The organism is Azospirillum sp. B21 (assembly GCF_008364825.1).
GTDB lineage: Bacteria > Pseudomonadota > Alphaproteobacteria > Azospirillales > Azospirillaceae > Azospirillum.
Window position 1 is genome coordinate 1 of record NZ_VTTO01000022.1, and the last position, 103,898, is coordinate 103,898.

The 103,898-nt window shown below is 67.0% G+C and carries 89 protein-coding genes and 2 tRNA genes; 53 read left to right on the forward strand and 38 right to left on the reverse strand.

Features of this window, described 5'->3' with window-relative positions; translation table 11 throughout:
- The 4 genes from odhB to frc form a co-directional block, all read left to right on the forward strand.
- The coding region (gene odhB, locus FZ983_RS29635; RefSeq protein WP_149228157.1) for a 2-oxoglutarate dehydrogenase complex dihydrolipoyllysine-residue succinyltransferase at positions 1-1,000 on the forward strand (1,000 nt) is incomplete at its 5' end.
- Between the two features lie 219 nt (positions 1,001-1,219).
- Complete coding sequence (locus FZ983_RS29640; RefSeq protein WP_149228158.1) at positions 1,220-1,945, forward strand: hypothetical protein; 726 nt, start codon at positions 1,220-1,222, stop codon at positions 1,943-1,945.
- 424 nt (positions 1,946-2,369) lie between these two features.
- On the forward strand, positions 2,370-2,918 hold the full coding sequence (locus FZ983_RS29645; RefSeq protein ID WP_247884036.1) for a PAS domain S-box protein: 549 nt from the start codon (positions 2,370-2,372) through the stop codon (positions 2,916-2,918).
- 209 nt (positions 2,919-3,127) lie between these two features.
- Positions 3,128-4,378 (forward strand): formyl-CoA transferase, encoded by a 1,251-nt coding sequence (gene frc / locus FZ983_RS29650; protein WP_149228159.1) that lies wholly within the window; start codon positions 3,128-3,130, stop codon positions 4,376-4,378.
- A gap of 166 nt (positions 4,379-4,544) precedes the next feature.
- On the opposite strand, the gene FZ983_RS29655 is transcribed toward frc, so the two are convergent.
- A complete protein-coding gene (locus FZ983_RS29655; RefSeq protein ID WP_247884037.1) occupies positions 4,545-4,835 on the reverse strand; it encodes a hypothetical protein in 291 nt (96 codons plus the stop codon).
- A gap of 141 nt (positions 4,836-4,976) precedes the next feature.
- Positions 4,977-5,396, reverse strand: a complete 420-nt coding sequence (locus tag FZ983_RS29660) for an HRDC domain-containing protein (protein WP_149228160.1) — start codon at positions 5,394-5,396, stop codon at positions 4,977-4,979.
- Positions 5,397-5,652: 256 nt separating this feature from the next.
- Between FZ983_RS29660 and FZ983_RS29665 the strand changes: the two genes are divergently transcribed.
- Both FZ983_RS29665 and FZ983_RS29670 read left to right on the forward strand, forming a co-directional pair.
- Positions 5,653-6,642 (forward strand): hypothetical protein, encoded by a 990-nt coding sequence (locus FZ983_RS29665; RefSeq protein WP_149228161.1) that lies wholly within the window; start codon positions 5,653-5,655, stop codon positions 6,640-6,642.
- Between the two features lie 113 nt (positions 6,643-6,755).
- Entirely contained in the window at positions 6,756-6,968 is a 213-nt protein-coding gene (locus tag FZ983_RS29670) for a hypothetical protein (protein ID WP_149228162.1), read from the forward strand.
- A 39-nt stretch (positions 6,969-7,007) separates the two neighbouring features.
- On the opposite strand, the gene FZ983_RS29675 is transcribed toward FZ983_RS29670, so the two are convergent.
- On the reverse strand, positions 7,008-7,481 hold the full coding sequence (locus tag FZ983_RS29675; protein ID WP_149228163.1) for a ferritin family protein: 474 nt from the start codon (positions 7,479-7,481) through the stop codon (positions 7,008-7,010).
- A 177-nt stretch (positions 7,482-7,658) separates the two neighbouring features.
- Between FZ983_RS29675 and hrpB the strand changes: the two genes are divergently transcribed.
- The 3 genes from hrpB to FZ983_RS29690 all read left to right on the forward strand — a co-directional run bounded on the left by hrpB (position 7,659) and on the right by FZ983_RS29690 (position 12,795).
- A complete protein-coding gene (gene hrpB, locus FZ983_RS29680; RefSeq protein WP_149228164.1) occupies positions 7,659-10,223 on the forward strand; it encodes an ATP-dependent helicase HrpB in 2,565 nt (854 codons plus the stop codon).
- Positions 10,224-10,518: 295 nt separating this feature from the next.
- Complete coding sequence (locus FZ983_RS29685; RefSeq protein ID WP_149228165.1) at positions 10,519-11,889, forward strand: AAA family ATPase; 1,371 nt, start codon at positions 10,519-10,521, stop codon at positions 11,887-11,889.
- A gap of 12 nt (positions 11,890-11,901) precedes the next feature.
- Positions 11,902-12,795, forward strand: a complete 894-nt coding sequence (locus FZ983_RS29690; protein WP_149228166.1) for a DUF4435 domain-containing protein — start codon at positions 11,902-11,904, stop codon at positions 12,793-12,795.
- A 72-nt stretch (positions 12,796-12,867) separates the two neighbouring features.
- Here the strand turns inward: FZ983_RS29690 and FZ983_RS29695 are convergent.
- The 4 genes from FZ983_RS29695 to FZ983_RS29710 form a co-directional block, all read right to left on the reverse strand.
- Positions 12,868-13,675, reverse strand: a protein-coding gene (locus tag FZ983_RS29695) for an IS5 family transposase (RefSeq protein ID WP_149228167.1) whose coding sequence is annotated in 2 segments (ribosomal slippage) — positions 12,868-13,338 and positions 13,340-13,675 — 807 coding nt in all. Because the reading frame shifts where the segments join, the coding sequence is not laid out codon by codon here.
- 378 nt (positions 13,676-14,053) lie between these two features.
- Complete coding sequence (gene ppdK, locus FZ983_RS29700; RefSeq protein WP_149228168.1) at positions 14,054-16,747, reverse strand: pyruvate, phosphate dikinase; 2,694 nt, start codon at positions 16,745-16,747, stop codon at positions 14,054-14,056.
- 355 nt (positions 16,748-17,102) lie between these two features.
- Positions 17,103-19,352 carry an EAL domain-containing protein gene (locus FZ983_RS29705; RefSeq protein WP_149228169.1) on the reverse strand — a complete coding sequence of 750 codons (2,250 nt, stop codon included), beginning with the start codon at positions 19,350-19,352 and terminating at the stop codon, positions 17,103-17,105.
- Between the two features lie 259 nt (positions 19,353-19,611).
- On the reverse strand, positions 19,612-23,352 hold the full coding sequence (locus FZ983_RS29710; RefSeq protein WP_149228170.1) for a vitamin B12-dependent ribonucleotide reductase: 3,741 nt from the start codon (positions 23,350-23,352) through the stop codon (positions 19,612-19,614).
- A gap of 756 nt (positions 23,353-24,108) precedes the next feature.
- On the opposite strand from FZ983_RS29710, the gene FZ983_RS29715 reads away from it, so the two are divergent.
- Entirely contained in the window at positions 24,109-24,576 is a 468-nt protein-coding gene (locus FZ983_RS29715; protein ID WP_149228171.1) for a PRC-barrel domain-containing protein, read from the forward strand.
- A gap of 397 nt (positions 24,577-24,973) precedes the next feature.
- Here FZ983_RS29715 and rpsA read toward each other — a convergent pair whose 3' ends face one another.
- From rpsA to aroA, 3 genes are all read right to left on the reverse strand, one after another.
- Positions 24,974-26,680: a 30S ribosomal protein S1 gene (gene rpsA, locus FZ983_RS29720; protein WP_149228172.1), complete on the reverse strand. Its 1,707-nt coding sequence runs from the start codon at positions 26,678-26,680 to the stop codon at positions 24,974-24,976.
- 175 nt (positions 26,681-26,855) lie between these two features.
- A complete protein-coding gene (cmk, locus tag FZ983_RS29725; RefSeq protein ID WP_149228173.1) occupies positions 26,856-27,554 on the reverse strand; it encodes a (d)CMP kinase in 699 nt (232 codons plus the stop codon).
- Positions 27,555-27,558: 4 nt separating this feature from the next.
- Positions 27,559-28,935, reverse strand: coding sequence for a 3-phosphoshikimate 1-carboxyvinyltransferase (gene aroA, locus FZ983_RS29730; protein ID WP_149228174.1), 1,377 nt, complete (start codon positions 28,933-28,935; stop codon positions 27,559-27,561).
- A 394-nt stretch (positions 28,936-29,329) separates the two neighbouring features.
- Between aroA and FZ983_RS29735 the strand changes: the two genes are divergently transcribed.
- A complete protein-coding gene (locus FZ983_RS29735) occupies positions 29,330-29,719 on the forward strand; it encodes a TIGR02300 family protein (protein ID WP_149228175.1) in 390 nt (129 codons plus the stop codon).
- 160 nt (positions 29,720-29,879) lie between these two features.
- Positions 29,880-29,955 (forward strand) — tRNA-Ala (locus FZ983_RS29740).
- A 116-nt stretch (positions 29,956-30,071) separates the two neighbouring features.
- Here the strand turns inward: FZ983_RS29740 and FZ983_RS29745 are convergent.
- Positions 30,072-30,848 carry a GntR family transcriptional regulator gene (locus tag FZ983_RS29745; protein WP_149228176.1) on the reverse strand — a complete coding sequence of 259 codons (777 nt, stop codon included), beginning with the start codon at positions 30,846-30,848 and terminating at the stop codon, positions 30,072-30,074.
- Between the two features lie 67 nt (positions 30,849-30,915).
- On the opposite strand from FZ983_RS29745, the gene FZ983_RS29750 reads away from it, so the two are divergent.
- The 4 genes from FZ983_RS29750 (at position 30,916) to FZ983_RS29765 (ending at position 33,879) form a co-directional block, all read left to right on the forward strand.
- On the forward strand, positions 30,916-31,902 hold the full coding sequence (locus tag FZ983_RS29750; RefSeq protein ID WP_211103012.1) for a ribokinase: 987 nt from the start codon (positions 30,916-30,918) through the stop codon (positions 31,900-31,902).
- Positions 31,903-32,035: 133 nt separating this feature from the next.
- The gene (locus FZ983_RS29755; RefSeq protein ID WP_149228177.1) at positions 32,036-32,740 is read left to right on the forward strand and encodes a helix-turn-helix transcriptional regulator; all 705 of its coding nucleotides are present in this window, start codon (positions 32,036-32,038) and stop codon (positions 32,738-32,740) included.
- A 148-nt stretch (positions 32,741-32,888) separates the two neighbouring features.
- Positions 32,889-33,227, forward strand: coding sequence for a hypothetical protein (locus tag FZ983_RS29760; protein ID WP_149228178.1), 339 nt, complete (start codon positions 32,889-32,891; stop codon positions 33,225-33,227).
- A gap of 34 nt (positions 33,228-33,261) precedes the next feature.
- Positions 33,262-33,879, forward strand: coding sequence for a LysE family transporter (locus tag FZ983_RS29765; RefSeq protein WP_149228179.1), 618 nt, complete (start codon positions 33,262-33,264; stop codon positions 33,877-33,879).
- 62 nt (positions 33,880-33,941) lie between these two features.
- On the opposite strand, the gene FZ983_RS29770 is transcribed toward FZ983_RS29765, so the two are convergent.
- Positions 33,942-34,016, reverse strand: a tRNA-Val gene (locus tag FZ983_RS29770).
- A 181-nt stretch (positions 34,017-34,197) separates the two neighbouring features.
- On the opposite strand from FZ983_RS29770, the gene FZ983_RS29775 reads away from it, so the two are divergent.
- From FZ983_RS29775 to FZ983_RS29805, 7 genes are all read left to right on the forward strand, one after another.
- Entirely contained in the window at positions 34,198-35,139 is a 942-nt protein-coding gene (locus tag FZ983_RS29775; RefSeq protein WP_149228180.1) for an N-formylglutamate amidohydrolase, read from the forward strand.
- Positions 35,140-35,704: 565 nt separating this feature from the next.
- On the forward strand, positions 35,705-37,114 hold the full coding sequence (gene otsA / locus FZ983_RS29780) for an alpha,alpha-trehalose-phosphate synthase (UDP-forming) (RefSeq protein ID WP_149228181.1): 1,410 nt from the start codon (positions 35,705-35,707) through the stop codon (positions 37,112-37,114).
- A 38-nt stretch (positions 37,115-37,152) separates the two neighbouring features.
- The gene (locus tag FZ983_RS29785) at positions 37,153-38,124 is read left to right on the forward strand and encodes a glucokinase (protein WP_149228182.1); all 972 of its coding nucleotides are present in this window, start codon (positions 37,153-37,155) and stop codon (positions 38,122-38,124) included.
- A gap of 171 nt (positions 38,125-38,295) precedes the next feature.
- Positions 38,296-38,688, forward strand: coding sequence for a LysR family transcriptional regulator (locus tag FZ983_RS29790; RefSeq protein WP_149228183.1), 393 nt, complete (start codon positions 38,296-38,298; stop codon positions 38,686-38,688).
- A 311-nt stretch (positions 38,689-38,999) separates the two neighbouring features.
- Entirely contained in the window at positions 39,000-39,575 is a 576-nt protein-coding gene (locus FZ983_RS29795; RefSeq protein WP_149228184.1) for a YgjV family protein, read from the forward strand.
- Between the two features lie 195 nt (positions 39,576-39,770).
- Positions 39,771-40,349: a YqaA family protein gene (locus FZ983_RS29800; protein WP_149228185.1), complete on the forward strand. Its 579-nt coding sequence runs from the start codon at positions 39,771-39,773 to the stop codon at positions 40,347-40,349.
- 33 nt (positions 40,350-40,382) lie between these two features.
- On the forward strand, positions 40,383-41,231 hold the full coding sequence (locus tag FZ983_RS29805) for an RNA methyltransferase (protein ID WP_149228186.1): 849 nt from the start codon (positions 40,383-40,385) through the stop codon (positions 41,229-41,231).
- Between the two features lie 13 nt (positions 41,232-41,244).
- On the opposite strand, the gene FZ983_RS29810 is transcribed toward FZ983_RS29805, so the two are convergent.
- Entirely contained in the window at positions 41,245-41,706 is a 462-nt protein-coding gene (locus FZ983_RS29810) for a hypothetical protein (protein ID WP_149228187.1), read from the reverse strand.
- 166 nt (positions 41,707-41,872) lie between these two features.
- Here FZ983_RS29810 and msrA point away from each other — a divergent pair, with 166 nt between their 5' ends.
- The 5 genes from msrA (at position 41,873) to FZ983_RS29835 (ending at position 46,291) form a co-directional block, all read left to right on the forward strand.
- The gene (msrA, locus tag FZ983_RS29815; protein ID WP_149228238.1) at positions 41,873-42,514 is read left to right on the forward strand and encodes a peptide-methionine (S)-S-oxide reductase MsrA; all 642 of its coding nucleotides are present in this window, start codon (positions 41,873-41,875) and stop codon (positions 42,512-42,514) included.
- 169 nt (positions 42,515-42,683) lie between these two features.
- Entirely contained in the window at positions 42,684-43,217 is a 534-nt protein-coding gene (locus tag FZ983_RS29820) for a hypothetical protein (protein WP_149228188.1), read from the forward strand.
- Positions 43,214-45,151 (forward strand): DNA translocase FtsK, encoded by a 1,938-nt coding sequence (locus tag FZ983_RS29825; protein ID WP_149228189.1) that lies wholly within the window; start codon positions 43,214-43,216, stop codon positions 45,149-45,151. Before FZ983_RS29820 ends, FZ983_RS29825 begins: the two co-directional genes overlap by 4 nt.
- A gap of 28 nt (positions 45,152-45,179) precedes the next feature.
- Positions 45,180-45,680: a DinB family protein gene (locus FZ983_RS29830; protein ID WP_149228190.1), complete on the forward strand. Its 501-nt coding sequence runs from the start codon at positions 45,180-45,182 to the stop codon at positions 45,678-45,680.
- The gene (locus FZ983_RS29835; RefSeq protein ID WP_149228191.1) at positions 45,677-46,291 is read left to right on the forward strand and encodes a pyridoxamine 5'-phosphate oxidase family protein; all 615 of its coding nucleotides are present in this window, start codon (positions 45,677-45,679) and stop codon (positions 46,289-46,291) included. The genes FZ983_RS29830 and FZ983_RS29835 overlap by 4 nt, the downstream gene beginning before the upstream one ends.
- Here the strand turns inward: FZ983_RS29835 and FZ983_RS29840 are convergent.
- Positions 46,285-48,411, reverse strand: a complete 2,127-nt coding sequence (locus FZ983_RS29840) for a sensor histidine kinase (protein ID WP_149228192.1) — start codon at positions 48,409-48,411, stop codon at positions 46,285-46,287. The two genes, FZ983_RS29835 and FZ983_RS29840, sit on opposite strands and share 7 nt — an antisense overlap.
- An 80-nt stretch (positions 48,412-48,491) precedes the next feature.
- Positions 48,492-49,235, reverse strand: a complete 744-nt coding sequence (locus FZ983_RS29845; protein WP_149228193.1) for an MgtC/SapB family protein — start codon at positions 49,233-49,235, stop codon at positions 48,492-48,494.
- A gap of 259 nt (positions 49,236-49,494) precedes the next feature.
- On the opposite strand from FZ983_RS29845, the gene FZ983_RS29850 reads away from it, so the two are divergent.
- From FZ983_RS29850 to FZ983_RS29870, 5 genes are all read left to right on the forward strand, one after another.
- Positions 49,495-49,689: a periplasmic nitrate reductase, NapE protein gene (locus tag FZ983_RS29850; protein ID WP_014246631.1), complete on the forward strand. Its 195-nt coding sequence runs from the start codon at positions 49,495-49,497 to the stop codon at positions 49,687-49,689.
- 10 nt (positions 49,690-49,699) lie between these two features.
- Complete coding sequence (locus FZ983_RS29855; RefSeq protein ID WP_149228194.1) at positions 49,700-49,966, forward strand: chaperone NapD; 267 nt, start codon at positions 49,700-49,702, stop codon at positions 49,964-49,966.
- Between the two features lie 72 nt (positions 49,967-50,038).
- Positions 50,039-52,540 (forward strand): nitrate reductase catalytic subunit NapA, encoded by a 2,502-nt coding sequence (gene napA / locus FZ983_RS29860; RefSeq protein ID WP_149228195.1) that lies wholly within the window; start codon positions 50,039-50,041, stop codon positions 52,538-52,540.
- A 14-nt stretch (positions 52,541-52,554) separates the two neighbouring features.
- Positions 52,555-53,091 carry a nitrate reductase cytochrome c-type subunit gene (locus tag FZ983_RS29865; RefSeq protein ID WP_188092574.1) on the forward strand — a complete coding sequence of 179 codons (537 nt, stop codon included), beginning with the start codon at positions 52,555-52,557 and terminating at the stop codon, positions 53,089-53,091.
- On the forward strand, positions 53,088-53,705 hold the full coding sequence (locus FZ983_RS29870; protein WP_149228197.1) for a NapC/NirT family cytochrome c: 618 nt from the start codon (positions 53,088-53,090) through the stop codon (positions 53,703-53,705). Before FZ983_RS29865 ends, FZ983_RS29870 begins: the two co-directional genes overlap by 4 nt.
- 125 nt (positions 53,706-53,830) lie before the next feature.
- On the opposite strand, the gene FZ983_RS29875 is transcribed toward FZ983_RS29870, so the two are convergent.
- The 5 genes from FZ983_RS29875 to FZ983_RS29895 form a co-directional block, all read right to left on the reverse strand.
- A complete protein-coding gene (locus FZ983_RS29875) occupies positions 53,831-54,256 on the reverse strand; it encodes a DUF5412 family protein (protein WP_149228198.1) in 426 nt (141 codons plus the stop codon).
- Positions 54,257-54,391: 135 nt separating this feature from the next.
- On the reverse strand, positions 54,392-54,832 hold the full coding sequence (locus FZ983_RS29880) for a DUF5412 family protein (protein ID WP_149228199.1): 441 nt from the start codon (positions 54,830-54,832) through the stop codon (positions 54,392-54,394).
- A complete protein-coding gene (locus FZ983_RS29885; protein ID WP_149228200.1) occupies positions 54,820-55,596 on the reverse strand; it encodes a polymorphic toxin type 44 domain-containing protein in 777 nt (258 codons plus the stop codon). The genes FZ983_RS29880 and FZ983_RS29885 overlap by 13 nt, the downstream gene beginning before the upstream one ends.
- A gap of 84 nt (positions 55,597-55,680) precedes the next feature.
- Positions 55,681-56,052: a hypothetical protein gene (locus FZ983_RS29890; protein ID WP_149228201.1), complete on the reverse strand. Its 372-nt coding sequence runs from the start codon at positions 56,050-56,052 to the stop codon at positions 55,681-55,683.
- Positions 56,053-56,063: 11 nt separating this feature from the next.
- Positions 56,064-56,891, reverse strand: coding sequence for a hypothetical protein (locus FZ983_RS29895; protein ID WP_149228202.1), 828 nt, complete (start codon positions 56,889-56,891; stop codon positions 56,064-56,066).
- 262 nt (positions 56,892-57,153) lie between these two features.
- Here FZ983_RS29895 and carB point away from each other — a divergent pair, with 262 nt between their 5' ends.
- Positions 57,154-60,402 (forward strand): carbamoyl-phosphate synthase large subunit, encoded by a 3,249-nt coding sequence (gene carB, locus FZ983_RS29900; protein WP_149228203.1) that lies wholly within the window; start codon positions 57,154-57,156, stop codon positions 60,400-60,402.
- Between the two features lie 96 nt (positions 60,403-60,498).
- A complete protein-coding gene (greA, locus tag FZ983_RS29905; RefSeq protein WP_063633617.1) occupies positions 60,499-60,972 on the forward strand; it encodes a transcription elongation factor GreA in 474 nt (157 codons plus the stop codon).
- Positions 60,973-61,152: 180 nt separating this feature from the next.
- Here the strand turns inward: greA and FZ983_RS29910 are convergent, their stop codons facing one another.
- Positions 61,153-62,082: a dienelactone hydrolase family protein gene (locus tag FZ983_RS29910; RefSeq protein ID WP_149228204.1), complete on the reverse strand. Its 930-nt coding sequence runs from the start codon at positions 62,080-62,082 to the stop codon at positions 61,153-61,155.
- Between the two features lie 170 nt (positions 62,083-62,252).
- Here FZ983_RS29910 and chrA point away from each other — a divergent pair, with 170 nt between their 5' ends.
- Positions 62,253-63,587 (forward strand): chromate efflux transporter, encoded by a 1,335-nt coding sequence (chrA, locus tag FZ983_RS29915; protein ID WP_149228205.1) that lies wholly within the window; start codon positions 62,253-62,255, stop codon positions 63,585-63,587.
- Positions 63,588-63,609: 22 nt separating this feature from the next.
- On the opposite strand, the gene FZ983_RS29920 is transcribed toward chrA, so the two are convergent.
- A complete protein-coding gene (locus FZ983_RS29920; RefSeq protein WP_149228206.1) occupies positions 63,610-64,179 on the reverse strand; it encodes an Lrp/AsnC family transcriptional regulator in 570 nt (189 codons plus the stop codon).
- Between the two features lie 153 nt (positions 64,180-64,332).
- Between FZ983_RS29920 and FZ983_RS29925 the strand changes: the two genes are divergently transcribed.
- From FZ983_RS29925 to FZ983_RS29935, 3 genes are all read left to right on the forward strand, one after another.
- Positions 64,333-65,310 (forward strand): mitochondrial fission ELM1 family protein, encoded by a 978-nt coding sequence (locus FZ983_RS29925; RefSeq protein WP_149228207.1) that lies wholly within the window; start codon positions 64,333-64,335, stop codon positions 65,308-65,310.
- 174 nt (positions 65,311-65,484) lie between these two features.
- The gene (locus tag FZ983_RS29930; protein ID WP_247884038.1) at positions 65,485-66,180 is read left to right on the forward strand and encodes a 2OG-Fe(II) oxygenase; all 696 of its coding nucleotides are present in this window, start codon (positions 65,485-65,487) and stop codon (positions 66,178-66,180) included.
- A gap of 78 nt (positions 66,181-66,258) precedes the next feature.
- The gene (locus FZ983_RS29935; RefSeq protein WP_149228208.1) at positions 66,259-66,891 is read left to right on the forward strand and encodes a 2OG-Fe(II) oxygenase; all 633 of its coding nucleotides are present in this window, start codon (positions 66,259-66,261) and stop codon (positions 66,889-66,891) included.
- Positions 66,892-67,095: 204 nt separating this feature from the next.
- On the opposite strand, the gene FZ983_RS29945 is transcribed toward FZ983_RS29935, so the two are convergent.
- Complete coding sequence (locus tag FZ983_RS29945) at positions 67,096-68,682, reverse strand: cisplatin damage response ATP-dependent DNA ligase (RefSeq protein WP_149228209.1); 1,587 nt, start codon at positions 68,680-68,682, stop codon at positions 67,096-67,098.
- The gene (locus tag FZ983_RS29950) at positions 68,679-69,755 is read right to left on the reverse strand and encodes a ligase-associated DNA damage response exonuclease (RefSeq protein WP_149228210.1); all 1,077 of its coding nucleotides are present in this window, start codon (positions 69,753-69,755) and stop codon (positions 68,679-68,681) included. The genes FZ983_RS29945 and FZ983_RS29950 overlap by 4 nt, the downstream gene beginning before the upstream one ends.
- A 52-nt stretch (positions 69,756-69,807) precedes the next feature.
- On the opposite strand from FZ983_RS29950, the gene FZ983_RS29955 reads away from it, so the two are divergent.
- Positions 69,808-70,722, forward strand: coding sequence for a pseudouridine-5'-phosphate glycosidase (locus FZ983_RS29955; RefSeq protein WP_149228211.1), 915 nt, complete (start codon positions 69,808-69,810; stop codon positions 70,720-70,722).
- Positions 70,723-70,838: 116 nt separating this feature from the next.
- Positions 70,839-71,255, forward strand: coding sequence for a hypothetical protein (locus tag FZ983_RS29960; RefSeq protein ID WP_149228212.1), 417 nt, complete (start codon positions 70,839-70,841; stop codon positions 71,253-71,255).
- A gap of 104 nt (positions 71,256-71,359) precedes the next feature.
- Here the strand turns inward: FZ983_RS29960 and FZ983_RS29965 are convergent, their stop codons facing one another.
- Positions 71,360-74,380 (reverse strand): bifunctional diguanylate cyclase/phosphodiesterase, encoded by a 3,021-nt coding sequence (locus FZ983_RS29965; protein ID WP_149228213.1) that lies wholly within the window; start codon positions 74,378-74,380, stop codon positions 71,360-71,362.
- Between the two features lie 370 nt (positions 74,381-74,750).
- Here FZ983_RS29965 and FZ983_RS29970 point away from each other — a divergent pair, with 370 nt between their 5' ends.
- Positions 74,751-75,875, forward strand: coding sequence for a catalase family protein (locus FZ983_RS29970; protein WP_247884039.1), 1,125 nt, complete (start codon positions 74,751-74,753; stop codon positions 75,873-75,875).
- 21 nt (positions 75,876-75,896) lie between these two features.
- Here FZ983_RS29970 and FZ983_RS29975 read toward each other — a convergent pair whose 3' ends face one another.
- The 3 genes from FZ983_RS29975 to FZ983_RS29985 all read right to left on the reverse strand — a co-directional run bounded on the left by FZ983_RS29975 (position 75,897) and on the right by FZ983_RS29985 (position 79,052).
- Positions 75,897-76,442: a hypothetical protein gene (locus FZ983_RS29975; protein WP_149228214.1), complete on the reverse strand. Its 546-nt coding sequence runs from the start codon at positions 76,440-76,442 to the stop codon at positions 75,897-75,899.
- Positions 76,443-76,582: 140 nt separating this feature from the next.
- Positions 76,583-77,440 carry a pirin family protein gene (locus FZ983_RS29980; protein ID WP_149228215.1) on the reverse strand — a complete coding sequence of 286 codons (858 nt, stop codon included), beginning with the start codon at positions 77,438-77,440 and terminating at the stop codon, positions 76,583-76,585.
- A gap of 202 nt (positions 77,441-77,642) precedes the next feature.
- Positions 77,643-79,052, reverse strand: coding sequence for an ammonium transporter (locus FZ983_RS29985; RefSeq protein WP_149228216.1), 1,410 nt, complete (start codon positions 79,050-79,052; stop codon positions 77,643-77,645).
- A gap of 647 nt (positions 79,053-79,699) precedes the next feature.
- Here FZ983_RS29985 and glgC point away from each other — a divergent pair.
- A complete protein-coding gene (gene glgC / locus FZ983_RS29990; RefSeq protein WP_149228217.1) occupies positions 79,700-80,971 on the forward strand; it encodes a glucose-1-phosphate adenylyltransferase in 1,272 nt (423 codons plus the stop codon).
- A gap of 139 nt (positions 80,972-81,110) precedes the next feature.
- Entirely contained in the window at positions 81,111-82,580 is a 1,470-nt protein-coding gene (glgA, locus tag FZ983_RS29995) for a glycogen synthase GlgA (RefSeq protein WP_149228218.1), read from the forward strand.
- 109 nt (positions 82,581-82,689) lie between these two features.
- On the opposite strand, the gene FZ983_RS30000 is transcribed toward glgA, so the two are convergent.
- Positions 82,690-83,430: a beta-ketoacyl-ACP reductase gene (locus FZ983_RS30000; RefSeq protein ID WP_149228219.1), complete on the reverse strand. Its 741-nt coding sequence runs from the start codon at positions 83,428-83,430 to the stop codon at positions 82,690-82,692.
- A gap of 410 nt (positions 83,431-83,840) precedes the next feature.
- Between FZ983_RS30000 and FZ983_RS30005 the strand changes: the two genes are divergently transcribed.
- The 3 genes from FZ983_RS30005 (at position 83,841) to FZ983_RS30015 (ending at position 87,137) form a co-directional block, all read left to right on the forward strand.
- Positions 83,841-84,401 (forward strand): helix-turn-helix transcriptional regulator, encoded by a 561-nt coding sequence (locus FZ983_RS30005; RefSeq protein ID WP_149228220.1) that lies wholly within the window; start codon positions 83,841-83,843, stop codon positions 84,399-84,401.
- Positions 84,402-84,546: 145 nt separating this feature from the next.
- Positions 84,547-86,349, forward strand: a complete 1,803-nt coding sequence (gene lepA / locus FZ983_RS30010) for a translation elongation factor 4 (RefSeq protein ID WP_136705012.1) — start codon at positions 84,547-84,549, stop codon at positions 86,347-86,349.
- A gap of 158 nt (positions 86,350-86,507) precedes the next feature.
- Entirely contained in the window at positions 86,508-87,137 is a 630-nt protein-coding gene (locus FZ983_RS30015; protein ID WP_149228221.1) for a hypothetical protein, read from the forward strand.
- Positions 87,138-87,204: 67 nt separating this feature from the next.
- Here FZ983_RS30015 and FZ983_RS30020 read toward each other — a convergent pair whose 3' ends face one another.
- Positions 87,205-88,290 carry an asparaginase gene (locus tag FZ983_RS30020; protein WP_149228222.1) on the reverse strand — a complete coding sequence of 362 codons (1,086 nt, stop codon included), beginning with the start codon at positions 88,288-88,290 and terminating at the stop codon, positions 87,205-87,207.
- 50 nt (positions 88,291-88,340) lie between these two features.
- Complete coding sequence (locus tag FZ983_RS30025; RefSeq protein WP_149228223.1) at positions 88,341-88,565, reverse strand: hypothetical protein; 225 nt, start codon at positions 88,563-88,565, stop codon at positions 88,341-88,343.
- A 158-nt stretch (positions 88,566-88,723) separates the two neighbouring features.
- Between FZ983_RS30025 and FZ983_RS30030 the strand changes: the two genes are divergently transcribed.
- The 3 genes from FZ983_RS30030 (at position 88,724) to FZ983_RS30040 (ending at position 92,444) form a co-directional block, all read left to right on the forward strand.
- Complete coding sequence (locus tag FZ983_RS30030; RefSeq protein ID WP_149228224.1) at positions 88,724-89,677, forward strand: LysR substrate-binding domain-containing protein; 954 nt, start codon at positions 88,724-88,726, stop codon at positions 89,675-89,677.
- A complete protein-coding gene (locus tag FZ983_RS30035; protein ID WP_247884040.1) occupies positions 89,674-90,606 on the forward strand; it encodes an SH3 domain-containing protein in 933 nt (310 codons plus the stop codon). Before FZ983_RS30030 ends, FZ983_RS30035 begins: the two co-directional genes overlap by 4 nt.
- Before the next feature lie 62 nt (positions 90,607-90,668).
- The gene (locus FZ983_RS30040; protein WP_149228225.1) at positions 90,669-92,444 is read left to right on the forward strand and encodes a DUF3369 domain-containing protein; all 1,776 of its coding nucleotides are present in this window, start codon (positions 90,669-90,671) and stop codon (positions 92,442-92,444) included.
- Positions 92,445-92,478: 34 nt separating this feature from the next.
- Here the strand turns inward: FZ983_RS30040 and FZ983_RS30045 are convergent, their stop codons facing one another.
- The 5 genes from FZ983_RS30045 to rpmI all read right to left on the reverse strand — a co-directional run bounded on the left by FZ983_RS30045 (position 92,479) and on the right by rpmI (position 97,497).
- Positions 92,479-92,832 carry a response regulator gene (locus tag FZ983_RS30045; RefSeq protein WP_149228226.1) on the reverse strand — a complete coding sequence of 118 codons (354 nt, stop codon included), beginning with the start codon at positions 92,830-92,832 and terminating at the stop codon, positions 92,479-92,481.
- 434 nt (positions 92,833-93,266) lie between these two features.
- Positions 93,267-95,678, reverse strand: coding sequence for a phenylalanine--tRNA ligase subunit beta (pheT, locus tag FZ983_RS30050; RefSeq protein WP_149228227.1), 2,412 nt, complete (start codon positions 95,676-95,678; stop codon positions 93,267-93,269).
- Between the two features lie 12 nt (positions 95,679-95,690).
- Positions 95,691-96,758 carry a phenylalanine--tRNA ligase subunit alpha gene (gene pheS / locus FZ983_RS30055; RefSeq protein WP_149228228.1) on the reverse strand — a complete coding sequence of 356 codons (1,068 nt, stop codon included), beginning with the start codon at positions 96,756-96,758 and terminating at the stop codon, positions 95,691-95,693.
- A gap of 131 nt (positions 96,759-96,889) precedes the next feature.
- Positions 96,890-97,261, reverse strand: coding sequence for a 50S ribosomal protein L20 (rplT, locus tag FZ983_RS30060; protein ID WP_149228229.1), 372 nt, complete (start codon positions 97,259-97,261; stop codon positions 96,890-96,892).
- 35 nt (positions 97,262-97,296) lie between these two features.
- Positions 97,297-97,497, reverse strand: a complete 201-nt coding sequence (gene rpmI, locus FZ983_RS30065) for a 50S ribosomal protein L35 (protein WP_012975158.1) — start codon at positions 97,495-97,497, stop codon at positions 97,297-97,299.
- A gap of 516 nt (positions 97,498-98,013) precedes the next feature.
- On the opposite strand from rpmI, the gene FZ983_RS30070 reads away from it, so the two are divergent.
- Both FZ983_RS30070 and ubiB read left to right on the forward strand, forming a co-directional pair.
- Positions 98,014-98,790, forward strand: a complete 777-nt coding sequence (locus FZ983_RS30070; protein WP_188092575.1) for a class I SAM-dependent methyltransferase — start codon at positions 98,014-98,016, stop codon at positions 98,788-98,790.
- Between the two features lie 6 nt (positions 98,791-98,796).
- Positions 98,797-100,335, forward strand: coding sequence for a 2-polyprenylphenol 6-hydroxylase (ubiB, locus tag FZ983_RS30075; RefSeq protein ID WP_149228231.1), 1,539 nt, complete (start codon positions 98,797-98,799; stop codon positions 100,333-100,335).
- Positions 100,336-100,338: 3 nt separating this feature from the next.
- Here the strand turns inward: ubiB and FZ983_RS30080 are convergent, their stop codons facing one another.
- On the reverse strand, positions 100,339-101,265 hold the full coding sequence (locus FZ983_RS30080; protein ID WP_149228232.1) for a glyoxylate/hydroxypyruvate reductase A: 927 nt from the start codon (positions 101,263-101,265) through the stop codon (positions 100,339-100,341).
- 79 nt (positions 101,266-101,344) lie between these two features.
- Between FZ983_RS30080 and FZ983_RS30085 the strand changes: the two genes are divergently transcribed.
- Positions 101,345-102,004 (forward strand): pseudouridine synthase, encoded by a 660-nt coding sequence (locus FZ983_RS30085; protein WP_149228233.1) that lies wholly within the window; start codon positions 101,345-101,347, stop codon positions 102,002-102,004.
- Here the strand turns inward: FZ983_RS30085 and FZ983_RS30090 are convergent.
- The gene (locus FZ983_RS30090; RefSeq protein WP_149228234.1) at positions 101,946-103,766 is read right to left on the reverse strand and encodes an acyl-CoA dehydrogenase C-terminal domain-containing protein; all 1,821 of its coding nucleotides are present in this window, start codon (positions 103,764-103,766) and stop codon (positions 101,946-101,948) included. The two genes, FZ983_RS30085 and FZ983_RS30090, sit on opposite strands and share 59 nt — an antisense overlap.
- Positions 103,767-103,898: the final 132 nt, after the last annotated feature.

Genomic DNA, 103,898 nt, shown 5'->3' on the forward strand with positions numbered 1-103,898 from the left:
TGCCGCTCCCGCCGCCGCCCCGGCCGCTGCTCCGGCCGCCGCCCCGACCCCGGCCCCGGCCCCGGCCGCCGCCACTGCTCCGGGGGGCAACCTGGCCGCTTCCGGCCCGGCCGCCCGCAAGCTGGCCGACGAGAAGGGCATCGACGGCTCGTCCATCGCCGGTTCGGGCAAGGATGGCCGCGTGACCAAGGGTGACGTGCTGGCCGCCCCCGCCCCGGCCGCCAAGCCGGCCGCTCCGGCCGCGGCCCCGGCGCCGAAGATGGTGTGGGCCGCCGGCACCCAGGGCGACCGTCCGCGGGCCGCGCAGGAAGAGCGCGTCCGCATGACCCGCCTGCGCCAGCGCATCGCCGAGCGTCTGAAGGAGGCCCAGAACTCCGCCGCCATGCTGACCACCTTCAACGAGGTGGACATGTCGGCGGCGATCGCTCTGCGCGCCGAGTACAAGGATTATTTCGAGAAGCGCCACAAGGTGCGGCTCGGCTTCATGTCCTTCTTCGTCAAGGCCGCCGTCCAGGCTCTGAAGGAGATCCCGGCCGTCAACGCCGAGATCGACGGCACCGACATCGTCTACAAGAACTACTATGACATCGGCGTCGCCGTCGGCACGCCGCAGGGTCTGGTGGTTCCGGTCGTCCGCGACGCCGACAAGCTGGACTTCGCCGGCGTCGAGGGCACCATCGCCGCTCTCGGCAAGAAGGGCCGCGACGGCAAGCTGTCGATGGACGAGCTCACGGGGGGCACCTTCACCATCTCCAACGGTGGTGTCTACGGCTCGCTGATGTCGACCCCGATCATCAACCCGCCGCAGTCCGCCATCCTCGGCATGCACAAGACGATGGACCGCGCGGTCGTCGTCGGTGGCAAGATCGAGGTCCGCCCGATGATGTATCTGGCGCTGTCCTACGACCACCGCATCATCGACGGCAAGGAAGCGGTCACCTTCCTCGTCCGCATCAAGGAGCTGATCGAGGATCCGCGCCGCCTGCTGCTGGACGTCTGATCTGAAAGAGGCAAGGGAGGGTTTCGGTCCTCCCTTGACCCACCCGCCAAGGGCGACGGCCCTTGGAACCCTGAAGGGGCGCCGCGAGGCGCCCTTTTCTTTTTCGGCGATACAACCGGACTGAAAAATCTTTCACCGATAACAATCGTTCCGGTCTGTTGACAGTCCTTGCGTGCCAGTATTGTCTCGAAAACCCAATTACCACTTAAGAGCGCCGCCATGCCGGTCAATATCCTCGATCTGGCCGTTGCCTCGAACACCGTCTATAACTTCCAGAAGGGCCGGGGCAACGACGCGGCTGCCTTCAACAAGGCGGAAGGGGCGCGGCGCTCCCCACCCGGATTCCAGGTGATCTTCACCCATGAGGACACCGACGTCGGATTCTTCGGCGCCGTCTATCAGGAAAAGCACTCCGACCAGTACATCATCGCCTATCGCGGCACGGCGGTCGGCAGCAGCACCTCCGGCCAGATGGCCGGCGGCAAGAACCTGAAGACCGACATCGCCCTCTACACCATCGAAAGCCTGCCGGCCGGCATCCGCGCCGCCAAGCTTCTGCTGGAACAGGCGAAGGTCCTCATCAAGAAGGCGAGCCCCATCCTTTGCGGCCATTCGCTGGGCGGCGCCATCGCCACCATCGTCGCGGTGGAGGAAGGGCTGCCCTGCTGCGCCTTCAACGCGCCGACCGTGTCGAAGATGGTGCGCGGCGGCATCATTCACGGCCCCTATGTCCGCGTGCATCAGGAAAACCTGCCGGCCGTAGAGAAGCAGATCGTCAACTTCAACCTGCAATGGGACCCGATCAGCAAGTCGTCCAAGGCGGTCGGCAAGGTGATCAAGCTGCCGGCGACTCTGGCCGGCGGCGGCCATTCGCAGGACAAGGTGGTCGCCAACATCAAGACCAGCAAATACGCCTCGATGCCCTTCTTCGATCTGGTCGGCTGATCCGCCGTCTCTCCTGTGGTTGCGCGTCCGTGACCGTGGCTCCACGCAGAGCATTCCGGCCCCGTCGGGCACGGGAGATGCTCTGCGCCACGAAGTCCCGGCCCCGCCGGTCGATAGTCTTTCCCTCCCGCTTCCCGGTATAGCGGCACCGGTCGGACCGCCCGGCCTTTCCCATCCCATTTCCATCAGCGGAACGGCGCCCCTCCCGGTGGGCGCCGTCGCCGCGATTCCATGCCTTTGACCCTGCGTGAAAGAGCGGCTGCGCCGCGGCCATGCGCAGTCGATTCCCTCCCCAAACCTCCCCTCCCGGAACGGTTATCTGTTCGCCACAAGGACAGTTCGCACCGCGCTCAAATCCTCTTGCATGGTCGGTGGCATCTGGTATACCGTATCGATAATGTCAGTGCGGCACGGCTTTCCGGCCATGACGCACCGGCTCCCCCGGCGCCCAATCCAAGAGGGGGCGAGCGCCAAGGAGATCGACATGGAACAGACGGCAGCAGCGGGTACGCCCGCGGTTGTTGCAGCAGCGGGTTCTCCCGCGGTTGTTGATTGCGAGCAACTGGTGTCGGTGATCGGGGATGCGGTCATCGTGTCCGATCCGGCCGGCGCCATCACCCTGTGGAATGCGGCGGCGGAGCGGATGTTCGGCTTCACGCCTGACGAAGCGATGGGCAAGTCGCTCGACATCATCATTCCGGAACGCCAGCGGCAGCGCCATTGGGACGGCTACGGGAAGACCATGGCCACGGGCGAAACCCGTTACGGGCACGATCTTCTGCGGGTCCCGGCGGTCCACAAGGACGGGCACAGCCTGTCGATCGCCTTCACCGTCGCGCTGTTGCGCGGAACCGACGGTGCGGTGACCGGCATCGTCGCCGTGGTGCGGGACGAAACCGACCGCTGGACCGAAGAGCGGAAGCTGCGCCGCCGCCTTGCCGAACTCGAGGCGGTCGCGACCGCGGCCGGCTGATCCGGTCCATCGATCCAGCCCCCCAACCAGACACGCCGGATTTCGGCCATTGGATTTCGGCCATTGGATTTCGGCGGACATCGAACACCGGCCGGCCACCAGCCTTGGCGCCTCCATTCTTCGGGCGTCGGCCGGCCGGACAGCAGAGCAAGCAGAAACACGTCCACGGGACAAACGTAAACAACGCGAATAAAGGGAGTGTTGCAGTCATGACCAAGCCGCTCGAAGGCATCAAGATCATCGACTTCACCCATGTGCAGGCCGGCCCCGCCTGCACGCAGCTTCTGGCCTGGTACGGCGCGGACGTGATCAAGGTCGAACGTCCGGGCGCCGGCGACGTCACCCGCAGCCAGCTGCGCGACATCCCCGATGCCGATGCGCTCTATTTCACCATGCTGAACAGCAACAAGCGCTCCCTCACCCTGGACACCAAGACCGCCGAGGGCAAGGAAGTCCTGGAGCGTCTGATCAAGGAATCCGATGTTCTGGTGGAGAATTTCGGCCCCGGCGCGCTCGACCGCATGGGCTTCAGCTGGGACCGCATCAAGGAACTGAATCCCGGCATGATCGTCGCCTCGGTCAAGGGCTTCAGCGATGGCCACCATTACCAGGACCTGAAGGTCTATGAGAACGTCGCCCAGTGCGCCGGCGGTGCGGCCTCCACCACCGGTTTCTGGGACGGCCCGCCGACCGTGTCCGCCGCCGCGCTCGGCGACAGCAACACCGGCATGCATCTGGCCATCGGCATCCTGACCGCGCTCATGGCCCGCACCAAGACCGGCAAGGGCCAGAAGGTCGCCGTGTCGATGCAGGACAGCGTGCTGAACCTCTGCCGCGTCAAGCTGCGCGACCAGCAGCGCCTGGACCGCGTCGGCTATCTGGAGGAGTATCCGCAGTACCCGCACGGCAAGTTCACCGACGTCGTTCCGCGCGGCGGCAATGCCGGCGGCGGCGGCCAGCCGGGCTGGGTGCTGAAGTGCAAGGGCTGGGAGACCGATCCCAACGCCTACATCTACTTCACCATCCAGGGCCATGCCTGGGCTCCGATCTGCAAGGCGCTGGGTCGTGAGGAGTGGATCGACGATCCGGCCTACAACACGGCGCTGGCCCGTCAGGACAAGATCTTCGACATCTTCGCGATCATCGAGGATTGGCTGAAGGACAAGACCAAGTTCGAGGCGGTCGACATCCTGCGCAAGTACGACATCCCGTGCGCGCCGGTGCTGTCGATGAAGGAGATCGCCAACGACCCGTCGCTGCGCGCCAGCGGCACGGTGGTGGAGGTCGACCACAAGCAGCGCGGCAAGTACCTGACGGTCGGCAGCCCGATCAAGTTCTCCGACATGACGGTGGAGGTCACCGGCTCCCCGCTGCTCGGCGAGCACACCGACGAGGTGCTGGCCCAGCTCGGCTACAGCAAGGACCAGATTGCCGCCATGCACCAGGCCAAGGTGGTCTGAGGCACTTTGCCCCCACCCTAACCTTCCCCCGCTTCGCAGAGGACCTCTGGTCCGCTGAGAGCGGGGAAGGGTCGGGATGGGAGCAAGCGACACGACCACTCCCCACAAATAAAAACGGCGCCCCATCCGGGCGCCGTTTTCTTTTTCACAACTCCTGCCCCTGACCTCAAGCCTTCCCGGCGCGGTCCAGATCATCCAGAATCTCGCCGGCGCGGTTGGTCAGGGTACGGGCCAGCCGGGCATAATGGCCGTTGCCGGTCGCACGGGCACGGTTGGCAGCTTCCGCGCCCAGCTGCGCCAGTTCATGCGCGATCTTCCTGTAATCGGGCTTCCTGTAGTCAGGCTTCCGGAATTCGGACTTGCGATGGCCGGGCACCTCGCCCCACGCCAAATCCGCTACGGCACGAGCCTTCGGAGGATCCTTCGAAGCCACAACCGCCTCACCCGCTGATTGCATCGCGAAGGTGCGATCCTGACACGGGAAGAGGCGGGGTCCAACTGACGCTTACGGCAGGGCAGGCACAGCCTTTGGGTGTGTCATGCCCGGCCGAAGCGGATAGGCCGCCGCCGGTGGCTTGCCCCGCCGATCAGTCGCCGGTCAGTCGTCGATCAGCAAGTCCAGCGTGGAGCGCACCACCTGCACGATCTCGCCGCCATGGGGCGCAGCACCCAGGCCGCGGGCGTTCATGATGATCGACAGCTCATGTTCGGTCGTCGGGGCGAAGCGGGCGATCTCCGACACCAGATCGTCCGGCAGCACGACATCGCGCGTCACCCCGGCCTGGACCGCGGCCTTGTCGCGCCAGCCGTTCAGCGCGGCGGCGATGGCCGCCTCGATCTGCTGCGATTCCTCCTTGCGGCGAAGGTCGGTGAACAGCACCAGCACGCGCCACGCGCCGTCGGCGTAGGCGGTCTCGATGCGCTGGACCTCGACCGTCCGCAGGAAGGCGGAGAGCTGCGTCTGCGCCTCCTCGGCGGTGGCGTCGGGAATGGTGAAGGTGCGGATTTCGGTGCTCATCGCCAATCCTGCTGTGAGGCCGTCCTATCGGGCTCGGATCCTACACAGGATTGGCGCGTTCGGCAAACTGCGACCCTGCCGCAGGGGTGTTCCGGCCCCTTGGGGATACCCCCAATTTCCGCATGCCGATTCTCCTCCCCCGCGCGTTGTGGGAGAAGCCAGGCACTCACCCGACGCGCCAGGCATCCGATGCAAGCGCCCGCCGCATGATCGTTGTGCCCCGAACACCGTGTCATGACCGCCGTGGAGTCCACCGATGACCGATCCGGAACCGCAAGCCACCCAATCCATTGCCGAACAGCCCGCCGCCACGAAATCCCGCCCCAGCCGCTGGCGGACGCTGGGTGCCGGGCTGCTGCTGGCACCGCTGGCCTTGGGGGGATTGGCGGTGCTGGCGGTTCTGTGGACCGGCACCCTGCTCTACGACCAGCCCTTCGCCTGGTACAACCTGAACCGCATCGATGCGCAGGCCGACCGGGCGGCGCGGAACCCCGACTCGATATCGGTCATCGCACTGGGCGACACCGCGCTGCGCGACGCCACCCTGGACGAGAGCGGCATGGCGGAGCTTGCCGCCAAGCGCGGCGTGCCGAACCTGGAATTCCTGCGCATCGTCCACCGGCAGGCCCAGTTCGCCGATTTCGAACCGCTGCTCGACCGGCTGATCGCCGTGAAGCCGACGCTGATCCTGATCGACCGCAGCCTGCTGACCGCCAGCCGCGGTCCGATCGACGAGTTGGAGCGCTATGGCCACGGGCTGATGCGCCTTTACCGCGGTCAGACCCATGTACAGGATCAGGTGGCGCTGCAGTACCGGCGCGGCTGCGGCCCCACCCCGTCGGCATGGCTGACCGGCGGCACGCCCGACTCCGTCACCGGCAGCTCCGCCACGGCGCGGCAGGTGCGCGCCTTCATCGACCGAGCCTGGGCCGCCGGCATCCGCGTCGCCCTGATCGAGGTGCACAGCCGCCCCGCCCCGCGCTCCACCGGCCTGATCGCCACGGCCTCCGCCGCCGAGCCCGCCGCCACCCTGCCGCTGTGGAACTATGCCGCCGGGCAGGACGATGACGGGATGGACGCCGCCCCCGCCTGCGCCGACCGCGGGACCGGCGCCGATGGCCGCAGTGCCTTCTCGGCCTGGCTGACTGGCGGCATCGCCGGGGCGGTAGCCGGCGCCCAGCCCGACCGCATGCCCGGCCGCGCCCCCGGCCATGCCAAGGTGACGGAGGCCGCGGCACTCCCCTGACGCCCCGATACTCTATGCCGCACTGCAACCGCCCCCGTTCTTTCCGCCTTCCGATTAAACCACTTTTTGTTTATGGTTTTCCGGTCGGGCGAGTCGCAACAGGAGACGGATGCATGGCTTCCATCATGATCAAGAAGGCCGGCGAAGGGCTGGTCTCGCAGGCCCACCGCAACGCCGACGTCGGCCCGACCAGCGGCAGCTCGGTCGTCTATGAAATCCAGAACGTGCCGGGCGAGGTCAGCGTCGACGACGTGATCGCCGCCTTCAAGACCTACAAGCCGGTCGACAAGGTGTACGAGATCGACTGGTCCGCCCTGTCAAAGTGATCAGGGAAGGGGGCAGCCAGCGCCCCCTTCCTCACCCCCCTATCCCTGCAGTGCCGGATAGCGCTTGGCCCACACCTCCAGCTGGGCGACATGCTCGGCCTCTTCGGCGGCGAACTCCTCGGCCATCATGCGGACTTCCGAATCGGTGGTGGTCTTCGCCACCTCGGCGTAGAAGGCCTGTCCGCGGCGCTCGCTCTCCAGCGCCAGTTCCAGCGCATATTCCACCGTCATCAGATAGTGCGAGCCTTCCATGGAGGCCGCTTCCGGGCTGTCGCCGTCCGGCCATTGGAAGTCTTCCGGCTTCAGATCCGGGATTTGGCGGAAGCCTGACCGTTCCCGCGCCTCGGCCAGATGCATGCGCGAGAATTTCGCCATCTGGCCGAAGAAGGCCGCGACCTCCTGGTTGCCATAGGTCTTCATCGTCTCCGACAGGTCGGCGAAGCGGTTGGCGGCGTCCTCCTCCAGCGCGCAGGCGTGGGCGAGGAACAGGGCGGCATCGTGGATATCGGTCATGGATCCCTTTGATGAGCGAATAAACCCGACGACCCCAAAACCATACAGTTTTTGCGGTCATCGGTCGTGCGTCCCCGCTCCCCGCTCCGCCCCTGCGACCTTTTGGCGCGCGCCGCCCCGTCCTCCTCGCGAAATCCATTGCCTTTCGCCCCGGTTCGCGGCAGCAGACTCCCCCTCATGAGCAAGCCCGCCTTCCCCGCCCTGCCAATCGATCCCGTCCTGCCCGCCCTCTTGGAGGCGCTGGACCGCCGCGGCACCGCCGTGCTGCAGGCCCCGCCCGGCGCCGGCAAGACCACCCGGGTGCCGTTGGCCCTGCTGGAGGCCGGTTGGCTGAAGGGCCGCAAGATCCTGGTGCTGGAGCCCCGCCGCCTCGCCGCCCGCGCCGCCGCCCGCCGGATGGCGTCGATGCTGGGGGAGGCGGTGGGCGAGACCGTCGGCTACCGCGTTCGCCTGGACACGAAGGTCGGCCCGAAGACGCGGATCGAAGTGGTGACCGACGGCCTGTTCCTGCGCCAACTGCAAGAGGATCCGGAGCTTCCCGCCGTCGGCGCCGTCCTGTTCGACGAGTTCCACGAACGCGGCATCGACAGCGACCTTGCCCTTGCCCTGGTGCAGGAGGCGCGCGGTGCGCTGCGCGACGACCTGCGCCTTGTCGTCATGTCGGCGACGCTCGACGCCGCCCCGGTCGCCACCCTGCTGACCGACTCCCACGGCCCCGCCGCCATGGTGACCAGCGAGGGCCGCGCCTATCCCGTCGAGACCCGCCACCTCGATGCCCCATCGCAAGGCACCCGCATCGAGGACGCCGTTGCCGCCGCCGTCCGCCGCGCCCTGCGCGAGGAGCCCGGCAACGCCCTGGTCTTCCTGCCCGGCGTCGGCGAGATCCGCCGCGTCCAGTCCCTGCTCGACCAGTCCGACCTCGGCCCCAACACCATCATCGCCCCGCTCTATGGCGACCTGTCGGCCGAGGCGCAGGACCGCGCCATCGCCCCCACCCCGCCCGGCCAGCGCAAGATCGTGCTGGCGACCTCCATCGCCGAGACCAGCCTGACCATCGAGGGCATCCGCATCGTGGTGGACAGCGGCCTGATGCGGGTTCCGCGTTTCGACCCGCGCGGCGGCATGACCCGTCTGGCGACGGTGAAGGTCAGCCAGGCCTCGGCCGAGCAGCGCCGCGGCCGCGCCGGCCGTCTGGAGCCCGGCGTCTGCTACCGCCTGTGGCCGGAGGCGACGCACAAGGCGCTGGCCCCCTTCACCACGCCGGAGATCGAGGACGCCGACCTTGCCCCGCTGGCGCTGGAGCTTGCAGTCTGGGGCGTCTCCGACCCCGCCAGCCTGTCCTGGCTCGACCAGCCGCCGGCCGCGGCGATGGCCCAGGCGCGCGAGCTGCTGACCGGCCTCGGCGCGCTCGACAAGTCCGGAGCCATCACCCCGCACGGCCGCCGCATGGCCGGCTTCGGCGTGCATCCGCGTCTGGCCCACATGATGCTGGCCGGCAAGGCGATGGGCCAGGGCGCACTCGCCTGTCTGGTCGCGGCCCTGCTGGGCGAGCGCGACATCGTGCGTTCCCAACCTGGGTTCCGCGACGCCGACCTGCGCCTGCGCGTCGATTTGCTGCGCGGCGAGGAGCGCGGCGGCCAGGGCGCGGCGCGCGGCCTCAGCGTCGACCGCGGCGGCGCCCAGCAGGCGGTGAAGCAGGCGCGGCAGTGGCGCCGCCAGCTCGGCGTGCGCGACGACGACGCGATGGATTCGAACGCCGTCGGCATTCTGGTGGCGCTGGCCTATCCCGACCGCATCGGCCAACGCCGTCCCGGAGGCCAGCCCGGCGGGGTGGCGGCGCAGTATCGCCTGTCGGGCGGTCGCGGCGCCTATTTCCAGGATGCCGAGCCGCTGTCGGCCGAGGAGTGGCTCGCCATCGCCGACCTCGACGGCGCCGCCCGCGAATCGCGCATCTTCCTGGCCGCCCCGGTCACGCTGGCCGATCTGGAGGAGAGCTTCGCCGACGACATCCGCAGCGAGACCATCGTCGCCTGGGACGCGCGCGAGCAGATGGTTCTGGCGCGCCGCCGCCGCATGCTGTTCGCCCTGATCCTGAAGGACGAGAAGCTGGCCAAGCCGCCGGCCGACGCGATGTCCGCCGCGATGATCGAGGGCATCCGCGCGCTCGGCCCCGCCTGCCTGCCCTGGACCGACGAGCTGCGCAAATGGCGCACCCGCGTGATGTTCCTGCGCGCGCGGGAGGGCGACGCCCACGACTGGCCCGACCTGTCCGACCCGGCCCTGATGGACGGCCTGGAGGAGTGGCTGGCCCCCTTCCTCGACGGCGTGTCGCGCCGCGCCCATCTGGAGCGCATCGACCTGTCGAGCGCCTTGCGCGCCCTGCTGCCCTGGGAGTTGCGGACCCGCCTGGACGCCGAGGCCCCGACCCATGTCGAGGTGCCGAGCGGCTCCCGCATCCCCATCGACTATGACGGCGAGGAGCCGGTGCTGGCGGTGCGCCTGCAGGAGATGTTCGGCCTTGCCGAGACCCCGCGCATTGCCGGCGGCCGGGTTCCGCTTCTGCTGCACCTGCTGTCCCCCGCCCGCCGCCCGGTGCAGGTCACCCGCGACCTCGCGAGCTTCTGGGCCAACGCCTACAAGGCGGTGAAGGCGGATTTGAAGGGCCAGTACCCGAAACACTACTGGCCCGACAACCCGCTGGAAGCCGAGCCGACCGCCAGGGCGAAGCCGAGGGGGCGGTGAGCAGTTATGCAGATGTACTAAGAGCGCCCATCAAAACCTCCCTTCGGCATGCTGAAGCCGTTGGTTTGCCTCAGGCCGGTTTGGGTTTTGATGGGCGCTCTAAGAGTGCCTATCAAAACCCGGTTCTGATGCGCTGAAGCCGTTGATTCCCCTCAACCCCAGACCGATTCTGATCCGCACTCTTAAGCGGTTTTTATGCTGGTCGCTTCACTTTCCATTCCGTTGACGAGATTAGATTTTAGATATATCAACCTTGTCTAACTCGGCGCCGCTTTTCTTAACTAGGAGGTTGAATATGAAGTTAGTCTCATTCTCTGCAAAGAAGGTTCATGGGTATCTAAATTTTGATGTCAACTTTCTCGATGATGTAACGTTTTTAATAGGTATCAATGGATCGGGGAAAACCACACTTGTTCGAACGATTTATTCTTTGCTTTCACCCGTTTTCCTTAATCTTTCTTTCACTCCTCATGAAAGTGCCCTGCTCGTCGTAAAGCACAATGATGAGATAATCGAAATTAGTAGTGAGAGCATTGAAGGTAAGGTTAAAATCAGAACAAGTTCAACTAAATCCGATCTAATTATACCGCCGTTTGTAATGCCTTCGACAGAGACATCCGCTAGATTTACTGACGTTGCTAATGGTTATTATAGAGATTTTAGAATGAAGCATGGCAATCATGAGGTTCTAAAGCTTCTAAATTCTCTTCCAACACCTATGTTTTTAGGACTTGAACGCAAATCATCTGTAAATCGTCAGGGATACTCTACCATTGCGCGCAAGATGATTAACCCAGCAAAGTACAAAAAGAATGTATTTGCTGGAACTCTATCTGACAGCCTGGATGATGCCGCAGAACTTGCTTGGCAGAAATATAGAGAGATACAGGCTGAGCAAGACAAATTACGTGATAAACTTAGAAACTCATTAATCATGAGAGCATTTGATTTTATTGATACGAAACCGTACGAGATTAGCACGTCGTATCCATCGAATAAAGAAAGAGATCGAATTGAAAAGCAAAGAAATTCCGTAAGAAGTACGTTGCTTTCTCTAGGGCTCTCTGAAGAAGAGGTCGGAAAGGGAATAGATCCATTTTTTAGAAGAGTGAACAGTATAATCCAAAGCCTACCGGCAAAGCCAATAGATGTTAATGAGATAATTATCAAAAAGGACTCTGCAGTGTCGAGGAAGGAAAGAGAGGCGACGTTAAATTGGATTGTGAACAAATGGCAATTTGATAGAATTGGAGCTTTGGCTGATGTAATTGACGAATTCGTTTCGGCATCCAGAGATCTCTATAGCCCAATCGAAGATTTTCTTGAAACTATTAATCCATTTTTCGAAGAGAGCGGGAAAAATATTATAATTGATAGATTTGGCATGCGTGTAGCGATTGGAGAGATGGAACCGAGAGATCTGGAAACTCTTTCCTCTGGTGAGCAACAACTCGTGGTTTTGCTCACGCATCTTGCATTTAATCCAGCAGCTCGGCGTGCTAATGTTCTTATTATAGATGAGCCAGAAATCTCTCTCCATATTGCTTGGCAGGAAATGTTCGTTGACGCTCTATTAAAATCTAGCCCTGAGACTCAATTTATTCTCGCCACTCACTCTCCATCTATCATTTTGGAGAGAGACGATAATTGCCGTGACCTTATTTGATCGGGTGGAAATATGCTAAAGTATTCACCGCGCGCGGTGCCCGGACTTGTCAGAATATTAAAAAGGTACAACGAGATCACTATATTTGTTGAAGATGCGACATATAAGAACATGTATCAAATATACTTTGAGCGAATGTTGAAAGGTAGAATAAATGTAAGAAGTATATTTCCGCTAAACGGCAGGGAAAAAGTGATAGAAGCCGCAAAGAGCGGTAGATACAAAAGGTATGATCCGTGCTTTTTTCTAATTGATGGAGATCTCGATATTTTGCGGGGGATTGACTGCCCTCCACACGAAGGTTTAATCAGGCTATCTGTATATTGTTCAGAGAATTTGTTGTTTTGTGAGCAGGCGGCTATTGAATTAGCGTTTGAAAGTTCGCCAGATATGTCAAAGAGCGAAATATCGAAAAAAATTAACTTCAAAACTTGGAGAAAGGAGATTATCAGAAAACTGAAGCCTCTTTTCATATCTTATGCTGCGGCTCAGCATTTTAAGGTGACCGTCCAAACTGTTAGCTTGAACGCGCATGTTTTTCTAGAAGGGTCAGGTAGTGAGAGAGTTCTTTCTGAGAGAAAAATTAGCGAGAAAATAAGACAGGTTGAAGCTGAAATTCTCAAAAAAACAACATTGCCTGAGCTCAATAGATTTAAGAAATCTATTGATGGAAAGATATCTACTAACAATCTAGGTTCAACAAATTATTTTTCAGGGAAAACATATTTGATGCCATTACTATACAATCACTTGAGAGGAAAAACCGATTTTTCGGATAAGGAAGCCGCAATGAAGCTTCGACTCGCAAGATATGCCAGTTTCGAAATAGATGGAAATCTAACAAGAAGAGTTGAAGAAGTAGTGTCGAATATTGAGAAGAAGAGATCGGCGGCAAGATGTGAATAATTACCTGATGAGGCGCTAAATTCAACGCGGTTAATACTCTTGCGCATACATTGAAGTGCAACCTAAGAGTTCCTAACAGAACCATCTCTGAACGAAGCGCCAGCAGATGAGGCTGGCGGCGATGTGGTGGAACGCGGTGAAGATGTCAGCACGGCGTTCATAACGGACGGCGATGCGGCGGAAGCGTGCAAACCAGGCCAGGGTTCGCTCGACCACCCATCGGTGCCTGCCGAGGCGCTCGCTGCTCTCGATGCTACGTCGGGCGATGCGCGGGATGATCGCTCGCTGGCGCAGCGCTTGGCGGCAGTGGGCGAAGTCGTATCCCTTGTCGGCGTGCAGCTTGGCCGGTCGCCGTCGTGGCCGGCCCGCACATTGGCGGATTGCCGGCACGGCATCGACCACCGGTTCCAGCAACTTGCTGTCGTGCCGGTTGGCGGGAGAGATTTTCAGGGCGAGCGGGAAGCCATTGGCATCGAAGAGGATATGCCGCTTGGAGCCCGGCTTGCCGCGGTCCGTCGGGTTCGGGCCGGTCTCCTCACCCCCCCCTTTTTGCTGGGACGGCGGCGCTGTCCACCGCAGCCCGTTCCCAGTTGATGGCGTTGGCATAGCCGAGCCGGTCGAGCAGCACACGGTGCAACCGCTTCCAGACGCCAGCTTGGTGCCATTCGTGCAGTCGGCGCCAACAGGTCATGCCCGAACCGCAGCCCATCTCCACCGGCAGCAGCTCCCAGGGAATACCAGAGCGCAACACGAACAGGATGCCAGTCAGCGCCGCGCGGTTGTCCAGCCAAGGCCGCCCGCCCTTCGGCTTGGGCGGCTCAGGCGGGAGCAAAGGCTCAATCAGTGCCCAAAGGGCGTCGGAGACGAGAGGTGCAGCCATGCCCCTCTCAACAGCCCAAACGCCGTTTTGTTAGGCGCTCTTACCACCAGCCACCATCCATGATAGGACTATAAGCCTCAATCTCCCGAAAAGTGTCCTGCATGCATCGCCACTGGTGCCACGCCCCCTTGCGCCCGTCCTCCCGCGCACCCGCCCCGCCGGATGGAACAGTGAACAGCCCCCGGAAAACCGTTCCAACCTGTTCCAAACGTTCCATCCGACCGCCGCAGGCCGGGTCGAACGCCCCGGATGGAACAGTGAACACTCCGCCGAAATCCGTTCCACGATGCTCCACCCACCCGACCCCGCCCCCAAAACGAAACGGCCCCCTTCCCTTGCGGGAAGAGGGCCGAAATCGTTTCAGCTACCCGAACCGGCTCAGTCGCGCTTGACCGTGTCGCTGTTCAGCGCGGCCTGGGCGGCGGCGAGGCGGGCGATCGGCACGCGGTAGGGCGAGCAGGAGACATAGGTCAGCCCGACCTTCTCGCAGAAGGAGATCGAGGCCGGGTCGCCGCCATGCTCGCCGCAGATGCCCAGCTTGATGTCCGGACGGACCTTGCGGCCACGCTCGGTGGCGATCTCCACCAGTTCGCCGACGCCGGTGACGTCCAGCGACTGGAACGGGTCCTGCTCCAGGATGCCCTGGCGCTGGTACTCCGGCAGGAAGCTGCCGGCGTCGTCGCGCGACAGGCCCAGCGTGGTCTGGGTCAGGTCGTTGGTGCCGTAGCTGAAGAACTCGGCCGACTCGGCGATCTCGCCGGCCTTCAGGGCCGCGCGCGGGATCTCGATCATCGTGCCGGTCAGATACTCCACCGTCACGCCGGTCTCGGCCTTCACCTGCTCGGCGGCGCGGTCGATCACCGCCTTGAGGATGTCGAACTCCTTCTTCGTGATGATCAGCGGGATCATCACTTCGGGAATGACGGCCTCGCCGGTGGTCATGGCGACCTCGGCGGCGGCGGCGAAGATGGCGCGGGCCTGCATCTCGTAGATCTCGGGGTACGAGATGCCCAGACGGCAGCCGCGATGGCCCAGCATCGGGTTCGCTTCATGCAGCTGGATGGTGCGGTGGCGCACCCGCAGCGGATCGGTGCCGGTGGCCTGGGCGACCTCCGCCATGTCCTCTTCGGTGTTCGGCAGGAACTCGTGCAGCGGCGGGTCGAGCAGGCGGATCGTCACCGGCAGGCCGGCCATGATCGTGAACAGATCGACGAAGTCCTTCTTCTGGAAGGGCTCCAGCTTGGCGAGCGCCTTGCGGCGGCCGGCCTCGTCCTCCGCCAGGATCATCTCGCGGACGGCCAGGATGCGCTCCGGGTCGAAGAACATGTGCTCGGTGCGCGACAGGCCGATGCCCTCGGCGCCGAACTTCCGCGCGGTGCGGGCGTCCAGCGGGGTTTCGGCGTTGGCGCGGATCTTCATCCGGCGGATGCTGTCGGCCCAGCCCATCAGGGTGGCGAAGTCGCCCGACAGTTCCGGCTGGATCGTCGGCACCTCGCCCAGCATCACCTCGCCGGTGGAGCCGTCGATGGTGACGATGTCGCCTTCCTTCACGGTGACGCCGCGCACGCCCATCTGCTTGGTCTTGTAGTCGATGCGCAGGTCGCCGGCGCCCGACACGCAGGCACGGCCCATGCCGCGGGCAACCACCGCCGCGTGGCTGGTCATGCCGCCGCGGCTGGTCAGGATGCCGCGGGCGGCGTGCATGCCGTGGATGTCCTCGGGCGAGGTCTCGATGCGGCAGAGGATCACCGACTCGCCCTTGCCGGCCATCTGCTCGGCCTCGTCGGCGGTGAACACCACCTTGCCGGACGCGGCGCCGGGGGAGGCCGGCAGGCCCTTGGCGATGACCTTGCGGTCGGCCTTGGGGTCCAGCGTCGGGTGCAGCAGCTGGTCGAGCGAGGCCGGATCGATGCGTCGGACCGCCTCGTTCTGGTCGATGACGCCTTCGTTCGCCAGATCGACGGCGATCTTCAGCGCGGCCGGGGCGGTGCGCTTGCCGTTGCGGGTCTGCAGCATGAACAGCTTGTTCTGCTGGACCGTGAACTCGATGTCCTGCATGTCGCGGTAGTGCTGTTCCAGCTTGAGGCGGACCTCGTTCAGCTGGTTGAACACCTCCGGCATCACCTCCTCCATGGCGGGGAGGTCGGACTTGTTGGCGATCTTGCCGGCGATGGTCAGGTGCTGCGGCGTGCGGATGCCGGCGACGACGTCCTCGCCCTGGGCGTTGACCAGATACTCGCCGTAGAAGGCGTTCTCGCCGGTCGACGGGTTGCGGGTGAAGGCCACGCCGGTGGCGCAGTCATTGCCCATGTTGCCGAAGACCATGCACTGCACGTTGACCGCGGTGCCCCAATTGGCCGGGATGTCGTGCAGCTTGCGGTAGGTGATGGCGCGGGCGTTCATCCAGGACCCGAAGACGGCGCCGATGGCGCCCCACAGCTGCTCCTGCACATCCTGCGGGAAGGGCTTGCCCAGCTCGCGCTCGACCGCCTTCTTGTAGTCCTCGATCACCGCCTGCCAATCCTCGGCCGACAGGTCGGTGTCGAGGTTGTAGGACTTGTCGCGCTTGTGGCCGTCGAGGATGTCCTCGAAATGGTGATGCTCAACGTCGAGAACGACGTTGGAATACATCTGGATGAAGCGGCGATAGCTGTCGTAGGCGAAGCGGGAGTCGCCCGACCGCTTGGCGAGGCCGGCGGCGGTCGCGTCGTTCAGGCCCAGGTTCAGGACGGTGTCCATCATGCCGGGCATCGACGCACGGGCGCCGGAGCGGACCGACACCAGCAGCGGGTTGGCCGGGTCGCCGAACTTGGCGTCCATCGCCGTTTCCAGCCGCTCGACCGCGGCCTTGACCTGCGTCGTCAGCTCCGGCGGATAGGAGCGGCCGTTGGCGTAGAAATAGGTGCACAGCTCGGTGGTGATCGTGAAGCCCGGCGGAACGGGCAGGCCAAGATTGGCCATCTCGGCCAGATTGGCGCCCTTGCCGCCCAGCAGGTTCTTCATATCGGCCCGTCCTTCGGTGGCACCGGCCCCGAAGCTGTAGACCCACTTGGATTCACCCTGGCTCGCCATCGCGGAATTCCTCTCGCCCCATGGTCGTCCGGCGTGCGGGTGCTCCCCTTGTGCTCCACGGGCGGTCCGCCGGGCGGGTCTGATCCGCTCAGCGGGACACCGTGGTCAGTTTGCTTGACCGCACATGCCGCTGAGTGGACCTTCTATCGCCCCAAACGTTGGGACACAAGACAGTCGCGTGGTCTAGAACGGGATGACCTGCGCTTCACCGGCAAAGGAGCGTTGCGACTATATCGTATTGGCCGGATCCCCATTACTCCGGCGGATCCGCATAAGCACCGATTCGAATGGTGAAATGCGGCCGAAGTACCCCGTAAATCCAAAGAAAAACGGGATCATTTCCTCCGCAAATGTTTCAGATGCTGAAGCAGGCGTCGGCCGGACACTCCACCCAGTGCTTGCCCTCCCCCGCCAGCCAGCGCACCAGCGCGTCAGCCGGCATCGGCCGGGCAAAGCGGTATCCCTGGCCGATGGCGCAGCCTTCCGCCTCCAGCATGCGGTGCTGGGCCTCGCGCTCCACCCCTTCGGCCACGACGGTCAGGCCCAGCGCCTCGCCGATCTGGATGATGGCACGCACCAGCGGCCGGTTGGCGGCGTCGATGTCCAGTTCCTTGACGAAGCTGCGGTCGATCTTGAGTTCGCCGACGGGGAAGCGCTTCAGGTAGCTCAGGGACGAATAGCCGGTGCCGAAATCATCGATCGACAGGGTGACGCCCAGCGCATGCAGGGCATCCAGCGCGTCATGGGCCCCGACCTCCTCCGTCATCATCAGCCGTTCGGTGATCTCGAGCGTCAGGTCGGTCGCCGGGATGCCGTTGGCGGCGAGCACCGAGCGGACCTGGTCCGGCAGATCGCCGCGGGCGAAGCGGACGGCCGAGACGTTGACCGCCAGCCCCGGCACCGGCACCCCGGCGGCGCGCCAGCGGCCGAGCTGCGCGACCGAAGTCTCCAGCACCCAGCTGTCCAGCCGGTCGATCAACCCGCATTCCTCGGCAAGCGGCACGAACTCCATCGGCGATACCGCTCCCCAGCGCGGGTGGGTCCAGCGGATCAGCGCCTCCACCCGGTGCAGGCAGTAGGGCTTCAGCCGGACCTGCGGCTGGTAATGCAGCTCGAACGGCGCCTCTCCTGCCGCGCCATTCTCCTGCCGGTCCAGCGCCTCGCGCAGCGCCGCCTCCATCTCCAGCCGGCGCACCGCCTGTTCGTTCATGTCGCGGCGGAAGAAATGGCAGCGGTTGCGGCCGGCCTGCTTGGCCCGGTACATCGCCGCGTCGGCCTGACGCAGCAGCGTGTCGAAATCCATGCCGTCGTCGGGATGGACGGCGATGCCGATGCTGGCGGTGGGGGTCAGCGTCAGGTCGGCCACCGTCAGCGGGACCGACAGGCAGGCGAGCACCCGCTCCGCCAGCAGGGAGGCATGGGCGGCGTCGCAGCCCGGCAGCAATGCCACGAACTCGTCCCCGCCCAGCCGGGCCAGCGTGTCGCCTTCGATGAACAGGCGCCGCAGCCGGTTCGCCACCTCCACCAGCAGCTGGTCGCCGACCGCATGGCCCAGCGAATCGTTGATGGTCTTGAAGCGGTCGACGTCCAGGAACATCAGCGTCACCGGCTGGCGCGTGCGTCCGGCCAGCGCCAGCGCCGCGGTGGCACGGTCGGCCAGAAGCTGGCGGTTGGGCAGCCCGGTCAGCGTGTCGAAATAGGCCAGCCGGTTGATCTCCGCCCGCGCCCGGTCATGCTCGATTGCCAGCGCGCACAGATGCACGCAGGCCTCCACCAGCCGCCGGTGGAAGGGGGCGGCGGGACGCGGCTCGCGGTAATAGAGCGCGAAGCTGCCCAGCATCCGGGCATTGCGCCCCTTGATCGGATTGGACCAGCAGGCGGCCAGCCCATGGGCCAGCGGGACTTGGCGGTAGGGCGCCCAGCGCGGGTCCTCGGCGATGTCGGTGGACATCACCGCCTCGCCCCGGCTCATCGCGCTGCCGCAGCTGCCGACGTCCGGCCCGATGGCCAGCCCGTCGATGGCGGCGGCATAGACGCCGGGCAGCGACGGAGCGGCGGCGACCCGCATGCGGTTCTCGTCGTCGCGCAGCATCACCGAACAGGTGACCTCCGGCGCGCAGGCCTCCACCTGCCGGCACAGGAAATCCAGAACCTGCTTCAGCGACCGGCCGGCGGCCACCAGTTCCAGCACGTCCTGCTGCAGGCGGGCCACCGCTTCCGCCCGCTCGCGTTCGTCGAAACAGCGCATCTCGCACAAAAGCAGGGCGTCCGCACCGTCGGCCAGATGCTGCCAGTGCAGATCGACCGGAACCGGATCGCGGCGTGGTAGGCAGAGCGTGCCGCTGCCGGGCGGCGGATGCTCGCCCTGCGCCCTATCCCACACCGTCTGCCAATCGCGTCCGCCGATGTCGAGCAGGGCGGGCAGCGACCGACCGATCATGCCGTCGAGCGGACAGCCGGCAAGGCCGGCGAAAGCCGGATTGGCGCCGACGATGGTTCCGTCGGGCGCGGTCCAAACCAGCGCCGCGCTCCATTGCGCAGCGGTCACCCGCAAAAGGCGATCGGACGGCAGACGGTCGTCCAGCGCGGCCCCGGCCGAATCCATGACCCCTGATCCCCCCGGACATCCTTCGGGGAACGCCGCGCCGGCGCTCCCGGGAGAATCAGCTAACATGAACACACGCTGCGCGGTCAAGCGCTCGTCGCATTCGGACCCTGCTGGTACAAGCGCACGAGACCGGTTCCAATCGGCACGCACGGAAACCTGTCGTGCACAAGCAAAAGGGAGGAAGCGGTCTCCCGCTCCCTCCCCTTCGTCTTTCCTCACCCTATGGCACCCCGATGGAGCGCCGTCCGGGGAAGGCTCAGCTGCAGCCGGTGGTCGACCCGCAGCTGTCGCACTTCAGGCAGGTGCCGTTGCGGACCAGGGTCATGTTGCCGCACTCGCCGCAGGGATCACCCTCGTAACCGCGGGCGCGGGCCTCACGGATGCGATCGAAGCGCTGCTCGCTGGTGCTGCCGCCATAGGCCGTGCCGGTGGCCGCGGTCGAGGCGACATGGCCCTGGGCGGTGGCGGCGGCAACCGCGGGGCTGGCCGACATCGCGGCCTGGGCCGACGCCTGGGTGCCGGCCGACGCGGTGGCGCTGACGGCAGCGGTGTCGGTGCCGGTGGCGGCGAAGGCCGCCGCGGCGCTGGCCCGCTGGGTCTGCCCGCCATGCAGGACGCGCAGGTTGTTGCGGACATAGCCGGTCGACGCGATGCGGCGGACGATGTCGGACGGCTGCACCTGGGTGTCCGGCAGGTCGCCCTGCTTGTCGCCGCTGCCCACCGTGAAGGGCACCAGATCCTCCGGCGTGGCGTGCGCCAGATCGGTGCGGTTCAGGTAGGAGATGGCGATCTCGCGGAAGATGTAGTCGATGACCGAGGTCGCCATCTTGATGGTGTCGTTGCCGGTCACCATGCCCGACGGCTCGAAGCGCGTGAAGGTGAAGGCCTCCACGAATTCCTCCAGCGGCACGCCGTATTGCAGGCCGATCGACACCGCGATGGCGAAATTGTTCATCAGCGACCGGAAGGCGGCGCCTTCCTTGTGCATGTCGATGAAGATCTCGCCCAGGCGGCCGTCCTCATACTCGCCGGTGCGCAGGTACACCTTGTGGCCGCCGACATTGGCCTTCTGGGTGTAGCCCTTGCGGCGGTGCGGCAGACGCTCGCGCGAGCTGCTCTTCCGCTCCACCACCCGCTCGATCACCTTCTCGACGATGCGCTCGGTGACCATCTGGGCGCGGACCGCGGCCGGCGCCTCGATCATCGCCTCGACCGCCTCGCCATCCTCCTCATCGTCGAGCAGGGCGGCCTGCAGCGGCTGGCTCAGCTTGGAGCCATCGCGGTACAGCGCGTTCGCCTTCAGGCCCAGGCGCCAGGACATCAGGTAGGCGTCCTTGCACTCGTCGACCGTCGCCGTGTTCGGCATGTTGATGGTCTTGGAGATGGCGCCGGAGATGAAGGGCTGCGCCGCCGCCATCATCGTGATGTGCGATTCCCAGGACAGGAAGCGCTTGCCGATGCGGCCGCAGGGGTTGGCGCAGTCGAACACCGAGAGATGTTCGTCCTTCAGGAAGGGCGCGCCTTCCAGCGTCATGGCACCGCAGCAGAAGGTGTTGGCCGCCTCGATCTGCGCCTTGGTGAATCCGATGTGGCTCAGCAGGTCGAAGCCCGGGGCGTCCAGCGTCTCGGCCGGGATGCCCAGAGTCTGGGTGCAGAAGTCGGCGCCGATGGTCCAGCGGTTGAAGACGAACTTGATGTCGAAGGCGGTGGCGAGGTTGCCCTCCAGCCGCTCCAGCAGCTCGTCGGTGAACCCCTTGGCCTTCAGCGACTCGTGGTTCACGCCCGGGGCGGTCTTCAGCGTGCCGTGGCCGACCGCGTAGAGCGCGATCTCCTCGATCTGGTCCGGGGTGTAGCCGAGCGTCTTCAGCGCTTCCGGCACCAGCCGGTTGACGATCTTGAAATAGCCGCCGCCGGCCAGCTTCTTGAACTTCACCAGGGCGAAGTCGGGCTCGATGCCGGTGGTGTCGCAGTCCATCACCAGGCCGATGGTGCCGGTCGGGGCGACCACGGTGGCCTGGGCGTTGCGGTAGCCGTGGGCCTCGCCCAGTTCCAGCGCCTCGTCCCACACGCGGACGGCGGCCAGAGCCAGCTCCTGGTCCGGGCAGAGGTCGGCGACGAAGGGCACCGGCTCGACCGCCAGACCTTCATAGCCGTTCATCTCGCCGTTGGCGGCGCGGCGATGGTTGCGGATGACCCGCAGCATGTGGTCGCGGTTGGCCTCGAAGCCCGGGAAGGTGCCCAGTTCCTGCGCCATCTCGGCCGAGGTGGCATAGGCCACGCCGGTCATGACGGCGGAGATGCCGGCGCAATAGGCGCGGCCTTCGTCACTGTCGTAGGACAGGCCCGACGCCATCAGCAGGCCGCCGAGGTTGGCGAAGCCCAGGCCCAGCGTGCGGAACTCGTAGGAGAGCTGGGCGATTTCCTTCGACGGGAACTGCGCCATCAGCACGGAGATTTCCAGCACGATGGTCCACAGCCGGCAGGCATGCTCGAACGCCTCGACGTCGAAGGAACCGTCCTTCAGACGGAACGACATCAGGTTCAGCGACGCCAGATTGCAGGCGGTGTCGTCGAGGAACATGTACTCCGAGCACGGGTTCGAGGCGTTGATGCGCCCCGAGGCCGGACAGGTGTGCCACTCGTTGATGGTGCTGTCGAACTGAACGCCCGGATCGGCGCAGGCCCAGGCGGCGTAGCCGACCTTGTCCCACAGGTCGCGGGCACGGACGGTCTTCACCACCTTGCCGTTGGTGCGGCCGATCAGGTTCCAGTCGGCGTCGTCCAGCACCGCCTGCACGAACTCGTTGGAGATGCGCACGGAGTTGTTGGAGTTCTGGCCGGAGACCGTCAGGTAGGCTTCCGAATCCCAGTCGGTATTGTAGGTCTTGAACTCGATGGAGGTGAAGCCCTGGCCGGCGAACTGGATCACGCGCTGGATGTAGTTCTCCGACACCTGATCCTTGCGGGCGGCGAGGATCGCCTTCTTGAGCTCCTTGTTCTCCTTCGGGTCCAGGCCCGACTGGGCGGCGGCCATCACTGCCGTCAGGTGCTTCTGGCAGATCTTGGAGCCGGTCACCAGCGCCGCGACCTTCTGCTCCTCGTTCACCTTCCAGTCGATGTAGCCTTCGATGTCCGGGTGGTCCATGTCCACCGTGACCATCTTGGCCGCACGCCGCGTGGTGCCGCCCGACTTGATGGCGCCGGCCGCGCGGTCGCCGATCTTCAGGAAGCTCATCAGGCCCGACGACTTGCCGCCGCCGGCCAGCTTCTCGCCCTCGCCGCGCAGCTTGGAGAAGTTGGAGCCGGTGCCCGAACCGTACTTGAACAGGCGGGCCTCACGCACCCACAGGTCCATGATGCCGCCCTCGTTCACCAGGTCGTCGGCGACGGACTGGATGAAGCAGGCGTGCGGCTGCGGATGCTCGTAGGCCGAGGCGGAGGAGGTCAGCAGGCCGGTCTTGAAATCGACGTAGAAGTGGCCCTGGCTCGGACCGTCGATGCCGTAGGCCCAGTGCAGGCCGGTGTTGAACCACTGCGGGCTGTTCGGTGCCGCCATCTGGGCGGCCAGCATGAAGCGCATCTCGTCGAAGAAGGTGCGGGCGTCGGCTTCGGTGTCGAAATAGCCGCCCTTCCAGCCCCAATAGGTCCAGGTGCCGGCCAGACGGTCGAAGACCTGCTTGGCCGAATGCTCGCCGACGAAACGCTTCTCCTTCGGCAGGGCGGCCAGCTTTTCCTGATCCGCTTCCTTGCGCCACAGCCAGGACGGGACGGTGTTCTCTTCCACGGCGCGGAGCGCGGCCGGGACGCCGGCCTTGCGGAAATACTTCTGGGCCAGGATGTCGCTGGCGACCTGCGAGAAGTTGTCCGGCACCTCGATGCCGGTCTGCTGGAAGACGATCGTGCCATCCGGGTTGCGGATCTCGCTGGTCGCCTGGCGGAAGCCGAGGCTGGCGTAGGCGTCCTGACCTTCGTGCGTGAAACGACGCTCGATCCGCATGATGAGACTGTCCCCTGCTTGGAGCCCGCCGCGGCGGACTCGAATGGAAATATGGTGCGACCCGTCCTGATCGGAGCGGCCGGCGGTCCTGTCCGCCGTCCGGCCCGGCAATGCAGATGGCGCCGTACAAACAGGGGCCCGATGCCCGACTGTCCGTCGTCGCCGCTGTGTTGCCGGGACCGGGGCCGCCGCTCGGGGCCGGCCGGGTCACGTGGGCGGCATCCTAGCCAGCGCGACCGGGGCAAGCAAGCCCCACTCTTCTAGATATTGTGGTTGACATCACCGAACCCCTCAAAACCTTGATCTCGTGGTGTTCAACCCGTGACCGGGGATCCTGTTCCCGCCTGCCAAGAATTTTTTAAGGCGGTGGTGGTGGGCCGCATCGCGACCGCGAGGCACAAACTGTAGGCACTCGAATCGCCGTCTCCATTGGACCGGACGGCGCCACCCCATGATTAGAGCGCAAAACACCGCCGTCCGCCAGTGCTTCGTTGCGGTGGAAATCAACATATTGTTGCCTGTGGCCTGTTCGACCCACCACCGATTCGCTGTGTCGCGACTCGAGGCAAAGCGGCGGAATCCTTGGAGCGACTCGAAAAGCCGGCCGCGTTAGGCCCCGAGTCGCCGCTGTCGGCCCAGGGTCGAGACACGGAAGAGGGGCAGAAGCGGCCACCCCGCAACTATTTCCTGCACGCCCGGTTGAAGGCCCTGGAGCCAAGGTGACTCCATCGTGGGTCTGGGGGAGGAGAGGCACCCATGCGGAAGATCAGGCACAAGATGTGGTTGGGGCGGACCGCGCTGACGCTATCCGGGCTGACATTGCTGGCCGGGATGGCGACTCCGCCGCAGGCTGCCGCGCAGACCATGATCATCAACGGCTCTACTCCGGTCGTCGGCGCCGCGGTGGAGCGCAAGACCGGTCCCAGCGTCGACCAACTGATGAACCGCAACGTCGTCGGCGCCGACGGGTCGAAGATCGGCACCGTCACCGACGTGATCCTCGACGACAAGGGCGAGGCCCAATACATCGTCATCCACTCCGGCGGCATCCTGGGCTTCGGCGGCAAGGACATTGCCGCCGACCTGACCCTGGCCGACATCCGTAGCGGGACCGAGGCGATCCAGCTGCGCGACGTCACCGCCGCCAGCGTCCGCGACATGCCCGAATTCCGCTACGACGACAGCATCACCTCCCTGACCCGCAGCCCGGAGCCGCGGCGGTAGGCGGCTGGAGGAGTAGATCATGAGCACACAAGATTTGACACGGATTTTGCGGATTTAGGCACGGATTACACGGATTTTTCTTGGGCTTGGGAAACGCGTGTCCGCCGACCGGCGACCGCGATGCAAGCCCGATCCTGATGCATGGATGATACCGCTGCTTGGTCGGCGACGACCCGGCAACGCCACATCCGTGAAATCCGTGCTGAAATCCGTGTAATCCGTGTCGATCTTGCCCGACACCGCAGCACCTGACCGTCCATCGGCCGCCCACAACGAAAAAGGCCGCGCCCCAATCGGGACGCGGCCTTTCTCCTACCCTTCCGGGAGATCGCGAGCCCCCTCCCCCCCTCGGCGGACCAAAGGTCCGTCCGATTGGAGGGAGAACGGCGTCAGGCGATCACTCGTCGTTCTGCTGCTTGCGCTTCAGAGCGGCGCCCAGGATGTCGCCCAGCGAGGCGCCCGAGTCGGACGAACCGAACTCGGCCATCGCCTGCTTCTCTTCCTCCATCTCGCGGGCCTTGATGGACAGCGAGATGCGGCGGGAAGCGCGGTCGATCTGGGTGACCTTGGCGTCGACCTTTTCGCCGACGGCGAAACGGTCCGGGCGCTGTTCGGAACGCTCGCGGGACAGGTCCGACTTGCGGATGAAGCCGGTGTAGCCCTCGCCGACAGCCACTTCGATGCCGCCGTCCGTCACCTGCGTCACGGTGCAGGTCACGACCTCGTTCTTCTTCAGACCGGCGGTGGCAGCCTCGAACGGGTCGTTCGCCAGCTGCTTGATGCCCAGGCTGATGCGCTCCTTCTCGACGTCGACGTCGAGAACCTTGACCTTGACGCGGTCGCCCTTCTTGTACTCGGCGATCGCCTCTTCACCCGACTTGTTCCAGTCGAGATCGGACATGTGGACCATGCCGTCGATGTCGCCCGGCAGGCCGACGAACAGACCGAATTCGGTGATGTTCTTGACTTCGCCTTCCAGCTCGGTGCCAGGACCGAACTTGTCGGTGAAGGTCTCCCACGGGTTGTCCAGGCACTGCTTCAGGCCGAGGCTGATGCGGCGCTTCTGCGGATCGACGTCCAGGACCATGACCTCGACTTCCTGCGAAGTCGACACGATCTTGCCCGGATGGACGTTCTTCTTGGTCCAGGACATTTCCGAAACGTGGACCAGGCCCTCGATCCCCGGCTCCAGCTCCACGAAGGCGCCGTAGTCGGTGATGTTGGTGACGCGGCCCTTGAACTTCGCGCCGACCGGATACTTCGCCTCGACGCCTTCCCACGGGTCGGCCTCGAGCTGCTTCATGCCCAGGCTGATGCGCTGGGTTTCCGGGTTGAAGCGGATGACCTGGACCGTGACGGTCTGGCCGATCTGCAGGGCTTCCGACGGATGGTTGATGCGGCGCCACGCGATGTCGGTGACGTGCAGCAGGCCATCGACGCCGCCCAGGTCGACGAACGCACCGTAGTCGGTGATGTTCTTGACGACGCCCTGGAGGATCTGGCCTTCCTTGAGGTTGGCCACCAACTCCGAACGGGCCTCGGCGCGGCTTTCTTCGAGCACGGCGCGGCGAGACACGACGATGTTGCCGCGCGAGCGGTCCATCTTCAGGATCTGGAACGGCTGCGGGGTGCCCAGCAGCGGGGAGATGTCGCGGACCGGACGGATGTCGACCTGCGAACCGGGCAGGAAGGCCACGGCGCCCGACAGGTCGACCGTGAAGCCGCCCTTGACGCGGCCGAAGATGACGCCGGTGACGCGGGTCTGGTCGTTGAACGACTTCTCCAGCAGGGCCCAGGCCTCTTCGCGCTTCGCCTTCTCACGGCTCAGCATCGCTTCGCCGTTCTTGTCTTCCATCCGCTCGAGGTAGACCTCGACGGTGTCGCCCGCCTTCAGCTCGGGCGGCTGGCCGGCAACGGCGAATTCCTTCAGCGCGACGCGGCCTTCCGACTTCAGACCGACGTCGATGGTGACCATGTCGTTCTCGACGGCGACGACGCGTCCCTTGACGACCGTGCCTTCGAGCGACTCGGCCGCGCCCAGCGACTCTTCGAGAAGAGACGCGAAGCTTTCCTTTTCGACCGTGCGGGCCAGTGACTGTGCCATTGAAACTCCTAAAGGTGGCGCGAAAGCAGCCCCGTTCCGGTCCCTCCCGCGGCAAAACGGGTGGGGCCTCGACCGAACCGCCGCGCCGGGCACCACGCCCGGCGACTTGGTTGATGGTTTTCCGTGGAGGGTGTCGGACCCGCCCGCGCCGCTTCCGACCGCCCTAACCGCGGCGTCACGCCGCTGGCTTCAGACCGGTCTTCGAGCCGATGTGAGCGACCGCCATCGAGAACACCTGATCGGCATCGAGAGCGGAGGTATCAAGCACAAAAGCGTCGACAGCCGGACGGAGCGGGGCTACCGCTCTCTGGCTGTCACGCGCATCACGAGCCTTCATGTCCTCCAGGACATCGGAGGATATAGCCGGAATCCCCCGTCTCTGCAACTCCTTGAGTCGCCGTTCGGCCCGGACCTCCACCGAAGCGGTAACGAACAGTTTGGCCTGGGCATCGGGGCAGACCACCGTTCCGATGTCGCGCCCGTCCAGAACCGCCCCCGGCGCGCCGCCCGGCGGATGGGCCGCGAAGCGCCGCTGGAAATCGAGCAGCGCCGCCCGCACCTCCGGCACCGCCGCCACTTTGCTGGCCGCCTGCGCCGCCTCGTCGGTGCGCAGCGCCACCTCCTGCAGGATGGGGTGTTCGGGGTGCAGCTCATAGGCCGCCCGCGCCGCCGCGGCGTTGTCGGCCGGATCGCCGCCGGCCCGCAGGACCGACACGCCGACCGCGCGGTACAGCACGCCGGTGTCGAGATGAGCGAAGCCGAAGGCGTCGGCGATGCGCTGCGACAGGGTGCCCTTGCCGCTGGCGGCCGGGCCGTCGATGGCGACGACGACGGCCTTGGCCGTCGCCGACTGGTTGGAAAGCGGCGGCGTCATCGCCTCACGCCTCGCCGATCTTCGTGCCGAGCCCGTTCATCAACCCGACGAAGCCGGGGAAGCTGGTGTCGATGAAGGCGCCGTCGTCGACCGAAATCGGCTGCTCCGACGCCATGCCCAGCACCAGGAAGCTCATGGCGATGCGGTGGTCCATGGCGGTGAGGACGGTGGCGCCGCCCTTCGGCCCTTTGCCCGTGCCCCCGGTGCCGTGCACCGTCAGGCTGTCGTCGGCGCCGACCTCCACCGACACGCCGCAGCGGGTCAGCCCTTCCGCCACCATGGCGAGGCGGTCGCTCTCCTTCACCCGCAGTTCCTTCAGGCCCAGCATGACCGTGGTGCCCTCGGCACAGGCGGCGGCGGCGGCCAGGACCGGATATTCGTCGATCATGCTCGGCGCGCGGTCGGCCGGCACCACCACGCCCTTAAGGGCGCTGTGCTTCACCCGCAGGTCGGCCACCGGCTCGCCCGCCTGGTCGCGGCGGTTCTCGAAGGCGATATCGGCGCCCATCTCCACCAACGTGTCATAGAGGCCGGTGCGGCGCGGGTTCATGCCGACGTCGTTCAGCAGCAGTTCCGAGCCCGGACGCAGCAGGGCGGCGACCGCCGGGAAGGCGGCGCTGCTGGGATCGGCCGGCACATGGATGGTGCGGCCGGTCAGCTCCGGCTGGCCGACGACGGTGACGGCCAGTGCGCCGTCCTCCAGCCGCTCGGTCGTCACGGTGGCGCCGAAATGGCGCAGCATCAGTTCGGTGTGGTCGCGCGTCGGCTCCGCCTCGATCACCGTGGTGGCGCCGGCGGTGTTGAGCCCGGCCAGCAGGATCGCCGACTTCACCTGGGCCGACGCCACCGGTAGCCGGTAGGTGATCGGGACCAGATCGCCGCTGCCGACCACGGTCAGCGGCAGCCGGCCGCCGGACCGCCCGACGAAGCGGGCGCCCATCTCCTCCAGCGGCTTGGTGACGCGGGCCATCGGCCGCTTGTTCAGCGAGGCGTCGCCGGTGAAGACGCAGGTGATCGGGTGGGCGGCGACCAGCCCCATCAGCAGGCGGGCGGCGGTGCCGCTGTTGCCCATGTCGAGAACCTGCGCCGGCTCCTGCAGCGCGCCCAGCCCGACGCCGCGCACGCGCCAGACGCCCGCGGCATCGCGCTCCGCCTGGGCGCCCAGCAGGCGCATGGCCGCCGCGGTGTGCAGGACGTCCTCTCCCTCCAGCAGGCCGTGGATCACCGTCTCGCCCACGGCGATGGCGCCCAGCATCAGCGACCGGTGCGAGATCGACTTGTCGCCGGGCACGCGGATGCTGCCCTGGATCGCGCCGGTGGCGGCGGAGCGTAGCGGCTTCACCTGCGTGACGGGGGGCTGGGTGACGGGGGCCTGCGTCATGGGACGGGTCCTTCGGATCGGAGCGGGAAGCGGTTGTGGCCGCGTTCCTATCACAGCCCCCGTCGTGATGCGAGAGGGCCGGACTCCCCCCTCCTCCCCTCCCGATGCCGGCCGGGCACAAATGAAAAGAGGCCGCCCGAAGGCGGCCCCGAGTTCAAGGAGGAAACCAAATGGAGGAGTTGCACGATGTGCAGGTCCGTTCTAGCCAGTTATGGTTAACGCCCTGTAAAGGCAACCCCTGTCCGACCGGGATACCTCTTTCCCGCGTTCCCTGCGCACCGGCGGCATCCGGCCGCGCCGCCGTTCCGGCATCTTTTTTTTGACAAGCGCCTCTGGCCGTGGCAAAGGGCGCCTCTTGAGAACACCCCTGATTTTTGTGACGGAGGACACTGGCGTGGCCAAACCCGAATGGGGCGTCAAGCGCATCTGCCCGAGCTGTGGCGCTCGCTATTACGACATGCGCAAGGACCCGCCGGTCTGCCCGAGCTGCGGTGCGCAATTCGATCCCGAAGCCCTGCTGAAGTCCCGCAAGGCCCGCCCGGCCCCGGCCGACGACACCAAGAAGGTGGCGGTGGTGGCCGAAGACGAGGAGGAGGCCGAGACCGAGGCCGAGACTCCGGAACTCGAGGATGTCGAGGACGACATGTCCGTCGAGGACATCGAGGAGACCGACGACACTGCCGACGATGAGGACGATGTCCTGATCGAGGACACGTCGGAGCTGGGCGAGGACGACATGGACGAGGTCGTCGACGTCGAGGGCGAGGACGAGGAGGAGCGCTGACCGGCGCCCTTCCCGGTGGGACGGGAGCGTTGTCGGGAGCGGCGGGGGTGCCGGTGAAAAAAAGCGCGAAACGGTCGATTTTCCGCTTGCATCACTCCGCCGCCTGACTATTATCCCGCTCCACCAAGGCCGGACGGAAACGACCGGCCCCCAGAGTTAAGGGGCCATAGCTCAGCTGGGAGAGCGCTACAATGGCATTGTAGAGGTCAGGAGTTCGATCCTCCTTGGCTCCACCAATACACCGAAGGCTCGGCAGGCGACTGCCGGGCCTTTGTTGTTTTGGGCGTTCGCTTAACCGCTTTGCCTGGATGCCGGCCCGCCGCGCTTTGCAAATCGCCGAACGTCTCCGGCGTCACACCGTCAGCTTGAGCCGGTAGGTATAGACGTCGCCGCGGAACAGCCCTTCCACATATTCGATCATGCGCTCGGCGGCGGTGTAGCTGCGCCGCTTGATCAGCAGGCAGGCGACCGGCTCGGTAAAACCGAAGACCGCGCATTCCTGCGGCTGCGGCAGCGTCGCCTCGATCGTCTGGTCGCAGTGGGTCAGGGGGACGCCGCAATGCTCGCTGAGACAGGCATAGACCGACCGCGACAGGTCGCAGTCGGCCAGGGCCGGGGCGGCATCCAGATCGTACCAGGCGGTTTCGCGCGACATCGGAATACCGTCGCCACGGCGGACCCGCACCAGCTTCAGAAACCGGGCGGTGGAGGGCAGCCCGAAGATCGAGGCGATGGACCGGTCGGTGACGGCCCGACAGTCCAGGATGTCCGACGACGGGGTCCGTCCCAGTTCGCGCATCTCCTCGGTGAAGCCTTTCAACCGGTCCATGCCGGAGTGGAGCCGCGGACCGTCACCCTGCACGATGAAGCCCAGCCGGCCATGGGCGCTGATCAGCTTGCGGTGGCGCAGCATCTGATAGGCACGTTGCACCGTCGCCCGGCTGACGCCGAGACTTTCGGCCAATTGACGCTCCGCAGGCAGAGTCGTACCTGCAGGCACGCTCCCGTTCCCGATCAGCGCAAGCAGCTGCTCCTCGAGCTGCTGGTACAGCGGTCGCGCGGTGTCGTCGCGCAGCCTGAGCAGCGAATGCAGGGACGGCCTTGCTTCTGCGATTCCTTCCACGGTCACGTCGTTGGCCTCTTGTGGAGAGATGACCCGGTTCGGCACAGCGAAACCCCATCTGACGGAGGCCAACATGGCGGCAGCCCGACTGGATGAGAACATGTTTCTCTTCGTTCTGGGGAGCTTCGTGATTGCCTGTTCCGCAAAGGTTGACCGCTTCCCGCAGCCCGGCGAGTCGCTGCGCGCGAACGCCTTCACGGCTGAGGCCGGCGGCAAGGGGCTGAACCTCGCCCTCGGCGCCCATCGGCTGGGTGTTGCGGTGGATGGCCTGTTCGCCGTCGGCGAGGATCCGTTCGGCCAGCTTGCCGCCCAGGCCTTGGCCGACGCCGGGCTGTCGCCGGCCATGATCCGCCGCTGTCCGGGGGCGACCGGCGCCGGGATCGGCTTCACCGACGGCGCGGGCGAGAACTGCCTTGCCGTCTTTCCCGGCGCCAACCGGCTGTTGACGGCGGAGCATGTCCGCAATGCCGCCGCATTGCCGCACGCGTCCCTGGTTCTGGCCCAGTTCGAAATCGATGACCCGCCCATCGCCGAAGCCTTCGCGCTCGCCCGTGCGGCCGGAGTCCGGACCTTGCTCAATCCCTCGCCATTCCGCGCCCTGCCCGCAAACCTGCTGTCGCACACCGACATCCTGGTGGTGAATGCGGTGGAGGCCGTTCAGCTGGCGCAGTCCCTTGGCCTGCGGCCCGGCTCCGACACCGATCCGGTGCCGGACGCGGCTGCGCTGGCCAACCCGCTGCTGGAGCACGGTCCCGGATTGGTCGTGGTCACGCTGGGCGGACGCGGCGCGGTCGCCTGCCGGCCGGAGCATCCACCGCTGCACCAGCCGGCTTTCGCGGTCGATGCCGTCGACACGCTGGGTGCCGGCGACGCGTTCACCGCCGGGCTGGCCGCCGGGCTGGTGCAGGGCCGGCCGTTGGAGAAATGTCTTGAGCGCGCCGCCGCCTGCGGGGCGATCGTCGCCGGGCGGATCGGCGTCTTCGATGCGCTGCCCACCGCCGGCGAGCTCGACAGATTCCTGGCCGGCGCAAGTCGGAAAACGCCGGGCACGCAAGGGTGACGCCATCACCGAATCCGGTCGGCTCATACCACCCACGACCATTTGTTTTTGGACTGTTTTTGGACCTACCATAAACAATCCAAATACGCGCCGGCCCATGTCCTTTCTTCGCGGGCCGGAGGGAGGTCCGCCAATGATCGGTCTCGCCGCTCACTCCGCGTCCAATTCACCGGCGGCCATGTCTGCGGTTCCGGCTTCCCGCTCCTTTCACGGCATCGCTGGCTCGCCGATGTTCGCCTGGCTGGTCGACCGGTTCGACCTTGCCGTCCTGCTGGTCGATGCCGAAACCCGACTGCTTTTCGCCAACCGCGCGGCAGAGGAACTGCTTCAGGCCGGACAGGTTCTGCGGCTGCGCAACGGCATCGTGGAAGTCGCCTGCCGGTCCGAGAACCGGGCCTTTCGCGATGCCATCGCAACCTGCCTCCGGCGGGTGGGGGACGGCATCGAGCAAGGCGATACTGCCTTGCCGATCATACTCGGTCGCGGACCGGCGCCGCTGTCCGGCTGCGTGGCGGCCCTGCCGGCCGACCTGTGCGGGATCGGACAGGGAAAGGCCGTGGCCTCGCTGTTTCTAGTCGATCCGCAGGGTTGGCACCGCCCGTCCATGACGCAGCTTCAGGCTTGCTTCGGACTGACGCCAGCCGAAGCGGCCCTGGCCCTGGAGATCCTCGTCGGCGACGGGCTGCAGGCCTGCGCCGGACGGCTTGGGATTTCCCAGACGACCGCCCGCACCCATCTGGGCCACGTATTCGAGAAGACCGGCACCAGACGCCAGGCCGAACTGGTGCGCCTGCTGTTGGGCACCCGCCTGCCGCTCCGGCTCGCTCCGCTCCGATAGGCACCGGCCGACGGCACCGATATCCGATCGGATGCCCGATCCTCCAGAAGGTCATGCCTCCTGCGTTCGTACGATGCACCGCCGCCATTGCCTTGCAACGCTTGGTCCCGGCGATCCCGAAAGGACCGCAGAATGTTGGGAGGCAGACATGGACGCGAACTGGTCGGCTATCGCCCGCTCGGCACTGGTCGGACTTCTGCTGCCGGTTGCCATCGGGCTGGCGGGAGGGGCCGCCGCGGACGAGACGGCGGCAGGCGCGCAGATGGCGGCCACGCCGCCGGCAGAAAGGCCCCTCGCCCTCGACCCGGAAAAGGACACCATCGCATTGGAGCCCCGCCAGGGCGTTACCCCCACCGCCAATGGACTGGCGGTCCGGCGGGATGACGCTTCCTTGGCCGGCTCGGTGCGCGTCGGCCAGGGGCTGCGCCCCGACGGTACCGAACTGGTACCGAGCGAGGTGTCCCGTCCCTGGCTGATCCGGCAGTAGTGCAAAGGCGGAGGACCGGGCGCGGACCCAGGCCATGGACGGGCTGCTCACCGGGATGATCCTGGGATTGACCATCGCGGCACCGATCGGCCCGATGGGACTGCTGTGCATCGAGCGGACGCTGACGGAAGGTGCGCGCAACGGCTTTGCCGCCGGGCTGGGTGCGGCGACCGTCCACATGGTCTATGCCGGTCTGACCACCGTGGGAATTGTCCGGCTGCTGCCGCCGAACAGCGTCTGGCCCCTGTATGGACGGGTTGCCGCCGCCGGTTTCCTGTTGTGGCTCGGCTGGCGCCTGCTGTCGCGCGGAATGGGGCGGACGGTGGATGTTGCCGCCGGCCCGCGCGGTGCCTTCGGCAGCTATGCCGCGGCCGTCGCCTTGACCATGAGCAACCCGGTCACCCTGTCCTTCTTCCTGGTGCTGACCCCCTCCGTGACCGGGGAGGCACGGCTGCAACCCGGCTGGACGGAGTCCCTGCCCTTGCCGCTCGGCGTGTTCATCGGATCGTCGCTGTGGTGGCTGCTGCTGAGCGGTGCGGTCGGGCTGGTGCGTGCCCGCGTCACTGCACGGACCGTCAGCCGGTTCAACCAGACCTGCGGCCTCGCCATCGTGGTCATGGCGCTGGTCATTGCCGTCATGCCGGCCACCTGACCCCAAAACGGCACCCAAAACGGCGAAGGCCGCGAACCCGTTCCGGTTCGCGGCCTTCAGAATGGTGGGCGGTACTGGGATTGAACCAGTGACCCCTACGATGTCAACGTAGTGCTCTCCCGCTGAGCTAACCGCCCACTGTATCGACCGGCGGAGAAGCGCGTGGCGTCGTTCCGTCCGGCGTGGGCGGGTGTATACCGACCTCGACGCGGACGCGCAAGCCCTTTCATGAGCCCTCGCGCTTTTTTTGTCGGACGGCGGCAGGGCGGCGGGGGTTCCCGTGACAAAAGGCCCCGGTGTCCATTACATCATTGAACCATGGACGCCTCCTTCGACGCGCAACGCGACGCCGGTGCCGGTGCCGGTGCCGGTCCGGCCATTCCGGCGGCGGACGCCCCGGCCTTCGAGATTCTGGCCCCGCAGAGCCAGAGGCTGCCGCTCGTCCTGGCGTCGCCGCACAGCGGAAACGCCTATTCCGCAGCCTTCCTCGCCTCGTCCCGGCTGGATGCCCGCGCGCTGCGCAAGTCCGAGGACTGTTTCGTCGACGAGATCTTCGCCTTCGCCCCTGGCTTCGGCGTGCCGCTGATCCGCGCCCTGTTCCCGCGCGCCTATCTGGACGTCAACCGCGAAGCCTACGAACTGGACCCGGAGATGTTCGCCGATCCGCTGCCGGCCTACGTCAACACCCGCTCGCCCAGGGTGGCGGCAGGGCTGGGCACCATCGCCCGCGTGGTCGCCAACGGCGAGGACATCTACCGGGGCAAGCTACGCTTCGCCGAGGCGCTGGACCGCGTCAGCCGCTGCTACACCCCCTACCACAATGCCCTGCGCCGGCTGGTGGACGACACCCGCGACGCCTTCGGCCACGCCCTGCTGATCGATTGCCATTCGATGCCGTCGGCCGGCACCGCCACCACCGGGAAAGGCAGCGGTCGGGGCGGCAACCATCCCGAGATCGTGCTGGGCGACTGTTACGGCAACGCCTGCGCGCCTGCGGTGATCGACGCGGCGGAGGAGTTCCTGCGCGGGCTCGGCTATGCCGTCAGCCGCAACAACCCCTATGCCGGCGGCTACACCACCCGCCATTACGGCCGGCCGCGCCAGGGCATCCACGCCCTGCAGATCGAGATCGCCCGCGACCTCTACATGGACGAGGCGGCCCTGACCCGCCTGCCCTACCTGAACGTGCTGGCCCGCCACATGACCGAACTGGTCGACACGCTGGGCCTGCTGCCGCCCAACGGCCTGGGACCGCGCTGACACCGCCGGTCCCGCATCCACAATTTTGGAGCCGCTTTAGGGCCATTGCCCCGCCCCTGCCACAGTTTCCCGCTATCACGTCAATGGCCAAGCTTCCGCTTGCGAACGGTCCGCAGCCCTGGCTTCGCGCAAAAAAAGGGCCGCGGGCGAACCCGCGGCCTTCAGTCTAGGGAGGAAACGCCCAAGAAGTGCGTTACGCCAACGTCCACGCCGAGGCGCGACCGTTGCCGCACTGCACAATATGAACGCGCCCCCGGCCGGCTTCAAGAGCAAAAAGAATTTCTCATGCATTACATCATGTTAACCTGCGAGAGAGGTATCGCGAAGCGGATAGCGCACAGGACCGTTCGCTGCATTGCAGCATGACCCTTCGTGCAAGGGCATGACCGAAGGGGCAGGAGGCAGCGGGACCTTTGGACCGGTGTCTTGAGCTTGACGGCCGGCGCCCGGAACCAAGCCCGCCGACGGTCGTTTCAGAGTGGTCCAATGCCGGGTATCTGCCAAAGACGGTCCGGTTTGCGGGCTGCGGAACGCCCTGCCGGCGGCCAATAAGGAGAAGAAGATCGTGAGCAGGCTCGTCGTCGTATCCAACCGGGTGGCCCTGATGGAAGAGGGCAAACAGGCGGCCGGCGGTCTCGCCGTCGCCATCCTGGCGGCCCTGAAGAAGACCGGAGGCATCTGGTTCGGCTGGAGCGGAAATGTCGTCGACGGCGAGTCCCAGGCCGAACCGACCCGGACCGATGCCGGGAAGCTGACCTACGCCACGCTCGATCTCGGCCGCCGCGACCATGAGGAATATTACAACGGCTTCGCCAACCAGACCTTATGGCCGCTGTTCCATTACCGGCTGGGCCTGATCTCGGTGAACCGGCGGACGCGCGAGGGGTATGAGCGGGTCAACGCCTATTTCGCCGACAAGCTGGAGCCGCTGCTGCGCCCGGACGACATGATCTGGGTCCATGACTATCACCTGATCCCCTTCGGCGACGAGTTGCGCCGCCGCGGCTGTTCGCAGCGCATGGGCTTCTTCCTGCACACGCCCTTCCCGCCGCCGGAACTGCTGACCGCCCTGCCCAACCACCGCGACCTGATCCGCGAGTTGTGCGCCTATGATCTGGTCGGCTTCCACACCGCCACCGACCTGCGCGGCTTCTGCGACTACATCCGCACCGAGACCGACGGCACGGTGGAGCAGCGCGGCGCCTATGGCAGCGCCATGATCCGCGCCTTCGGCCGCACCCTGATGGCGAAGGTTTTCCCCATCAGCATCGACACCGAGGCGCTGGAAAGCCTCGCCCGCACCGCCGGACGTTCGCGCCAGGCCGAACGGCTGCGCGAAAGCCTGGTCGGCCGCCGGCTGATCATCGGCGTCGACCGTCTCGACTACTCCAAAGGCCTGCCTCAGCGCTTCGCCGCCTTCGAACAGCTTCTGGAAAGCTATCCGGAGCATTGCAACCGCGTGTCCTTCCTGCAGGTCGCCCCGCCAAGCCGAGAGGACGTGCCGGAATACATCGCCATCCGCCGCGAGCTGTCGGAGATGGCCGGCCGCATCAACGGCCGCTTTGCCGAGTTCGACTGGCAGCCGATCCGCTACCTGAACCGCAGCTTCGGCCAGCGCGTGCTGGCGGGCTTCTACCGGCTGGCGAATGTGGGGCTGGTGACGCCGCTGCGCGACGGCATGAATCTGGTCGCCAAGGAGTATGTCGCCTGCCAGGACGGCGACAATCCGGGCGTTCTGGTGCTGTCGCAGTTCGCCGGCGCCGCCCACGAGATGGGCGAGGCGCTGATCGTCAACCCTTTCGACATCGAGGGCGTCGGCGACGCGCTGCAGCGGGCGCTGACCATGCCGCTGGGCGAGCGCAAGGAGCGCCACGCCGCCCTGATGCGGACTCTGCGACGCCACGACATCAGCTGGTGGCGTGAAAGCTATGTGGACGCGCTGACCCGCGCACCGTATGACTTTCCGGTCACCTGAGCATCCGCTCGGCCCACCAGCAGCGCAGGTCCGGACCCATGGCCGCCTCTCCCATCCTCGTCGCCGACATCGGTGCCACCAACGCGCGCTTCGGCCTGATCGACGGCCGGATGGTGCGCGAGGCGCGGGTGCTGCGCTGTGCCGATTATGGTTCGATCGAGGACGCGGCCACCGCCTACCTTGCGGCGGTCGGGCTGGCGGCCCCGGGCACGCCGGGCCGGCCGCGGCGCGGCGCCTTCGCGGTGGCCGGGCCGGTCACCGGCGACCACATCGCCATGACCAATCTGGTCTGGCAGTTCTCCGTTGGCCGGGTGCGCGACGCTTTGGGGCTGGAGGGGCTGGCCGTCATCAACGACTTCACCGCCGTCGCCCTGTCGGTGCCGCGTCTGGCCGAGGAGGACCGCCGGCAGGTCGGCGACGGCGCGCCGCAGCCGGGGGCCGTCGTCGCCGTGCTGGGGCCGGGCAGCGGGCTGGGCGTGTCGGGGCTGGTGCCGGGGGCGAACGGCCGCTGGACGGCACTGTCGGGCGAGGGCGGCCACGTCACCATGGCGCCGATCAGCGACCGTGAGAGCGCCGTGCTGGCCCAGCTGCGCAAGGGCTTCGACCATGTCTCGGCCGAGCGGGTGCTGTCGGGGCCAGGCCTCGTCAACCTCTACAACGCCCTGTCGATCCTGGACGGGCGCGAACCGGCCGCCCTCACCCCCGCCCAGATCACCGACAACGCGCTGGCCGGGACCGAGCCCCATTGCGTGGAGGCGGTGGAGATGTTCTGCGCCATGCTGGGCACCGTCGCCGGCAACCTCGCTTTGACGCTTGGCGCGCGGGGCGGCGTCTACATCGCCGGCGGCATCGTGCCCAGGCTGGGAACGCTGTTCGCCCATTCCCGCTTCCGCAAACGCTTCGCCGAGAAGGGCCGCATGCGCGACTTCCTGGCCCCGATCCCCACCTATGTCGTCACCCACGAGCTGCCCGCCTTCCTGGGCCTCGCCGAGGCCGCCGGGGCGGAATAGGCACCGGACAAGGATACGCCGGGGGGTGCGACCAATCGCGCGCCCATCGGCGGTTGCCCCTGTTGCGCCACTTGTCGCTTGAACCGGTGGGATCGTCCCCACATGGTTGTTCCGATCCTTGTTCGGATCCCATCGGAACGCCATCCCACCGGAAAGCCCCCGACAAACGCCATGTCCACCGACCTTCGCGTCCGCTTCATGCACCCGTCGGGCGCCATCGGCCCCGGCAAGATCGCGTTGCTGGAGGCCATCGACCGCACCGGCTCCATCTCCGCCGCGGCGCGGTCCCTGGACATGACCTTCCGGCGGGCCTGGTTCCTGGTGGAGACGATGAACACGGCCTTCCGCGAGCCGGTGATCCGCACCAGCGTCGGTGGCCGCGAGGGTGGCGGCGCCGGCCTGACTCCGCTGGGGCAGGAGGTGGTCGCCCGCTACCGCCGCATGCAGGAGGAGGCCCGCAAGGCCGCCGAACCGCACCTGCGCTGGCTGGACGAGATGCTGAAGGAAGAACAACCCGAGGACGGGCAACCCACGGACGAGGGCGGGACGCCGCCGGCCGGCTGACCGCTTGATTTGCCAGTCAAGTCATCGGCTTGGCCGCTTCAAGTTATCGTCGAAGCTCCGCCAAGTGCTGATGTCCGCTTTTTCTTCCATGCACGCGGCGCAGCCCTGGGCAACGGGAAGCCCGGTGGTGCGGCGGGGCGACGCACCGTACATATGGTTCCGTTGCAGCTTGGACCCAGCGTGGCCGATCGGCAACAAACGCATTTCCTGACACGCCACCCACCCCACCATCCGAACGGGCCGTCTCCGCGGCGCCGCACGGCACCGGTGCGCCCTTCAGCCCCCGCCCTCCCCTCAAGGCCCCAGCCGCCATGCTGTCCCTCCCCCTGCCCGTCACCGCCGCCGATGCCTTTGGTGCTGCGGCCTTCGCCGGTTCGTGCCTGTGGCCGCTGATGAAGAAGCGCCGCGCCCTGCTGGCCGGGCAGGCGGCGACCAACCTGATGTTCATCATCCACTATGTGCTGCTGGGCGCCCACACCGCGGCGGCGCTGTGCCTGCTGGTGGTGACGCAGGCCCTGGTGGCAATGCCGGAGGGGCGCAACCGCTGGCAGACCGCGGCCTTCGCCGCCACGGTGCCGGCCATCGCGACGATCGCCGTCTTCACCTGGTCGGGCCTGCCATCGGCGCTGTCCAGCCTGGGCATCACCTTCTCCACCCTGGCGCGCTGGCAGTCGGACGCGGTGCGCATGCGCCTGTTGCTGCTGGTGGCCGGCGCCTTCTGGATCAGCCACAACGCGCTGGTGATGTCGCCCTTCGCCATGGCCTCGGACGCCTTCAGCGCCGCCGCCAACCTGCTGCGCCTGCGCGGCGAGCGCCGCAAGGCCGCTCCGGCAGCGGTCGCTACGGCGAACGCCAATGCGACGCCGAAGGGTCTTGCCGCCGCCTGACGATACCGGCCTGAAGCCGCCTCGCATGACCGGGCTAACGCCTCCGGATGGGTCCTGCCTGTCCGGGGGCGATCGAATTGGGCACTGGCGCACCGGCACGCTCCCGCCTAATAAGGAGCCTCATGCGCCGCGAGGTGCATTGCAACAGGCGCCTTACGGCGCACCGCAACGGCAGCGACGAAGGGCAGCCCATTCATGCTGAAGCGTCTTTACGACTGGACCATGGCCAAGGCCGCGTCGAAGGATTCGACCAAATGGCTGGCCGGGGTGTCCTTCGCCGAAAGCTCCTTCTTCCCGCTGCCGCCGGACCTGCTGCTGGTGCCGATGGTCATCGCCAACCGCAAGTCGGCCTTCAAACTGGCGACGATCTGCACGCTGGCCTCGGTGGTCGGCGGCATCGCCGGCTACATGATCGGCTATTTCCTATACGAGACCATCGGCCGCTGGGTGATCGAGTTCTACCACCTGACCGACAAGTTCGAGCAGCTGCGCCACACCTTCGTCGAGTACGGGGCGGAGATCCTGATCATCAAGGGCATGACGCCCATCCCCTACAAGCTGCTGACCATCACCGCCGGCGTGGCCCATCTGCCGCTGTGGGTGTTCATCGGCGCCTCGATCATATCGCGGTCGATGCGCTTCTATCTGGTCGCGGCCCTGCTGTACTTCTTTGGCCCGCCGATCCGCGCCTTCATCGAGAAGCGGCTGACGCTCGTCACCAGCGTGTTCGCGGTGGCGCTGATCGGCGGCTTCCTGGTGGTGAAGCTGCTGTAACCCGCCACCCTATTTCAGACAGACAGGACCTCCATGCCTCCGCGCGGGCGCCCGCCCCATCCCAGCCGCTCCCGCTCCCACCCCCACGCCAGGCCCGCCGCCCCGTCCGCTCCGCCCACCCCGGAGCCCACCGAGTCGCGCAAGCTGTTCCGCGTCGCCGGGCTGGCCGCCGTCTCCGCGCTCTTCGCCCATGAGCCGGAGCGGGTCGAGCGCCTGTTCTTCGACGAGCGGCTGAAACCGGCGGTGGGGGCCTTCTGCAAGGCGATGGCGGCCGCCCGCAAGCCCTACCGCATGGTGGAGGGCGAGGAGTTGGCGAAGGTCGCCGGCACCGTCCTGCATGGCGGGGTGGTGGCGCTGATGGCGCCGCGCAGCGTGCCGCTGTTCGATCCGGAGGTCGCACGCCGCACGGGCGAGCCGCTGCTGATCCTCGACGGTGTCGGCAATCCGCACAATCTGGGCGCCATCCTGCGCACTGCTGCCTTCTTCGGCCTGCCGCGCGTGCTGGTCTCCGACCATCCCGGCCAGGCCCTGCCGTCGGAAGCCGCCTATCGCGTGGCGGAGGGCGGGTTCGAGTGGGTGACGCTGGAACGCGCCCCAGCATTGCCCGCCCTGCTGAAGCGGCTGCGCTCCAGCCACCGGGTCTTCGGCACGGCGCTGGACCAGACCCGTCCGACCGTCGATGCCGGCGCGCTGACCGGCTGGCGCGGCAAGCAGACCGCCAAACCGCCCGCCGTGATCCTGGGCAACGAGGAGGATGGCATCCCGCCGGCCACGCTGGCGGCCTGCGAGGCGGTGCTGACCATCCCCGGCAGCGGGCGCGTCCAGTCGCTGAACGTCGCCGCCACCGCCGCCATCCTCATCCACGCCCTGGCGACGGGCTGAAGGCGCTCCAGCGTTACCCGAGCATCAGGATCAGCACCAGCGCGACCACGGCGACCGACGCCAGCGGCAGCAGTTCCACCCCGTTGCGCGTCCAGGTCGGCGCGGCGCCATGGTGATGGCCCGCATGGCCGGTCCCGATGTCGTCGGCCCAGCCATGGCGCGACGGCACGGCACCCGGTGCCGAGACCGCCGGCGCGGCCGGGCTCGCCATGTCCACCACGCCGTCGCCGCGGCGGTACTCGCCGGTCTGCCGGGCCAGCGCCGGATTGGGACGGCCCTGCATCAGGCGCGAATCGTCCAATTCGACCTCGACACCGGCCGCCTCGACCCGCTCGATCACCGCGGCGGTTTCCTCCGGCGTCATCGTGTCCACGGGCAGGACGCTGCCCAGCGCCTCGGCGCTCAGGCGGTTGCCGTTGCGGCGGCCGTGGTCGATCAGCGATTCGACGAGGCGATCGTCGGTGGTGCTCGCCATAGTGACTCTCCTTTCTCAAGTTCCTCCTGGCTCACAGGGTCAAACACAGGGAAACGCCCGAAGGTCCCGGCATGGGCAGCCAGTCCTGCGCCATCTTGCCGCGGCCGGGCCGCGACCCGACATAAGGGGTCCCTCCAACGGATCGCTACTGATGGGAGACCCGACCATGCTGGGGCATTTCATGCGCAAGCCGCCGACGCTGCCGACGCCGGAGGAGGCGCTGCCCGGCCGCAGCCAACCCGTTCCGGTGCCCGACCAGCATCACGTCAACGGCCACCGCCTCGCCCCGCCCTACCCGCCCGGACTGGAGGTCATCGACCTCGGGCTCGGCTGCTTCTGGGGGGCGGAGCGCAAGTTCTGGCAGGTTCCCGGCGTCTGGGTGACCGCCGTCGGCTACCAGGGCGGCCACACCCCGAACCCGACCTATGAAGAGGTCTGCTCCGGCCGCACCGGCCACACCGAGGCGGTGCGCGTCGTCTACGATCCGGCCATGGTGACGGCCGAGGATCTGCTGCGCGTCTTCTGGGAATCGCACGACCCGACCCAGGGCATGCGCCAGGGCAACGATGTCGGCACCCAGTACCGCTCCGCCGTCTACACCCACAGCCCCGCCCAGAAAGCGGCGGCGGAGGCGACGCTGGCGGCCTATCAGGACCGGCTGGCCCAGGCGGGTTACGGCCCGATCACCACCGAGATCCGCGAAGCCCCGCCCTTCTACTTCGCGGAAGGCTACCACCAGCAGTATCTTGCCAAGAACCCCAACGGCTATTGCGGGCTTGGCGGCACCGGCGTCACCTGCGCGGCCTGATGAAGCGCAGGTAAGAGCCGGCCGGTAAAAGCCGGGATTGCGGCACACCCGCCGGGCTTGGCCCTCGCGGTTGCGCCGCACCGGCCCTTGCGGGTATGGTTCCGGCGGCTCTTGAAAGCTCCGGCGGCGTTACCCCCGCGGGAGCGCCGCCCGTCCAGCTGCGATTGTCATGACCAAGGAAAGAACCGAGCTGGCGACGCCGTCCCTCAGCGGCCTGCTCGAATTCTGGCTCACCAAATCCGTCGCCGGCCGGCCGCCGGTCCCCAGCAGCATCTCCCCGGCCGATCTGCGGCCGTGGAAGGACAACATCGTCGTGTTCGAGGTGATCGGGGAGGAATCCGGCACCTTCGTCTATTCCTATTACGGCAAGGCGCTGGTCGCGGCCTTCGGCCAGTCGCGCCTGGGCGCCACGCTGGACGATCTGCCGCCGGAACAGCGCGCCGTGCTGCAGCCGGAATACGAGACGGTGCGCCGCGAACGGCTGCCCGTCGCCCGTGTCCACACCGCGGTCTTCGGCGGCCGCAGCCGCAGCTTCGAGCGGCTGGTCCTGCCGATGTCCAGCGACGGGGTCGGCATCGACAAGCTGCTGGTCGCCGCCTACGAGATGACGCCGCGCGAACTGGCGGCGCGCCAACCTCTGCCGGGCGGCTCCTCCTCCGGTCCAGTCCCCCTCACCGTTCAGAAGCCGGGAGCCTCGGCATGACCCCGCGTATGCCGCATCTCGCCGCCCCGCCCACCCAGGCGGGCGTGGTGACCGCCGACGAGTTCAATCTGTGGTGCGCGCTGAACGGCCGCCCCTTCAACCTCGTCCCCAACCCGCGCCCCGACGGCCGCGTGATGTGGGATGTCGAGGTTCTGCCCGGCACCCCGCGCGCCGGCACCGTCTATTCCACCAACCTGTCGGACGAGGCGCTGGCGGTGGTCGCCGGCTTCGCCTTCCTGTCGGGCGTCGAGTGGGCCTATGAGGCGCGTGACCCGGCCGAGGCCGAGGCGCCCGCCGCGCCCCCCTGCGAGGCCGCGCCGGCGCCGGAAGCGGCAAGCCCCTGCGCGCCCGCCCCGGACGCGCCGCCGCCCGCCACGGCCACCCCGACCGCTCCGGCGGAGCCGGCGGACTATCCCGCCGTCTATTCGCTGCCCGCCGTCGCGCTGCTGCAGAACCCGCCGCCGCGCCCGGTCCAGCAGCATGACGAATCGGTGCTGGCCCGCAATGCGCGGATGCTGGAAACCGTCCTGAAGAACTTCCGCGTCCGCGGCGAGATCATGGACGTGCGTCCCGGCCCGGTGGTGACGCTCTACGAGTTCGAGCCGGCCCCCGGTACCAAGTCCGCCACCGTCATCAACCTGACCGACGACATCGCCCGCTCCATGAGCGTGGTGACCGCCCGCATCGCCATCGTCCCCGGCCGCAGCGTCATCGGCGTCGAGCTGCCGAACCCGGTGCGCGAGATGGTCTACCTGCGCGAAAGCTTCGACCACGACGCCTTCCGCAACACCACGGCGCAACTGGCCATCGCTCTCGGCAAGGACATCAGCGGCGAGCCGGTGGTGGCCGACCTCGCCCGCATGCCGCACCTGCTGGTTGCCGGCACCACCGGCTCGGGCAAGTCGGTGGCGATCAACACGATGATCCTGTCGCTGCTCTACCGGCTGCCGCCGGAGCGCTGCCGCTTCATTATGGTCGATCCCAAGATGCTGGAGCTGTCGGTCTATGACGGCATCCCGCATCTGCTGACCCCCGTCGTCACCGACCCCAAGAAGGCGGTGGTGGCGCTCCGCTGGGCCGTGCGCGAGATGGAAAGCCGCTACGAGGCGATGTCCAAGCTCGGCGTGCGCAACATCGAAGGCTACAACGCCCGCATGGCGGAGATGATCGCCGCCGGCGAGAAGATGCCGCGCCGCGCCCCGGCGCCGGGCGAGCCGGAAAACGTCTTCGACCTGACACCGTCGGAGCCGACTCCGCTGCCCTACATCGTCGTCATCGTCGACGAGATGGCCGACCTGATGCTGGTCGCCGGCAAGGAGATCGAAGCGGCGATCCAGCGCCTCGCCCAGATGGCGCGCGCCGCCGGCATCCACCTGATCATGGCGACGCAGCGTCCCTCGGTCGACGTCATCACCGGCACCATCAAGGCCAATTTCCCGACCCGCATCAGCTTCCAGGTCACCAGCAAGATCGACAGCCGCACCATCCTGGGCGAGGCCGGGGCGGAACAGCTGCTGGGCCAGGGCGACATGCTCTACATGCAGGGCGGTGGCCGCATCACCCGCGTCCATGGTCCCTTCGTCTCCGATTCGGAGGTCGAGGAGATCGTCCAGTACGTCAAGGCGCAGGGTGCTCCCAACTACGTCACCGCCATCACCGAGGAGGAGGAGGAAGCCGCCGCGGTGGAGGACGAGGAGGGCGGTTCGGCTGCGACCGGCGACGACCTCTACATGCAGGCCGTCAACCTCGTGGTGCGCGAGGGCAAGGTGTCGGTCAGCTTCATCCAGCGCCAGCTGCAGATCGGCTACAACCGCGCCGCCCGCCTGGTCGAGCGGATGGAGACCGAACGGGTGGTCGGCCCCGCCAATCACCAGGGCAAGCGCGAGGTCCTGCTGTCCCACGCCGGCCTGTCGGCCAAGCGCGCGGGGGTGTGATCCCCTCTCTCCCGCAGTGAGACTCCCCATGGACCCCAAGCCGTATTTCGAGACCCTCGCCCGCTACAACCGCTGGGCCAACCGCCGCCTGTACGACGCCGCGGCCCGGCTGTCCGACGCGCAGTTCCGCGAGGACCGCGGCGCCTTCTTCCGGTCGATGCGCGGCACGCTGAACCACATCCTGGTAGCCGACCGGGTTTGGCTGGAGCGGATCGAGGGCGCCGGGCCGAAGCCCTCGGCGCTCGACGAGATCCTGTGCGACGATTTCGCCACCCTCCGCGCCGCCCGCGAGGCGGAGGACGAACGTATCCTGCGCGTGCTGGCGGCCACCCCGGATGAGCGGTTCGAGTCGGTCCTCTCCTACCGCAGCATGGCGGGTACAGCCCATGAGCTTCCTTTCGCCCAGGTGCTGACCCACGTCTTCAACCACCAGACCCACCATCGCGGACAGGCCCACGGCCTGCTGAGCCAGTTCGGCTTGGAAGCCCCGTCCATCGACTTCGTTTATTTCCTGCTGGAGGCGAAATGAGCCGCCCCATCACCGACCTCGCCGCGCTGGAAGCCCTCTATGGCGAACCGGTCGCCGCCTCCATCGCCAAGGAGGTGCCGGCGCTGACCTCCGGCTACCGCGCGCTGATAGAAGCGTCGCCCTTCTTCGTTCTCGCCACCAGCGGGCCGGGCGGGCTGGACGCCTCGCCGCGCGGCGACGAGCCGGGCTTCGTCCGGGTGGCGGACGACCGCACCCTGCTGATCCCCGACCGCCGCGGCAACAACCGCATCGACAGCCTGCGCAACATCCTGGCCGATCCGCGAGTCGGGCTGCTGTTCCTGGTGCCGGGGCTGAACGAGACCCTGCGCGTCAACGGCCGCGCGGTGATCGACACCGACCAAGTGCTGTGCGAAAGCTTCGCCGTCGACGGCAAGGCGCCGAAATCGGTGCTGGTGGTGACCATCGAGACGGTGTTCTTCCAGTGCTCCCGCGCCCTGCTCCGTTCCCACCTGTGGGACCCGGCGGCGCAGGTGCCGCGCGCCAGCCTGCCATCGGTGGGGTCGCTGCTGGCGGAGGCCAGCGCCGGGCGCGAGGGCGGCGACGCCTATGACCGTTCTCTGGCGGAGCGGATCCCCAAGACGCTTTACTGAGCCGCGAGACGGGCGGCGGCGGACGCCTGCCCGCCGTCATCCGGCAACCGGATGGTGAAGACGGAGCCTTCCTCGCGCGTGCTCTCCACTGTCAGGGTGCCGCCATGGGCGGCAACGATCTTCTTTGTCATATAGAGCCCCAGCCCGGTGCCCTTCGTGCCCTTCGAGGAGGAAGCACGGAAATAGATGGAGCCGATCCGCTCCACCTCTTCGGGACTCATGCCGCGCCCGCTGTCAGCGACACGGATGACGATCTCCCCTCGATCCCCGGCCGCCTCATGGCCGGCCGTCACCCGCACCGGCGCTTCCGGCGGGGAATAGCGTAGCGCGTTCTGCACGAGGTTGCCGATCGCCACCCCCAGGAAGGGCGCATCGACCAGCAGCGGGTGGTCCGGCGTCTCCACCGTCATCTCCAGCCGGTCCTCCGCCTCGGTTCCCGCCAGGCCGCCCAGCGCCTCCTCCATCAACTGGCCCAGCGCCACCGGTTCCGGCTTCAGCGCCAGCGCCCCCTGGTCCAGCGCGTCGGAGGACAGGAACAGCTCCACCAGCTCGACCATCTTGCGGGTGGTGTTGCGGATGCGCTCCAGCCGGGTCAGCGCCGCCGGCGCCGTGACCGCCCCGGACAGCTCGATCATCTGCGCCGCACTGTCGATGGAGGCGAGCGGGGTGCGGAACTCGTGCGACAGCATGGCGACGAAGGTGCGCTGCTCCTCCGCCCGCTTGGTGGCGAAGGCCGATTCCTCGCGGGCGCGCAGCCGTTCGGACTGCAGGCGGCCGATGCGCAGGGCCAGACCGACGCCCAGCACCAGAACCGCCAGCATGGACGAGATCTGGTAAGGATCGGCGACGGCGAAATCGGCCGGCAGCACGCCGCGCAGCGACATCTGCGTCAGCAGCAGGCCGGCGAGCGAGACCAGCGTGCTCGCCAGATAGAAGCGCGGGCTGGGATCGTCGGGGTTCAGCCACGCCATGCGCGCGGTCAGCACCAGCGCGATCACCACCACGACCAGCGCCGACAGCGTCACCACCGGGTTGGTCAGGGCGTAGAGCGGCGACACGGTCGTCGGCAGCATCAGCAGGGACAGCAGCGCCAGCCCCTGGTAACAGCGGCGCAGCCACGGCGCACGGCTCCGCAGGTCGAGGATATAGACCCACATGATCAGCGCCGCGGCGAAGCCCAGGAAGCCGCTGCTGCCCACCATCATGTTGATGGCCCAGCCCGGCATGTCCGGCAGCAGGGCGACGGCGATGCCGTTGGCGAACAGGTAATAGCAGAAGACGGTGGCGACATAGCCGGTGTAGGCCAGCAGCGCCCCGTCGCGCAGAAGCAGCCCCAACGCGACGTATCCCAGCGTCAGGATGCCCAGCACGCCGAGGAACAGGCCCTGGAACAGCAGGTCGGGCGTCTGGTGGTCGGCATAGGCCGCCGGTGTCCACATCCGGGCCGACAGACGGATGGCGCTGATCGAATCGACGCGCAGATAGAGCGAGACAGGCCGCCCTTCCGGCAGGGTCAGCGGAACGGCGTGCAGCCGCGTCTTCATCGGCCGCTGGCTGAAGGGCACGAAATCCCCCAGCCGGACCAGCCGGTAGGCGTCCGGATTTTGCGGCCGTCCGTCCGCCGCCATCGATGCCGCCGCCATCGATTTCGGAACGAACAGGTCGAGATGGTCGATGTAGGCCTCGCCCATCTCCAGGATCCAGTCCGCGGGAGCGCCCGGCGCGCGCAGCAAATCAAACCGGTACCAATGGATGTCGCGGGTCTGGCCGGCGCCGCGGAAATCGCTGCGCGGCTCCATGCCTCCGGCAGCGTCGGCCTTCAGGATGTCAGCGAAGTCCAGCTTGCGCTCAGGATCGACCAGCCGGGCGAAATGGCCGGCCAGCGAGGCGCCGGCGGTGGACGATTCCAGCCGCAGCGGCTCCACTGGCGCCGCCGCGGATGCTGCGCCCGATGCGCAGAGCCAAAGCAGGGCCGCGCCAAGAAGCAGACGCAAAAAACCGGGTAGAAGACAGGACGGCCCGCGTCCCGCCAGGGTGCGACTGCGGATGGTCGGCAGGCTGCCGCACCGGCTTTCCATCCACCGGCCGCTCACGCCGCCGTTCATCGCATCCTTGGTCATCGTACAGCTTCGATAAAGCTAAAGTTTTAGGAAAAGATTAAGCACATATGCATTCCATCCCCACCTTTCCCCGACCCTTGTCAGATGCGCGAGGGCGAAAGCTTGAACTCCACCAGGGCGTCTGTGGCGGCGAGCGCCGCGACCAGTATCATCGGGTCGAGGTCGCCCTTGCCCTGCAGAACCAGCTGGCATTCGAACTGGCCGCTGCCATTGGCGAGGTGGAAGGCCCAGTCGACCACTTCGAACCCATGGCGGGCCACCTGTGCCCGCAACTCGTCCGGCGGCGGCGCCTTGTCGCGGGGAAAGACCAGCGTCAGATGGACCACCGAGCGGTGCGGCAGCAGCCGCTCGATCGGCCGCAGCAGGCTCATCACCAGGATGGTCAGCAGCGCGGCGGCGATGGCGACGGCGTAGAAGCCAAGCCCGATGATGATGCCGATGGCTGAGGTCGCCCAGATCGACGCTGCGGTGGACAGGCCGCGAATCGACAGCCCCTCGCGCATGATCACGCCTGCGCCGAGGAATCCGATGCCGGTGACGATGCCCTGGATCACCCGCGTCGGGTCGCCGGCCCCGGCAACGCTCTGCGGCCCGCCCTGAAACCCCATGCCCCCGTACCACATGGCGGGATAGGCGTTGACCACCGTCAGCGCGGCCGACGCCAGGCAGACCAGCCCATAGGTCCGCATCCCCGCCGCCCGCCCGTGATAGCTGCGCTCGTACCCCAGCAGCAGCCCGACCGCCAGCGCTCCCAACAGATGCAGAAGAATCAGTCCGTTGGTCACCAGCTCCGCCGGCGACCAGTAGGAGCGCAGCAAATCCATGGCCATCCCATCTCAAAGCAAAGCCTTGGGCCCTTCCTGCAAGGCCCGGCTCCACTCTACCGCGCTCCGCATCGGAACGCCTGCGCGGCGCAAGCCGCCGCCGGCGCGCGCCATTCCGTCACAGGCGTGAATAGCCCCGCTTGACCTGTGTCAATTCCAGACCGCCCGAAAGTATCGATACTAAGGGCCGAAAACCGGTACCTAAGGACCATCCCTTGGTATCGGTCGATCCGTTCCCGCACCGACCGAGAGTGCAGCCATGAGGCCCACCAGTTCCCCCGTCCTGTCCCATCCGTCCGATCGGATCGCGACCGAATCCGATCCGGCTCCGACCCGCCGGGCCGAGGGACTGATGTTCCTGTGGCTCGCCTTCCTGGTCTGGCCGCTGATCGCCATCGGCTCCGTGTCGGCCTACGGCTTCTCGATCTGGATGTACCAGCTCCTCACCCACTGAGTCTTCCGACATGCCCCGCGCCCCCGAAGTCCACATCTCCAGCCTCGTCATCCAGCACAGCCCCGACCGCACCGAGGCGGTGCGCGAGGCGGCGAACGCCGTCGCCGGGCTGGAGTGGTGCGCATCGGAGAACGGCAAGGCCGTCGTGACGCTGGTCACCTCCAGCGCCGCCGAGGTGGTGGACCGCATCGCCCAGTTGAACGCCGTGCCCGGCGTGCACACCACGACCATGGTCTACCACCACTACGAACCCGCGGACGCGATCGACGCAGCCTGACGGCCACAGCCGTCCAGGCGCGCCGCATCCGCCCATTCCGAACGAAATTCCTCCAAGACTGGAGTCCATCGCATGTTCCTGTCCCGCCGCGATTACCTGAAGGCGCAAGCCGCCGCTGCCGCCGCCGCGGCGGCCGGAATCTCAATGCCTGCATCGGCCGCAAACATCCTCACCGGCGAGGGCGCCAAGCTGAACTGGTCCAAGGCCCCCTGCCGGTTCTGCGGCACCGGCTGCGGCGTGATGGTCGGCGTCAAGGACGGCCGCGTGGTCGCCACCCACGGCGACGTGAAGGCCGAGGTGAACCGCGGCCTGAACTGCGTGAAGGGCTATTTCCTGTCCAAGATCATGTATGGCGAGGATCGGCTGAACCAGCCCCTGCTGCGCATGAAGGACGGCAACTACGACAAGGACGGCGAGTTCCAGCCGATCACCTGGGACGCCGCCTTCGACATCATGGCGCAGAAGTGGAAGGAGACCCTGAAGAAGAAGGGTCCGACCGCCGTCGGCATGTTCGGCTCCGGCCAGTGGACCATCTACGAGGGCTATGCCGCCTCCAAGCTGATGAAGGCAGGCCTGCGCTCCAACAACCTGGACCCGAACGCCCGCCACTGCATGGCGTCGGCGGTGGCCGGCTTCATGCGCACCTTCGGCATGGACGAGCCGATGGGCTGCTACGACGACATGGAGCAGGCCGACGCCTTCGTGCTGTGGGGCTCCAACATGGCGGAGATGCACCCCATCCTGTGGACGCGCGTCACCGACCGCCGTCTCAGCCATCCCGACTGCAAGGTTGCCGTCCTCTCCACCTTCGAGCACCGCAGCTTCGACCTCGCCGACATCGGCCTGGTCTTCACCCCCGGTTCCGATCTGGCGATCCTCAACTACATCGCCAACCACATCATCAAGACCGGCCGGGTGAACAAGGAGTTCATCGAGAAGCACTGCAACTTCAAGCGCGGCCGCGACGACATCGGCTATGGCCTGCGTCCGGAACATGCGCTGGAGCAGAAGGCGAAGAACGCCGCCAAGGCCAACGACTCCGACCCGATCAGCTTCGACGAGTTCGCCAAGTTCGTCGAGCCCTACACGCTGGACAAGGCGCACGAGCTGTCGGGCGTGCCGAAGAACCGGCTGGAGGCGCTGGCCGAGCTGTATGCCGACCCGAAGGTGAAGGTCGTGTCCTTCTGGACCATGGGCTTCAACCAGCATGTCCGCGGCGTCTGGGCCAACAACCTCGTCTACAACATCCACCTGCTGACCGGCAAAATCTCCCAGCCCGGCAACGGTCCCTTCTCGCTGACCGGCCAGCCGTCCGCCTGCGGCACCGCGCGCGAGGTCGGCACCTTCGCCCACCGGCTGCCCGCCGACATGGTGGTGACCAACCCCGAGCACCGCAAACACGCCGAGGAGATCTGGAAGCTGCCGGAGGGGACCATCCCCGACAAGATCGGCTACCACGCCGTTCTGCAGGACCGCATGCTCAAGGACGGCAAGCTCAACGCCTACTGGGTCATGTGCAACAACAACATGCAGACGGCCCCGAACACGGCGAAGGAGACCTTCCCCGGCTACCGCAACCCGGAGAACTTCGTCGTCGTTTCCGATCCCTACCCCACCGTGACGGCGTTGGCCGCCGACCTGATCCTGCCCACCGCCATGTGGGTGGAGAAGGAGGGCGGCTACGGCAACGCCGAACGCCGCACGCAGCTGTGGCGCCAGCTGGTCGACGCGCCGGACGGTGCCAAGTCCGACCTGTGGCAGATCATGGAGTTCTCCAAGCGCTTCCGCATCGAGGAGGTGTGGCCGGAAGAACTCCTGAACAAGAAGCCGGAATACCGCGGCAAGAGCCTCTACGACGTGCTGTTCCGCAACGGCCAGGTCGACCGCTTCCCGCTGTCCGACCTCGACCCGAACTACGGGAACCACGAGGCCAAGGATGCCGGCTTCTACGTCCAGAAGGGCCTGTTCGAGGAATATGCCGCCTTCGGCCGCGGCCACGGCCATGATCTGGCGCCCTTCGACCTGTACCACCAGGAGCGCGGCCTGCGCTGGCCGGTGGTGGACGGCAAGGAGACCAAGTGGCGCTACCGCGAGGGCTCCGACCCCTACGTGAAGGCCGGTGAAGGCATGCGCTTCTACGGCAACAAGGACGGCAAGGCGAATGTCTTCGCCCTGCCCTACGAGCCGCCCGCCGAGGCGCCCGACGCCGACTACCCGTTCTGGCTGTCGACCGGCCGCGTGATCGAGCACTGGCACAGCGGATCGATGACGCTGCGCGTGCCGGAGCTGCGCAAGGCCTTCCCCAACGCCGTGGTGTTCATGCACCCCGACGACGCCAAGGACCTGAACGTCCGGCGCGGGCAGGAGGTGCGCATCACCTCGCGGCGCGGCGAGGTGCGGGTGCGGGTCGAGACGCGCGGACGCAACAAGCCGCCGCGCGGCCTGGTCTTCGTCCCCTTCTTCGACCACACGGTCCTCATCAACAAGGTGACGCTCGACGCCACCGATCCCATCAGCAAACAGACCGACTTCAAGAAATGCGCGGTCAAGATCACGCCCGTCGTGAACGCCTGAGGAGTGCCGGCATCATGAAGACCCGTTTCCTGATCGCCGCGCTGGCCCTGCTGGCCGGCGTCCCGGCCCTGACCATCGGCGTCACCTCCGGTGTGGTCGCCGCCGACAAGCCCGTCGTGATGGCCCAGGCCGCAGCCAACGCTACCGGCACCGTGGGGGGGATCAAGGTCCCCTCCGCCAACCATCCGATCACCACGGATGTCCCGGCCGAGGCGACCCACCGCGAGATCACCGACGACCAGAAGCGCGTGCGCAACTACGCCGACCAGCCGCCGCTGATCCCGCATGCCATCCGCGACTACCAGATCGACCTGAACATCAACAAGTGCCTGACCTGCCACGACCGCCGCAACACGGCCGGCTCGCAGGCGCCGATGCTGTCGGTCACCCATTTCCAGGACCGTGACGGCCAGACGCTGGGCACGGTGGCGGCGCGCCGCTACTTCTGCACCCAGTGCCACGTCCAGCAGACCGACGCGCAGCCCATCGTTCCCAACAGCTTCCGCGACTTCGACTCGGTCCTGGGCCATGCCCAAGGCGGCCAGAAATGACGATCCGATCCGCCTTTACGTGCCTGTGGCGGCTGTTCGCCCGCCCCAGCGTCCACTTCAGCCTGGGCTTCCTGACGCTGGGCGGCTTCATCGCCGGCGTCCTCTTCTGGGGCGGCTTCAACACCGCGCTGGAGGCGACCAACAAGGAGGCCTTCTGCATCAGCTGCCACGAGATGCGCGACAATCCCTATGAGGAGCTGAAGCAGACCATCCACTTCACCAACCGGTCGGGCGTGCGCGCCAGCTGCCCCGACTGCCACGTCCCCCACGAATGGACCGACAAGATCGCCCGCAAGATGCAGGCATCGAAGGAGGTCTGGGGCAAGATCTTCGGCACCATCGACACCCGCGAGAAGTTCCTGGACAAGCGCCGCGAGCTGGCCGAGCACGAATGGGCGCGGCTGAAGTCCAACAACTCGCTGGAATGCCGCAACTGCCACAGTGCGGACTCGATGGACATCACCAAGCAGAACCCGCGCGCCGCGACCATGCACGAGACCTACCTGTTCACCGGCCAGAACACCTGCATCGACTGCCACAAGGGCATCGCCCACCGCCTGCCCGACATGCACGGCGTGGAACCCGGCTGGACCATGAAGACCAGCCAGAAGTGAGCGCCTGGTTGCTGGAACAGCCCCGTCTCCGCAAGGAGCGGGGCTGTTTGCGTTTAACGGGAAACCTTTCAGGCTATCGAACCGCCGCCCACCGCACCGTCGGCCTCCTGTCGACACCAACGGCGTCATCGATAGGAAATGACGACTCCATTCATGGAGTTTTCTCTCTGAACGATGTTTCCCTCGCCGAAAGCAGCGGCGGCATCGGCGGCAGTGATTTCAACGGTTGCCGCATCGATCCATCTGACATGGAAGTCATGCTGTCCCCGCACATACAGGAACTGCTTGCTGCCATCCGGATCGAACTTCCGATTTGCCGGGGCAAAGGTTGCCCGCGTGTTGAAGCCTGTTGTTGCACCACAATCGACTGAATAGATGACCACTGACACCCTTCCATCTGGCGAAGGCGTCTCGCCAAGATTATCAACTCGGCACATATCAAAGAAAAAAGCGATATAGATGAAAAATATTGTGTATATCAATATCGGCACACCTAGCAACGCACCAACCACAACCAACATTGATCTCTTTATTTGCAATTTTTTAATCATGATTTTCTATTTCCACTCGGTATTATGTTTTATCCAAATATTTAGCTCAGAATCAGAAAAATTTTGCCAGCATCTTTGCAAGTATTTATCCCCTTTACTTTCCGGCATGGCATGCACCTATCGACACAGAAAGTGTCACCGATAGGAAATGGCGACTCCATCCATGGCGCTTTCTCTCTGAACGATGTTTCCCTCGCCGAAGGCAGCGGCGGCATCGGAGGCGGTGATTTCAACGGTTGCCGCATCGATCCATCTGACATGGAAGTCGTGCTCACCCCGTACATGAAGGAATTGCTTGCCGATCTTTGGATCAAAGTCCCTGTTCGCTGGAGCCAAGCTTGCCCGTCTGTTAAACTTAGTTGCCGCACCACAGTCGATTGAATAGATGACTACAGACATTTTCCCGTTTGGCGATGGTATTTTGCTAAATTCCTCAACCTCGCATAAATTAAAAAAATATTCTACATACACATACCCCACCACAAAAACAATAATCGGAGCCGAAATCAGCAATATCAATAGAGCAGATATCCAACGCCATATTTTTCCAATTCTAATGAACATCACTTTCCCCATCGATGCTTTATTATGTAATATTCATATCCTCTCGCCACATCATTATAATCGACAGGATCATCTCCAAATGGCGCACGTCCTCCGATCCCAAGATAGGCTTCAAATATACTGGGCGCCCTCCCCCATGACGGGTCACTTTTCCCATGTGTCACTTGATACCAGCCAGCCATCCTTTGAAGGGTATCCAATGAATATCCCGTCGCAGCGCCAACGGCACCATAATGGAAGTTCCCAAACTCCTCGTACTCTCTCGATATCCTTTTATAATCCCATGGACCATAACTTTTGACCTGATCATAAAACCATAAATCACCCACGACAGTATGCGCCCAATGATTCTCCGCCTCTTTTATGTTCTTATCGATATCCACACCCGGCGGAGCTTTCGGCACGCCATTCCCGGGAGTGTAACCCTGGGATTGAGCGTGACCGCTGCCGGACGGCCAACCGCGCTCATGTTCTGAAACGAGCACATCCTCACCGCTTACAGTTCGGATGTATTCGTTGACATGAACCGTAACGCCATGCTCCGCCTTATCGTTCAGACGTCCGGCAAAGTCACGGCGGGAATTATCAGGATATAGCGCGTCAAACCCGCGCGTCACCTTCGCAATCCATCGCTCACGCTCCGGATCCGCAGCATTCCAATAACGCGGATCCCGCATCATCGCGTGCAGAGCATCCAATGCCGATGCCTTTGTCCGTTGACTGGACATAACGCCCGCCCCCATCACAACACACCTGGAATAGGAATATTTGCTCAACACCTCTTCGTCCAGACATAAATTCAAATCTCAACATCTGAAGAACTGCCTGTTCGCCTGATCGAAGTTAGGAATTTCCGCCCATCACCCCAGCAGCGCCACCGCCCACAGCGCCAGCAGCGTCACCAGCACCGCCTCGCCCAGTCCGATCAGCCCGCGCAGCCCCAGCGCCACCCACCAACTCGCCCAATCGCGGCGGTGGCGAACCTCCTTAAGCAACCGTTCCTGGATGCCGGCGACGGTGCGGCGGGCCGACAGGCTGGCGATGCCGCCGACCAGCGCCACCACGCCGGTGCCCAGCACGAAGTACAGCGCCCCCTTCCAGCCGGCGAAATGGTCGGGATCGTTCAGGTAATGCCCGGCGCCGACGACGATCCACACCGCAGCCGGCCAGACGCCGACGATTTCCGGCCCCGGCCCATTCTGCGGTGCTCCGTCCTTCTGCCCGTCGCTCATCGCAGCCTCCCTCATCCGCCCGGCACATGGCGGTAGGCCAGCACCCGCGTCGCCGGCCCGCCCTCGACGTCGGCGAGCGGCAGCAGCAACTCGACGAACTTCGCCCCCGGCAGCATCGGGTCGTCACGCACCAGCAGGCAACGCGGCTCGCCGCTCTCCAGGCAAAGGCGCAGGTCGGACAGCCAGCGCTGCGCCGCCTGTTCGGGATGGCACTCCGTCACCCGCCGCGTGGTCGGCCGCCCGTCCAGCCGGCGCTGCAGCGCCCGGCCGCAGGATTTGTAGACGAAATCGCTGCCGTCGGCGGTCGGCTCCATCAGGGCGATGCGCGGCACGCTCTCGCGCACCTGGGCGGTGTCGATCTCGACCGCCAGCGGCATGCGGCGCTTGCGCTTCAGCCGGAGCCAGTGCGTGTAGAGCACACGGACCTGCGGCGACTGCTCCACGTCGATCGGGTCGGCGCGGCAGGGCGGCGGCGGAACGTCGAGCACCGGTGTGGCGACCGGCGCGTCGGCGAAGGCGGCGGCGGCCGGCACCGGCTGGGAGACCGGCGGCATCGGCCGCGACGCCGCGGCGGTGACCAGTGCATGCGCCTGGCCCGCCGCCGTGTGCCCGATCCGCCCGCCATGCTTCTTCAGCATCGGCAGCGGCGCCCAGGCCGTGCAGGTGTGATAGCCCTTGGTGACGCGGCGGTAGTCCTGGCTGCTGGCGGTGCGGCATTCGCCCTCAACGCCGTGGCGGGCGACGTAGACCAGCGTGTTGTCCTCCGACAGCGCGCGTTCCCCGCCCCACGAGACGCAGGCGGCGCAGGCGCGGCTGTCCTTGGCGAATGCGTGGCTCATTAGGGCGTATCTCCAAAGGGTATGCGAAACGGGAGAAGGGGAATTGATGCGTCCCTTTCCCGCCCGGTTCAAGACCCGCATGGGGCGGCAGTGCCGTGCCCGAGATTCAGTCATGCGAGGGTGACATCCATGCCACCCCTTCCCCCCCGGCCCGGAACCCCCTATAAGGGGGCCTTGCACGACATGCCCATCCCCGCTCTCCGTCTCCGGTCCTCCGGCGCCGGGGGGTTTTCGGCTGACCACACTTCAGAGAAGCGGACCCATGCCCAAACGCACCGACATCAAATCCATCTGCATCATCGGCGCGGGTCCGATCGTTATCGGACAGGCATGCGAGTTCGATTATTCCGGCGTCCAGGCGTGCAAGGCGCTGCGCGAGGAAGGCTACCGGGTCATCCTCGTCAATTCCAACCCGGCCACCATCATGACCGATCCCGGTCTGGCCGACGCCACCTACATCGAGCCGATCACCCCGGCCGTCGTCGCCAAGATCCTGGAGAAGGAGCGTCCCGACGCCCTCTTGCCGACCATGGGCGGCCAGACCGCGCTGAACACGGCGATGGCGCTGTCCGACGACGGCACGCTGGAGCGTCTCGGCGTGGAGATGATCGGCGCCAAGCGCGACGTCATCGCCAAGGCCGAGGACCGCATCCTGTTCCGTGACGCCATGGACAAGCTGGGCCTCGAATCGCCCAAGTCGCGCATGGTCCGCACCCTGGCCGAGGCGATGGACGCGCTGGAGTTCGTCGGCCTGCCCGCCATCATCCGTCCCAGCTTCACCCTGGCCGGCACCGGCGGCGGCATCGCCTACAACCGGGCGGAGTTCGAGGACATCGTCCGCGGCGGCCTGCGCGCCAGCCCGGTCGGCGAGGTGCTGATCGAGGAGTCGGTGCTGGGCTGGAAGGAGTACGAGATGGAGGTCGTGCGCGACGGCGCCGACAACTGCATCATCGTCTGCTCCATCGAGAACATCGATCCGATGGGCGTCCACACCGGCGACTCGATCACCGTCGCCCCGGCGCTGACGCTGACGGACAAGGAATACCAGATCATGCGCAACGCCTCGATCGCGGTGCTGCGCGAGATCGGGGTGGACACCGGCGGCTCGAACGTGCAGTTCGCGGTCAACCCGGCCAACGGCCGCCTGATCGTGATCGAGATGAACCCGCGCGTGTCGCGCTCCTCGGCGCTGGCGTCGAAGGCCACCGGATTCCCCATCGCCAAGATCGCCGCCAAGCTGGCCGTCGGCTACCGCCTGGACGAACTGACCAACGACATCACCGGCACCACGCCCGCGAGCTTCGAGCCGACGATCGATTACGTCGTCACCAAGATGCCGCGCTTCACCTTCGAGAAGTTCAAGGGGTCGGAGCCGCTGCTGACCACCTCGATGAAGTCGGTGGGTGAGGCGATGTCGATCGGCCGCACCTTCCAGGAGTCGGTGCAGAAGGCCCTGCGCTCGATGGAGACCGGCCTGACCGGCTTCAACGAGCAGAAGATCGGCGGGGAGGACAACCCGGACCGCACCGCCATCCGCGGCGCGCTCGCCACCCCCACCCCCGACCGTCTGCTGGTGATCGCCCAGGCCTTCCGCCATGGCTTCACCGTGGACGAGGTGCAGGCCGTCTCCAAGTACGACCCGTGGTTCCTTGAGCAGATCAAGGAGATCACCGACCGCGAGGCGGCGATCCGCGACGGCGGCCTGCCGACCGACAAGGCCGGCTGGCTGAAGCTGAAGCAGATGGGCTTCTCCGACGCCCGTCTGGCCGAGTTGGCGAAGACCAGCGAGGCGGCGGTCGCCGCGGCGCGCCGCATGGCCGGCGTCACCCCGGTCTACAAGCGCATCGACACCTGCGCCGCCGAATTCGCCTCGGCCACCCCTTACATGTACTCGACCTACGAGACCGACGGGACCGGCGAGGCGGAGTGCGAGTCCGAGCCGACCGACAAGCGCAAGGTCGTCATCCTCGGCGGCGGTCCGAACCGCATCGGCCAGGGCATCGAATTCGACTATTGCTGCGTCCATGCCGTCTACGCCCTGCAGGAGGCCGGCATCGAGACCATCATGGTCAACTGCAACCCGGAGACCGTCTCCACCGACTACGACACCGCCGACCGCCTGTATTTCGAGCCGCTGACGGCCGAGGACGTGGTGGAGCTGGTGCGGGTGGAGCAGCGCAACGGCACTGTCCTGGGCTGCATCGTGCAGTTCGGCGGCCAGACCCCGCTGAAGCTCGCCGCCGCGCTGGAAGCCGCCGGCATCCCGATCCTCGGCACCTCGCCCGACGCCATCGATCTGGCCGAGGACCGCGAGCGCTTCCAGAAGCTTCTGCATGAGCTGAACCTGAAGCAGCCGGCCAACGGCCTCGCCCGCTCGCTGGAAGAGGCTGAGGCGGTCGCCACCCGCATCGGCTTCCCGGTCGTCATCCGTCCGTCCTACGTGCTGGGCGGCCGGGCGATGGAGATCGTCCACGACATGGCCGGGCTCCAGCGCTACATGGGCACCGCGGTGCAGGTGTCGGGCAAGAACCCGGTGCTGATCGACAGCTACCTGCAGGACGCCATCGAGGTCGACGTGGACGTCGTCTGCGACGGCACCGACGTGTATGTCGCCGGCGTGATGGAGCATATCGAGGAGGCCGGCATCCATTCCGGCGACAGCGCCTGCGCCCTGCCGCCCTACACGCTGCCAGCCGACATCATCGCCGAGATCAACCGCCAGTCCGACGCGCTCGCCCATGCGCTGAAGGTGGTCGGCCTGATGAACGTGCAGTTCGCGGTCAAGGACGGCACCGTCTACATCCTGGAGGTCAACCCGCGCGCCAGCCGCACGGTGCCCTTCGTCGCCAAGGCCACCGGCACCGCCATCGCCAAGATCGCCGCCCGCGTCATGGCCGGCGAGAAGCTGTCCGCCTTCACCCTGAACGGCCCGACGCCGCCGCACACCGCGGTCAAGGAAGCGGTCTTCCCCTTCGCCCGCTTCCCCGGCGTCGACATCGTGCTGGGTCCGGAGATGAAGTCGACGGGCGAGGTCATGGGCCTCGACCACAACTTCGCGCTCGCCTTCGCCAAGGCGCAGCTCGGCGCCGGCGTCACCCTGCCGGTCAAGGGCAGCGTCTTCGTCTCGGTCAAGGACCGCGACAAGCCGGCGCTGGCGGTGATCTCCAAGAAGCTGCACGACATGGGCTTCCGCATCCTCGCCACGTCCGGCACCGCCAAGGTGCTGAGCGATGCCGGCGTGCCGGCGGAGACCATCAACAAGGTGGTCGAAGGCCAGCCGCACATCGTCGACGCCATGATCAACGGCGACGTGCATCTGGTCATCAACACCACGGAAGGCGCCCAGGCGCTGTCCGACAGCTTCAGCCTGCGCCGCACTGCGCTGACCTACAACATTCCGTATTACACCACCGTGGCGGGCGCACGCGCGGCAGTGGAAGCGATTGCCGCACTTCGGAACGGCAGCCTTGAAGTCGCTCCGTTGCAGTCGTACCTTAGCGGATCGTATTAAGGACGGACGACGGCGCGGCGGACCTCCTCCGCGCCGTCTTCGTCCTTGATGTCGCTTTGGACAGGTCGAACGACTGCAAGCGGTGATGGACCGAACATGGAAAAAGTTCCGATGACAGCGGCGGGCTTCAACCGCCTCCAGGAGGAATTGAAGCACCTTAAGATCACCGAACGCCCGGCGGTCATCAAAGCCATCGCGGAAGCCCGCGAACATGGCGACCTTTCGGAAAACGCCGAGTATCACGCGGCGCGCGAACGTCAGAGCTTCATCGAAGGCCGCGTGCTGGAGCTTGAGGACAAGATCAGCCGCGCCGAGGTCATCGACCCGGCCAAGCTGACGGGCAACACCGTGAAGTTCGGTGCGACCGTGACCCTGGCCGACCAGGACACGGACGAGGAGACGACCTACCAGATCGTCGGCCAGGACGAGAGCGACATCAAGAACCGCCTGCTGTCGATCCAGGCGCCGCTGGCCCGCGCCCTGATCAACAAGTCCGTCGGCGACAGCGTGGAAGTCTCCACCCCCGGCGGCTCCAAGCTGTACGAGATTGTTTCGGTCGAGTTCCGCTGAGACTTCGGCCCTTCCCCCGGAAGCCCCCCTCTCCCCCCCGGGGAGAGGGTCGGGGTGAGGGGGATGCACCGCGTGACGCCACTTGGCGCGCTACGCCTTTGCGACTCATATAATCCTCGCCACGCGTCCCCCTCACCCTAACCCTCTCCCCGGGGGGGAGAGGGGACGTTCAGCGCCCCCTCACCCCCGCAGCTTGTCCCTGAAGAACTCCGTCACCCGCCGGATCGCGTCCGAGCGGGCGTCTTCGTTCGTGCCGACATGGGCCGTTCCATCAGGTGCGGTGGCGAGATCCCCGCGCTTGCGCACCGGGGCGTCGGGGGCGTCGAAACCGTGGTAGGTGTCGGGATAGACCACCAGTTCCATCCTGTCCTTCACGCCCTCGCGCCCCGCCAGTTCAGCGCAGGCCTCCGGCGGCGTCCAGTCGTCCTTGTCGCCGACCAGCAGCAGCAGCGGGCCGTCGGGCCGCCAGTCCTCGTTGCTCAGCGACGCACGGCAGCCGGGGTAGAAGGCCACGGCGGCGCGGAAACCGCCCTCCTCCGATCCCGCCGGCCCGTCTTCCCCGGCGCCATAGGCGGCCAGCACGGTACCCGCCCCCTGCGACCAGCCGATCAGGCCGATGCGGGCATGATCCACCTCCGGCCGCTTGCGCAGAAAGGCCAGCGCCGCCCAGGCGTCGCGCTTGCGCTCCACCGTGGCGCGGACGGTGCGGTCCTTCAGCGCGGTGGTGCAGACCTCCTCCACCTCGCGCGGACCGAAGCTGTCGACCATCAGCACCTCATAGCCCTGGCGCTGCAGGTGGGTTGCCCACCAGACATGGCGCGGCGACACCCGGCCGTTGCGGGCATAGAGGCCGCCGCAGCCATGCAGCATGACCACCGCCGGGTGCGGACCGGCGCCCGAGGGACGCAGCAGCCGTCCGCTCAGCATCGTCGGCGCCCCGCCGGTCAGGTCGCCATCGGTGGACGGAAAGCGGACGATCTCCTCGGCATGGACGCCGACCGCGGCCTGGGCCGTTCCCACATAGGTCGACGTCCCGGCGGCGAACACCGCGATACCGGCACACAGCGCCGCACCCAACACAGCCGCGCGACCGCGGGCGGAAGCCTTCATTCTCCAGCGTCCCCGATACCCGGCGCCGGCCACGACGGCGGCGCTCGCGGTTGCAACATTAAACCCCGGCGCTGCGGAAGGCCATGGCCGCCCCTCAATTGTCCCCGGCGGCTGCCCTGCCCGATGGTGGACGCTGCCTTGCAGCCCTGTTTGCGCTAGGCTGTGCTCCCATGACCGACGCCCCCCTCCCGCCCCCGCCCGCTCCGCCGCCCTCCGCTACGATCCCTGCATTCGGCGTCTTCTGCCTCTACTGGCTGCGGCTGGGGCTGACCAGCTTCGGCGGGCCGGCCGGGCAGATCGCCATGATGCAGAGCGAACTGGTCGACCGGCGCCGCTGGATCGACCAGACGCGGTTCCTGCACGCGCTGAACTTCTGCATGCTGCTGCCGGGGCCGGAGGCGCAGCAGCTCGCCACCTATATCGGTTGGCGGCTGCACGGTGTGCGCGGCGGGCTGGTGGCCGGCGGGCTGTTCGTGCTGCCGGGCGCCCTGGTCCTGCTCGCCCTGTCCTGGATCGCCGCCGCCCATGGCGACACCGGGCTGGTCGGTGCGCTGTTCGACGGCATCAAACCGGCGGTGGTGGCGATCATCGTCGCCGCGGTTTGGCGGATGGGCCGCCGCACGCTGAAGGGACCGGCGGCGGTGGCGATGGCCGGTGCCGCCTTCCTGGCGCTGTTCGCGCTGCATCTGCCCTTCCCGCTGGTCATCGGCGCCGCGGCGGTGGTCGGCGGCGTCGCGGCGCGGATGGGCCGCCACTGGTTCGCCCACCCGCATCCGGTGGCCGACGGCGACTCCGCAGCCGACGCCCCGGCGGAGCCGGCGCCCAGGCCCGGCCGACTGCTGGTCCTGGCGGCACTGTTCGTTCTGCTGTGGGCGGTGCCGGTGGGAGCGGTGCTGCTGGCCTTCGGGACAGACCCCTGGCGCGGCATCGCGGCGCTGTTCACCAAGGCGGCCTTCGTCACCTTCGGCGGCGCCTATGCCGTTCTGCCCTATATCGCCGGGCAGGCGGTGGACGCCTATGGCTGGCTCGGCCCGCGCGAGATGGTCGACGGGCTGGCATTGGCCGAGACGACGCCGGGGCCGCTGATCCTGGTCACGCAGTATGTCGGCTTCTTCGCCGGCTGGAACCGGCCGGGTGTGCTGTCGCCGGGGGTGGCGGGAACGCTGGGGGCGGTGCTGACGACCTACGTCACCTTCCTGCCCTGCTTCCTGTTCATCTTCGCCGGAGCCCCCTATGTGGAGCGGCTGATCCACAACCGTCTGGCCGCCGGGGCACTGGCCGCCATCGCCGCGGCGGTGGTGGGGGTGATCCTGAACCTAGGTGTCTATCTGGGGATGGCGGTGCTGCTGCCGGACGGGCAGTCTGCCGGACGCATGATCTGGACCTGGGCGATCATGCTGGCCGCGCTCTACGCCCTGACCCGGCGCGGCGTGGCAATCCACTGGGTGGTTCTGGGGGGAGCCGCGGCGGGCCTGCTCCAGGCGCTCGCCGCATCTTCCCTGTAGAAGGCCGCTAGGCCTTGCCCGTTCAGCGCCGGGTGGCGCGGGCGGGCGGCGTCTCGGCCTCGTCCTCGACGAAATCCTCGTCCTCGTCGTCCTCGGTCCCTTCCGGGATGTCGGGCGAATCGACGTCGATGGGAACGCCGGGGGTGTGCTTGCTGGTGCGGATCGACAGGGCCGACTTCACATGGGCGACGTTGGGCGCCGACGTCAGCTTGGTCGTCAGGAAGCGCTGGTAGTCGTCCCAGTCCTCCGCCACGATCTTCAGCACGAAATCATATTCACCGGCCAGCATGTTGCACTCACGCACGAGCGGCCAGCTGTTGACGAGCTCCTCGAATTTCTTTAGGTCCGCTTCGGCCTGGCTGCTGAGGCCGACCTGGGCGAACACCGTGACGCCAAACCCCAGTGCATCGGGGTTGACGTCGGCGTGGTAGCCACGGATGAATCCCGCCTCCTCCAGCGCGCGGACGCGGCGCAGGCAGGGCGGAGCGGAGATGCCGGCACGTCGGGCAAGCTCCACGTTGGTCATCCGGCCGTCGTTCTGCAGATCGCGCAGAATCCGACGGTCAATTCGGTCGAGTTTGACCCGCCGCATGGTTGTACTCGGTCGCTCCGGGGATGATTTGGAGAAAGGATATTACACGGGCATGGTGTCTACGCCAAGACCGAAACCCCCGCAAGGGCGAGCAACCCGGATAGCGGTCATTTCGCCGCAATCCCCTCCGCAGCCCCAACGATCCGAGTTCTCATGCAACCTTTGACGTGTTGGGTGGTGTCGGACGGCAAGGCCGGCATGGAAAACCAGTGCATCGGGCTGGCCGAGGCGCTGGGCCTGACGCCGGTGATCAAGCGTGTCCGCCTGCGCACCCCCTGGCGCCAGCTGACCCCCTACTGGCGCATCGGCAACCGCTTCGCCGCCGGCCCCGAGGGCGATCCGGTGGAGCCACCCTGGCCCGACCTCCTGATCGGCACCGGCCGGCAGTCCATCGCCGTCTCGCTGGCGGTGCGCCGTCAGTCGCGCGGGCGGACCTTCACCGTCCAGATCCAGGATCCGGTGATGAACCCGCGGCATTTCGATCTGGTCGTCGTGCCGCGCCACGACAAGCTGCGCGCCGACAACGTGCTGGTGACGCGCGGCGCGCTGCACCGGGTGACGCCAGCCATACTGGCCGATGCGGCCGAACGCTTCGCCCCGCGGCTGGCCCATCTGCCGCACCCGCGCATCGCCGTGCTGATCGGCGGTGACAACGGCGTCTACCGCCTGACGCCCACCATCATGGGCGACGTGGCCGAACGGCTGGCCAACCTGACGCGCACCCATGGCGCCGGGCTGATGGTCACGCCGTCGCGCCGCACCGGCGCCGACAACGAGGCGATCCTGCGCGCCCGCCTGTCCGGCCTGCCGGCGGAGGTGTGGGACGGCACCGGCGAGAACCCCTATTTCGCCTATCTCGGTCTCGCCGACGCGGTGGTGGTGACCTGCGACAGCGTGTCGATGACGTCGGAGGCCTGTTCCACCGGCAAGCCGGTCTATGTGATCGAGCTGGATGGCGGGTCGCCCAAGTTCCGCGCCTTCCATGACGGACTGTACCAGGACGGCATCACCCGGCCCTTCGACGGCTCGCTCGACCATTGGACCTATCAGCCGATGGACGAGACGCGGATCGTCGCCGAGGAGGTGATGCGCCGCCTGCCCGCGCACCGGAAGCGGCACGGTCTGGCGTAACGGGCCGGCGGGGTATGGCGGTAAGATGGGGCGGCGCGACCAATGCGCGCACCCCTTCGGCGCGATCCTTTGTCTGCGGAGTTCGGGGACGGACCATGCCATAAGCGCTGGCAAACCGACCGCCCTCCGTCAGGCCGGTCGGGGGCCGTCCTTCCTTCCGGATCAATCGCCGCCATGACCGCCGCAATGACCGTCGCCGACACGCTCGCCACGACCTCCACCGCCGACCCCGTTTCCGCCTCCTTCCTGCGCTGCCTGGAGCGCAGCCGGCTGTCCGAGGCGCCGTACAGGCATTGGCTGCTGTCCGAAGCCCTGCCGGAGGAGGACGCCGACGCCATCGCCGCCTTACCCTGGGGGCCGCCGCGGGTGTCCGACACCTACGGCAAGCGCGAGACCAACAACGCGTCGCGCACCTACTTCGGCGAGGAGAACCGGGCGAAATACGCGGTGTGCGAGACGGTCGCCCAGGCTTTCCAGGGCCGTCCGGTGGTGGAGGCGATCCAGCGCACCTGCAACGTCGATCTGTCCGGCACCAGCCTGCGCATCGAATATTGCCAGGACACCGACGGCTTCTGGCTGGAGCCGCACACCGACATCGGCGTCAAGAAGTTCACGATGCTGATCTATCTCTCGAAGGGTCCGAACTGCTCGCACTGGGGCACCGACGTGCTGGACGAGACGCGGACGGTGGTCGCCCGCGCTCCCTACGCCTTCAATGAAGGCCTGATCTTCATCCCCGCGAGCAATACCTGGCATGGGTTCGAGAAACGTCCGATCGACGGCGTGCGCAAGTCGATCATCGTCAACTATGTCGGCCCCGAATGGCGGGCGCGGCAGGAACTCTGCTTCCCTGACAAACCTATTGCATAAAACTTCCGTCGTGTTTAAGTGACGCCGGTTTTGGGGGGCAAAGCCACTGTCGGCACGCTCTTTGGGAGTTCAGCACCCATGTCCATGCTCGATCTGGACAAGTTCCGCGCCGCCCCTCTGCAGCATGACCCCTACGACTTCCTCTGCGTTCCGGGCTTCGTGAAGCGGGAGTTTCTCGAGGATCTGCACCGCGACTATCCCAAGGTCGACAAGCCCGGCTCCATCCCGCTGGGCGTCTTCCCCCAGGGGCCGAGCTTCGACCGGCTGATCGCCGAATTGAAGGGGCCGGAGGTCTGCAAGGCGTTTTCCGACAAGTTCGGGCTCGACCTGTCGGACTATCCGACGATGTTCACGGCGCGCGGCATGTGCCGGCCGACCGACGGCAAGATCCACCCGGATTCGGCCAGCAAGGTCGTCACGGTCCTGATCTACATGAACCCGCCCTGGGAGGCCACCGGGGGCCGCCTGCGCATCCTGCGCTCCGAGAACCTGGAGGATTACGCCGCCGAGGTCCCGCCGGAGGAAGGCACGCTGATGTGCTTCCGCCGCAGCGACACCTCCTGGCACGGCCATTACCCGTTCGAAGGCCAGCGCCGCGCGATCCAGATGAACTGGGTCAAGGGTAGCGTCTACATCTGGCACGAACAGTGGCGCCACCGCATCGGCGCCTGGGCCAAGGGCGTCTTCGGGGGGCAGGCGAAGGGGTATTGAGGGGGCGTTGATTGCGCCGGTCAGGCGCTCGCTGAAATGCCCCCACCCCAACCCTCCCCCGCTGGGCGGGGGAGGGGGTAAGTGCTCAGGCGGGAAAGTGGCGGCAGTCCCTCCCCCGCCCAGCTCTCGCACAAAGCTCCGCTTTGTGCTGCCGCGGCAGGCGGACCATAGGTCCGCTGAGAGCGGGGGAAGTTAGGTGGAGGTCTAAACCACCATCGCCGCCAGCGTCTCCAGCCTGTCCGCCTCCTGCGCCGGCTTGTCCCAGCGGATGCGGTGGACGCGCGGGAAGCGCATCGCCAGCCCGCTCTTGTGCCGGGTCGAGGGATGCACGCTGTCGAAGGCGACCTCCAGCACCAGCCCGGCCTCCACCTCGCGCACCGGTCCGTAGCGGCGGGTGGTGTGATTGCGCACCCAGCGGTCAAGTTCGATCAGTTCGGCGTCGGTGAAGCCGGAATAGGCCTTGCCGACCGGCACCAGCTCCTCGCCGCGCCAGACGCCGAAGGTGTAGTCGGAATAATAGCTCGACCGTTTGCCGTGGCCGCGCTGGGCGTACATCATCACAGTGTCGAGCGTCAGCGCCCCGCGCTTCCACTTGAACCAGGGCCCCTTCGGACGCCCGGCCAGATAGGCGCTGTCGCGCCGCTTCAGCATCAGCCCCTCGATGCCGTTCTCCCGCGCGCCCTCCCGCATCGCCACCAGTTCGTCCCAGCCGCCGAAGGGCACCAGCGGCGACAGATCCATCCGCCGCGGTCGCACCGCCTCGTACCAGCGCTCCAGCCGGGCGCGGCGCTCGACGAATGACAGGCCGCGCAAATCCTCCCCGCCGTCGAACAGGATGTCGTAGAGCCGCACCCAGGCCGGTCCGTCGCGCAGCATCTGCGCCGTCACCGTCTTGCGGTTGAGGCGCTGCTGCAGATCGTTGAAGGGCGCCACCACCCCGTCGCGCGCCACCAGCAGCTCGCCGTCCAGCACCGCATCGAAGCTCATGTGGTCGACGATGTCGGGAAAGGCCCCCGATACGTCGTCGCCGGTGCGGCTGTAGAGCCGCCGCTCTCCGCCGCGGGCCACCAGCTGCACGCGGATGCCGTCCCATTTCCATTCGGCGGCATAGGCGGCGGGATCGAGCGCGGCGCGGTCCTCCTCCTCCAGCGGATGGGATAGCATCATCGGGCGGAATCCGGCGCCGACCCCGGTAGCCGGCTGCTCCGCCCGCCCCTCCAGCCAGGCGAACAGCTCCGTATAGGGTGCGGTCAGCCCGTGCCAGACCTCCTCCACATCGTCGACGCTCACCTCCGGCCGGGCCGCCTTGCCCCATTCCGCCAGCGCCGTCTTGGCGAGCCGCGCCGACACGCCGATGCGCAGCGCCCCGGTGATCAGCTTCAGCAGGGCAAAGCGCCCCGACGAGTCGAGCGTGTCGAGCCAGCTCTCCACCAGCCCCATCACCTGACCGCGCTTGGCGGCCTGCAATCCCTCCACCACCTCGTTCAGGCTGGGCGGCAGGCTGTTCGCCCGCTCCGGCCGCTCCGGCCAGATCAGCGCCACCGTCTCCGCCAGATCGCCGACATAGTCGTAGGACAGCGCCAGCAGCTCCGGATCGACCCGCGTCGCGGCCAGCTCCCGGACCGCCGCCGGCTTGGCCTCGCGGAAGCTCAAGGCCCCGGTCAGCGCCGCCAGCGCCCAGCCGCGCTCGGGGTCGGGCGCAGTGGCGAAATGCTCGACCAGCAGGCGGATCTTGCCGTTGCGCGACGGCATGAAGACCAGCGCGTCGATCAGCGCGGCAAAGCGGTTCACGGCGCCTCTCCTTCCCCGGCCTTCTCCGAAATCCCTTCCGAATCCTCATCCTCGAAGCCGATCAGGGCCAGCGCGCGGGCGCGGATGCCGCGGCTGGTGGCGTAATGGACCAGCGCCTCCTCCCGGCCATGGGTCACCCAGACTTCCGGCGCGCCGACATCCTCCAGCGTCCGGCACAGCTCGTCCCAGTCGGCATGGTCGGAGATGACCAGCGGCAGTTCCACCCCACGCTGGCGGGCGCGCTGGCGCACCCGCATCCAGCCCGACGCCACCGCCACCACCGGATCGGCCAGCCGCCGCGCCCAGCGGTCGGCCACCGCCGCCGGCGGGGCCAGCACCAGGGCGCCCTTCAAATCCTCCTTCGCCGCCACCGTGGCCGGACGCAGCTCCCCCAACTCCACCCCCCAATCGCTGTAGAGCCGGCACAGCGGCTCCAGTGCGCCATGCAGCCAGATCGGCCGGTCATACCCCGCCGCCCGCAGCAGCGTGATCAGCCGCTGGCATTTGCCCAGCGCATAGACGCCGACCACATGGCTGCGCTCGGGGAACAGCGCCATCGAATGCAGCAGCTTCCCCACCTCGCCCAGGTCGGGCGGGTGGCGGAACACCGGCAGGCCGAAGGTCGCCTCGGTGACGAAGACGTCGCAAGGCACCGGCTCGAACGGGGCGCAGGTGCGGTCGAGCCGGCGCTTGTAGTCGCCCGACACCACCACGCGCGACCCGGCATGCTCCAGCACCACCTGGGCGCTGCCCAGCACATGGCCGGCCGGCACCAGCCGCACCCTGACGCCGCCGATGGTCAACCCCTCGCCATACTCCAGCGCTTGCAGGCTTCCCCCCACGCCTGCGCCCATCCGCTGGCGCATGATGGCGAGCGTACCCGGAGTCGCCAGCACATTGTGGTTGCCCGGCCTCGCATGGTCGGAATGGCCGTGGGTGACGACCGCGCGCTCCACCGGACGCACCGGGTCGATGTAGAAGCCTCCCGGCTCGACATAGAGCCCCTCGGGAAGGACCTTGATCCACCTGTCGGGGTGGGGACGATCTGGATTGGATTGGTGTGCAGCGGACATGCGTCCTAATATAGGGCGCTCCAACCGGCCCCCAACAGCGGAGACACAGCGCATGCACCCGATCCTGCTGCCCACCCCCGAGGTCGCCGACGCGCTTGCCGGAAAGCGCCCGGTGGTGGCGCTGGAATCGACGGTGATCTCCCACGGCATGCCCTACCCCCGCAACCTGGAGACCGCCCGCGCGCTGGAGGCGGAGGTGCGGGCCGCCGGGGCGATCCCCGCCACCATCGCGGTGATGGACGGGCGCATCCGCATCGGCCTGGACGACGAGGCGCTGGAGCGGCTGGCAACCGGCGGCCATGCCGTGCGCAAGCTGAGCCGGCGCGATCTGCCCATCGCCATCGCGACCCGGGCGCTGGGGGCGACCACGGTGGCGGCGACGATGATCGGGGCGCGGTTGGCCGGCATATCCGTCTTCGCCACCGGCGGCATCGGCGGCGTCCACCGCGGGGCGGAGTCCAGCTTCGACATCTCCGCCGACCTCGACGAGCTGGCCCGCACCTCGGTCTGCGTGGTCTGCGCCGGAGCCAAGTCGATCCTTGACCTGCCCAAGACGCTGGAGGTGCTGGAGACCCGCGGAGTCCCGGTGCTGGGCTTCGGCACCGACGAATTCCCGGCCTTCTACAGCCGCCGCAGCGGCCTGCCCGTCGATCATCGCTGTGACAACGTAACCGCGGTGGCGGACATTCTGCGCGCGAAATGGCAGCTTGGCCTGGACGGCGGCGTGCTGCTGGCCAACCCGATCCGGCCCGCCGACGAGCTGGACGCCGACGTCATGGAAACCGCCGTCGCCCAGGCGTTGGCCGACGCGGAAGCCAAGGAAATCAAGGGGAAGGACATCACTCCCCATCTGCTGGCGGCGCTGGAGCGCATCACCGGCGGGCGCAGCCTGACCGCCAACGTCGCGCTGATCCGCAACAATGCGCGGGTCGCCGCCGGGGTCGCCGCCGCCCTTGCCGCCGGCTAGGACCGATCGGATAGGCCATACCTCAGTGGGAGTAAGGCTTTGGCCCCGGTCCCGGCTTAAGACCCCGTTAACCGCCTGCGCGCAAATCTGTCGTCATCGAACGAGCGGAGGCTTTCATGCGCGCACCCAGCAGCACCTCGACCCTGGTTTCCCGGATGATCGCGATGGCCGGCCAAGGCGACGAGGCGTCGGGCATCGCGGAGATGAAGGAGCCGGCCCACGTGAAGCGCATCGTCTGGGCCTCCCAGGCGGCGAAGCTCCGGGTCTCCCTCTCCTCCCGCACCATCCACGAGATCGAGAGCGCCGTCACCGCCGACCTGGACAGCATGGAGCTGCCGGAAGTGTTCTTCACCTCGGTCGAGGTGAACGGCCATGTGGTGACCTGCGACCTCGACGCCTCCGGCACCGCCTCCATCTTCGGGCTGATCGAGGCCCACGAATATGACGATCTGGTCGAAGAGGCCGGCGACGACGCCCTGTTCGGTGTCGATTGGGACGGCGTCTACGTCACCCCGGCCCGCACCCGGCATTGATCCCGGGACACTGGTCCCACCGAGCCTCGCTTTCGAAAACGCCCTGCAGCCCGCCTGCGGGGCGATTTCGTTTGGGCATCAGTCTCGTTGAACGCTCCCCCCGATCAGCCCGGCTCGCGGCCGTTCGGCTGCCGATTCGCCCCGGCGCTGGACATGCCGACCACCACGTCGTCGTGGGAGACGATGGGCAATGACGCCCGCCGCTCCTCCCAGGCGGCCAGGAAGCCGTCGATACGGTCGGCCGGCAGCGGCCGGCTGACGAAATAGCCCTGGATCAGGTCGCAGCCCATCCGCGACAGCGCCTCCCACTGGGCCGGTTCCTCCACCCCCTCCGCCACCACGCTGCGGCTCAGGTCATGGGCGATGCGCGAGATGGACGACACCATGCTGCGCGCGTCGGACCGGCGATGGACGTCGTTGATGAAGGCCTTGTCGAGCTTCAGCGTGTTGATCGGCAAGGTCCGCAGATAGGTCAGCGACGAATAGCCGGTGCCGAAATCGTCCAGCGCGATGTGCACGCCGGCCTGCCGCAGCGCGTTCAGCTTGTCGATGGCGGCGTCCAGCGATCCGATCATCTGCGACTCGGTGATTTCCAGCTCCAGCCGGTTCGGCGGCAATCCGGTGCGCTCCAGCACCTCCAGCACCCGCGGCACGAAATCGTTCTGCGCAAGCTGCACCGCCGACATGTTGACGCTCATCGTGATGTTTCCGATGCCGCGGCAGGCCAGCCCCACCGCCTCGACGCAGGCGGTCTCCAGCACCCAGAGGCCGAGCGGGACGATCAGGCCCGAATCCTCGCACACCGGAATGAAGCGGTCGGGGGAGACCGGCCCCAGCTCCGCATCGGTCCAGCGGATCAGCGCCTCGAAGCCGTGGATCCGGCCGTCCGACGTCGCCACCTGCGGCTGGTATTGCAAGCTGAAGGACTGGCGGTCGAAGGCCAGCCGCGCCCGGCTGAGCAGCCGCACACGCTCCACCACCCGGCGGTTCATGTCGGGGGTGAAGGTGCAGATGCGCCCGCGCCCGCTGTCCTTGGCCCGGTACATGGCGGTGTCGGCGTTCTGCAGCAGATCGTCGAAGCAACGTCCGTCCCAGGGGTAGCGGGCGATGCCGACGCTGCAGGTCACGAAGAAATGCTGCCCTTCGACCAGGAAGGGGGCGGCCAGCGCCTGTTCCAGCCGCTGCGCCACGTCGGCCGGTTCGCCGGCCTCGCTGCCATGAACCACTACGACGAACTCGTCGCCGCCCAGCCTGGCGATGAACGGTCCCTCCCCCGCTCCCCGGCGGACGCGCAGGCCGAGCGCCATCAACAGCTCATCGCCCGCCTTGTGGCCGAAGCTGTCGTTGATGAACTTGAAATTGTCCATGTCGAGGAACAGCAGAGCCAGGGGCCGGGCATGGCCGGAGGCCTTGTCGTCGGCGATCAGCCGGTCGACATGCTGCTCCAGCGTCAGCCTGTTCGGCAGACCGGTCAGCGGATCGAAATGGGCCAGATGGTCCAGCCAGTCCTGCTGCCGCTTCTCCGCCGTGATGTCGGTGTAGGATCCGGCCATCACCACCGGCTTGCCCTGGTCGTCGAACAGAGCCTTGCCGGTGGCGTAGAGCCACAGATAGCTGCCGTCACGGTGGCGGACCCGGTATTCGGTCCGATATTCCGGCAGCTCGCCGGACAGGTGGCGCCGCAGCGCCTCCTCCGCCTGTTCACGGTCTTCCGCGTGGATGCGGTCGAACCAGGCCGCCATCGAATTGATGATGAGGGAGTCCACGCCCAGCAGTTCCATCACCCGGCCGGACAGAACGCGGCGGTCGGCCTCGATGTCCCAGGTCCAGATGATGTCGCGCGACGCCTCCGCCACCAGCCGCATCCGCCTTTCGCGTTCGCGCAGAGCCTCCTTGCTGGCGGTCAGTTCCTCCAGCCTCGCCTGCAGATCCCGGCGCGACTGGCTGAGCGCCAGATTGCTCTGCAGCAGGGCCGCCTCGGCCGCCCGGCGCTGGCGCAACGCGAAGGACAGGACAAGCACCATGACCGTCAGCACCACGATGACGATGCCGACCGTCACCACCAGCCAGCGGTAGGTCTCCAGGAAGGAGAAGGGCTTGTTGACCAACCGGTCGAGCGGCCCCACCCGCGACAGATCGAGTCGATGGCGCTCCACCTGCCGGTAATCCATCGCCCGGACGACGGATTCCGGCCGCTCCGCCGGCAGGGAAGCGATGGATCTGCCGGTCACGATCGCCGCTGCCACCGCACCGACCGCGCGTCCGTGCTCCAGCGCGCTCAGCAGGCTGCCGCCGGCGATGCCGCGGCCCAGCAGATACTCCTGCAGGCCGTAGATCGGCGCGCTGCTCTTCTCGCTCATCAGTTCCAGGAACTGCTCGGGCGGCAGGACCAGACCGTCGCGGTCGGTCGCGTAGGTTCCCAGCAGCACGGCGCTGTCCGGCGGCAGGGTCGCCAGCCGCTCCTCCAGCCGGGCGAAGGGCAGGTCGGGCAGAATCTGCCGCTCCAGCCCGGCGGGAAGGCGGCCGGCGGCGGCAAGGGCATCGATCTCCAGGTCCAGTGCCGTTCCCGATTCCGTGTGGTCGCGCAGGATGAACAGGCGGCGCAGTCCGGGATTGGCCGCCATCGCCATGTGCAGCGTGCCTTCGATGTCCTTGGCTTCGGTCACCCCGATCACATTCGATTCGCCCTCCGTCAGCAGGCGGGCCGAGGCGCCGATCACGCCGCCATGCACCAGCGGCACCGGTCCATGAATCTCCCGCCGCAAATCGACCGCAAAGGCCAGCGCGGCATCGTCGGTGGCGATGATGGCGTCGATTGTGCCTCTGGGGTGCCGATGGCCGATCAGTGCCCGCAACCGCTCAAGCCCGCTTGCGTCCGGAAAGCGCTTCCAATCCAGGTGATAGGGGATCGTGATCGCGTTGGGCGCCGAGGCCGCCAGTTCCTTGGCGATGCCGGCAGCCTGATGGTCGGTCCATTCATAACCCTGGTGGTATGAATGCAGCACCAGCACGGTCCGGTTCGGCGCCGTCGCCCGCCCCTCCACCGGCAAGGACGAGGCGGCCATCCCAAGCAGCATCAGCAGCAGGGTGCAGCCGCGAATCCAGGTAATGGACCAACCGGTCATGGGAACCCCTCGATCGACTCCCCGCAACGCGCTCCGTCAGCCGTGACGCCGCCGGATGGTGACGGTTCTTCGTTACCAAAGGATAGGCGCAGCCATCATCCGGGCACCACAGATCTTCGATAGAGCGAACCCGCATTGTAATGGTTAATTACTATTTTTGATTGGACTCTTATCAGACTCATCACGCACCAAGTGCGCACTGATATTTGTGATATTTATGTTTCACAGTGATTATCATTCTGAAGCCATAGAGAAAGACTCCTGCTCCGGTATCGGCGCACCGCTGCGGAACCGGAGTGGCGGAACGGGGGACGACCGCGGCTGTTCTTCCGGCTACACCCGTTCTTTCCCCATCCGGGAGACTCCGTCCGTGTCAGCCGCCACCGCCAAGCCCCAGCCCCAGCCCCAGGCGCCCCTGCCCTATACGCCGTCGGTCGAAAACCCCGCCCCCGATGAAGCCCGGCTTTTCGACGAGTTGGCGGAAACAATGCTGTCGATCAGCCGCAAGACCTACGAGGACGGCGGCCACGCCCTGCGCAGCGTCCACGCCAAGAGCCACGGGCTGCTGATCGGCCGGCTGGACGTGCTGGACGATCTGCCGGCGGAATTGGCCCAGGGCCTGTTCGCGCGGGCGGAGAGCTATCCGGCGATCCTGCGGCTGTCGACGACGCCGGGCGACATCCTGCCCGACAGCGTGTCGACTCCGCGCGGTCTGGCGGTGAAGGTGCTGGGCGTGACCGGCGAACGGCTGCCGGGATCGGAGGATCAGGCGACCCAGGATTTCGTGATGGCCAACGCCCCGGTCTTCTCTGCACCGGACGCCAAGCAGTTCCTGTCGACGCTGAAGCTGCTGGCCGCCACCACCGACCGGGCGGAGACGGCGAAGAAGGCGCTGTCCGCGACCCTGCGCGCCGCCGAACGGGTGGTGGAGGCCTTCGGCGGCGAGAGCGCCACCCTGAAGACTCTGGGCGGCCATCCCGCAACCCACATTCTGGGCGAAACCTTCTACAGCCAGGCGGCCCTGCGCCACGGCGCGCATGTCGCCAAGCTGCAGATCGTCCCCGTCTCGCCCAACCTGACGGCGCTGACCGATGCGCCGCTGACCGTCAACGGCAAGCCCGACAGCCTGCGCGAGGCGGTGGTGGAGTTCTTCCGCGACCATGAAGCGGTCTGGGAGCTGCGCGTCCAGCTGCGCACCGACGAGGAGCGCATGCCGGTGGAGGATGCCAGCGTGCTGTGGCCGGAGGAGCTGAGCCCCTACCGCGCCGTCGCCCGCATCACCGTGCCGCCGCAGACCGCCTGGAGCGAGGAGCGCTCCCGCGCCGGCGACGACCGGCTGGCCTTCAGCCCCTGGCACGGTCTGGCCGCGCACCGGCCGCTCGGCTCGATCATGCGCGCCCGCCGCATCGCCTACGACCACTCCGCCGGCTTCCGCATGGAGCACAACGGCTGCCCGATGCAGGAACCGGCGGCGGGCTACCGGCTGCCGGGGTGAGAGGGCGCGGCGCAGCCCCGCTCACTGCAGGCTGCGCTGCATCTCCTCGAAGGTGCGGGAGAAGCCGTTCAGCGGGAAATCGATGTCGCGCTTGCCCAGGCGCGGCGAGCTGACGCGGACCAGGATGGTCGAGCCGTTGCGGAACTGGTCGGCGACGCGGCCGGACACGAAGTTCGGGAACATGCACATGTTCAGCGTCGCGACATGCGATTCGATGCGCGGCTGGCGGTCGACGCGGATGGCGCAGCGGTCGACCAGCCCCTGGCTGGTGGTCAGGAACAGGTGGAAGTCGTTGCCGGTCGGGATGACGCTGAGCGCTATGAAGCCGACATCCTTCCCGTCGTCGAACAGGCGATAGATCATCAGCCGGCAGGTCTTGCTGTCGGTCATCCGGTCGATGTCGCACTGGTTGGTCCAGGCGCCCTCCGGCCCGAAATCGGCGGCGGCCTTGGAGAAGTCCACGGCGGCGGCGGGCTTGGCGGTCGACAGGCCGGCGGCCAGCGTCAGGGCCAGAACGCCGGCGGCGGCAGCCGCCCTGAACCCACCCAACAGACCCTTTGCACGCATCGCCCCGGCTCCCCGACATCGTTCGTATTAACACTGAATGCGCCATGATAACCGGGGATGGCGGGGGTGCAAGGCACGAGATGCCGCGCGCCGGCCCCGAAGGACGGGCAGGCGCGCGGCATCCGGCGGTCAGATGCACATCAGATGCGCCCTTCCTCGAAGTCGCGGAAGGCCTGCATCACCTCTTCGCGCGTGTTCATGACGAAGGGACCGCCCCAGGCGATGGGTTCGCCGATCGGTTCGCCGGCCAGCAGAAGGAAGCGCGCGCCCTCGGGCCCGGCGACCGCCTCCACCCGCTCGCCGTCGCCCAGCACGATCACCCGCGGACCCGACAGCGGTCCCTCGCCGCCGACATCCAGCGTGCCTTCGAACAGCACGAGGAAGGCGGTGTGGCCGGCCGGCAGCGGCTCGGCGAAGGAGACCGACGGCGGCAGGCTGACGTCGAAATAACGGGCGTCGGTCGCCTCGGCCCGCACCGGGCCGGCGGTGCCGCGGGCGGTGTCGCCGGCGATCACGGTGACGGTCGCGCCGTCCTCGCGCCGCTCCACCGGGATGGATGCTGGCGGGAACTCCTGATAACGCGGCTCTGTCATCTTCAGCCGGGCCGGCAGGTTGATCCACAGCTGGAAGCCGCGCATCAGCCCTTCGGTCTGCTCCGGCATCTCCGAATGGATCAGGCCGCGGCCGGCGGTCATCCACTGCACGCCGCCGGTCTCGATCACGCCCTCGTGGCCGTGGTTGTCAGCATGGCGCATGCGGCCGGCCAGCATGTAGGTGACCGTCTCGAAGCCGCGGTGGGGATGGTCGGGGAAGCCGGCGAGATAGTCGGTCGGCTGGTCGGATCCGAACAGGTCCAGCATCAGGAAGGGGTCGAGCGTGCGCAGGCGGGGCGTGCCCAGCATGCGGGTCATGCTGACCCCGGCGCCGTCGGAGGTGGCCATGCCCTCCACGGCGGCGAGGACCGGACGGACACCGGGGGTGGCGGACTGGGCGGACATGGCGGGGACTCCCGAAAAGAAGAGCGCTGACGATGGACCAGAGGTAGTCCGCCGCGGCCCCGCCGTGAAGCCGGCCCGCCCGCGCCACAGCGTTTCCGCCGGCGCAACAATCGCCGCGCAACGCTCCCGCATCGGCAAACGAAAAAGGCCGCCGGGAAGCCCGGCGGCCCTTTCGAAGAGACCCGTGGGAAAGGGAGTGTTCTTAGTGGATGCTCTCGCCGTGCAGGGCGAGGTCGAGACCGTCGCGCTCCACATCCTCGTCCACGCGCAGGCCCATCACCACGTCGATGACCTTCAGCAGGACGAAGGTGGCGACGGCGCACCAGACCATGGTGTAGAGGACGCCCTGGATCTGGATCCACACCGCGCCGGCGTTACCTTCCAGCAGGCCCAGGGTGGCGGACGGGTCGGCCTGCAGGACGGCGGCGAAGGCGCCTTCGCTGTTGGACACCGACATCTTGGCGAAGACGCCGGTCAGGACCGCGCCGATCAGGCCGCCGACGCCGTGCACGCCGAAGGCGTCCAGGCTGTCGTCATAGCCCAGCATGTGCTTCAGGCTGGTGGCCGACCAGAAGCAGATCACGCCGGCGACGATGCCGATGATGATGGCGCCCGTCGGGTCGACGAAGCCGGCGGCCGGGGTGACGGCGACCAGGCCGGCGACCGCGCCGGAGATGATGCCGAGGATCGACGGCTTGCCCTTGACGATCCACTCCGCGAACAGCCAGCCCATGGCGGCACCGGCGGTGGCGATGTGCGTGGCGGCCATGGCCATGCCGGCGCGCGGACCGGCGGTCAGGGCGGAACCGGCGTTGAAGCCGAACCAGCCAACCCACAGCAGCGAGGCGCCGATCAGCGACAGCACCAGGTTGTGCGGCATGAAGGCTTCCTTCGGGTAGCCCTTGCGCTTGCCGATCACCAGCGCGGCGACCAGACCGGCGACGCCCGCGTTGATGTGCACGACCGTGCCGCCGGCGAAGTCCAGCACGCCCAGGCCGAACAGGAAGCCCGACGGATACCAGACCCAGTGGGCGATCGGCGCATAGACCACGATCGACCACAGGGTGGTGAAGACCAGCAGCGAGGAGAACTTCATGCGGTCCGCGAAGGCGCCGGTGATCAGCGCCGGGGTGATGATCGCGAAGGTCATCTGGAACATCATGAAGACCGGCTCGGGGATCGTCGTCGGCACGCCGGCGCCGGTCGCCTCGCCCAGCACGAACGCCTTCGAGAAGTCGAGACCGTTCAGGAACAGCCGGTCCAGCCCGCCGATGTAGGCGCCGGTGCCGGTGAAGGCCAGGCTGTAGCCGATCACGTACCACAGGACGCTGATCAGGCAGGTGATGGCGAAGCTCTGCATCACCGTCGCCAGCACGTTCATCTTGCGGACCATGCCGCCGTAGAACAGCGCCAGCCCCGGAATGGTCATCATCAGCACCAGCGCCGTGGAGACCAGCATCCAGGCGGTGTCGCCGCCATTCAGCGCCGGAGCCGCCGGCGCGGCAGCAGCGGCGGCAGCCGCCGCGTCCTGGGCAAGGGCTGCGGCCGGCATGCCGACCGCGCCCAGAGCAACCGCCATCATCGGTGCGGCCAGAAGGAACAGACGGTTCATCGAGGCTCCTCTTTCTCCAAAATCGCTCCCACCCCTGCATGGCCGGCGCGGCACCGGAGGCATTCCGCGCGCAAACGCCGCACTGGGGCGACCCCGTCCCGGTCGCCCCGTCCCCGGCAAAGACGGGGCGGCGGACGGGACCGAGGACGCCTCCAGCGTTACAAGAAGCGTGCCAGTCCAAAACGGCTAGGAATCGTCAGGGTTGTCCCGGCGCAGGACCCCCGAACGGGCAGCCCCGTACGAGTCGCACCCGTTGCCTGCACAGAAAACGGGCAGATTCCGGAGGCGGCATTCTTCCGCAATTTTCGGGTTTTCGACCGATTGACAGGGCCGGACGCCGCGATCCGGCCCGGCATTTTGGCTGCCATTCCGGCAGATGGTGAAATTTTGGGCAGAGTTTGGCCTGCGCAGCGGTCACTGGCACGGCATCAGGCAGCCCCTACGCCTTCCATCCAGTCCTTTCGGCTTGCCCCGGATTCTCCACCGCTTTCCTCCTAGGACCGCGGGTTGAAGATCCGGCGGGTAAGCCGAGGCGAACCCGACGCCGGGCCTATTGGACATGGCGGCGAGATGTGGCACCGTCAACGCCTCCAATTGGATTGGCCGCTTACCCGCGGCCGCAAGAATAAGGCAAGGGAGTAACGGCCATGCTCGACAAACGCGATCTGCGCCTCGCACCGCGACGTGCGGTGGCGCTGGTGCTGGCCGGCGGACGCGGAAGCCGTCTGAAGCAGTTGACCGACCGGCGGGCGAAGCCGGCCACATATTTCGGCGGCAAATACCGCATCATCGATTTCGCGCTGTCGAACTGCGTCAATTCCGGCTTCCGCCGCATCGGCGTTCTGACGCAGTACAAGTCGCACAGCCTCCTGCGCCACCTCCAGCGCGGCTGGAACGTCTTTCGCGGCGAGATGAACGAGTTCTGCGACCTGCTGCCGGCCCAGCAGCGCGTCAGCGAGACGGAGTGGTACCAGGGCACCGCCGACGCCGTGTACCAGAACCTGGACATCCTGCGCGACCACGAGCCGGAATATGTCCTGATCCTGGCCGGCGACCACATCTACAAGATGGATTACGGCGCTCTGCTGCTCGACCACATCGACCGCAAGGCCGACGTCACCGTCCCCTGCATCGCGGTTCCGCGCGAACAGGCGACCGGCTTCGGCGTGATGCACATCGACAACGACCGCCGCATCATCGATTTCGTCGAGAAGCCGGCCGACCCGCCGCCGATGCCCGGCCGGCCCGATCTGGCGCTGGCCAGCATGGGCATCTACGTCTTCAACGCCCAGTTCCTCTATGAACAGCTGGAGCGCGACGTCGCCACCCCCGGCTCCAGCCGCGACTTCGGCAAGGACATCATCCCGCATCTGGTGAAGACCGGGGCGCGGATCATCGCCCACGACTATGCCGACAGCGCCATCATCGACGCGCCGGACGACGCCCCCTACTGGCGTGACGTCGGCACCATCGACGCCTATTGGGAAGCCAACCTGGACCTCTGCCACGTCACGCCGCAGTTGAACATGTACAACCGCGACTGGCCGATCTTCACCTACCAGGAGCAGCTGCCGCCGGCGAAGTTCGTCTTCGACGACGAGAACCGGCGCGGCACGGCGATCGACAGCTTGGTGTCGGGCGGCTGCATCATCTCCGGTTCCACCGTGCGGCGGTCGCTGCTGTTCAGCTCGGTCCGCGTCAACTCCTACAGCGAGCTGTACGAGGCGGTGGTCCTGCCGGAATGCGACATCGGCCGCCATTGCCGCCTGAAGAAGGTGGTGATCGACCGCGGCGTCAGCATCCCCAACGGCCTCGTCGTCGGCGAGGACGCGGAGTTGGACGCCAAGCGCTTCCACCGCAGCGAGGGCGGCGTCGTCCTGATCACCCGCGAGATGATCGAGAAGCTGCCGAAGGACTAAGGCGGCATATCGCCGCCCCCCGGCACGATGGCCCCGCGCCGATGCGGTCCGGCTCCCCACCGGACCCGCATCGGCGCTATACCATGCCTGCACCCTCCCGCCATTCATCCCTCCCGCCTTTCACCCGAGTGCCTTCCCGATGCGCGTCCTCTACGTCACGTCCGAATGCTACCCGATGGTCAAGACGGGGGGGCTGGCCGACGTGTCCGCCGCCCTGCCGCCGGCCCTGATCGCCGCCGGCGCCGATGTCCGCCTGCTGCTGCCGGGCTATCCCGCCGTTCTGAACAGCCTGCAGAACCTGCACGAGGTCGGCGACCTGATCACCGACCTGCCCGGCTGCGACCGCGCCCGGCTGTGCATCGGCCGCACCGCCGACGGCGTTCTCGCCTATGCGCTGGACGCGCCGTCGCTGTACGACCGCCCCGGCAACCCCTATCTCGGCCCGGACGGCAAGGACTGGAGCGACAACGCCCTGCGCTTCGCCGCACTCGCCTGGGTCGCCGCCGGCTTCGCCGCCGATAAGTCCTACGATCCCTGGTGGCGGCCCGACATCCTGCACGGCCACGACTGGCAGGCCGGGCTGATTCCCGCCTATCTGGCGCTGCGTCCCGACCGTTTCGCCGGCCCCTTCCGGCCGGGCACGGTTCTGACCATCCACAACATCGCCTATCAGGGCCTGTTCGGCCCCTGGATGATGGGCGACATCGGCCTGCCCTCCTCCAGCTTCCGCGTCGACGGCGTCGAGTATTACGGCAACATCAGCTTCCTGAAGGCGGGTTGCTTCTACGCCGACCGCCTGACCACGGTCAGCCCGACCTACGCCAACGAGATCCAGACAGCCGAGCACGGCACCGGCCTGCAAGGGCTGCTCGCCACCCGGTCCGACGTGCTGACCGGAATCCTGAACGGCGTCGATTACGCGGTGTGGGACCCGGCGACCGACCCGCATCTGCCCGCCCGCTACACCCCCGAGGATCTCGGCGGAAAGGACGCCTGCAAGGCCGACCTGCAATCCGCCTTCGGCCTGGACCGCCGCCCCGACGCCCCGCTGGCCGCCGTGGTCAGCCGCCTGACCTGGCACAAGGGCCTGGACCTCGTGCTGGAGGCGGCGGGCCAATGGGTATCCTGGGGCGGCCAGCTGGTGGTGCTGGGCAGCGGCGACGCCTCCAGCGAGGCCGGCTTCCGCCAGCTGGCGCAATGGCATCCGCAGTCCATCGGCGTCCGCATCGGCTATGACGAGCCGCTATCCCACCGCATCCAGGCCGGGTCCGACCTGTTCCTGGTGCCCTCGCGCTCCGAGCCCTGCGGCCTGACCCAGCTCTACGCGTTGAAATACGGTACCCTGCCGCTGGTCCGCCGCACCGGCGGCCTCGCCGACACGGTGATCGACGCCAACCCAGCCGCCAGCGCCGACGGCAGCGCGACGGGGTTCCAGTTCGTCAACGCGACCGGCCAGGAACTGGTGTGGGCGCTCCGCCGGGCGATGACCGTCTATCGCAAGCCCGACCGCTGGCAGGCGATGCAGCGCCGCGCCATGACGCGCGACTTCGGCTGGCACGGGCCGGCGGAGGAGTATATGGAGCTGTATCGGGGCGTCGCCGGGGGTTAAAGGGCCGGTCGCCCGCTTCTCCGGCCATGTCCCGGCGCTGGAGAAGCGGGCGTCTTTTGCCCCGACCGACCGCGCGGCGACTTATTGGCCGCGACTTATTGGCCGCGACTTATTGATAGTGCAGGCCGCCGTTGATGTTCAGCGTCGTGCCGGTGATGTAGCCCGCGATATCGGACGCGAGGTACGACACCGCGCCGCCGATCTCCTCCGGCTTGCCCAGACGCTTCATCGGAACGGTGTCGATGATGCCCTGGCGGATGTCTTCGCGGATCGCCATGACCATCTCGGTGCCGATGTAGCCCGGCGCGATCGCATTCACGGTGACGCCCTTGGTCGCCAGTTCGGCGGCCAGCGCCTTGGTGAAGCCGATGACGCCCGCCTTGGCGGCCGAATAGTTGGTCTGGCCGGCCTGCCCCTTCACGCCGTTGACCGACGAGATGTTGATGATGCGGCCCCAGCCGCGCTCAGCCATCTTGGCCGAGACCTGATGCGTGACGTTGAACAGGCTGCTGAGGTTGGTGGAGATCACCGCGTCCCACTGCGCCTTTTCCATCTTGGGGAAGAACTTGTCGCGGGTGATGCCGGCGTTGTTCACCAGGACGTCGACGGGGCCCAGATCGGCCTCGATCCGCGCCACCATGGCCTTGCAGCTCTCGAAATCGGAGACGTCGCCTTCGACCATGTAGAACTTGAAGCCGGCCGCTTCCTGCTCGCCGAGCCACGCCGCCGCCGGCTCGTAGTTGGGCAGGCAATTGGCGGCCACGAGGTAGCCGTCCTTGGCGAGCGCCCGGCAGATGGCGGTGCCGAGGCCGCCCATGGCACCGGTAACAAGCGCGATCTTCTGAGACATCCCTATTTCTCCAATCCTATTGGGTCAATTGTTCCGGGCAAGCGCCAGAGGCTGTGCGCAATGTAAAGGGCTTGGTCGCCTCCGAATCCCGTCGGTGGCTGCTGTACCGATGGGGCGGATCTCGTTCCACCCGCACGGTCATATTGCATATGCGAAAAGCTCGACTTTCGCTAGGCAGAAAGGCGAATCGCGTCAGCGTCCGATCACCTTGCGCGAAAGTGTCTCAGAAGATCGGGCGCCATTGTTATCGCAAGCGCTGCGGTTACCGCTGATTCAGCATCCGCGTCGAATGGAAATCCTGCCCGCTCGCTTTCGTCCCACTTGAACCTTCGGCATTGACGGGGAGCTGTCGTGGCGGAAGGCCTGGGGCGGCAGTACGATAACGCTCCCGCATCCGTTGGAGCGCCACCATGCCCATCCGTATCAATCGCGCCCGTCTGAAATCAGAACGCCATGATCGGGGTTGGTCACAGGATCACTTGGCAGAGGCCAGCGGGGTAAGCGTTCGCACGGTCCAACGGCTGGAAAAGGGCGAAGGGGCAGCATACGCCACCGTCATGGCGGTGGCTGCCGCCATGAGCTTGCCGATGTCAGCACTCGTCACCCCAGCCGGCCCGGCCCGCCGCGTTACTCCGCTTACCATTCTGCCCGACATCAGCCCGGCCCTTGCCCGCTATCGCGACCTCGGTTTCCTTCCCGTGGAAACGGGTGACCCCGGCTGCATGGGGCTGCGGGCGGGAAATTACCACATCATCCTCTGTACGCGCGCGTTCATGACCAGCGGCTTTCAAACTGGCAGTATCGAGCCGCTGGTGGGGCGAACGATCCCGTATGTTTGGGTCGAATCGGTTGACGCGGCGGCCGGCGCCTACGCTCGCGTTATCGAAAAGGTTGTAACGAGCGCCGGCACTCGCGAAGCCCTGGTCGAGGATGAGGGACAATGGGCGATCCTGGCCGAAGTCATGCCCTGAGCATCAGTCGCGCAAAGACACCGTGGCCAGCTCGCGCACGCCGCGCGCGGATCCGACCCTGCCAGGGCGGCCCGCGCACACCATCATTGCGCCCATCCCCCGTCCGCCCTATGTTCCCGGCAAACTCTCGCTTGTCCGGGCCCCGATGACTGACCTTTCGCACATCCGCAATTTCTCGATCATCGCCCACATCGATCATGGCAAGTCGACCCTTGCCGACCGGTTGATCCAGCAGTGCGGCGGCCTCGACGCGCGCGAGATGCGCGAACAGGTGCTCGACAGCATGGACATCGAGCGCGAGCGCGGCATCACCATCAAGGCCCAGACCGTCCGCCTGCTCTACAAGGCCGAGGACGGCAAGCAGTACACGCTGAACCTGATGGACACCCCCGGCCACGTCGACTTCGCCTATGAGGTCAGCCGGTCCTTGGCCGCCTGCGAGGGCTCGATCCTGGTGGTCGATGCCTCCCAGGGCGTCGAGGCGCAGACGCTCGCCAACGTCTATCAGGCGATCGACAACAACCACGAGATCATCCCGGTCCTCAACAAGATCGACCTGCCCGCCGCCGAGCCGGAGCGGATCAAGCAGCAGATCGAGGACGTGATCGGCCTCGACGCCTCCGACGCGGTGGAGATCTCGGCCAAGTCCGGCCTCAACATCGGCGCGGTGCTGGAGGCGGTGGTCAAGCGGCTGCCGCCGCCCAAGGGCGATGCCGATGCGCCGCTGAAGGCCCTGCTGGTCGACAGCTGGTACGATCCCTATCTCGGCGTCGTCATTCTGGTGCGCGTGGTCGACGGCGTGCTGAAGGTCGGGCAGAAGGTGCGCTTCATGGCCGCCGGCTCCGCCCATGACGTGGACCGCGTCGGCGTCTTCACGCCGAAGGCGCTGCTGACCGGCGAGCTGCGGCCGGGCGAGATGGGCTTCATCACCGCCGCGATCAAGGACATCACGCAGACCAAGGTCGGCGACACCATCACCGACGAGCGCAAGCCGGCGAGCGAGGCTCTGGCCGGCTTCAAGCCGTCCATCCCCGTGGTGTGGTGCGGCCTGTTCCCGGTCGATGCCGCCGATTTCGAGCGGCTGCGCGACAGCCTGGGCAAGCTGAAGCTGAACGACGCCAGCTTCCATTACGAGGCGGAGACCTCGGCGGCGCTGGGCTTCGGCTTCCGCTGCGGCTTCCTCGGCCTGCTGCATCTGGAGATCATCCAGGAGCGGCTGGAGCGCGAGTTCAACCTCGACCTGATCACCACCGCCCCCTCGGTGGTCTACAAGCTGACGATGACCGACGGCACGGTGCGGGACCTGCACAACCCGGCCGACATGCCCGATGTGATGCGGATCGACCACATCGACGAGCCGTGGATCAAGGCGACGATCATGCTGCCCGACGAGTATCTCGGCGGCGTCCTGCAGCTGTGCACCGAACGGCGCGGCCAGCAGATCGAACTGACCTATGCCGGCGCCCGCGCCATGCTGGTCTACCGGCTGCCGCTGAACGAGGTGGTGTTCGACTTCTACGACCGGCTGAAGTCGATCAGCCGCGGCTATGCCAGCTTCGACTACCAGATGGACAGCTATGAGGAAGGCGACCTCGTGAAGCTGTCGATCCTGGTGAATGCCGAGCCGGTGGACGCCCTGTCGATGATCGTCCACCGCAGCCAGTCCGAACGCCGCGGCCGTCAGCTGTGCGAACGGCTGAAGGAACTGATCCCGCGCCAGCTCTTCAAGATCGCCGTGCAGGCCGCCATCGGCGGCAAGATCATCGCCCGCGAGAGCATCAGCGCCATGCGCAAGGACGTGACTGCCAAGTGCTATGGCGGCGACATCAGCCGCAAGCGCAAGCTGCTGGACAAGCAGAAGGAAGGCAAAAAGCGCATGCGCCAGTTCGGCCAGGTCGAAATCCCGCAGAGCGCCTTCATCGCCGCGCTCAAGATGGGCGACGAGTAAGGAAACGGAAAGGCGGGCTGCGGCCCGCCTTTTTTGTGCAGCCCGGCAATTCCGTACAACCTGCGAAACAAACCGGCCGCTCGGGTGTCATCACGGCTGAGGACGGTGCCGCCCCTGCGCGGCGCCTCCCCTATTGTGATTCAATCCGGGAGGATGACATGCGCAAGTTTCTCGCCGCCGCCGTGCCGGCCCTGTTGCTGATGGCCGTTGCCGCGCCGGGCCATGCCCAAACCAGCGGGTCCGCCAGGGCAAACGCGGTCGCCAACGGCACGATGGACAGCGGCGCCCGCGACGTCCAGGCCAGCCGCGACATGATCGGCAAGCGGGTGGTCCACCGCCATGGCGGGCCGGTCGCCGGCACGATCCAGAACGTGACCACCGACGCCCAGGGCCAGACGATGGTCGAACTGAAGCTGGCCAAGACCGGCCAGACCATCATGCTCACCCCGTCCTCCTTCGAACGCCGCGGCCGTCAGGTCGTCATCATGCATGACCAGAACGAGCTGCAGCAGCTCGCCCAGTACGCCAGCCAAGCCAACACCGGCTACGGCAGCTCGACCGGCGGGTCGATGGGCGGTATGGGCGCCGGCTCCATGAACCAGGGCACGATGGGTCAGGGTTCGATGGGCCAGGGGTCGATGAATCAGGGTTCGATGAATCAGGGTTCGATGAACCAGGGCACCATGAACCAGGGCACCATGAACCGCGGCTCGATGGGCCAGGGCACGATGGGCCAGGGCACGATGGACGAGCGCATCATGTCGCCGAACAAGCCCGGCATGGAGTAAGCCACCGGCGGAGGCGGGAAGCCCAATGGCCCCCGCCTCCGGACAACACCTCAATCCCCGATCACCCTCAGTCGATCACCGTCAGTTCGCCGGCCAGCGGCTTCGGCATTTCCGCCTTGACCGCGCTGGCGTCCAGGCCGGCGGCGAGCAGGCAGACCAGCTTGGCGTAGCTGGCCTCCGGCGTCATGTCATAGGCGCCGACGGCACCGACGGCGCCAAGCCCGGTGGCATAGGCGCCGGGCAGTACGGCGCCGCGCTGCACCTGGGTGTTGTCCATCAGGACGACGCCGGCCTTCACCGCGGCCGCAAGGGCGTCGAGGAAATCCGGATCGGTCGGGCCGTTGCCCTCGCCGAAGGCCAGCAGCACCGCCCCCTTCGCCGCCGGGCTGGTGCCGGTCAGCATCGCCGACACCGTGCTGGCGCGGATGCCGGGATACAGCCACAGAATGACGACGGAGAACGCGGCCAGCGCCGCCGCCTGGGCCTCCAGCGCCGCCAGCCGGCGGGCCCGGTTCTCCGCATCGTCCAGCGAGACCGCGGCACCCGGCATCGGCAGCCAATAGGGCTCGTTGCGGGCGACCACGCTGCCGACGGTGGCGAGCGGCGGGAAGTTCGGCGAATCGAAGCCGGCGAAGCGGTTGGCATCGACCTTGGACGAGCGGTTGCCGCGCAGCAGCTTGGTATCGAAATAGACGCAGACCTCCGGCACCGGCAGGGTTCCCGCCACCACGATGGCGCCGACCAGATTGGCGAGCGCGTCGCTCAGCGTGAAGGTCAGCGGCACCTGCGACCCGCTGAACACCACCGGCTTCGTCAGGCCGGGCAGCAGGAAGGACAGGGCCGACGCGCTATAGGCCATGCTGTCGGTGCCATGCAGCACGACGAAGCCGTCATACTCGTCGTAAACCGACAGCAGCCGCCGGGCGATGGCGATCCAATCCGCCGGCGTCATGTTGGAGCTGTCGAGCGTGCGGTCGAACCAGCCCATGGTCCAGGTCAGATCCTTGTAGTCCCGCACCCCATGGCCGGACAGGCCGGGCATCGACAGGACCAGCCGTTCAAACTCCGACCCCGGCACCGGAGCCAACGCCCCGTCGGGATTGGTGACGCACCCGATGGTGCCCCCGGTGTACAGCACATAGACCCGCGCCATCGTCCGCTCCTCCCGCAGTCTGGTCGGCGGCAGGATAGGCGGACCCCCCACTACTTCTCAAGGCACAGCCGCCCCTGGAGCGTCAGCGGAGTCCGCACCGACGCCGGAGCCTCCTCTGCGACCAACTGCCGGCCGGGCGCTGGAGCGGCTGCCGGAACCGGGTTGTAGGCAAGGCGGAAACGCCGCGGTTCCGGCACCGCCGGCGGAGGTGCCGCGGGCGGATCGATCCGGGCGGCAGCGAGAACCACGCTGGTCCAGGCGGCGAACAGGGACATGGTCGGAAACTCCAAAGCGGTTGGAGACCGAACATGGGTCGCGGGCCATTCCCTTGGAAACGAATAGGCATTATGCCGTCATCACGATTCGTAATGACCGCAACGTTGCGGATGGGCGGACGCTCTGCTTGAATGGGAGGCAACTTCCGGTCCCCGCCATGCCCGCCAATCTCGATACCGACCTGCTGCGCGCCTTCGTGGCCGTCGCCGACAGCGCCAGCTTCACCCGAGCCGGCGAAAGGCTGGGCCGCACCCAGGCGGCGGTCAGCCAGCAGGTGCGCCGGCTGGAGGACACGGTGGGCAAGCGGGTGTTCGAACGCGACACCCATGGCGTGCGCATGACCCGCGACGGCGAGGTCCTGCTGGCCTATGCCCGGCGCATGCTGACCCTGAACGACGAGGTGATGGCGCTGATGCACCGCAGCCCGACGGTGGCCAGCGTCCGCATCGGCACGCCCGACGATTACGCCACCATGCTGCTGCCCGAGGTTCTGGCCCGCTTCAACGCCGCCTATCCCGACGTGATGGTGGAGGTGATCTGCGACAACAGCCCCGATCTGGTTGCGGAGATCGACAAGGGGCGCTACGACCTGGCGCTGGTCACCCGCAAGGCCGGCGAGGCCGGCGGCGAGCTGGTGCGGCAGGAACCGGTGTCCTGGGTCGCCCCGCCGCAGGACCCGGTATCTCCATCGGGACCGCCCCCGGGACACCGCCCGGTGGAGAGCCTCGATCCCCTGCCGCTGGCGCTGTTCCCCAAGGGCTGCGTCGTGCGCGACCTTGCGGTCGCCGCGCTCGACGGGATCGGCCGCGACTGGCGCGTCGCCTTCACCAGCAAGAGCGTCGTCGCCGTCCACGGCGCGGTGATGGGCGGGCTGGGGGTGACGGCGATGGAAAACTGCACCGTCCCGCCAAGCCTGCGCCGCATCGGCGCGGCAGAGGGGTTTCCGGAACTGCCAGACATCGACATCGCCCTGCACCGTGCCCGCGGCACGGCGCCGAAGCCGGTGCGCCTGCTGGCCGACGCCATTCACGACCTTGTCGGCCTCCAGATGCTGGGCCGCCGGGCGCCGAACCGCGATGTGCCGGTGCCTGTGAGGGAAGTCACGCCATGACCGCAGCGTCCGTCACCGCCGCCATTCTCCTCGGCCTCGCCGGCGCCCTGGCGGCCATCCCGCAGGCTTGGGCGCAGAGCCCCGTCGCCATCGGCGCCCCCCTGACCGGCGAGGTCGTGCTGAACCGCGACATCGAGGTGCGGATCGGCCCCAGCGAGGATGCCCGCATCGTCATGACGCTGAAGCAGGGCAAGGCGCTGAACGCGCTGGGCACCCCGCGCGGCACCTATTGGACGGAGATCGCCATCGGCGGCCAGCCCATCGGCTATGTCCCCGCCGATTCGCTGGACCCGGCGCTGATGGTCACCGGCCGTCCGGCGACCGGCGGCGAGGGGCCGCGGCCGCCGAAGCCGGCCGCCAGCCAGCCGGCGGACGCCCCCCTGCCCCACCGCAGCGCCGCCGTCGTGCCGCGCGCCGCCTGGGACAAGGCGGCCCAGACCCCGGCGGAAGGCTATGTCGTCGCCGCCGGCCCGATCTCCGCGACCGAGATCCTGAGCAACCGAAAGCGGCGCGGCTTTACCCTGCGTAAGGGCGACGTGGTGGCGCTGATCGGTGCCGCGAACGGCGAGGCGACGCTGGCGCTGCCGGCAGGCACCCGCGCGGTGGCACCGGTGCAGGGGCTGGTCGGGGTGGTGGCGCCCTATCCGCTGCCGGGCATGCCGCCGGTCGAGCCGGGCATGCTCTACGGCATCAAGCTCGGCGAATATGTCAGCTATGCCGAGGGCTTGCGCGCCTGGAAGGAGTTCACTGCCGGGCCGGGCAGCGCCTATCGCGACCTTCCGCCGATGGTGTGGCCGGTCTTCCGCAAGGGCCGGCTTCTATACGAGGTGGGAGTCGCTCCGTTCACGCGGTTGCAGGTCGACACCGCCTGCGGCACGTTGGCGCAACGCGGACTCGATTGTACGGTGATCGAGCTGGATACGTTTTGATGGGTTTGCACCGGACGGGCCGGCCGCGCCCTCCCTCATGACCCCTTCACGAACGAAGAGCCATGACCAACGCCGACCCGACCCGACCTGAAGACAACGCGAAGCCCGATCCGCCCCAGCCGGATCCCCGGTCCATGCCGGAGATTGCCGACGAGGATCTGGTGTTCCTCGACGATGCGGCTCCCGGCGCCGGTCCATTGGAAGAGGAGGAGGACCCCGGCAGCCGCTGGACCATGCTGATCGTCGATGACGAGCCGGAGGTCCATTCGATCACCAAGCTCGTCCTGTCGGACTTCGTCTACAAGGGGCGCAAGGCGCGTTTCCTGTCCGCCCATTCGGCGGCGGAGGCGCGGCGGATCCTGGCACGGGAAAGCGATATCGCGCTGATCCTGCTGGATGTGGTGATGGAGACCGAGGATGCCGGCCTGCGGCTGGTCCATCACATCCGCGAGGAACTGCAGAACCGCAATGTCCGCATCATCCTGCGCACCGGCCAGCCGGGACAGGCGCCGGAACGCGCGGTGATCCTCGATTACGATATCAACGACTACAAGGCGAAGACCCAGCTGACCGCCCAGCAGCTGTTCACCACCACGGTGGCGGCGCTGCGCTCCTACGAGGACATCGTGGCGATCGACGCCAACCGCCGCGGCCTGGAAAAGATCATCGAGGCCTCGTCGTCGCTGTTCCGCGCCCGCTCCATGAAGCTGTTCGCCGCCGGTGTGCTGACCCAGCTGTCGGGTCTGCTGGGGGTGGGGCCGGACGCGATCCTCTGCATGCAGCGCGGCAGCGCCGGCGGCGCTGGTGGCCAGGGTAGCTGCAACCCGGCCTTCAGCGGCGATAACGGCAACGGCAGTAGCGGCGATGGCCTTTATGTGCTGGCCGGTTCCGGCCGCTACGAGGATCTCATCAACGAACCCGCCGCCGGTCATGTCGACGCTTCGGTTCTGGCGGCGGTGACCGCCTGCCTGGAAGAGCGGGCGCATCTCTATGCCGGCGACCACTGCACGCTCTATATCCGCACGCCGAACGACCGCGAGACGGTGGTCTATCTGCGCTCCAACCGGCCGCTGTCCGACCTGGACCGCAAGCTGATCGAGGTGTTCTGCGGCAAGATCTCCGTCGGTTTCGACAATCTGCACCATTACGAACAGCTCTACCGGGCGCAGCAGGGTACGCTGGCGGCGTTGGCCGATCTGGCCGAACGCGGCCGCGGCGCACTCGGCATGGACGGGCTGGCGGTGGAGGCGGTGGAGGCGGTGGAGGACGGCCGCTTCAGCCGGTCGCTGCGCATCGCGGCGATCACCGAACGCATCGCCCGCCGCCTGCATGCCGATGGACTGTTCCCCGAGTCGCTGGACGACTCGACGCTGGAGATCATCGGGCTGGCGGCGATCCTGCACGACATCGGCAACGCCGCGGTCAATCCGGAGATCCTGTCGAAGCCTGGCCCCCTCGATCCGGCGGAACGCAGCGCCATGCAGGCCCACACGGTGGCCGGCGCCACCCTGCTGAACCAGGCGAGCCATCTGGCCGATGGCCCGACCCATCTGCATCTGGGGGCGGCGGTGGCGCGCTGGCATCATGAGAATTGGGACGGCACCGGCTATCCCGACGGCCGCACCGGGGCGGCGATTCCGCTGTGCGCCCGCATCGTTGCGGTCGCCGACGCCTATGACGCGATGACGCGTGACCGCCCCTATCGCAAGGCTTTGTCCCGGGAAGACGCGGTGGCGGAGATCAGGCGGCTCGCGGGGCTGAGATTCGACCCGGCGGTGGTCGATGCCTTCCTTGCGGTACTGCCGGACATCAACCGGATGGGTCCGGCAACGCGTTAGGGATCTGCAGTCATCGAACGGCGGCCTGCCATTCTCAAGGGCGGCAAAGCGCTTCCACCGCCTCGCGCAGCGGCCCGACCTGCACCGGCTTCAGCAACAGCTGGCAGCCCATCAGTTCGGCCTCGTCACGCCGTTCGGGGGTGCTGTCGCCGGTCAGGATGATGGCCGGGATCTGCTGCCCGGTTTCGGTGCGGACGCGCTCCACCACCTCGCGCCCGGTCCGGCCGGCCGGCAGGTAATGGTCGGCAATGATCAGGTTCGGCGTCCGGGTCAGGCCGCCGAGTTGCGCCTCCAGGGCGGCGGCGCTGACTGCGGTCACCACCTCGTATCCCCAACCGTCCAGCAGGATCGCCAGCCCTTCAACGATCGACCGATCATCGTCAACCACAACGACAAGTGGCTTAACCGATGCCGGGTTGCTTGCTTGATCGTCTTTCGGCTCAGCGATTGGTTACCCCAGCTTCGTCATCAGCATTATGATTGCCACCGAACACGCCAGGGCAATGGAAGCGTTGCCTGTGCCATAGCGGTGACATCGGTCGATTCACGGGCCTTCCGCAGACAAATTGTTCGGCAACCCGATCTTTCCACGGAGCCCCACGCTTTCGTCAAACATTGAATTGCAACGAAGAGTACCATGGTCTTCCCTTACCGAAAGCACTCAGGATTTCTCAATCAGCGATTCATCATATGCTTGTGTGATCGGGTAACCGAGTAGCGACTCCCTATGAGTTTTTCCGCTTCACAAAAAAAAGACCCCCCGGCGAAGCGGGGGGTCTTTTGTATTTCTCGACAACTCCTTCAACTGAAGGATGCCGACCCTCAGCTGCGCAAACTTCCGCCGGTGGCCTTGACCACTGCCGCGACGATCTTCTGGCCGACCGCCTCGATCGCCTCGTCGGTCAGGGTCGCGGTGGTCGGCTGGTAGGTGACCGAGACGGCGACCGACTTGCGTCCTTCGCCCACGCCGGGACCTTCATAGACGTCGAACACCGCGACATCCTTGACCAGCGCCTTGTCGGCGCCCTTGACGGCGCGGAGGATCTTGTCGGCCTCCACCTTGCGGTCGACGACGAAGGCGAAGTCGCGCTCCACCGGCTGGAAGGCGGACAGCTGGACCATCGGCTTGGCGGTGCCGCCCTTCTTCTTGGGCAGCGGCACGGCGTCCAGCATCACCTCGAAACCGACGACCGGCCCCTTGACGCCCAGCGTCTCCAGCACCGACGGATGGATCTCGCCGAAGCGGGCCATCACGGTGGGGCCGAGCCGCAGCACGCCGGACCGGCCGGGATGGTACCAGCCCGGCGCATCGGTGGTGACCTGCAGGTTGGCGGCCGGGGCGCCGACCGCCTCCAGCACCGCCAGCGCGTCGGCCTTGGCGTCGAACACGTCGACGCCCCGCGCCTTCTCCGCCCAGTGGCGCGGAACCGCCGCACCGGCGCGAATGCCGGCGGCGACCGTATCCTGCCCGTCCGGCGCGGGGGTGCGGAAGGCCGCCCCGACCTCGAACAGGCGCACGTCGGCGAAGCCGCGGTCGGCGTTGCGGCCGGCAGCCTGGATCAGGTTGGGCAGGATCGACGGACGCATGACGTCCAGGTCGCTGCTGATCGGATTGACCAGCCGCAGGCCGGGCTCGCCACCGCCGAACAGCTCGGCGACCGGGCCGGACAGGAAGGACCAGGTCACCGCCTCCGACAGCCCGCGACCGGCCAGCGTGCGCTTGGCCAGCGCCACGCGGCGCTGCTTCAGCGTCAGGGCCGGGCGGGTCAGCACCGTCTCGCGCGGCAGCGGCGTCGCCGGGATGGCGTCGAAGCCGTGGACGCGCAGCACCTCCTCCACCAGATCGGCCTCGCCATGGACGTCGGCGCGCCAGGACGGCACACCGAAGCGCAGACGGCCGTCCGCTTCCTCGCCCTCGACCGTGAAGCCCAGGTCCATCAGGATCTGCACCTGACGGTCGCGCGGCAGATCGACGCCGCCCAGCGCCGCGACCCGGCCCGGACGCAGGCTCAGGCTGCGCTTCCAGTCCGGCTCGGCCCCGGCGATCACCAGTTCCGACGGCTCGCCGCCGCACAGTTCCAGGATCAGGCGGGTGGCGCGTTCCATGCCGGCGAAGACCGCGGCCGGATCGACGCCGCGCTCGAAGCGGTAGCGGGCGTCGGAGTCGATGCCCAGCCGGCGGCCGGTCTGCGCGGTGCGCACCGGGTCGAACAGCGCCGCCTCGACGAAGACGTTGACGGTCGTCTCGGTACAGCCGGTCGGCTCGCCGCCGACGATGCCGGCCAAAGCCTCCGCCCGTTCGTCGTCGGCCACCACGGTCATGGCGCCGTCCAGCGCGTATTCCTTGCCGTTCAGCGCGGCCAGGGTCTCGCCCTCGCGCCCCAGGCGGACGGTGATGTTGCCCTTCACGGTGTCGGCGTCGAAGACGTGCAGCGGACGGGCGGCGTCGAAGGTCAGGTAGTTGGTGATGTCGACCAGCGCCGAGATCGGACGCAGGCCGATGGACACCAGCTTGTCCTGCAGCCACTTCGGTGACGGGCCGTTCTTCACGCCGCGGATATAGCGGCCGACGAACAGCGGGCAGGCCTCCGGCGCATCGATGCTGACGCCGATCGGGCTGGCGAAGCGGCCCTCCACCGGCGTGGTGTCGAGATGCCCGGCGGTCAGCGGCTTCAGCGTGCCCATGCCGGCGGCGGCGAGGTCGCGGGCGATGCCGCGCACGCCGGCGCAGTCGGCGCGGTCGGGCGTCAGATTGATGTCGATGACCGGATCGTTCAGCCCGGCATAGTCGGCGAAGCCGGCGCCGACGGGCGCGTCGTCCGGCAGCTCGATGATGCCCTCATGCTCGTCCGACAGCTTCAGCTCGCGCTTGGAGCACATCATGCCGTTCGACTCGACGCCGCGGATGACGCCCTTCTTCAGCGTGATGTCGGATCCCGGGACATAGGTGCCCTCCGGCGCGAAGACGCCCTTCATGCCGGCGCGCGCATTGGGGGCGCCGCAGACGACCTGCAGGGTGCCGGCGCCGGTATCGACCATCAGCACGCGCAGCTTGTCGGCGTCCGGGTGCTTCTCGGCCGAAACGACGTGGGCGACGCGGAAGGGCGCCAGTTCCTTCGACCGGTCATGGACGCCTTCCACCTCCAGCCCGAGGGCGGTCAGCTTTTCCGTGATCTGGTCGAGCGAGGCGTCGGTCTCCAGATGGTCCTTCAGCCAGGACAGCGTGAACTTCATGGGTCCGGCTCCTTAGCGCGTCAGGCCGTGGGCGATGTTGGGAATGTCGAGGGGCACGAAGCCGTAATGCTTCAGCCAGCGCAGGTCGGCTTCGAAGAAGGTGCGCAGGTCGGGGATGCCGTATTTCAGCATCGCCACGCGCTCCACCCCCATGCCGAAGGCGAAGCCCTGGTAGCGGGTGCTGTCGATGCCGCAGGCTTCCAACACGTTGGGGTGGACCATGCCGCAGCCGAGGATTTCCAGCCAGTCGCCGTAGTTGCCCAGCTTCAGTTCGCCGCCCTTGCGCGAGCAGCCGATATCGACCTCCGCCGATGGCTCGGTGAAGGGGAAGAAGCTGGGGCGGAAGCGCAGCGGCAGGTCGTCCACGTCGAAGAAGGCGCGGCAGAACTCGACGAGGCAGCCCTTCAGGTGCCCCATGTTGGTCGCTTCGTCGATGACCAGCCCCTCGATCTGGTGGAACATCGGGGTGTGGGTCATGTCGTAGTCGGAGCGGTATGTCCGCCCCGGCGCGATGATGCGGATCGGCGGCTTGTTGTTCAGCATGGTGCGGACCTGCACCGGGCTGGTGTGGGTGCGCAGGAGCATCTTCTTATCGCCAGAATCGGGCAGATAGAAGGTGTCGTGCATGTCGCGCGCCGGGTGGCCGGGCGGGAAGTTCAGGGCGGTGAAGTTGTGGAAATCGTCCTCGATGTCCGGCCCTTCGGCGACCGAGAAGCCCATCTCGGCGAAGATGGCGATCATCTCGTCCATCGTCTGGCTGATGGGGTGGATGCGCCCTTCGGTCTCGGGGCGGACCGGCAGGGTCACGTCGACCCGCTCGGCTTCCAGCCGCGCCTTCAGGTGGGCGGCGGCGAGGTCGGCCTTGCGCGCGTCGATGGCGGCGGCGATCTCGTCCTTCAGCGCGTTCAGCGCCTGGCCGCGCTCCTTGCGCTCGTCGGGGGTGAGGGCCCCCAGCTCCTTCATGAAGCCGGTGATGCGCCCCTTCTTGCCGAGCGCGGAGACCCGCACCTCGTCCAGCGCCGAAAGGTCGGCGGCGGCGTTGACCTGCGACAGAAGTTCGTCTTTCAGCGCGTCGAGCATGGCGGTTCCCGGCAAGCGTGGGGAAAAATCGGTGCAAAAAGAAAAAGGGAGCCGGCCCAGCGGCCCGGCTCCCTTCTCTTACAACTGACGCCGTGACGGCAAGCGTTCCCTGGAGCGGGAAGCGCGAGGCGTTACGCGGCGGCCTTGGAGGCGAGCGCGGCCTGGGCCTTGTCCACCAGGGTCTTGAAGGACTCCGGCTCGCGCGCGGCCAGATCGGACAGGACCTTGCGGTCGATCTCGATGCCGGCCAGCTTGATGCCGTTGATGAAGCGCGAGTAGGTCAGGCCGTACTGACGGACGCCGGCGTTGATGCGCTGGATCCACAGGCCGCGGAAATCGCGCTTCTTATTGCGGCGGTCGCGGTAGGCGTAACGAAGCGCCTTCTCGACCTTCTCGACCGCAATGCGGAAATTCTTGGAATTGCGACCCCGGTAGCCCTTGGCGAGCTTCAGGATCTTGCGGTGACGGGCGTGCGTCGTGACGCCGCGCTTAACACGAGCCATGGTTCAGTCCTTCCGAATTCTACAATGTGCCGAGATCAGGCGTTGCGCAGCCAGTTCTTCAGCACCGTGCGGGCGTTGGAGTCGCACAGGGTCATCATGCCGCGCGCATTGCGCTTCATGTTCGGGGACTTCTGTTCCAGGCAGTGGCGCTTGTAGGCGGCCTGAGCGCGAACCTTACCCGTGGCGGTCACCTTGAAGCGCTTCTTGGCGCCGCTCTTCGTCTTCAGCTTGGGCATTTTCGTTTCCTAGATGGAAATGAGGCGGAATTCCAACGGACGGGTGGGCATGCCCTGAGCCTTACGGCCCAGCCTCGCCGCCCGTGGAAGGATGCGCTTATACGCGCGGGAAGGGCGGGACGCAAGGAGGATGTGGCGAAAAGGCTGTCTGCTACGCAGCGGACACAAGGCTCCTCTTCGGCCGTCATTCCCGCGAAGGTCAGGCAGCGCCTGTTTTGCCGGTTCCCCTGCTGAGAACACGCTCCCTGTGCTAGGATTTGAGACCTGCCAAATGCGATGGAGAGCCAGATGGAACATCGGCGGAAAAGTGTTTCACGCTGTTCCATCCCCCACCGCGTCGCTGGCGCACCGCTTAACCGCACCCCATGGAACAGACACGCAAAACTGTTCCACGGTGTTCCATCCCTCGCCCTTTCCGTTCCTCACCCCCACCCGTCCTACACCATTCGCCGCAGCACCTTCCGCAGCGCACGCCCCCGCTGGCGCATGGCCCCTGCCCGCGCTATCTTCCCGGCCATGAGCGACCACACCCCCGATCCGCAAAAGCCCGCGTCCGGTGCCGAAGGCAACTGGTTCGGCTTCACCCCCGTAGATCCGTCCGCCAAGTCCGGGCTGGTCCGCGCCGTCTTCGACAGCGTGGCGACCAACTACGACCTGATGAACGACCTTATGTCGGGCGGCATCCATCGGCTGTGGAAGGACACGCTGATGGAGATGGTGGCGCCCAAGCCGGACATGACCCTGCTGGACGTGGCGGGCGGCACCGGCGACATCGCCTTCCGCTTCCTGAAGAAGGGCGGCGGGGCCGCTGTGGTCTGCGACATCACCGAGGCGATGGTCCGGGTCGGCCGCGACCGCGCCGTCGACCGCAACATCCTGTCCGGTGTGCAATGGACGGTCGGCGACGCGGAACGGCTGCCCATCGCCTCGCGCTCGGTCGACGCCTACACCATCGCCTTCGGCCTGCGCAACGTCACCCGCATCGACGAGGCGATCAAGGAGGCCCACCGCGTCCTGAAGCCGGGCGGCAAGTTCTACTGCCTGGAATTCAGCCACGTCGTCCTGCCGGTGCTGCGCGAGCTGTACGACGTCTATTCCTTCCAGGTGCTGCCCTTCATGGGCCGCGTCGTGGCGAAGGACGAGGCGAGCTACCGCTATCTGGCCGAGAGTATCCGCCGCTTCCCGCAGCAGGCCGATCTGGCCAAACGGATCGAGGCCGCCGGATTCGGCGCCGTGCGCGTGCGCAACCTGTCGGGCGGGATCGCCGCCATACATTCCGGCTGGCGGATCTAAGACCCCGTGTTCCGTATCCTGCGCAACCTGATCCGGATGGCCGTGATCGGCCGAACGGTCGCCCGTCACGATGCCCTGCCCGTCAGCCTGCTGGGCACCGCCCCCGGCCTGTTATGGCTGTGGCGCCGCGTCGCCCGCAAGGACGTCCCCGGCCGCGAGGGCGAGCGGCTGGCCCGTGCGCTGGCCGAACTCGGCCCGACCTACATCAAGCTGGGGCAGTTGCTCTCCACCCGCTCCGATCTGGTCGGCGAGCGGATGGCCGTCGATCTGGCGGAGTTGCAGGACAAGCTGCCGCCCTTCCCCGCCCATCAGGCCCGCGCCATTATCGAGGCCGAGTTCGGCCAGCCGGTGCAGGCGCTGTTCCAGAGCTTCGACGACAAGCCGGTCGCCGCCGCCTCCATCGCCCAGGTGCATTTCGCCGTCACCGCCGACGGGCAGGAGGTGGCGGTCAAGGTGCTGCGTCCTGGCATCGAAGAGGCGTTCGAGCGCGACATCGACCTGTTCTACCGGCTGGCGAGCCTTGCCCAATGGGTGCTGCCGCGGCTGAAGCGGCTGCGTCTGACCGAGATTGTCGACACCTTCGCCCGCACGTCCCGGCTGGAGATGGATTTGCGGATGGAGGCGGCGGCGGCCTCGGAGCTGGCGTCGAACTTCAAGGACGATCCGACCTTCAACGTGCCGAAGGTCGATTGGGAGCGCACCGGCGGCCGGGTGCTGACGCTGGAGCGCATCCGCGGCTTCAAGGTGGACGAGCCCGCCCGCATCTCCGCCGCCGGTTTCGACCGCGACGAGATCCTGGCGATGGCCTCGGCCAGCTTCTTCAATCAGGTGTTCCGCGACGGCTTCTTCCACGCCGACCTGCATCCCGGCAACCTGTTCATCAACGAACAGGGCACCATCACCGCCGTCGATTTCGGCATCATGGGCCGGCTGGACCGCGAGACGCGCTATTACCTCGCCGACATGCTGATCGGCTTCCTGACCGGCGACTACCGCCGCGTCGCCATCGTGCATTTCGAGGCCGGCTACGTCCCGCGCCACCAGTCGATCGAGATCTTCACCCAGGCCTGCCGCGCCATCGGCGAGCCGCTGCAGAACAAGCCGCTGGCCGACATCTCGGTCGGCCGGCTGCTGGCCCAGCTGTTCGCCGTCACCGAACAGTTCGAGATGGAAACCCAGCCTCAGCTGCTGCTGCTGCAAAAGAGCATGCTGACGGCGGAGGGCGTCGGGCGGCTGCTGAACCCCAACATCAACATGTGGGAACTGGCCCGTCCGCTGATCGAGGAGTGGATGCGCGAGAATCGCGGGCCGGAGGCGCAGTTCATCGACGATGCCGGCGCGCTGCTGTCCACCGTCCGCCGCATCCCCGCCTTGGTCAGCGAGGCGGAGCGGGTGACCCGCGACATCGCGGAAGGCGGCGTGCGCCTGCACCCGCAGACCGTCCGCCAGATGCTGAACGGCTGGGAGGCCCGCCGCCGTTCGGACCGCGCCGCCCTGTGGGTGATCGCGGCCCTGCTGGCGGTGATCGCGCTTCAGATGCTGTAAGGGTCAGTATCCCCGGCTGCGGTCCACCAGATTGGGCAGCGGCCGGCCCTCGCGCAGGGCCTTCACCGCATCGGCCACCTGCACGGCGCAGAGCGACGGGTGGGTGACCCCGGCGACATGCGGGGTGACGCGGACCTTCGCATGGCGCCAAAGCTGATGGTCGGCCGGCAGCGGTTCGGTGGCGAAAACGTCCAGGCTGGCGCCGCGCAGATGCCCGCTCTCCAGCGCGGCGAGCAGGTCCGACTCGACCAGATGGCCGCCGCGGGCGGCGTTGACGACCACCGCCCCCTTGGGCAGGGCGGCGAACAGCGACGCATTCATGATGCCGCGGGTCTCGTCGGTCAGCGGCAGCAGGCAGACCAGCACATCGCACTGCGGCAGCATCGCCGCCAGCCCGCCGGGGCCGGAGAAGCTCTCCACCCCGTCGATGCTCTTCGGACTGCGGCTCCAGCCCATCAGCCGGTAGTCCAGGGTCCGCAGTGTGCGGGCCGATGCCGCCCCCAACTCGCCCATGCCCAGGAAGCCGACGGTCACCTCGGAAGCCGGGCGATGGTCCAACTGCTCCCACCGCGCTTCGGCCTGGAAGGCGGCGTACTGGTCCATCAGCCGGTGCCAGTAGAGCACCTGGAAGACCACATAGCCGGCCATGTCGAGGGTCAAGCCGTCCGACACCATGCGCACCAGCGGCACGTCGGGAAGGGTCGGATCCTCCAGGATCGGCTCAACTCCGGCGCCCAGCGACACGATCAGCTTCAGGTTGGGCAGCGTCGCCAGCATGCCGGCCGGCGGCTTCCACACCACCGCCACCTCAATGTCGCCGACGTCGCCGGTCTCGGGCCAGACGCGCATCTCCAGGTCGGGAAAATGTCGGGCGATTTCCCGGCGCCAATCCTCGGCGCTGTCGCTGGCGGAGCAGAACAGAAGCGTCACGGCCGAACCCCTGCTATCTAGATTGCTGTTGGGGTGCGAACGATAGCGCCTTTCCCGAACCGCGCAAGGAAGCAAGCCCGTGCCGCGCCTGATCCTGCTGAACAAGCCCTATGGCGTGCTGCCGCAATTCACCGACGACCAGGGCCGCCCGACCCTGGCGGAGCTGGTTCCGGTGAAGGGCGTCTATGCCGCCGGCCGACTCGACCGCGACAGCGAGGGGCTGCTGGCATTGAGCGATGACGGACCGTTGATCGCCCGCATCGCCTCGCCGGCCAACAAGATGCCCAAGACTTACTGGGTGCAGGTGGAAGGCCTGCCAACCGATGAGGCGCTGGAAGCGTTGCGCCGCGGCGTCACGCTGAAGGACGGCCCCACCCTGCCGGCCGAGGTGCGGCGGATGGAGGAGCCCTTGGCGCTGTGGCCGCGCGATCCGCCGGTGCGCTACCGCGCCGCCATCCCGACCAGCTGGATCGCGCTGACCTTGCGCGAGGGGCGCAACCGGCAGGTCCGCCGCATGACCGCGGCGGTCGGCTTCCCGACCCTGCGGCTGATCCGCTGGTCGATCGGCGACTGGACATTGGATGGGCTGGCGCCGGGGCAGTGGCGGGAGGTCCCCCAACCGCCCGCGACACCCCCAGCAGGGCCAAAAGCCCCGGCACCAACCGGCAAGCGCGGCCCCGTCAAGCCGCGCCGAACAACTGCTCCTCGCTCAGCGCCATCACGCTCGCGGAACCGTTGACGACGGTCGCCCGCAGCGCCGCCGCCTTCGGCAGCACATGGGTGGCGTAGAAACGGGCGGTCAGCGGCTTGGCCGACAGGAAAGCGGTGTCGGCATCGCCCTCCGCCAGCCGCTCCGCCGCCACCTTGGCGGCACGGGCCAGCTGCCAGCCGCCGGCGACCACACCCATCAGCTCCAGCAGGGTCACCGACGCGGCGGCCGGCAGGCGCGGGTCCTGCTTCGCCACGCTCAGCACCCAGGTCACCGCCTGCTTGGCCTCCAGGACAGCGGCGGCCAATTCGGCACCGGTGACGCGCATAGCCTCATCGGAATGGCCGGACAGCTCGCCGGCCAGCGCCGCGATCTCGTCGAGCAGGCCGTTGGCCGTCGCCCCGCCGTCGCGCAGGATCTTGCGGTTGATCAGGTCGTTGGCCTGGATGGCAGTCGTGCCCTCGTAGATCGTGGTGATGCGGGCATCGCGCAGATGCTGGGCGGCACCCGTCTCCTCGATGAAGCCCATGCCGCCATGGACCTGGACACCGTCCGACGCCAGCTGCTGGCCGGTCTCGGTGCACCAGCCCTTGGCGATGGGGGTCAGCAGGTCGACCAGCAGGCCGGCCCGGCCCCGCGCCGCTTCGTCGGCATGGTGGTGCGCCACGTCCACCGCGGCGGCGGCGGTGTAGAGGATGCCGCGCATCGCCTCGATCCGCGCCTTCATGCCCATCAGCAGGCGACGGACGTCGGGATGGTTGACGATGCCCTTCGACTGCCCCTCGGTCCAGCCCAGCGGCTTGCCCTGCACGCGGTCGCGGGCATAGGCCAGCGCCTGCTGGTAGGCACGCTCGGCAATCGACAGGCCCTGCATGGCCACGTTCAGCCGGGCGTGGTTCATCATGGTGAACATGTATTCCAAGCCGCGGTTCGGCTCGCCCACCAGGAAGCCGGTCGCCCCGCCCTCGTCGCCGAAGGACAGCACGGCGGTCGGGCTGCCATGGATGCCAAGCTTGTGCTCCAGCGACACGCACTTCACCTGATTGCGGGCGCCCAGGCTGCCGTCGGCATTGACCAGGAACTTTGGCACGACGAACAGGCTGATGCCCTTCACGCCCGGAGGCGCATCGGGCAGGCGGGCCAGCACCAGATGGACGATGTTCTCCGTCAGGTCATGGTCGCCGTAGGTGATGAAGATCTTCTGCCCGGTGACGAGGTAATGGTCGCCGTTCGGCACCGCGCGCGACCGCGTGGCGGCAAGGTCCGATCCCGCCTGCGGTTCCGTGATGTTCATGGTGCCGGTCCACTCGCCCGAGATCATCTTGGGCAAATAGAGGTCCTTCAGCGCGTCGGAGCCATAGAGCTGAACCGCGTTCACCGCTCCCTGGGTCAGCATCGGGCAGAGCGCGAAGGCCATGTTGGCGGAATGCCACATCTCCTGCACCGCGGTGTTCAGCAGGTTGGGCAGCCCCATGCCGCCGCGCGCCGGATCGAAGGGCAGCCCGTTCCAGCCGCCCTCCACCAGCGCCTGCCACGCCGCCCCCCAGCCCTCCGCCGTGCGGGCGATGCCGTCGGCGCCGAGCTTCGCCCCCTGAACATCGCCGATGCGGTTCAGCGGAGCCAGGACGTTCTCGGCGATCTTCGCCGCCTCGCCCAGGATGCTGTCCACCATATCGGGGCTGGCATCCTCGAAACCCGGCAGAGCCGCCACGTCGGCCATGCCGGCGAGGTGGTCGAGGACGAAGCGGATCTCTTTCAGTGGCGGGGTATAGGGGATCGCGGCGGCGGTCATGGGGGACCTCTTCGGGTAACGGTGGGAAAGAACGGTGTCAGACGGCCTGCTGCAGCTCCGGCAGGGCCTTGAACAGGTCGGCGACGAGGCCGTAGTCGGCGACCTGGAAGATCGGCGCCTCCTCGTCCTTGT

Coding starts and splice junctions, on each gene's coding strand:
- FZ983_RS29640 (WP_149228158.1), top strand. CDS start 1,220: ATGCCGGTCAATATCCTCGATCTGGCCGTTGCCTCGAACACCGTCTAT.
- FZ983_RS29645 (WP_247884036.1), top strand. CDS start 2,370: ATGACGCACCGGCTCCCCCGGCGCCCAATCCAAGAGGGGGCGAGCGCC.
- frc (WP_149228159.1), top strand. CDS start 3,128: ATGACCAAGCCGCTCGAAGGCATCAAGATCATCGACTTCACCCATGTG.
- FZ983_RS29655 (WP_247884037.1), bottom strand. CDS start 4,835: ATGCAATCAGCGGGTGAGGCGGTTGTGGCTTCGAAGGATCCTCCGAAG.
- FZ983_RS29660 (WP_149228160.1), bottom strand. CDS start 5,396: ATGAGCACCGAAATCCGCACCTTCACCATTCCCGACGCCACCGCCGAG.
- FZ983_RS29665 (WP_149228161.1), top strand. CDS start 5,653: ATGACCGATCCGGAACCGCAAGCCACCCAATCCATTGCCGAACAGCCC.
- FZ983_RS29670 (WP_149228162.1), top strand. CDS start 6,756: ATGGCTTCCATCATGATCAAGAAGGCCGGCGAAGGGCTGGTCTCGCAG.
- FZ983_RS29675 (WP_149228163.1), bottom strand. CDS start 7,481: ATGACCGATATCCACGATGCCGCCCTGTTCCTCGCCCACGCCTGCGCG.
- hrpB (WP_149228164.1), top strand. CDS start 7,659: ATGAGCAAGCCCGCCTTCCCCGCCCTGCCAATCGATCCCGTCCTGCCC.
- FZ983_RS29685 (WP_149228165.1), top strand. CDS start 10,519: ATGAAGTTAGTCTCATTCTCTGCAAAGAAGGTTCATGGGTATCTAAAT.
- FZ983_RS29690 (WP_149228166.1), top strand. CDS start 11,902: ATGCTAAAGTATTCACCGCGCGCGGTGCCCGGACTTGTCAGAATATTA.
- ppdK (WP_149228168.1), bottom strand. CDS start 16,747: ATGGCGAGCCAGGGTGAATCCAAGTGGGTCTACAGCTTCGGGGCCGGT.
- FZ983_RS29705 (WP_149228169.1), bottom strand. CDS start 19,352: ATGGATTCGGCCGGGGCCGCGCTGGACGACCGTCTGCCGTCCGATCGC.
- FZ983_RS29710 (WP_149228170.1), bottom strand. CDS start 23,352: ATGCGGATCGAGCGTCGTTTCACGCACGAAGGTCAGGACGCCTACGCC.
- FZ983_RS29715 (WP_149228171.1), top strand. CDS start 24,109: ATGCGGAAGATCAGGCACAAGATGTGGTTGGGGCGGACCGCGCTGACG.
- rpsA (WP_149228172.1), bottom strand. CDS start 26,680: ATGGCACAGTCACTGGCCCGCACGGTCGAAAAGGAAAGCTTCGCGTCT.
- cmk (WP_149228173.1), bottom strand. CDS start 27,554: ATGACGCCGCCGCTTTCCAACCAGTCGGCGACGGCCAAGGCCGTCGTC.
- aroA (WP_149228174.1), bottom strand. CDS start 28,935: ATGACGCAGGCCCCCGTCACCCAGCCCCCCGTCACGCAGGTGAAGCCG.
- FZ983_RS29750 (WP_211103012.1), top strand. CDS start 30,916: ATGGCGGCAGCCCGACTGGATGAGAACATGTTTCTCTTCGTTCTGGGG.
- FZ983_RS29755 (WP_149228177.1), top strand. CDS start 32,036: ATGATCGGTCTCGCCGCTCACTCCGCGTCCAATTCACCGGCGGCCATG.
- FZ983_RS29760 (WP_149228178.1), top strand. CDS start 32,889: ATGGACGCGAACTGGTCGGCTATCGCCCGCTCGGCACTGGTCGGACTT.
- FZ983_RS29765 (WP_149228179.1), top strand. CDS start 33,262: ATGGACGGGCTGCTCACCGGGATGATCCTGGGATTGACCATCGCGGCA.
- FZ983_RS29775 (WP_149228180.1), top strand. CDS start 34,198: ATGGACGCCTCCTTCGACGCGCAACGCGACGCCGGTGCCGGTGCCGGT.
- FZ983_RS29785 (WP_149228182.1), top strand. CDS start 37,153: ATGGCCGCCTCTCCCATCCTCGTCGCCGACATCGGTGCCACCAACGCG.
- FZ983_RS29790 (WP_149228183.1), top strand. CDS start 38,296: ATGTCCACCGACCTTCGCGTCCGCTTCATGCACCCGTCGGGCGCCATC.
- FZ983_RS29795 (WP_149228184.1), top strand. CDS start 39,000: ATGCTGTCCCTCCCCCTGCCCGTCACCGCCGCCGATGCCTTTGGTGCT.
- FZ983_RS29800 (WP_149228185.1), top strand. CDS start 39,771: ATGCTGAAGCGTCTTTACGACTGGACCATGGCCAAGGCCGCGTCGAAG.
- FZ983_RS29805 (WP_149228186.1), top strand. CDS start 40,383: ATGCCTCCGCGCGGGCGCCCGCCCCATCCCAGCCGCTCCCGCTCCCAC.
- FZ983_RS29810 (WP_149228187.1), bottom strand. CDS start 41,706: ATGGCGAGCACCACCGACGATCGCCTCGTCGAATCGCTGATCGACCAC.
- msrA (WP_149228238.1), top strand. CDS start 41,873: ATGCTGGGGCATTTCATGCGCAAGCCGCCGACGCTGCCGACGCCGGAG.
- FZ983_RS29820 (WP_149228188.1), top strand. CDS start 42,684: ATGACCAAGGAAAGAACCGAGCTGGCGACGCCGTCCCTCAGCGGCCTG.
- FZ983_RS29825 (WP_149228189.1), top strand. CDS start 43,214: ATGACCCCGCGTATGCCGCATCTCGCCGCCCCGCCCACCCAGGCGGGC.
- FZ983_RS29830 (WP_149228190.1), top strand. CDS start 45,180: ATGGACCCCAAGCCGTATTTCGAGACCCTCGCCCGCTACAACCGCTGG.
- FZ983_RS29835 (WP_149228191.1), top strand. CDS start 45,677: ATGAGCCGCCCCATCACCGACCTCGCCGCGCTGGAAGCCCTCTATGGC.
- FZ983_RS29840 (WP_149228192.1), bottom strand. CDS start 48,411: ATGACCAAGGATGCGATGAACGGCGGCGTGAGCGGCCGGTGGATGGAA.
- FZ983_RS29845 (WP_149228193.1), bottom strand. CDS start 49,235: ATGGATTTGCTGCGCTCCTACTGGTCGCCGGCGGAGCTGGTGACCAAC.
- FZ983_RS29850 (WP_014246631.1), top strand. CDS start 49,495: ATGAGGCCCACCAGTTCCCCCGTCCTGTCCCATCCGTCCGATCGGATC.
- FZ983_RS29855 (WP_149228194.1), top strand. CDS start 49,700: ATGCCCCGCGCCCCCGAAGTCCACATCTCCAGCCTCGTCATCCAGCAC.
- napA (WP_149228195.1), top strand. CDS start 50,039: ATGTTCCTGTCCCGCCGCGATTACCTGAAGGCGCAAGCCGCCGCTGCC.
- FZ983_RS29865 (WP_188092574.1), top strand. CDS start 52,555: ATGAAGACCCGTTTCCTGATCGCCGCGCTGGCCCTGCTGGCCGGCGTC.
- FZ983_RS29870 (WP_149228197.1), top strand. CDS start 53,088: ATGACGATCCGATCCGCCTTTACGTGCCTGTGGCGGCTGTTCGCCCGC.
- FZ983_RS29875 (WP_149228198.1), bottom strand. CDS start 54,256: ATGATTAAAAAATTGCAAATAAAGAGATCAATGTTGGTTGTGGTTGGT.
- FZ983_RS29880 (WP_149228199.1), bottom strand. CDS start 54,832: ATGGGGAAAGTGATGTTCATTAGAATTGGAAAAATATGGCGTTGGATA.
- FZ983_RS29890 (WP_149228201.1), bottom strand. CDS start 56,052: ATGAGCGACGGGCAGAAGGACGGAGCACCGCAGAATGGGCCGGGGCCG.
- FZ983_RS29895 (WP_149228202.1), bottom strand. CDS start 56,891: ATGAGCCACGCATTCGCCAAGGACAGCCGCGCCTGCGCCGCCTGCGTC.
- carB (WP_149228203.1), top strand. CDS start 57,154: ATGCCCAAACGCACCGACATCAAATCCATCTGCATCATCGGCGCGGGT.
- greA (WP_063633617.1), top strand. CDS start 60,499: ATGGAAAAAGTTCCGATGACAGCGGCGGGCTTCAACCGCCTCCAGGAG.
- FZ983_RS29910 (WP_149228204.1), bottom strand. CDS start 62,082: ATGAAGGCTTCCGCCCGCGGTCGCGCGGCTGTGTTGGGTGCGGCGCTG.
- chrA (WP_149228205.1), top strand. CDS start 62,253: ATGACCGACGCCCCCCTCCCGCCCCCGCCCGCTCCGCCGCCCTCCGCT.
- FZ983_RS29920 (WP_149228206.1), bottom strand. CDS start 64,179: ATGCGGCGGGTCAAACTCGACCGAATTGACCGTCGGATTCTGCGCGAT.
- FZ983_RS29925 (WP_149228207.1), top strand. CDS start 64,333: ATGCAACCTTTGACGTGTTGGGTGGTGTCGGACGGCAAGGCCGGCATG.
- FZ983_RS29930 (WP_247884038.1), top strand. CDS start 65,485: ATGACCGCCGCAATGACCGTCGCCGACACGCTCGCCACGACCTCCACC.
- FZ983_RS29935 (WP_149228208.1), top strand. CDS start 66,259: ATGTCCATGCTCGATCTGGACAAGTTCCGCGCCGCCCCTCTGCAGCAT.
- FZ983_RS29950 (WP_149228210.1), bottom strand. CDS start 69,755: ATGTCCGCTGCACACCAATCCAATCCAGATCGTCCCCACCCCGACAGG.
- FZ983_RS29955 (WP_149228211.1), top strand. CDS start 69,808: ATGCACCCGATCCTGCTGCCCACCCCCGAGGTCGCCGACGCGCTTGCC.
- FZ983_RS29960 (WP_149228212.1), top strand. CDS start 70,839: ATGCGCGCACCCAGCAGCACCTCGACCCTGGTTTCCCGGATGATCGCG.
- FZ983_RS29965 (WP_149228213.1), bottom strand. CDS start 74,380: ATGACCGGTTGGTCCATTACCTGGATTCGCGGCTGCACCCTGCTGCTG.
- FZ983_RS29975 (WP_149228214.1), bottom strand. CDS start 76,442: ATGCGTGCAAAGGGTCTGTTGGGTGGGTTCAGGGCGGCTGCCGCCGCC.
- FZ983_RS29980 (WP_149228215.1), bottom strand. CDS start 77,440: ATGTCCGCCCAGTCCGCCACCCCCGGTGTCCGTCCGGTCCTCGCCGCC.
- FZ983_RS29985 (WP_149228216.1), bottom strand. CDS start 79,052: ATGAACCGTCTGTTCCTTCTGGCCGCACCGATGATGGCGGTTGCTCTG.
- glgC (WP_149228217.1), top strand. CDS start 79,700: ATGCTCGACAAACGCGATCTGCGCCTCGCACCGCGACGTGCGGTGGCG.
- glgA (WP_149228218.1), top strand. CDS start 81,111: ATGCGCGTCCTCTACGTCACGTCCGAATGCTACCCGATGGTCAAGACG.
- FZ983_RS30000 (WP_149228219.1), bottom strand. CDS start 83,430: ATGTCTCAGAAGATCGCGCTTGTTACCGGTGCCATGGGCGGCCTCGGC.
- FZ983_RS30005 (WP_149228220.1), top strand. CDS start 83,841: ATGCCCATCCGTATCAATCGCGCCCGTCTGAAATCAGAACGCCATGAT.
- lepA (WP_136705012.1), top strand. CDS start 84,547: ATGACTGACCTTTCGCACATCCGCAATTTCTCGATCATCGCCCACATC.
- FZ983_RS30015 (WP_149228221.1), top strand. CDS start 86,508: ATGCGCAAGTTTCTCGCCGCCGCCGTGCCGGCCCTGTTGCTGATGGCC.
- FZ983_RS30020 (WP_149228222.1), bottom strand. CDS start 88,290: ATGGCGCGGGTCTATGTGCTGTACACCGGGGGCACCATCGGGTGCGTC.
- FZ983_RS30025 (WP_149228223.1), bottom strand. CDS start 88,565: ATGTCCCTGTTCGCCGCCTGGACCAGCGTGGTTCTCGCTGCCGCCCGG.
- FZ983_RS30030 (WP_149228224.1), top strand. CDS start 88,724: ATGCCCGCCAATCTCGATACCGACCTGCTGCGCGCCTTCGTGGCCGTC.
- FZ983_RS30035 (WP_247884040.1), top strand. CDS start 89,674: ATGACCGCAGCGTCCGTCACCGCCGCCATTCTCCTCGGCCTCGCCGGC.
- FZ983_RS30040 (WP_149228225.1), top strand. CDS start 90,669: ATGACCAACGCCGACCCGACCCGACCTGAAGACAACGCGAAGCCCGAT.
- pheT (WP_149228227.1), bottom strand. CDS start 95,678: ATGAAGTTCACGCTGTCCTGGCTGAAGGACCATCTGGAGACCGACGCC.
- pheS (WP_149228228.1), bottom strand. CDS start 96,758: ATGCTCGACGCGCTGAAAGACGAACTTCTGTCGCAGGTCAACGCCGCC.
- rplT (WP_149228229.1), bottom strand. CDS start 97,261: ATGGCTCGTGTTAAGCGCGGCGTCACGACGCACGCCCGTCACCGCAAG.
- rpmI (WP_012975158.1), bottom strand. CDS start 97,497: ATGCCCAAGCTGAAGACGAAGAGCGGCGCCAAGAAGCGCTTCAAGGTG.
- FZ983_RS30070 (WP_188092575.1), top strand. CDS start 98,014: ATGAGCGACCACACCCCCGATCCGCAAAAGCCCGCGTCCGGTGCCGAA.
- FZ983_RS30090 (WP_149228234.1), bottom strand. CDS start 103,766: ATGACCGCCGCCGCGATCCCCTATACCCCGCCACTGAAAGAGATCCGC.